This window comes from Streptomyces sp. NPDC107654 (assembly GCF_055639035.1).
On the sequence record NZ_JBVKBI010000029.1, the window covers coordinates 1 to 91,917 of the forward strand.

Below are 91,917 nucleotides of genomic sequence, written 5' to 3' on the forward strand. Positions count from 1 at the left end.
CTTTGTACTCACCCTCTCGGGCTTTCCTCCGGGCGCTTCCCTTCGGTCTTGCGTTTCCGACTCTATCAGATCTTTTCTCGATCCGATTTCCTCGGTGCTTTCCAGGTTCCCGCTCTCGCGTTTCCCTTTCCGGCGGTCCTGACTCTATCAGACCCTTTCGGTGTCTGACTCCCAGTCAGGTGGGCTTGTCCTCCCGGCTGTTGGGCCGTTCCGACGCCTCAAACCCTAGCGGATCCGTCCGGCGATTCCCAATCGGGCCGCCGAGCCCCTATTCGAATTGAATTCGGGCACGCCGAAATCAACCCGTTCGGGAGATCGTGCTGGTGGTGTGGGGTGCCGCTCGTGCGGCGGGAGGTGTTGTCGCAGAAGCGTTACGCCTCCGTGGCAACCCGAAGGACTCTACGGATCGGGCAGGGCGGTGTCAACAGCCCTTGTCAAGATCTTTTAATCCAGGTCGCTGAGCCGGCCGCCGGCGTCCGGCTGGGCGTGCTCGACCCGGCGCAGGAGCCGGGTCAGGACCTCGCCGAGCAGCACGCGCTCCGCGGGGGTCAGGTCCTGGAGCAGGTCCTCCTCGAAGACCGTCGCCAGGCGCATCGCCTCCAGCCACTTCTCGCGGCCCTCGGGCGTCAGCTCCACGATGACCCGGACGCGGTTGGACTCGTCCCGCTCCCGGGTGACCAGTCCCTCGGCGACCATGCGGTCGATCCGGTGGGTCATCGCGGCCGGGGTGAGGCCGAGCCGCTTGGCCAGGTCGCCTGGGCCCAGGCGGTACGGGGCGCCGGAGAGGACCAGTGCCTTGAGGACCTCCCACTCGGCGTTGCTGATGCCGAGGGCGGCGGTCTGGCGGCCGTAGGCGACGTTCATGCGGCGGTTGAGCCGGGACAGGGCCGACACGACCTTCTCGACCTGGGGGTCGAGGTCCTGGAACTCGCGCTGGTAGGCGGCGATCTGTTCTTCGAGTGTCGGCTCGGTGTCGCCGGGGGTGTCGGCCATGGGCGCAGTATGGCACGCCGGTCCTTTGCCTTGAAGTCCTTGATTGTGTAGCCTTTAGCTTCGAACTTTAGGTTCGAAGTCTTCAGGCCTAACTAATGAGAGAGGTGAACGTGACCAGGGCGATGGGCGCAGCGATGCGCCGGATCCACGTGGGCAACGCACTCAGCGCGTTCGGGCTCGGCTTCACCGTCCCCTACCTGTACGTCTACGTGGCGCAGGTGCGGGGCCTGGGAGCCATGACGGCGGGACTCGTGCTCGCCGTCTTCGCCGTGGCCGCGCTGATCGTGCTGCCGTTCGCCGGCCGGGCGATCGTGCGGCGCGGCCCGCTGCCGGTCCTGCTCGCCGCCCTGGTGACCGCCGCTCTGGGGGCGCTGAGCCTCGGTCTGGCGGGATCCGCCGCGACCGTGCTGCTGTCGGCGGCGGCGCTGGGCGCGGGGCAGGCCGTGATGCAGCCGGCGCTGGCCACGATGATCGTGGACTGTTCCTCGGCGGACACGCGCTCGCGTGCGTTCGCGATGCAGTTCTTCCTGCAGAACCTGGGGCTGGGTGTCGGCGGACTCATAGGCGGCCACCTGGTCGACACCACGCGCGTGTCCTCCTTCACCCTGTTGTTCGCCATCGAGGCGGCGATGTTCCTGCTGCTGGTCGGCGTGCTGGCCACCGTGCGGATGCCGCACTCGCCGCGCCTGGAGGACGCGCCCGCGCGGTCGGCGAAGGGCGGCTGGAAGCAGCTGCTCGGGAACCGGGCGATGGTGCAGCTGTCCGTGCTGGGCTTTGTCCTCTTCTTCGCCTGCTACGGACAGTTCGAGTCGGGGCTCAGCGCGTACGGCGTGGAGGCGGCCGGCATATCCACGTCGGCTCTGGGGACGGCGCTGGCCGCGAACACCCTGATGATCGTGGTCGCCCAGTTCGCCGTGCTGAGGCTCGTGGAGCGGCGCCGCCGGTCCCGGGTCATCGCGGCGGTCGGTCTGATCTGGTCGGTGGCCTGGCTGGCCGCCGGGTGCGCGGGACTGGGGCACGGGAGCCAGGAGATGGCCACGGCCGCGTTCGTGTCGACGTACGCGCTGTTCGGGCTGGGTGAGGCGATGCTGTCGCCGACGGTCGCGCCGTTGGTCGCCGATCTGGCGCCGGAGGGCATGGCCGGTCAGTACAACTCGGCGTTCGCGCTGGTCAAGCAGCTCGCGCTGGCCGTCGGTCCGGCGGTGGGCGGTCCGCTCGGGGCCTCTCTGCACGGGCCGTACATCGTGACCTTCCTGCTGTTCTCGCTGGGGATCACCGTCCTGGCGCTGCGGCTGGGCCGGCAGCTCACCGCCGTGCAGGACCGGCCGTGGCTGGCGCGCGGGACGCGGGTGGTCACGCGCGGTGGGGCGCCCGCGGAGCCGGTGGGCGCGGAGGCGTAGGCCCCGGGCCCCTTCCGGGGCGCCGCGGAAGGGCCCGCTGGTCAGCGGGTCGCCGTGGTCAGGATCGCCGTGAAGGGGAGCGTCGTCGTGCCGTCCTCCGCGAGGTGGTCGGCCAGCTGCTCGCGGACCAGGGTGGCGGCCCGGCTCAGGGCGTCCTCGCCGCCGGCCTCTCTGATCAGGCCGCCCCAGAGGGCGGACAGGTGCGCCCGGGCATAGGGGTCCAGCGGAGGCAGGGTGATGCCGAAGGTGATCTCGCGGTGGGCGGTGTGGCCGTAGCCGGCCGTGCGGAGGGCCGCGGTGAGCTGCTCGGCGGTCAGGGAGAAGGCCCGCGCGAAGTGGCGGATCGCCGTGGGGCCGCCGTACTCGCGGAGCGCGGCCTGCACGGCGAGGAAGTAGGGCTGGCGGTCGACGGGGGCCCAGATGGTCGCGGCGAAGCGGCCTCCGGGGCGGGTGACCCGGTTCGTCTCCGTGAGGGTGGCGCCGAGGCCGGTGAAGAACTGGGCGCCCTGCTGGCACACGACGGCGTCGAAGGTGCCGGTGTCGTACGGCAGGTGGTCGGCGGGGGCCACGGTGAACGCGATGTCCGGGTAGAGGCGGGGGTGGCGGTCCCGGGCCACCCGGATCATCTCCACGTCGAGGTCGGCGCCGTGGACACGGCCGGTGGGGCCGACCAGCGCGGCGGCGGCGCGGGCGGTGAAGCCCGTGCCGCACGCGAGGTCGAGGACGACGTCTCCGGGGCCGAGGTCCACCGCGTCCAGCAGCTCGGCCACGAAGGGGGCCATGATCGGGGCCTGGTGGGTGTCGTAACCCTCGGGGCCGTCAGAGTCGTCAGGGCCTTCGCTGCCGCGGTGTCCGTGTGTCATGGCTGATGCTTCTAACACCGGACGCGTGTCGTCACCGTCTGCCGCGCGGGACCGTACGGCCCCCGGTCAGTGCTTTGCCTCCGGCAGGACGAACTCGCACCACACCGCCTTTCCGCCGCCGGGGGTGCGGCGGCAGCCCCAGTGGGAGGCGATCGTCGCCACGATCGCGATGCCCCGGCCCGACTCGTCGCCCGGTTCGGCGCGGCGGCGCCTCGGCAGGTGATCGTCGCCGTCGGTGACCTCGACGATGAGGCGGCGGTCGGTGCGGCGGAGTCTGAGCCGCATCGGCGGGGTGCCGTGCTGGAGGCTGTTGGCGACGAGTTCGCTGGTGGCGAGGACGCCCAGGTCGTGGAGTTCGGCGGGGAAGCGCCAGCTGGTGAGGACGCCGGAGGCGAAGGCACGCGCGCGGGGCGCCGCTTCGACACCGCCGAGGAGTTCCAGGCCGGCGTTGCGGAACAGGTCGCCGTCGGGTCCGGTGCGCGCCGGGTGCTGGAGGACGAGGACGGCGACGTCGTCGTCGTGGTCGGCGGTGACGCCGGCCGAGCGGACCAGGCGGTCGCAGACGATTTGCGGGGTGCCGGTCGCGCCGGCCAGGGCGGCTTCGAGTGCGGCGATGCCCTCGTCCAGGTCGGCGTCGCGGCGTTCGACCAGGCCGTCGGTGTAGAGGACGGCGGTGGAGCCGGGGCCGAGGGCGATGGAGCCGGAGGCGTGCATCCAGCCGCCGGTGCCGAGCGGGGGGCCGGTGGGTTCGTCCGCGCGGGAGACCGTGCCGTTCTCGTCGCGGACCAGGATCGGCAGGTGGCCGGCGGACGCGTACACCAGGCGGCCCTCGTTGGGGTCGTGGACGGCGTAGACGCAGGTGGCGATCTGGTTGGCGTCGATCTCGGCGGCGAGGCCGTCGAGGAGCTGGAGCACCTCGTGCGGGGGCAGGTCGAGGCGGGCGTAGGCGCGGACGGCGGTGCGGAGCTGGCCCATGACGGCGGCGGCGCGCACCCCGCGGCCCATGACGTCGCCGATGACCAGGGCGGTGCGGCCGCCGCCGAGGGTGATCACGTCGTACCAGTCGCCGCCGACCGCGGCCTCGGTGCCGCCGGGCTGGTAGGTGGCGGCGATGCGCAGGTCGTCGGGCTGTTCCAGTTCCTGCGGCAGGAGGGAGCGCTGAAGGGTGACGGCGGTCTCGCGCTGGCGGCGTTCGCTGGCGCGCAGCCGTTCGGCGGCCTCGGCGTGGTCGGTGACGTCCGTGGCGAACACGAGGACCGCACCGTCGCCGGCGTCGCGCTCGCCGTCCTCGGCGACGGGGGTGCAGGTGAAGGTGTACGAGCGGCCGTCGACGGCCTTGCGGGACTTCAGGGTGCGGGGCTTGCCGCTGCGCAGCACCTGGTCGAGGAGCGGGAGCAGGCCCAGTTCGGCGAGTTCGGGCAGGGCCTCGCGGGCGGGGGCGCCGGTGGGGCGGGTGCCGAACGCCGTGGTGTAGGCGTCGTTGACGTAGGCGATGCGGTGGTCGGGGCCGTGGACGAGGGCGACGAGGGCCGGGACGCGGTCCAGGACGTCACGCGCGGGCAGTTCGTCGACGGCGGGCACCGGGGAGGTGCCGTCGGCGGGCTGTTCGGCGCGGGCCGCGGGAACGGAGCCCTCCCCCCGTCTCTCCGGGGAGACCGCCGTCTCGGTCCGCGCGGCGGCGCGGCGCTGCGTTCCGGGGAGCCGGGCGCTCCAGCGCGTGAAGTTCACTTGGGGAAAGCCTCGTGGGTGCTAGGGCGGGCGGGTGCCCGTCCGACGTCGTAGGGCAGTCTGGCAGGGAGCGGGCCGCGGCGGGCGACAACCGTCAGACGCCGGGGCGGGCCGTGGAGTTCCTGGGTCCGGTCAGGACGACCCCTTCGGGTCGTCGGAGGGGCTGTGAGGAGGCTTTCCACCGGCCGCGAGTTCGAACTCCGCACGGGGGTGTTCGAGTGAACCGAGCGAGACGATCTCCCGTTTGAAGAGTCCGGCGAGGGTCCACTCGGCGAGCACGCGGGCCTTGCGGTTGACGGTGGGCACCCTGCTGAGGTGGTACGCGCGGTGCATGAACCAGGCAGGGTAGCCCTTCAGCTTGCGCCCGTAGACCTGTGCCACGCCCTTGTGCAGGCCGAGGGAGGCGACCGAGCCGACGTACTTGTGCGCGTACGTCTGCAGGGGCTCGCCGCGCAGGGAGTGGGCGATGTTGTCGCCGAGGACCTTCGCCTGGCGGACCGCGTGCTGGGCGTTGGGCGCGGTCTCCGTGCCGGGTTCGGCGGCGGTGACGTCGGGTACGGCGGCGGCGTCGCCCGCGGCCCAGGCGTGTGCGGTGCCGTCGACGGTGAGCTGGGCGGTGCAGCGGAGCCGGCCGCGGTCGGTGCGCGGCAGGTCGGTGGCGGCGAGCAGCGGGTGCGGTTTGACGCCGGCCGTCCACACGACCGTGCGGGTCGGGAAGCGCTGGCCGTCGCTGAGGACGGCGACACGGTCGGCGCAGGACTCCAGGCGGGTGTCGAGGAGCACCTGGATGTTGCGGCGGCGCAGCTCGGTGACGGTGTAGCGGCCCATCTCGGGACCGACCTCCGGGAGGATGCGGTCGGTGGCCTCCACGAGGATCCACTTCATGTCCTCGGGGCGGAGGTTGTGGTAGTAGCGCGCGGTGTAGCGGGCCATGTCCTCCAGTTCCGCGAGGGCCTCCACGCCCGCGTAGCCGCCGCCGACGAACACGAAGGTGAGGGCGGCGTCGCGGATCGCGGGGTCGCGGGTGGAGGAGGCGATGTCCATCTGCTCGATGACGTGGTTGCGCAGGCCGATGGCCTCCTCGACGGTCTTGAACCCGATGGCGTACTCGGCGAGCCCGGGGATGGGCAGGGCGCGGGAGACCGAGCCGGGGGCGAGTACGAGTTCGTCGTAGCCGAGGAGTTCGGCGGCGCCCTCGTCGGCGGTGGCGAGGGTGGTGACGGCGGCGGTGCGTACGGCGTGGTCGATGCTGGTGACCTCGCCGACGACGATGTGGCAGTGGTCCAGGACGCGGCGCAGCGGTACCACGACATGGCGCGGGGAGATCGAGCCCGCGGCGGCCTCGGGGAGGAACGGCTGGTACGTCATGTAGGGGTCGGGGGTGACGACGGTGATCTCCACCTCTCCCCGCCTCAGCTCGCCCTTCAGCTTCCGCTGGAGACGCAGGGCCGTGTACATCCCGACGTAGCCGCCGCCGACAACCAGAATGCGCGCACGTTCCTTCACCATCCCATGACGCACCCGTCGCTGGTGTTTGTCCACAGCCCCGGCAATTTGTGTGACCGGCGGCCGGGTGTACGCGGGGACGGCCGCGGTGCCGGTGCGGGACGAAAGGGGGCAGGTCAGCAGGGGCGGACCAGAGGGTGCGAAGGGCGGGAATCGGGACGTACACGCCTCGTACTCCGATCGAGGGGCGCACTGTGCGGAACCTGCCCCTTCTGAATTGACTTCCTCTCAACTATGTTCGTGTGTCGACGGGGTGCGGGGAATGTGGTCGAACGGGTCCGCGACGGGTGGGTCCGGTCGGGACCGATGCCACTTCGCTCACTTCGGATTCAGTGGCGGGGAGAGTCTCCGGGGGGAGACGTCATTACCGGGGGAAACACATGCATGTTCAGGACACGCATTGGGCATCCGCAGCCGCCATCGGGGCCGGTGGCAAGGCGATGACCGGGGCGGGGGGCAACGGGCGCGCGGACATGGCGCGCACGACTCCGCTGCGGGTGGACGCACAGCGCAATCTGGAGCACGTGCTGCGTGCGGCGCGTGAGGTGTTCGGCGAGCTGGGGTACGGCGCGCCGATGGAGGACGTGGCGCGGCGCGCCCGGGTCGGGGTCGGCACGGTGTACCGGCGCTTTCCCAGCAAGGACGTGCTGGTCCGGCGGATCGCGGAGGAGGAGACGGCACGGCTGACCGAGCAGGCCCGGGCGGCGCTCGGGCAGGAGGAGGAGCCGTGGTCGGCGCTGTCGCGGTTCCTGCGGACGTCGGTGGCGTCGGGGGCGGGGCGGCTGCTGCCGCCGCACGTGCTGCGGGTCGGCTCGACCGGTTCGGCCGAGTCCATGAGTGCCGAGTCCGTCGGTGCCGAGTCCGTCGGTGCCGGATCCGTCGGCGCCGGGTCGGCTGGTTCCGCCGGGGCGGTCGAGGCTCGGGTGCCTCAGCAGCGGGTGCAGCCGGGCGGCCCCGAGCTGCGGCTCGTGGCGGAGGAGGCCGCGGTGCCGGCCGACGACGCGGGGGCCGGGGCGCTGCTCGATGTGGTCGGGCAGTTGGTGGACCGGGCTCGGGCGGCGGGTGAGCTGCGGACGGACGTGTCCGTGGGCGACGTGCTGCTGGTGATCGCCACGGCGGCGCCGTCGCTGCCGGACGCGGCACAGCAGGCCGCCGCGTCGGCTCGGTTGCTGGACATCCTGTTGGAGGGGCTGCGGTCCCGGCCGGCGTAGGGGCGGGGCCGGCCCCCGTGGTTGACGGGCCCGGCTCCGGCTGCGTCCGGCTGTCCGGGGCGGCTGGGGCGGTGGGGCGTCCTCGTTTCCGGCGGGACCACCGCCCGTACCGCCCTACCGCCAGTACCGCCAGTACCGCAGGCACCGCCGGGTGCCCCCCGTGCCGCCCGTACCACCCGTGCGGCCTTCGCGGTCGGGTGGTGCGGGTGGCCCTGGTGGGCGGGTTCGCCGTCGGCGGGTAGCGGGGGTGGCAGGCCCTTGCCCAGGTGTGTTCGAGGGGTGTTCGGAGTTCCGGGGGGAAGTCCGCTCGGATGAGTGGATGGGGTGTGCGGGCGGGGGGACGGGAGACGCCGTTGTGGCACCCTGAGCCGGTGACGGGTTGGGCTTGGCCGGTGTCGGGGGCTGTCGGCGATGGGCGTTGACGGGTGGGACGAGTCGCACGGTGACGACGGGGGCGCGGAGAGCCCCGGGCTGACCCCACCCCACGTACCGAAGCAAGGCGGGCGCCCCGCGTCCTCCGGCTCCCCCGCTTCCCCCGGGTCCTCCGGCGCCTCAGCATCCTCCGGCTCCTCAACCTCCTCCGCCTCCTCTGCCACCTCAGAGTCCACAGGCCCTGGCGACGGAAGCGTGCCGGCCCAGCGGGAGCGCCGCGTGCTGCCGCCGCCCCGGGAGATGCCGCCCGCCGACGGCGAGCTGATCGAGCGGATGCGCGGCGGTGACGACTCCGCCTACGAGGAGCTGTACCGCAGGCACGCGGACGCGGTACGGCGGTATGCGCGCACCTGCTGCCGGGACGGTCACACCGCCGACGACCTCACCGCCGAGGTCTTCGCCCGGATGCTGCAGGCGGTACGCGGCGGATCCGGGCCCGAGCATGCCGTGCGGGCCTACCTGCTGACCTCCGTGCGGCGGGTCGCCGCCCACTGGACCAGGTCCGCCCGGCGCGAGCAGCTCGTCGACGACTTCGCCGTCTTCGCCCAGCAGGCCGCCGCCCGCGTCCCGGAGACGTCCGCCGACACCGCGTTCGTCGGCTCCTCCGGAGCGGGTCTCGATCTCGGAGCCGACGTCCGCGCCCTCCACGAGGCCGAGCAGTCCATGGCCATGCGGGCCTTCCGCTCGCTGCCCGAACGCTGGCAGGCCGTGCTGTGGCACACCGAGGTGGAGGACGAGTCCCCGAGCGAGGTGGCCGTCCTGTTCGGACTGGACGCCAACGGCACCCGGGTGCTCGCCAGTCGCGCGCGCGAGGGGCTGCGGCAGGCCTATCTCCAGGCCCACGTCAGCGCCACCCTCACCCACGACGAGGCATGCGCCCGGTACGCCGACCAACTGGGCACCTACGCACGCCGCAAGCTGCGCGTCCGGGCCGAACGGGGCTTGCGCAAACACCTGGAGGAGTGCGCCAGGTGCCGGCTGGCGGCGGCCCAGATCGAGGAGGTCGCGAGCGGCATCCCCGGTGTCGTACCGGTCGCGGTCATCGGCTGGTTCGGGGCGGCCGGGTACGCCAAGGCCCTCGGGATCGTGGCCGGCAGCGCGGGCGGGGCGGCCGGGGCCGCCGCCGCGGCCGGGGGGTCGTCCGGCGGCGCGTCCGGTGCGGGCGGGGCCGCGGCCTCCGAGGGGCTGGGGGCACCGGTCAAGGCCGGGATAGCGGCCGGTGTGGTCGCGGTGGCCGCCGCCGCGGTCGCGCTGGCCCTGGTGAACGACAGCCGTCCGGCGAAGGAGGCCGCCCGGCCGGCGCCGTCCGCCACCGTCGTACGGCCCGGGACGCCCCCGCCCGCAGCGTCGAGCACGCCCGCCCTCTCGCCCACGCCGACGCCCGAACCCGCGACCGAGCCCCCGGCCCGGCCCGCGGTCCTCGCCCCCGCACGGCCGGCACCCACGCCCACGCCCACCCGGGGGCGCACGCCGACGCCGGCACCCACGGCCACGCCCACGCCCGCCCCGAAGCCCAGGCCGACACCGACACCGACACCGACACCGACACCGAAGCCCACCACGACGCCCACTCCGCCGCCCGCCCCCGCCGTCTACGAGCTGAGCGACCTGCGTTTCGACGTCACCGGCGACGGCACCCGGCCCGAGATCGTGCTGGGCGAGAGCAGCTGGGTGTGGCAGCGGTACGGCCTGTCGACCGGCGGCAAGCGGTACGCGCGCGGGGTCACCGTGCACGGCGAGTCCTCCGTCACCATCGCCCTCAACCGGCAGTGCACCGCCTACGACGCACTGGCCGGCGTCGACGACATGACCCTCGGCCTCGGCAAGGTCTACTTCTCGGTCTACGCCGACGGGATCCCGCTGTGGCGGTCCGGCATGGTCGAGGGCCGCGACCGGGCCGTCCCCGTCCATGTGGACCTCACCGGGCGCAGGACCGTACGGCTCGTGGTGCAGCCGCACGGCAACAGCATCGACGAGGTGGCACTGGCGGACTGGGCCAAGTCCCGGTTCACCTGCCGGTAGCCGGGTCCCGGCGGCCCGCGGCGGCCGCCGGCACGGCGTCCAGCTCCTCCAGGACGTCCGCCACGCCCAGGGTCGCGCCCCGGGCGCACTCGGCGGCGTACCGGTCGACCGGGAGTGCCGCGCGGGCGCCGGCGCGCACCCGGGCGGCCTCGCTGCGCTCCGGCTCGGGGCGCTCGCGGCCGTCTCGCCAGTGATCCGCGGCGGCGAACAGCCGTAGCGCGCCCGGGAGATCTCCCAGCCGGGCCAGCAACGCGGCCGCCACGTCCACCAGACCGGCCGTGATGGACTCCGCGCACCGGTCGGCCACGGCCCGCCGCAGGGCGTCCGCCAGGACCGGAGCGCCCCGCGCCGGTCCCGACTCGGCCGCCACGAGCAGCGCCTCGACCTTTCGCAGGTCGGCCACGAACTGCGGGGGCGGGGCGCCGTCCCCGATCAGCGCGCACGTCGCGTCGTACAGCTCGCGCGCGAGGACCGGCTGTCCGTCGTGCAGGGCGATGAGGGCCCGCATCAGCAGGACGAAGGCCCGGGACTCCGGCAGCGCGTACCGGTCCGCGGCCGCCCCCGCCTCGTCCAGGGCCGCCAGGGCGGCCTCCCGGTCGCCGGAGCGGTAGGAGATCTCCGCGAGCCGGGCGATCAGGAACGGCGACTCGGCGTGCGCGCCCACCTCGTGGGCGAGTCGCAGCGCCTCCTCGTACTCGCCACGCGCCTCGTCGTACCTGCCGCGGGCCATGGCCGCCTCTCCGGCCGCGCTGCACACCTGCGCCCGCACCCAGCGGTCACCGACGCGCCGGCCGAGCACCCGCAGCTCGGCCAGGTCCTCGTCCACGCCGTTCAGGTTGCCCGTTGAGTCCACGGTGACGTGGGCGCGGTACATCAGGGCGACGGCGACCTCCCAGTCGCCGCCGTGGCGGCGGCAGTTGTCGAGCGCCGCGGTCAGGTCCGGGCGGAGGTCCACCGGGCCGCCCAGGTAGTAGGCGGTCAGCGGCCAGACGACGCCGGGGAGCCGGGCGGCCGGGGGGCCGCCGCGCTCGTACGCCGCCCGCACGCGCGCGAGGTATTCCGCGGCGCGGTCGTCGGCCGCCAGGTTCTCCGTGTCCGTCTCCGAGGTCAGGAACAGGTCGAGCATCCGCAGGTCCATCCGCAGCTCGTGCAGCGGGTGCCCGGCCTCGCCGTCGGGTGAGGCGAGGAAGGCGCCGACCGGGTCCGCGGACTCCGCCCGAGCCATCGCCTCGACGGCCGGCGTGCCCGGGGGCAGGGTGTCCAGGGCGGCGCCCAGGCGGAGCACCCGCCGTATCCAGCTCACCGCCTCCTGGCGGTGGTTGCGCAGCCACCAGAACCAGCCGATGGCCAGGACGATGGCGCCGGCCTCCGCCTCGTCGCCCGCGCGCACCGCGCGGTCCAGGGCCGCGCGGACGTTGTCCAGCTCGGTCTCCAGGCGGGCGATCCAGGGCAGCTGGGCCGCCGACCGCAGCCGCGGCTCGGCCTCCTCCACCAGCGCCCGCACCCACGCGCGGTGGCGCCGCTCGGCCGCCGCGCGCAGTCCGGGGACCTCGGCCGCGCGTTCGGTGGCGTAGTCGTGGATGGTCTCCAGCATGCGGTAGCGCATGCCGGTCCCGGAGCCGGTGCCGTCGGGGTCGTGCGGTGCGGCGACGACGAGGGACTTGTCGACCAGCGCGCCGATCAGGTCGGCCGCCGGGCCGGTGCACACGGCCTCGGCCGCCGCGAGGTCCCAGCCGCCGGCGAACACCGACACCTCGCGCAGGACCGTCCGCTCCCGCTCGTCCAGCAGCTCCCAGGACCAGTCGACGACCGCGCGCAGGGTCTGCTGGCGGGGCAGGACCGTGCGGCTTCCGGAGGTGAGCAGCCGGAAGCGGTCGTCCAGGCGGTCGGCGATCTGCCGCGGGGTCAGCAGCCTGAGCCGGGCGGCGGCCAGCTCGATGGCGAGCGGCAGCCCGTCCAGGCGGCGGCAGATCTCCGCCACGGCCTCGGTGTCGCCGAGCACCGCGTCGGCGTCGGGACGGACGGCCTTCGCGCGCTCGGCGAAGAGGCGGCGCGCCTGCTCGGGGACGAGGGGCTCGACCGGGCGCACCGACTCGCCGGGGACGCCCAGGGGTTCACGGCTGGTCGCGAGGATCGTGAGCCGGGGGCAGCGGGTGAGGAGGGTCTCGGCGAGGGCGGCTGCCGCGCCGATGACGTGCTCGCAGTTGTCAAGGATCAAGAGCAGGCCGCGCGGCGCGCAGTACTCGATCAGCAGGGCCGTGGGGTCGGCCTGCGGGGTCGCCAGGTCGTTGGTCAGCAGCACGGTCTCGCGCAGACCGAGCGCGCTGACCACCGCGCCGGGCACCGCCTCGGGCCGGTCGAGCGCGGCCAGCTCGACCAGCCAGGCCGAGCCGAGCGGGGCGGCGGCCTCCTCGGCGAGGCGGGTCTTTCCGGAGCCGCCCGGTCCGGTCAGGGTGACCAGGCGGGCCCTGTGCACGTCGGAACGAATGGCCTCGAGCTCCGGTTCCCGTCCGACGAAGGACGTCAGGCGGGGGCGGAGATTCCCGGTGCGCTCGGGCGGCTGGGCGGGAGGCCGCGCTCCCGGGCGCCACAGGTGCCCCGGGGGCTCGGGACGCTCGGGACGCTCGGAGTGGTCCTGTCTCAGCAACGACGCGTGCAGGGTCCTCAGTTCCGGGCCGGGGTCGGCTCCGAGGGTGTCGGCGAGGGTGCGGCGGGCGGACTCGTAGGCGGCGAGGGCGTCGGCCGGGCGGCCCGAGTCGCGCAGGGCGCGGATGAGGAGGACGTGCAGCGGCTCGTCGTAGGGGTGGGCGGCGGTCAGCTCCCGCAGCTCGGGTACGGCCTCCTGGGCGCGGCCGAGGGCGAGGGCCGCGGCGGCGCGGGCGCGGGTCGCCTCCAGGCGCAGGGCGTCGGGGCGGGTGGCGGCGGTGCGGTCGGGGAGGTCGGCGAGGGCCGGGCCGTACCAGAGCGCGAGGGCTTCGGTGAGGGTGCGGTGGGCGGTGGCCGGGTCGCCGGCGGTGAGGGCCTGGGTGCCGGTGCGGGTGAGGCGTTCGAAGACGTGCAGGTCCACGTCGTCCTCGGACGCTTCGAGGCGGTAGCCGCCCGGGGTGGAGACGATGGTGTGCCGGCCGAGGGTACGGCGGAGACGGCCGACGAGGGCCTGGAGCGCGGCGTGGGCGTCCTGGGGCGGGTCGTCCGCCCAGACCTCGTCGACGAGGGTCTCGGCGGCGGCGGTGCGGCCGGGGCGGAGGGCGAGGGCGGCCAGGAGCGTGCGCAGGCGCCGTCCGCCGACGGGTACGGGGGTGCCCTGGTCGTCTGCTGCTTGGGTTACGCCCAGGATTCTGTACCGCACCTGGTCATTGTGGCGGTGGTGCGGGGAGTGGGGCACGGGGGTTTCGGCTCAGGGCGTTTCGGAGCGCCCTGCGCTGCGGTTTCCGCGGGTCGGGGCACTCGCCCGCGCCGGCGTGTGCCGCGCGGACACCGCCCCCGCAGCACGACCACCCGCAGCACGACCGCCCACAGCGGCGGACCTGCCCTGCCTGCGCCGCCTGCGCCACCTGCGGCCCACAGTCCCCCAGGGCGCGGGGAACCGCGCGACCAGCCACCACGGTCGGTCCCGCGGCCCGACGACGGACACGGCCCCCACCGCTCGCGCCTCCACCGCTCGCGCCCCCACCGCTCACGCCCCGCCGCTCGCACCCGCTCACACCCCCACCGCTCACGTCCCCGCCGTTCACACCCCCGGCGTGAGCGCGCTTCTCCGCGGCTGGATCCCCGAAGGGACCGCGCGGGACCGTGTCGGCGTTCCCGTCCAGCACGTGCCGCGGCGGGACAGGAGGCGGCGGAGCCAGAGTTCCAGGGAGACGAGGTCGGCCAGGCCGTCCAGCGGGAGGGGCTCGCCCGCCGCGGCGGAGCGGACGGCCTTGCGGACGACACGGGCCTCGACCAGGCCGGCGTCGGCCAGCAGGGGGGTGGAGAAGAGGTCCAGGAGGGGGTCGGCCGCGAGCCGCAGCCCCCCGCGCGCGGCCGCTGCCGTCGGGGCGTGGGAGGGGGCGCCCCAGCCGGGCGGGAGGTCGGTGACGCCGGCGCCCTGCAGGACTCTGCGGAGGATGGCGGCGCGGGCGCCGGGCTGGACGCGCAGGGCCTCAGGGAGGTCGCGGCAGGCGCGGACGACCTGGTTGTCGAGGAAGGGCGCGTGCAGGCGCTGGGAGCGGATCTGCGCGGCCTGTTCCAGGACACGCAGGTCGGCCGCGTGCCGGGCGAGTGCCGCACGCGCGCGGTAGTCGCCGGGGCGCTGCGCGCCGGTGCCGGAGCGGTCCGCCTCCGCCTGGAGCAGAACCGATACTTCAGCCAAGGCCTCCCCCGTCAGCCAACGGGCCGCGGGCCCCGGTCCGGCCCAGGTCAGCGCGGCGAGGGACGCGCCGACCGCCCCCCTGGGCTCGTCGAACCGCCGTCGCATCAGCCGCTCGGCCAGTACCTCCAGGCCCGCCCGGTAGGGGGTGCGGGCGAGGCGCCGGGCCGCGCCGTACACGCGCGCGGGGACCAGTACCGAGCCGTCCGCGCGCGCGAGCGCGGCGACCGGCCGGACCAGGTGGCGCCGCCGGCGGTCGACCAGGAGGTCGGCGAGGCGGGCGGGGTGGGCGTCGAGGACCTGGCGGGCGCCGTGGCCGGTGAAGTGGTCGGCGCTCCCGGCGGCGAGCCGCGCGCGGTGCCGGGCCGCCAGCACCAGGGAAGGTCCGGGCTCGTCGGTCAGGGGGCCGTCGAGGTCGGCGTACGGCAGGGTCTCCTCGCCGCCGGTGACCACCACGTGGTGCAGCCGGGGGTTGGCGGCGAGGGCGCCGGCGCGTTCCAGTTCGGCCTCGCGGCCGGCCACCGTCAGATCGTTGAACGTGACGGCGAGGAGGCGTTCCCCGGCGCCCGTGCCGTGGCCCAGCAGCGTGCCGGGTCTGCCGGGCAGCCCGGCGGCCAGCAGGGCGAGGGTGCCGGAGGCGGGGCCGCCGGACAGGTCGGCGCCGATGCCGGGGACCGGCATGCCGCGCGCGGCCCGCCGCTCGGCCGGACCCATGCCCGGTACCGGCCCGGGATCCAGGTCGGGCACGTGCCGGGGTGCCGAGAGCCGGGTGCGGACCGCTTCCACGAGGGCGTCGCGCACCGCGTCCACGGCGCGGTCGGGGTCGGCCGGGGGCGCGGAGACGGCGAGCGAGGCGACCGGCTCGTACCCGGCGATCTCCCGCGCTCCGGCGCGCAGCACCAGCGCGTGTCCCGGCGGAAGCCGCCGTACGCCGTCGTACGGGGTGGTGTCGCGCAGCGCGGCCGGTACGTCCGGGGCGGCCAGCAGGGCGGCGAGGTGGGTGAAGTCGAGGTTGGCCTCGACGAGGTCGGCGAGGGGCAGCGCGGCGGTGGCGTACGCGGTGCCGCCGGCCCACGGGGTGTGGAACACCGGCCGGGCGCCCGCGAGGTCGCCGCAGACGGTGATGCGGCGGCCGGCCTGGACGACGGCCGTGTAGCTGCCGGGCCAGGTGGTCAGATGGCGCACCGCGCCCCCGCGCGCGGTGACGAGTCCGCGGCGCAGTTCCTCGTCGGTGGCGCCGCAGATGCCGAGGACGGCGATCCGGTGCTGCGCGTCGGCGTGGACCACGCGCACCTCGTCGGGGCGCCAGTCGCCGACGGCCCACAGCGGATCCGGGTCGCCCCACAGGAGTTGGGAGCCGACCGGGTGGAGGGTCTCGCCGTCGTATCCGATGGCGCCCGCGGAGCCGATCCCGGCGGTGCCCGCGGCGGCGCTGCTCCATCCCACCAACCACCGCATCGACGCCTCCACAGGCTGTGGACAACCAGTGCACCGTACGAACCGGACCCCATGCTGCCATGAAGGGCGTGCCGGAGAGGGTCGGCGGCGCCGCCTTCGATCGGGGGAGGTGGGGGGAAGTCCGTGCGGCGGGCCAGGGGAGTTGACCGACTCGGGGCGGGTGCCGGTCGGGTGGCGTCCGGGCGGTGCGGCGCGAATGCGCCCCCTGCGCGCTCCCCCAAACCGCCCTTAGCGCCCTCAAGTTGCATGGTCGCGACGGCAATTCACCCCATCGGGTGGGGGTCGGTTTTCGGCCAAATAAAAGACGGGGCCCGGGGTTTGAGCACGCTCCGTACAGGCCCGCGGAGCGCGTGGCAGCGCGGACGCGCGCACGGTCCGGGAGGCGGACATCGCCTCCCGGACCGGTCCGCCACCCGCGGGGATGAAGGTGGCGGTGTCCCCCAGCCCACTGGATCCAGTACAGCGGGCCGACCCACGCAAGAGCCATGGAACCGCTCCCCCGGTGGCCGGAGAAGAGCGCACGCACGGGCGCACGGCCACACGGGCGGGGGCACGCGGCGACAGTCCGTGCACGGTGCGTACAGGGCCGCACTGCCGTACGGACCACAATCCCGCCATCCGGAACAATGCCCCTTAACGCTTGGGATGCGGCGAACTACGCTGGGTTTACGAATGCCGCGTGGTTATGCCAGTGCGGCAGCCGTCTGTGTCGAGGGGTGGCGCATGTCCAGGGAGCAACGCGGGCCGAACGAGAAACTCGGCGCCGTTCTCGCCCTCGCGGGAATCAGCAACGCGGGCCTCGCCCGACGCGTCAACGACCTTGGCGCGCAACGCGGGTTGACGCTTCGCTACGACAAGACGTCCGTGGCGCGCTGGGTGTCGAAGGGCATGGTGCCGCAGGGTGCGGCGCCGCACCTCATCGCGGCCGCCATCGGCCAGAAGCTCGGCCGCCCGGTGCCGCTCCACGAGATCGGCCTGGCGGACGCCGATCCCGCGCCGGAGGTGGGCCTCGCCTTCCCCCGGGACGTGGGGCAGGCGGTCAAGTCGGCGACCGAGCTGTACCGCCTCGACCTCGCCGGCCGCCGGGCCGGCTCCGGTGGCATCTGGCAGTCGCTCGCCGGGTCGTTCGCAGTGAGCGCATACGCAACGCCCGCCTCACGGTGGCTGATAACCCCCGCCGACACCTCGGTCGCGCGGGAGGCGGGCTCCGTCGAGGGGGCCGGCGCACCGATCAAAGTCGGCCACAGCGATGTGCAGAAACTGCGGGAGGCCGCCGAGGACGCCAGGCGGTGGGACTCCAAGTACGGCGGCGGGGACTGGCGTTCGTCGATGGTGCCGGAGTGCCTGCGGGTGGAGGCGGCACCGCTGCTGCTCGGCTCCTACTCCGACGAAGTGGGCCGCGCCCTGTTCGGCGCGTCCGCCGAACTCACCCGGCTCGCCGGGTGGATGGCCTTCGACACCGGGCAGCAGGAGGCCGCGCAGCGGTATTACATCCAGGCGCTGCGGCTCGCGCGCGCGGCGGCGGACGTCCCCCTCGGGGGCTACGTCCTCGCCTCCATGTCGTTGCAGGCCACCTACCGCGGCTTCGGCGACGAGGGCGTGGACCTCGCGCAGGCGGCCCTGGAGCGCAACCGGGGGCTGGCGACCGCGCGGACCATGAGCTTCTTCCGGCTGGTCGAGGCGCGGGCCCACGCGCGCGCGGGAGACGCGCAGGCGGCCGGCACGGCGCTGAAGGCGGCGGAGGGCTGGCTGGAACGGTCCCGTCCCGGCGACAACGACCCGACCTGGCTGGGTTTCTACGGCTACGACCGGTTCGCCGCGGACGCCGCGGAGTGCTACCGCGATCTGAAGGCACCGCGCCAGGTGCGTCGGTTCACCGAGCAGGCGCTGTCGAAGCCGACGGAGGAGTTCGTGCGGTCGCACGGGCTGCGGCTGGTGGTCTCCGCGGTCGCCGAGCTGGAGTCCGGGAACCTCGACGCCGCCTGTGAGCAGGGGGTGCGGGCCGTGGAGGTGGCGGGGCGGATCTCGTCGGCGCGGACGACGGAGTACGTGAAGGATCTTCTGCACCGGCTGGAGCCGTACGGGGACGAGCCGCGGGTGGTGGAGCTGCGGGAGCGGGCTCGTCCGCTTCTGATGGCTCCGGCGTAGGGCCGCGCCGCTTCAGCGCATGCCGGGCCGAGGTGATCAGGCGACCGCGGACGGTCCGTGGCGTGACGCGCCCACGTGGTGGAGCCGCGTGCCGACACGGCCCCGCACCCTGAGCGGTGCTGCCGTACCCCGGTGTTTGAAGGCACTGTCAGTGGCGCAGTGCACTATCGGGAGTGGAGGTGGTGCTCGGTGCGGGCCGGGGCGTACGACTGTGATGTGCTCGTGATCGGCGGGGGGATCGTCGGGCTGTCGACGGCGTATGCGATCACGCGGGCCGCGCCCGGCACGCGCGTGACGCTGCTGGAGAAGGAGGCCGGGCCCGCGCAGCACCAGACGGGGCGCAACAGCGGGGTCATCCACAGCGGGATCTACTACCGCCCGGGCTCGCTCAAGGCGCGGTACGCGGTGCGGGGCGCCGCCGAGATGGTGAAGTTCTGCGCCGAGTACGGCATCGCGCACGCCGTCACCGGCAAGCTGATCGTCGCCACCGAGCGGGAGGAGCTGCCCCGGCTGCACGCGCTCGTGCAGCGCGGCCGGGAGAACGGCATCCCGGTGCGGGAGCTGGGGTCCGCGCAGATCGCCGGGTACGAACCGGAGGTGCGCGGGCTCGCCGCGATACACGTCGGGACGACCGGGGTGTGCGACTTCGTGGGCGTCGCCCGGGAGCTGGCGCGGGCCTCCGGGGCGGACATCCGGTACGGCGCCCGGGTGGTCCGGGTGGACCGGCGGCCGGAGCGGGGCGTGGCCGTGCTCACCGCGGCCGGGGACGTCGTCCGCGCGCGCGTGCTGGTGAACTGCGCCGGGCTGTACTGCGACGAGGTCGCCCGGATGACCGGTGACGAGCCCGGAGTGCGGATCGTGCCGTTCCGCGGGGAGTACTACGAGCTGGCGCGGCCGGAGCTGGTGCGGGGGCTGGTGTATCCGGTGCCGGACCCCGCGTTCCCGTTCCTCGGGGTGCATCTGACCCGCGGGATCGACGGCGGCGTGCACATCGGGCCCAACGCGGTGCCGGCGCTGGCCCGGGAGGGGTACGGCTGGGGGGTCGTACGGCCCCGGGAGCTGGCCGGCACGCTGGCGTGGCCGGGGTCCTGGGCGATCGCCCGGCGGCACTGGCGGTACGGGGCCGGGGAGCTGCGGCGGTCGGTGTCCAGGGGGGCGTTCCTGGAGGCCGTGCGCAGACTGCTGCCCGGGGTGGAGGCCGGGGACCTGGTGCCGGCCCCCGCCGGGGTGCGGGCGCAGGCGGTGCTGCGGGACGGGACGCTGGTCGACGACTTCCTCATCAGAGAGGGGGCGCGGGCGGTGCACGTCCTCAACGCGCCGTCCCCGGCGGCCACGGCGTCCCTGCCGATCGGGAGGGAGGTCGGGCGGCGGGTGCTGGAGATGCTGGGGGACCTCGGCTGACCGGGTTCCCGCGGGGAGCGCCGTAAAATCGGTCGTACTGTGTCTGACTTCCTCAACGCCCCCGAAGCCGCCTCCGCGGCCCCCCACACCCCCGGTGCCCCCGTCCGGCACTCCCGGGCCAAGGGAGAGCCGCGCTTTCCGGACGGGCCCAAGGCGGATCCCGCCGGGTCGCACTTCGAGCGGCGGATCCGCAGCTTCCAGCCGCGCCGGAGCCGGGTGACGGCCGGGCAGGCCGACGCGCTGCAGCGGCTGTGGCCGAAGTGGGGGCTGGACATCGACGGGCAGCGGGTGATCGACCTCGCCGAACTGTTCGGCAACGACCGTCCCGTGGTGCTGGAGATCGGGTTCGGGATGGGCGAGGCCACCGCGCAGATGGCCGCGGGGGACCCGGACACCAACATCCTCGCCGTCGACGTGCACACCCCCGGCCAGGGAAACCTGCTCGGCCTCGCCGAGCGGAACGGTCTGTCCAACGTCCGGGTCGCCAACGGCGACGCGATCATCCTGCTCCGGGAGATGCTCGCCCCGGACGCGCTGGACGGGCTGCGCGTCTACTTCCCCGACCCCTGGCCCAAGAAGCGGCACCACAAGCGGCGGCTCATCCAGCCCGCGTTCCTGACGCTCGCCGCGACCCGGCTGAGGCCCGGCGCGCTCCTGCACTGCGCGACCGACTGGGAGCCGTACGCCGAGCAGATGCTGGACGTGCTCACCGCGCATCCCGACTTCGAGAACACCCGGCCGGACGGCGGCTTCTCCCCGCGCCCCGCGTTCCGTCCGCTGACCCGTTTCGAGGGGCAGGGACTGGACAAGGGTCATGTGGTGAACGACCTGCTGTTCCGGCGCGTACCGCACAGGACCGCCGAGCAGGACCGCTGATCCGCCCCAGCCCCTCGTACCGTCCCCGTTAGGGTCGATGCCGTGGCCACCAGTCCCCCGTTTCCGACGCGTCCCCCGAGCCCCGGCGACGGTGTGCTCCGCCACCCGCACTGGTGGCAGCGCCGGTGGGTGCGGTACGGGGCGCTGAGCAGCCTGCTGGCGCTGTCCGGGCTGGTCATCCTCGCCCTGGTACGGCGGCAGACCGGCACCGAGGGCTTCCTCGTCGGGCTCGGCCTGGCCGTGCTGCCCGTGCCCTGGCTGACAGCCGCCTTCCGGTGGCTGGACCGGGTGGAGCCGGGCCCCTGGCGGAACCTGGTCTTCTCCTTCGCCTGGGGCGCCTGTGCGGCGGCGCTCATGGCCATCGTGGCCAACAGCTTCGCGACCAAGTGGATAGCCACCTCCACCGCGGACCCGGCGAGCGCCGACACGCTGGGCGCCACCGTGATAGCCCCGATCGTGGAGGAGTCCGCGAAGGCCGCCGCCGTGCTGCTGGTCTTCCTCTTCCGCCGGCGCGACTTCACCGGGATCGTGGACGGCGTGGTGATAGCGGGCCTCACCGCCACCGGGTTCGCGTTCACCGAGAACATCCTCTATCTCGGTACGGCCTTCGGGACCGACCAGCTCACCGGCGACCGCGGCATCGCCTCCGTCACCGCCGCCACCTTCTTCGTGCGCATCGTGATGTCCCCGTTCGCGCACCCCCTCTTCACCGTCCTCACCGGCATCGGGTTCGGTTTCGCCGCGCTGTCCGTCGAGCGGCAGCACGTGCGGCGGGCCCTGCTGCCGGTCTGCGGACTGCTGCTCGCGATGGGCATGCACGCCTTGTGGAACAGCTCCTCCACCTTCGGCGAGTACGGCTTCTTCGCCGTCTACGGCGCCTTCATGGTGCCCGCCTTCGCGCTGCTGACCTGGCTCGCGATCCGGACCCGGCAGCGGGAGCTGCGGACCGTGCGGGCGGAGCTGTCGGCCTATGTGCCGGCCGGCTGGCTGGGACCGGCCGAGCCGTTCGCGCTCGGGTCGATGCGGGCGCGGCGGATGGCCCGCGACTACGCCCGGCACCACCACGGGCGCCCGGCGGCGCGGGAGGTCGCGCGGTACGAGGGCTACGCCACCTCGCTCGCGTTCCTCCGGCACCGGGGGCGCACGGGGAGGTCCGGCGCCGACTTCGTGGTCCGGGAGCGGGAGCTGCTGGACGAGCTGTGGAAGCGCCGGCACCTGGCCCGGCCGGCGCTGGAGTACGCGGCGCGCGCGGCGGTGCCGGTACGGCCGGTGTACGCGGGGCCGGCGCCTTACACGTACGGATACGGATACGGGTACGGGTACGGCCATCCAGCGGCTCCGTACCCCGCGTACAACCCCTACCGGTCGTAGCCTCCGGACCTACGCCGACGCCTCCGTCAGCTTCGCCACCTCGGCCTCCGTCAGCTTCAGCCCGGCCACCCCGAGCAGCGCCGGAAGCTGTTCCACCGTGCGCGCCGAGGCGATGGGGGCGGTGACCGTCGGCTGGGCGGCGAGCCAGGCCAGGGCGACCGTGGCGACCGGGGCCTCGTGGGCCGCGGCGACCTCGTCCAGGGCCGCCAGGACCTTCTGGCCGCGCTCGGAGCCGGCGTACTCCCGGGCCCGGCCGGCGCGGGCACTGTCCACGGTCGTGCCGGGCCGGTACTTGCCGGTGAGGAAGCCCGCGGCGAGGGCGAAGTACGGGACCGCGGCGAGGCCCTCCCGGGCCGCGAGGTCCTGCAGCGGGCCCTCGTAGGTGTCGCGGGAGACCAGGTTGTAGTGGGGCTGGAGGGCGACGTAGCGGGCGAGGCCCTCGCGGTCGGAGAAGTCGAGGGAGGCCTTCAGGCGCTCGGCGCCGATGTTGGAGGCGGCGATGTGCCGGACCTTGCCGGCCTTCACCAGCTCGTCCAGCGCGCCGATGATCTCCTCGACCGGCACCTCGGGCTGGTCGAAGTGGGTGTAGTAGAGGTCGATGTAGTCGGTGCCCAGGCGGCGCAGGGAGGCGTCGGCGGCGGCCTTGATGTTGGCGGCGGACAGTCCTTGGTACTCGGGGTGCTGGCTGACCTTGGTGGCGATCACGACGTCGGAGCGGTTGCCGCGGGCCTTGACCCACTTGCCGATGATCGTCTCGGACTCGCCGCCCTGGTTGCCCTCGATCCAGGCGGAGTAGGCGTCGGCGGTGTCGATGAAGTTGCCGCCGGCCGCCCTGTAGGCGTCCAGGACGGCGAAGGAGGTCTCCTCGTCGGCGGTCCAGCCGAAGACGTTGCCGCCCAGGGAGAGCGGGAAGACCTCGAGGTCGGAAGTGCCGAGTTTACGTAGTGACGTCATACGTCATGTCAACGCCGGCGGCGGATGATCGCATTCCGCCACCGGCGCCGGATTTCGGCGGAGGGGATCGCTCAGGGGGTGAGGCCCTTGCCGTGCAGCCACGCCATCGGGTCGATGCCGGTGGGCTGGCCGCCGGGGTGGACCTCCAGGTGCAGGTGCGGGCCGGTGACGTTGCCGGTGGCGCCGACGCGGCCGATGACCTCGCCGGTGGAGACCTTCTGGCCGGCCGTGACGCTGATCGAGGACTGGTGGCAGAACCACAGCTCGGTGCCGTCGTCGAGGGTGAGGATCGTGCGGTAGCCGTAGGCGCCGGCCCAGCCCGCCTCGGTGACCGTGCCGCTGTGGACGGCCTTGATCAGGGTGCCGGTGGGGGCGGCGAAGTCGAGGCCGGTGTGGTGGCCGGAGGACCACATCGACCCGGCCTGGCCGAAGGTCGAGGTGATCGTGTACGAGGAGGTCGGCAGCGTGTACTGCTCGGCCAGCTTGGCCAGCCGCTCCTTCTCGGCCTTCTTCGCGGCGGCGGCCTCCGCCTCCTCCTTGGCCTCGGCGGCCTTGGCGGCGGCCTGCTTCTCGGCCTTGGCGGCGGCGTCGGCGGCCTGCTTCTCGGCGGTGGCGAGGGCGACGGCGGTGGCCTTGCTCTCGGCCTGGCCCTGCTGCTGCTCGGCCTGGGCCATGATCCGGTTGCGCAGGGCCTCGCCCGCGTCGGTGCTGTCCTCGCCGTCGGCTGTGGTCACGCCGACGCTGCTCAGCGCGGTGGTGCCGGCCTCGGCGGCCTGGGTGTCGGCGGAGCCGTCGTCGAAGAGGGAACCGACGGAGGGCATGTCGGGCAGGGAGAGGGAGACCGGTGGCTTACCGGTGTTGGCGCTGGCCATGCCGCCCGCGCCGACCGCGGCGATGACGCCGACGCCGAGGACGGTGGAGCTGCGCGCGAAGCCGCCGCGCTGCTTGGCGACGCGGTGCCGGCCGCGGACCGGGGCGACGGATTCCGCGGTGGGGTTCCACTCCTCCCACGGGCCCTCTTCGGCGCGGCGGGCGACGTGGCCGAACGTCTCGTCGTCGCGCTGTGCCGGTATGAACGGGGCTTCGGGGACAGGCCGGTTGGACGCCACGCGGGCGTGCTCCTTTCCTTCCTCCGCCTACCGGGTTAGCTGACGGGTTCGGAGCAGGAAGGTCTCCTACGCGCGTATACCGGTCGTGGACTCCATGAGTTCACGGCGGTACCCGCGTGATTCACCCCAGAATGGTGGTTCCCCGGCTCCCTTGCGGGATTCGGCGCGTGCGCACGGAGCCGCCTCTTGTGACGGCTGGGACGACCGCGCTGCGTTATCGAACGTTAATAGACCCGACAGTCACTTTCCAAGCCGTTCGACTTGATCATTAAGGTCTTTACCGGCGGATGTATCACCCATTACTCCGCCAAACCCGGCGAGTTGACCGGCCTTCAGCAGTGTTCAGGAGTCACTTCAGGTTTTGATGGTGACTCAGATGTTATGCGTACGGCGCTCGCGCACTCACCGTCGGTGACGTCCCGTGGGGGACGCCGCACGGCGAGCAGCGCCATGTCGTCGGTCATGCCGCCGCCGGAGTGCCGGCGCACCTCGGCCGCGAGCCGTTCGAGCAGCGCGGCCGGGCCGGGGAAGGCGCGCCCGGCGAGCCGCCGTTCGGGGTCGTAGAAGCGGCCGTGGGCGTCCCGGGCCTCGGACAGGCCGTCGGTGTACAGGAGCAGGGTGGCGCCGCCGGGGAAGGCGGCCTCGGCGGCCCGGTCCGGCCACCGGCCCAGCCCGGCCATGCCGAGCGGCAGCGCGGGCTCGCCCGGGGTCAGGACGCGCAGGGTGCCGTCGGCGTGCAGCAGCAGCGGCGGCGGGTGGCCGCGGTTGACGATCCGTACGACACCGTCGCCGTGCGGGAGTTCGGCGAGGACCGCCGTGGTGAACCCCTCGAAGGCGTCGATCCCGTCGCGCCGGGTGCCCTCACGGGCCAGTGCCCGCTCCAGCCGCTCGGCCACCTCCTCCAGCGTGGCCTCCTGCTCGGCCGCCTCCCGGAACGCGCCGATCACCACGGCCACGGCGGCGACCGCGCCCATGCCCTTGCCGCGCACGTCCCCGACGACCAGCCGGACGCCGTACGGGGTGTCCTGCACCGCGTACAGGTCGCCGCCGATGAACGCGTCCTGCCGTGCCGCCTCGTACCGGGCGGCGATCTCGAAGCCGCCGATCCGGGGGTCGGGGTCCGGCAGGACGGCCCGCTGGGCGGCCTCGGCGATCTCCCGGGCCGAGGCGAGCTTCCGGTCACCGCGGCGGACGACCCGGTTGATGGCGACGGCCAGCAGGGCGACGGTGGCGACGGTGACCACGTCGGTGAGCGTGCCCACGGCCGGATGGACCCCCGCGTCGGCGTGCACGGCGTAGGCGGCGGCGAGGGAGGCGAGGCCGGTGAGCACGGTGGTGCGCAGCGAGGAGAGGGGCGCGGCGATCAGCGGGGCCGCGGTGAAGAACGGTACGGGGGTGAACTGCTGCGGGGTGAGCAGGCCGTAGCCGATTCCGCAGACGATCAGCAGGGCCGGCAGGGCGCGGGCCTGCGCACGCGGGCTCGGACGGCGCCGGGCCCGTACCGGCACCGGCCCGGCGCCGAGGCCCGGGGCGGGCACGGGGTCACCGGGGAACCGGCCTCCCGCCCTGGCGTACGGGCTCTCCTCCACCTGTCCAGGGCGCACCGCGTGTCTCCCACATGTCCGACGTGCCTCCAGGTTTCCGGGCCCCGGAGCGGGCGGCTACCGCTGTGGACCAAAGGGGTGTGCGAGCGGCCCCGAGAATGACGTACACTGGAGTCACAACGACGCGGGGTGGAGCAGCTCGGTAGCTCGCTGGGCTCATAACCCAGAGGTCGCAGGTTCAAATCCTGTCCCCGCTACTGAAGGCCCAGGGCCCGGAATCCCAAGGATTCCGGGCCCTGGGTGTTTCCGCCCCCGCCGCGCCCGCGACGCGGCCGGCGGCGGACGGCCGGGGCGTTCACGGCAGGTGGGCGTTCGGCGCCTTGGCGAGATCCTCCAGCTCGAGGAGTACGACGACCTGCGCGCCTGCGGCGGTCAGCACGCCCGTGCCGTCGGCCGAGGCGACGAACGTGTCGGGTTCGCGCCAGGCGGTGACCACCCGGCGCACCCCCGCCCGAAGGATCAGCTCGGCACACGGCGCCGGACGCGACGCACGGCGGGCGCACGGCTCCAGACTGCTGTACACGGTGGCGCCGGACAGCCGGGGCTCGGCCGGATCGATCTTGGCGAGGGCAGCCTCCTCCGCGTGGGCCACGGGATCGGCGCCTTCGCGCGAGTACCCGCGGGCCAGCTCCGTACCGTCGGCGGCGACCACGACCGCGCCGACGCTGAACGCCGTCTGCGAGGGCGGGCACAGCGTGGCGAGTTCGCAGGCGGTGCGCAGCCAGTGGCGGTCGGCGGCGGTGGACAGCGGGCCGGTGCCGGGGGCGGTGGGCACGTACCGCATGAGGACGACGTCCTCGATCCGGCGGGTGTCGAGCAGGCGCAGGCGTCCGGCCTGGTAGCCGCCGGGTCCGAACAGGCGCGGGGCCGCCGGGTCGCCGACGAACAGCGGGGCGAGCACCAGCTGCAGCTCGTCGGCGAGGCCCTGGCGGAGGAGCTGGGTGTGGACCGTGCCGCCGCCCTCGACCATCAGGCGCCCGACGCCGCGCTCGTCGTGCAGGTGCTCCAGCAGGGCCCGCCAGTCGAGGGCGGCGCCGAGCGGGACGACGTCCGCGGTGCGCCCCAGGAGGCGGGCTGCCCGCTCGGCGCCCCGGTCGGTGCTGTAGACGAGTTTCTCCCCGCCGGTGTGCCAGAAGTTGGCCCCCGGGTCGAGGTCGCCGGTGGCCGTGACGGTGACCTTCAGCGGGTACTCCGGCCTGCCCTCCGCCACCCGGGCCGCGCGCCGCTCGGCGGAGTTGACCAGCAGACGGGGGTTGTCGGCGCGGATCGTGCCGGCGCCGACGAGGATGGCGTCGACGGAGGCCCGTACCGCGTCGACCCGGTCGAAGTCGGCCGGGCCGGACAGCAGGAGCCGCTCGGGGCCGGTGTCGTCCAGGTAGCCGTCGAGGGAGACGGCGGCGGACAGCAGCACGTACGGCAGGGGCATCGGCGCCCTCTCTTCCGGAGGCGGACGGCTTGGTTCAAGTTTTAAACAAACCTACACTGGCGGCATGACGACCCGCTGGCTCACCCCCGAGGAGCAGCGCGCCTGGCGCGCCTACATCGCCGCCTCCCGCCTCCTGGAGGACGCGATCGACCGGCAGCTCCAGCAGGAGGGCGGCATGCCGCACCTGTTCTACTCGGTGCTGGCCAACCTCTCCGACGCGCCCGAGCACCGGCTGCGCATGACCGACCTCGCGGAGACGCTGAAGATCACGCGCAGCCGGCTGACGTACGTGGTCACCCGGCTGGAGCGGGACGGCCTCGTGCGCCGGGAGGACTGCCGCCGGGACAAGCGCAGCTCGCTCGCGGTGCTGACGGACGAGGGGACGGCCGTACTGGAGCGTACGGCACCCGGGCACGTCGAGACGGTCCGCTCCCTGCTGTTCGACCGGCTGACCGAGGAGCAGGTGGGGCAGCTGGAGGAGATCTGCACGGGGATCCTGCGGGGACTGCAGGGCGGGGAGACCGAGGCCGGCACCGACGACGTGCCCTGGCGACGCCGCTCGCCCTGCCCGCCCTCGCCGCCCCCGGCCTCCTGAAGCACCGCCCGCCCGGGGACCCCGGCCTAATTGCTTTAACTTTTAAGCAGAGGTAGGGTCCGCTCGACCGCTGCTTCAAATCTGAAGCACTGCTCCCGGAGGGACCCGCATGCCCGACTTCCCCGCAGCCACCCCGCGCGCCCGCGTCCGGGTACCGCTGCGCTTCGCCGACGGCTACGGCGCCGACGCGGACCTCGTCACCTTCCACGGCCTCACCGACGGCCGGGAGCACCTCGCCCTCGTCCTCGGCGACCCCGGCCCCGTCCCGCTGGTCCGGCTGCACTCCGAGTGCCTCACCGGTGACGTCTTCGGCTCGGCCCGCTGCGACTGCGGCCCCCAGCTGCGCGAGGCGGTCGAGCGCATCGCCGGCCACGGCGGCGTCCTGCTCTACCTCCGCCAGGAGGGCCGGGGCATCGGCCTCTACAACAAGCTCGACGCCTACGCCCTCCAGGACCAGGGCCTCGACACGTACGAGGCGAACGCCGCCCTCGGCCTCCCGGAGGACGCCCGCGACTACACGGCCGCCGCGCAGATGCTCACCGCCCTCGGCGTCACCGAGCTGGACCTGCTGTCCAACAACCCCGACAAGGCCGGGCAGCTGCGCTCACTGGGCATCGCGGTCCGGGACCGCGTACCGACCGGCGTCTTCACCACGGCCCACAACGTCCACTACCTCCGGGCGAAGGCCCTCCGGACCCACCACACCCTCCCCCTCCCGGAACCGGTCGTCGGCTGAGGCGCCCCATCCGGCGGGGAGTGGCGGATCCGTTCCGCACCGTCCGGATGTCCTCCCCTCTGACCTCCGGGTTCACCTCGGGCATGGGGAACGCATCTGCCACTCACTGCCGGGGGCGGGTGGGGAGGAGGAGGGCGGGGAGCGCGGAGAGGATCAGGAGGGTGGCTGCCGCCGCGAACGACGTGCGAAAGGCCGGGGGGCCGGGGGGTGCCGACGAGAGGATCAGGGAGAGGCCGGCCGTGCCGATCGCGGCGCCCAGTTGGGACGTGATGCTCAGGGCGGTGCTCGCCGCGGCCAGGCGCTCCCCGGGGAGGGCGCGGCTCGCGGTGGTGATCGTGGGCATCAGCACCATGCCGGCGCCGGCGCCCATCACCATGGCCGACACCACCATGCGCCAGGGCTCGACGCCCGGCACCCCCGACTGCCAGGCCGTCAGCGCCATCCCGAGGGCGGCCACCACGATGCCGGCCGGGATCAGCCGGCGCGGGGCCACCCGGTCGACTTTCCGCGCCGCGACCTGCATCGTCGTACCGACGACGAGACCCACCGGCGCGCCCAGCAGCCCGGCCGTCGTGGCGCTCAGGCCCCGCTCCTGCTGCCAGTACAGCGGGCCGAGCAGCGTCGAGCCGAAGTAGCCGCAGGTGAACAGGGCGAGCGTGCCGGCGCCGGCGGCGAAGGAGCGGTCGCGCAGCAGCCGCAGGTCCAGCAGCGGTGCGGAGGCGGTGAGGGCCCGCCGGACGAAGGCCGCCACGAGGGCCACGCCGACGAGCGCCGGCACGAGGGCGCCGGGCGCGCTGAAGTCGCCGCGCTCGCCGCCCCGGGCCAGGCCGTACAGGAGAAGGGCGAGGCCGGGAGAGAGCGTCAGCAGACCGGGCAGGTCGAGGCGGGGAGCGGTCCGGCCGGGCTCCGCCGACGGCGCGTCCGCCGGGAGCAGCCGGAGCGCCAGGGCGAGGGCCAGGGCGCCGACCGGCAGGTTCACCAGGAAGATCCACTGCCAGGAGGCCGCGTCGAGCAGCCAGCCGCCGAGCACCGGGCCGGCGACCGGCCCGACCAGGATGGGCAGTCCCCCGACGGCCATCGCCCGGCCGAGCCGGCTGCGGTCGGCGGCGCCCATCACCATGGTCATGCCGACCGGCTGGAGCAGTCCGCCGCCGAGCCCCTGCACCGCCCGGAAGGCGATGAGGCTGCCCGCGTCCCAGGCGCACGCTGCGAGCAGCGAACCGAGGGTGAAGAGCGTGAGCGCGGTCAGGTAGGTGCGCTTGGCGCCGATCCGGGCGATGGCCCAGGCGGCGGTCGGGACCACGGCGGCCAGTGCGAGCGTGTACGCGGTGGCGGTCCACTGGATGGTCTGCAGCGGGGCGTCGAAGGACTGCGCGAGCCGGCGCAGCGCGACGTTGACGATCGTCATGTCCAGCACCGCCATGACGGAGCCGATGACGGTGACGGCCAGGGTGCGGTTCAGGGCCGTGGACGGGCCCGGCACCGGGCGGGCCGGTGCCACGGCGGGTTCGGTCGTACGCATCTCCCCCACCCCGCGCTCAGCCGGCGTACGGGCGCTCGGCCCGCGCGTCCCGCAGTGCCCGGCCCCACCAGGCGAGCTGGCCGAGCATGCCCTTGGCGGCGCCGGCGCTGACCTCGGCGTCGCGCGGGACGCCGTCCTCGCCGAGCCCGGACCAGGGGCCGTGCAGGCTGACCGAGTCGCGCACGGTCACGGCGTGCAGTTCGGCGAAGACCAGCCGGAGCTGCTCGACGGCGCGCAGCCCGCCGCCGAGACCGCCGTACGACACGAAGCCGACCGGCTTGGCCTGCCACTCCGGGTGGTGCCAGTCGATGAGGTTCTTCAGGGCCGCCGGGAAGCTGTGGTTGTACTCGGGCGTGACGACGACGAACGCGTCGGCGGCGGCGAGCCGCGGCGAGACCTCCATCAGCGCGGCGACCGCCTCGGGGCGCGGCGCGCCGCCCCAGGCGGGCATCACCAGCGGCAGGTCCACCTCGGCGAGGTCGACGACGTCGAGGTCGAGGTCCGGGTCGACGGCGGCGGCGGTGGTCAGGAACCAGTCGGTGACGGCCCGGCCGAGGCGCCCCTCGCGGACGCTGCCGAGGACGACGGCGACGCGGAGCGGGCGGTCCTCGGCGACGGGGGCGCCGGGATCGGTGACTGAAGTGGTGCGGGAAGTGGTGCCGGACGTCGTGACGGACATGGCTGTCCCCCTTGTGGAAAAGGACGCGTCGGCGAGGCCGCCGGACGGTCTTCGGACTCTTCGAGCAGCAAGGTACAACGCTCGTTGTAAAAATTACAACGAGCGTTGTAGGTCGGATAGAGTGGGCTCGTCACGAAGGAGGCGGCAGGCGTGGGCCAGACGAACGAGTCCCGGCTGGAGCAGGCGCGGCGCGAGGTGTCACCGCGCAAGCTGCAGAAGCAGATGGCCATCGCGGGCGCGGCCTGCACGGTCTTCGGCCGCGAGGGGTACGCCCGCGCCTCGGTCGACGCGCTCGCCGCCGCCGCCGACGTCTCCACGCGCACGCTCTACAACCACTTCCCCGGCGGCAAGGCCCAGCTCTTCCAGACGGTCGTGACCTGGACGTCCAGCGAGGTCCGGGACGCCCAACTGGCGCGGCTGCACGCCGTACTGCACCCCGAGCGCCCGCCGCACCCCGACGAACTGGAACGCGACCTGGTCTCCCTGGCCCGCGCCTTCAACGGGCTCATGTCCGACTACGCCAACCACTTCGCCCTGGTCCGGCACATCCACGCGGAGGCCGACCACGTACCGCCGGAGGTCCTCCGCGCCTGGCACGAGGCCGGACCGGAACCGGTCGGCCGCGCCCTCACCGAGGCGATGGCCCGCCTGGAGGACGCCGGTCTGCTGGACTTGCACGGCGACGCCAGCCTGGCGGCGGGACACTTCACGGCCCTGATCTCGCACCGGATCGTCCAGGCGACCCACTACGGCGTCCTGCCCCTGCCGGAACCGGAGACGGACCGCCTGCTGCGGGCCGGGGTGGGCGCGTTCCTGCGGGCGTACGCGGCGCACTCCTGAAGCACCTGAACGCTCCTGGAAGCCCCTGAACACTCCTGGAGCCCTTGAAATCACTGCGTGCGTAGTACTCTGTCCGGAGTGATGAGCGGATCCCACCCCACCCGGAGCCGAGACCCATGGTGAGACGGAACGACCAGCGGCGCGCGGCACTCGTCGACGCGGCGATCGAGGTGCTGGCCCGGGAGGGCGCACGAGGGCTGACCTTCCGGGCGGTGGACGCCGAGGCCGGCGTACCCACCGGCACGGCGTCCAACTACTTCTCCAGCCGGGACGACCTGCTCACCCAGGCCGGCGCCCGCGTCTACGAGCGGCTCCAGCCCGACGAGGCCACCGTCGAACGCCACCGGACCGCCGCCCGCGACCGGGAGACCTACGCGCTGCTGATGCGCGAACTGGTCGGCCGCGTGGCCTCCTTCCGCACCGGCTACCTCGCCCTGCTGGAACTCCGCCTGGAAGCCACCCGCCGCCCGCGGCTCCGCGCGGTCCTCACCGAACGCGTCCGCGCCGACCTCGAAGCGAACCTCGCCTACCACGAGTCCAGCGGCCTCCCCGGCGACGCCACCGCCGTCAAACTGCTCTACCTCGCCCTGAACTGGCTCATCGTCGAACAGCTCACCCTTCCGGAGGTCCTCACGGAGGCGGAGCGGGACGCGCTGGTGACGGCGGCGGTGGAGCGGATCGTGACAGCGGCGGACCCCAGGTCGGTCCAGCCCTGACCTGGGGTCCTCAAGGTAGGCCGTGTGGGACTCGAACCCACAACCAAGGGATTAAAAGTCCCCTGCTCTGCCAATTGAGCTAACGGCCCGTGCGATGTTGCGTGTCCGAGCATAGCCGGACGAGGCCGCGTCGCCGATCGGGTATCGGCGACGCGGCCATGTCGGGAGTGGCGGGAGCAGGGGGGAGGGTCACTTTTCGGCCGGGGCGCGGGCGGGGGCGGGGCGGCCGGTGAGGAACCAGTGGCGGGCCGAGGCGAGCCACCAGGCCGCGGCGGAGCCGAGGACGACCAGGACGGCGACCGGGGCGTAGTTGAAGGTCTTCCAGGTGACCGGGGAGACCTGGGGGAGCATGAAGAGGACGGTGATCGCGAGCACCCAGATCACCGAGACCACTCCGACGGGGCGCGACCAGCGGCCCAGGTGCCAGGGACCGGGGGTGAACGCGCCGCCCTTGCGGACGCGGAGGAAGGTCGGGATGACGTAGGCGATGTAGAGGCCGATGACCGCGATGGACGTCACCGCCGCGTAGGCCGTCGAGTTGATCAGGTACGGCAGCCCCAGGGCGAGCGCGCCGAGCGCGGCCAGCCAGACCGCCGCCACCGGGGTCCGGGTGCGCGGGCTGACCGTGTGCCAGACGCGGGAGAAGGGCAGCGCGCCGTCCCGGGAAAAGGCGTAGATCATGCGGCTGTTGGCGGTGACGGAGGCCATGCCGCAGAAGAGCTGGGCGCCGATCACCACCAGGAGGAGGAGCTTGCCGGTCGTGGCGCCGAGCGCGTCCAGGAGGATCTGGGCGGGCGGCGCGCCGGTGGGGGAGGCGAGTTCGCGGTCGTACGACTGGATGGCGAAGGTGAAGCCGAGGAGCAGGACGAAGCCGGCGATCCAGGACGTCCAGATGGAGCGGACGATGCCCTTCGGGCCCGCCGTGGCCGCGTCGCGGGTCTCCTCGGTCATGTGGGCCGAGGCGTCGTAGCCGGTGAAGGTGTACTGGGCCATCAGCAGGCCCAGGAGGACGACGTACGGGCCGCTGCCCCAGCCGGTCTCGTTGACGAAGTGCGTGAAGACGAAGGACGCCGACCGGTGGTGGTCGGGGACCAGCGCGAGCGCGCCGACGATCACCGCGACCCCGAGGACGTGCCACCACACGCTCACGCCGTTCAGGAAGGCGACGATCCGGACGCCGAAGGTGTTCAGCAGGCCGTGCAGGAGGAGGATCGCCGCGAAGAGCAGCACCGTGCGGCCGGGGGTCACCCCGAAGCCGAACTGGAGGTTCAGCCAGGCGCCCAGGAAGGAGGCCGCGCCGAAGTCGATGCCCGCGGTCACCGCCACCTGGCCCAGCACGTTGAACCAGCCCGTGAACCACGCCCAGGCGGCTGCCGAGCGTGCGGGCGCCAGGCGGTGGGCCCAGAAGTACAGGCCGGCCGAGGTCGGGTACGCCGAGCAGATCTCGGCCATCGACAGGCCCACGAACAGGGTCATCAGGCCGACCGCGACCCAGCCCCAGGTGATCACCGCGGGGCCGCCGGTGGTCATGCCGAAGAGGTAGAGGGTCAGGCAGCCGGAGAGCACCGAGATGATCGTGAAGGAGACGGCGTAGTTCGAGAACGCCGACATCCGGCGGGCGAGGACCTGGGTGTAGCCGAGCTGGGCCAGCCGTTCCTCGTCCGAGGGGCCATCGGCTCTCGCGTCATCTGTCATGACCCCAGCAATTCCCCCACCAGGGGTGTGATATGCGTCACCTCATGACCGAAAAGGGCCCGTACGACCGGAGTCGTACGGGCCCTTGTCAGGTCACTCGGCGTCAGCCGTTGCGCTTCCAGCGCGGCTTGTCCTCGCGGCGGCCGAAGGAGCCGTTGCCGCGGTGGTCGTCACGGCGGCCGTAGGGGCGCTCGTGGCCGCCGGAGCGGAAGCCCGGGCGGTCGTCGCGGCGGTCGCGGTTGAACGGACGGTCGCTGCCCCGGTGCCCACCGCGCTCGTCCCGGCGGAAGCCGCCCCGGTCGTCACGGCGCTCGAAGGAACGGCCACCACGGTCGTTGCGGTCACGGTCGAACGGACGACGCTCGCCCCGGTCGCCCCGGTCACCACGGTCGTCGCGACGCTCGAAGCCACGGCCACCACGGTCGTCGCGGCGGTCGAAGCCGCCCCGGTCGTCACGGCGCTCGAAGGAACGGCCACCACGGTCGTTGCGGTCACGGTCGAACGGACGACGCTCACCCCGGTCACCACGGTCGTCACGGCGCTCGAAGCCGCCCCGGTCGTCACGGCGCTCGAAGGAACGGCCACCACGGTCGTTGCGGTCACGGTCGAACGGACGACGCTCGCCCCGGTCACCACGGTCGTCGCGACGGTCGAAGCCGCCCCGGTCCTCGCGGCGCTCGAAGGAACGGCCACCACGGTCGTTGCGGTCACGGTCGAACGGACGACGCTCACGGCGCTCGTACGGCGCGGACGCCGCCGGACGCTCCTCGCGCTCGGTCTCGCGCTGCGCCGGCTCCTCCGCCACGGCGAGCTGCTCCGCCGCCGTCGCCTGGGCCTCGGCCACCGCGGTCTCCGGGTCCTCGCCGCGCTCGCGGGCGACCCGGGCCACCAGACGGTCGGCCTCCTCGCGCAGCTCCGTCGCGCGCCGCTGGGCGCGCTCCAGCTGCTTGGTGAGCTGGGCGACCTCGCGCTCGGCCTGCTGGGCGGCGTTGCCGGCCGACTCGGCCTGGACCTCGGTCATCGAGCGGGCGCCGGTGATCTCGGCGACCTCCGGGTCGAAGGCGGCACCGCCCTGGATGATGTGGCGGGCCGCGTCGACGCCGGCGTCCTCCATGAGGCGGAAGATCTGGCGCCGCTGGTGCGGGAGGGACAGCGAGACGACCGTGCCGGTACGGCCCGCACGGGCGGTACGGCCGGCGCGGTGCAGGTAGTCCTTGTGGTCGCCGGCCGGGTCCACGTTCAGGACCAGGTCGATGCCGTCGACGTGGATGCCGCGGGCGGCGACGTCGGTGGCGACCAGGACGTTGACGTAACCGTCCTTGAAGTCGGCCAGGGTGCGGGTACGCGCGCCCTGGGTCATGCCGCCGTGCAGCGCGTCGGCCTTCACGCCGGCCTCGCGCAGCTGCTCGGCGACGCGGTCGGCGCCCAGCTGGGTGCGGACGAAGATGATCGTGCGGCCCTTGCGGGAGGCGATCGCGGCGGTGACCGGCGCCTTGTCCTTGGGCTTCACGATGAGGATGTGGTGCGACATGGTCGTCACCGCGCCCTGGGCCGCGTCCACCTCGTGCAGGACGGGCTCGTTCAGGTAGCGGTCGACCAGGGTCTTGATCTCGTTCTCCATCGTGGCGGAGAAGAGCATGCGCTGGCCGCCGGCCGGCACCTGGTCGAGCAGCTCGGTGACCTCGGGCAGGAAGCCCAGGTCGGACATCTGGTCGGCCTCGTCCAGGACGGCGATCTGCACGTCCTCCAGGGAGCAGGCACCGCGGTTGATGATGTCGCGCAGGCGGCCCGGGGTGGCGACGAGGATGTCGACGCCGCGCTCCAGGGCGTAGATCTGGTTGCCCATGGAGGTGCCGCCGCAGACGACCTTCATCTTCAGGCCGAGGACGTCGCCGTACGGCTGGAGGGCGTCGGCGACCTGCATGGCCAGCTCGCGGGTCGGGGTGAGGATGACCGCGCGGGGCTTGTGCTTCTGCGTCCGGCCGCCGGCCAGCTGGGCCAGGGTCGGCAGGCCGAAGGAGAGGGTCTTGCCGGAGCCGGTGCGGCCACGGCCGAGGATGTCCTTGCCGGCCAGGGCGTCCGGGATGGTCGCGGCCTGGATCGGGAAGGGGGTCGTCACGCCGTTCTGCGCGAGCTTGCGCACGATGCCCTCGGGGAGGCCGAGGTCGGCGAAGGTGATCTGGGGGGACTGGGGGGTGGTGTCAGCGGCCTCGGGGGCCTCGGTGACCTCGGTCGTCGCGTCGACGAGTTCGTTGTCGATCTCGTTCTCGATCGTGTTCTCGATCGGGTTGTCGATCTCGTTCTCGGACACGACGATCTGGTCAGTACTGGACACGGACATGCGAATGCGAAACCTTCCGGAGTCTCTTCGGCACGCGCCCGTCAACTCCGTGGTTCGCTCACGACCGCCTCGATGCGGTCCGCCACGGCAAAGGAGAGTACGCGCCACACGGCGCGCTCTGTGGTGGCGCCGGGCAAATGGGATCAAACGATCTACCACCATACGCACCCCTCACCCCTGAAGGCAAACCGGCCCAGGGAGACGCTGGTCACGCGCTAGACCGGCACCCCGGCCCGGGGCGCCGGCTCCCGCTGGACGAGCTGCGGTTGCGTCTCCTCGTGGGCCGACGAGGACGGTTCGGCCGACGGTGGCTCCGAGGTCGCCGGAGGCGGGGTGGGCTCGGGGGGCTCGGGCGGGGCGGAGGTCACCGGCGGGGTCGGCGGGGCGTTGGTCGGCGCCGGGTCGCCGGGGCCGGGCGTCCTGCCGGGCCTGCCTGGCTCACCGGGTTTCGCCGGCGGTGCCGACGTGCTGCCCGCGCCGGACGGCGTGACCGAGGCCGAGGCCGGCTCACCGTGCTTCGCCTTGCCGCCGTGCCCGTGCTTGCCGTCCCCCGCCGGGCCGCCGGGCAGGAGCCCGCCCCCGCCGCCTCCCGGGCCGCCGTCGGGTGCGGCACCGCCGTGCCGTCCGTCCGCCGAGTGGGAGGGCCGGGCCGGGCCCGCGTCGTCGCCCACGTTCACGCAGCCGGCGGCGGCGGTGACGGCCAGGGCCGCGGCGGCGAGACGGACGGGTACGTACAAGGGGCGCACGGTGGCCACCTCCGGGGACAAGGAAAGGGGTCCACCTCCCCAACTCCCGCCGCCCGCAGGAGGACACGCGCCCGGCGCGCATCAGCGCCCGGCCACGCGGTCACGCGCTCCCGGCACCAGCCGCACGCTCACCCACGACCGCACGCTCCCCCGGCCACAGCCGCACACCCCCGCCCCGGCACCCGCTCCCCCGCCGCAGCCGCGCACCCGGCGGCCGTCACGCCCTTCCCGCCACAACCGCACACCCGGTCACGATCACGCGCCCGCACCGCCCGCGGTCACACCCCGCAGGCCTCCGCCGATCGCGGCCCCCGGCACTCCACCAACCGCCCCTCACCTGTACCCGAGCGCGTGCAGCCGGGCGTCGTCGATGCCGAAGTGGTGGGCGACCTCGTGCACCACGGTCACCTCCGTCTCCGCGACGACGTCCTCGCGGCTCTCGCACATCCTGAGCGTGGGCCCGCGGTAGATGGTGATCCGGTCCGGCAGGACACCGGCGTACCACTCGCCCCGGTCGGTGAGCGGCGTCCCCTCGTAGAGCCCGAGCAGCTCGGGGTCGTCGGCGGGCGGCTCGTCCTCCACGAACACGGCCACGTTGTCCATGAGCCGCGTCAGCTCCGGCGGGATCCGGTCCAGCGCCTCGGCGACCAGTTCCTCGAACTCCTCGCGCGTCATCTCCAGCACACGGCCATTGTCCGGTAACGGTGCCGCATATCCACCACGGCACTTGGGCATACGGCTGCAATGGCCCGCGTCCCCCTCGCAGCCCTGAACCCCATGCCGAACCGAACACCGCACCGCACCCGCCCGCTCCCCGCCCTCGAACCGGCCGCCCGCCCCCGGCCGTGGCTGCGCGCCCTCGGCCTCACCGCGGTCGTCCTGGCGGGCGCCTGGCTGGGCCTGCTGATCGTCGGCAACGTCCGGGCCCCCGTCGGCCCGATGGACACGACGATGGCGCTGCGCCCCTCCCTCACCGGCGGCACGAAGATCAACATCTCCCCGCTGGGCGCGCTCAGCCTGGACAGCCATGTGGCACCGGTCCGCCTGGACGTCAACGTCGACCAGCTCGACCCGGAGCGCTCCCAGGCCCTGGTCGACCATCCCGAGCGGATCTCGGGGCTGCAGGACGAGGTCGCCCGGGACGTCGAGCACGGCACGCTGGACCTGGCCGTGCGCTCCTGTGTCGCCGTGGTCTCCGGGGCCACCGCCCTCGGTCTCGCCGTCTACCGCCGCCCGCGCCGGGCCCTCGTGGCCGGCGGACTGGCCCTGGCCCTGCTGGCCGCGTCGGGTGCGTCGGCGTACGCCACCTGGAACCCGAAGTCGGTCCTGGAGCCGAGGTTCTCCGGGCTGCTCAGCTCGGCACCGTCGGTGGTGGGCAACGCGCGCAGCATCGTCACCGAATTCGACGTCTACCAGAACGAGTTGGCGCGCCTGGTGACGAACGTGACGAAGCTCTACGACGTCACGTCCACCCTGCCCGCCTACCGGCCGGACCCCTCCACCATCCGGGTCCTGCACGTGTCGGACATCCACCTCAACCCGGCGAGCTGGAAGATCATCGGCTCGCTGGTGGACCAGTACAAGGTGGACGTGGTCGTCGACTCCGGCGACACGATGGACCACGGCACGGCGGCGGAGAACGGCTTCCTGGATCCGGTCCGGGACCTGGGGGTGCCGTACGTCTGGGTGCGCGGCAACCACGACTCGCGGACCACCCAGCGCTACCTGGAACGCATGAGGAACGTGCACGTCCTGGACGAGGGCCGGGCGGAGACGGTGGCCGGGCTGCGGTTCGCGGGCACGGGTGATCCGCAGTTCACCCCCGACCGCTCGGTGGCGACCGGCGGTGACGCGGCCGAGCGGCTGGCGGGCGACCGGCTGGCCAGCGCCCTGCGCGACCAGCGGACGGCCGGCACCCCGGTGGACGTGGCGGTCGCGCACGAGCCGTCCGCCGCCCGGGAGACCGACGGCACCGTGCCGCTGGTGCTCTGCGGGCACCTGCACCACGAGGGGACCGAGCTGCTGCCGTACGGCACCCGGCTGCGCATGGAGGGGTCGACCGGCGGCAGCGGGCTGCGCGCGGTCGAGCGCAAGTACCCCGCGCCGATCGAGGCCTCGATCCTCTACTTCGACCGGGACAGCCGCCGGCTGCAGGCCTGGGACGCGATCCAGCTCGGGGGCCTGGGGCTGACGACGGCCGAGGTCAGCCGCCATCTGGCGGACGAGAACCGGCCCGGTGGCACCGGGGCCTCGCACTCCCCTTCGCCGACTCCTCCCCCCGGCTCGCCGTCCCCTCCCGCGACCTCGCCGTAAACCGTTTTGGCGATACCCCTCGCCATCCCATATGCTTCTCACGTCCCCGACGCGCTGAGAAGCGCCCAGGCGGGCCGATAGCCCTCATCGTCTAGCGGCCTAGGACGCCGCCCTTTCAAGGCGGTAGCACGGGTTCGAATCCCGTTGGGGGCACGCAATACCGTGTGCGACACTGTTGCACACACGCTTGGTCCTGTGGAGCAGTTTGGAGTGCTCGCCACCCTGTCAAGGTGGAGGCCGCGGGTTCAAATCCCGTCAGGACCGCTGGTGTTTCACGTGAAACACCGTGGCTGGGTAGCTCAGTTGGTACGAGCGTCCGCCTGAAAAGCGGAAGGTCGCCGGTTCGACCCCGGCCCCAGCCACAGCCGCCCTGACCAGGGCAGAGGCCCTCTCCACGATCGTGGAGAGGGCCTCTTTCATACGCGCCCTGCCCCCGCCCCGCCCCCGACACGTCCCCGGTACGCCGACGGAGCAGCCCCAGGTGAAGGCCTTACCGAGCATCGACCCGACTCTGCCGCTCGACGGGCACCCCGAGCGGGTCTGGTACACCTCCTACGGCTCCAACATCCACCTGGACCGGCTCGCCGCCTACCTCCAGGGCGGCTGCCCGCCCGGCGCGGCCATCGCGTACCCGGGCTGCCGCAACCCGGCCATGCCGGTCCGGTCGATCCCCGTGGAGCTGACCGGCGCGATGTACTTCGCCACCGAGTCCCGCGTCTGGGGAGGTGGACGCGCCTTCTACGACCCGGAGGTGAACGGGCGCGTGCTGGCCAGGGCGCACCTGGTGACCACCGACCAGTTCGCCGACATCGCCGCCCAGGAGATGTACCGGACGCCGGGCAGGGACCTGGACCTGGCCGACGTCCTCAGCCGGGGGCGCGCCGTCCTGGGCGAGGGCCGCTACGAGACGCTCGTCTGCCCGGGCCGGATCGACGGCCTGCCGGTGCTGACCTTCACCGCGCCGTGGGGCATGAACGACGTGCCGTGGGTCGCCCCCTCCGCCGCCTACGTCCGCTTCCTCGCCACGGGCCTGCTCTCGGCCGGGGCATGGGACAGGGAAGCGATCTCCGCCTACGTCGCGGCCTGCCCCGGCGCGACGGACCACTGGTCGCCGGAGGAGATCGACGCCCTCATCCCCTAAGGACCGGCCGTCAGGGGGAGGGGCACGGCCGCCGGAGACGGAGCACGGCCGCCATGAGGCAGGGCGGAGGTGGACGACAGGGCAGGGACGGACCGGGCACGGGCAAGGGCCGCCCAGCTCTGGTCCGGACCACCCTCGGCCAGTACGATCAGGCCACTTTGGCGAGAACCCCCGCTTCCGCTCAAGAGGAGGTGGGGGTTCTCGTCGTCCTGGAAGACTCCTGGAAGACCCTGAGGGGGGTACTTGAGACAGATCTCCAGAGGGTTGGTGACGGCATGCGCCGTACTGGTCGCCTCGCTCGCCCTACCCGGCACCGCCCATGCCGCGGGACCCACTGTGCAGAGCGCCTACAGCGACCAGGCCGACTGGTCGGTCCTCGACGTGCGCCTCAACTTCAGCGGCGAGGTCGGCAAGCTCGTCGCCACGCTCCGCCCGGTCGGGAGCAGCGGGACCGACACGCCGGTGGCGACGATCACCGACTTCACGAAGCGGTACGAGTCCAGCTCATGGGACGCCGTCTGGGCGTCCCAGCCGATCCACCTGGACACCCTCGGCGACTACACCGTCGACATCGAGGCCACGGACGGCTCCGGCGAGACCACCGTCCGGCAGGACGCGGGCACGCTGCACTACCGGAAGCAGCCCGTCTTCAGCGGCTTCGCCGTCACGCCGGCCGAGCCGGACATCGAGCACCAGACGATCACGGCCGCCGGTGACATGGTCGTCCGCGACCCCAGCACCCGGGAGACCGAGCCGCTGCCCGGTGCCTCCGTGGGCCTCACGTTCGACGGGGGCAGCGGGAAGGCGACCGCCGTCACCGACGCGGCCGGCCACTTCGCCGTCCCGCACCGGCTGGCCCAGGACGGCTGGGTCTTCGCCGACTACAACGGCGGTCTCGGGTACGCCGCGAGCTCCTGGGTCGACGTCCGGGCGAAGGCCGCGCCGACCCGGATGGTCCTCGACCAGAGCAGCTTCCACGTCACCAACGGCGAGAAGATCAAGGTCACCGGCACGCTCCAGTACCAGTTCGGCGAGGAGTGGAAGCCGCTCCCCGGCATCCCGCTGGAGATGGACTACAAGGAGTGCAGCACCTGCAGCCCGGTCGGCACCACGACCGACGCGAACGGTCGCTTCTCCTTCGTGCGGGCCCCGTACGGCGGCAAGAGCGTCTACGAGATCGCCTTCACGTCGTACACGCCCTTCGCCCGGCACAGCACGGCGGATGTCACCGCCGCGGTCACGGCGACGACGAAGTTCTCCGCCTTCACCGCCTCGCTGGACAAGTACGGGCAGCTGACGGTCACCGGCACGCTCGACCTGATCGGCCGTGACGTCAGCGACCAGGCGAGCGTCGACATCCAGTACTCGCCGAACGGCAAGACGGACTGGACCACGCAGAAGACCGTGAAGGTCGGCTTCGGCTCCCAGTTCACCGCCGACAAGGTGCCCGGCTACACGGACGGCTACTGGCGGCTCCGGTACGCCGGTTCCACCACCAAGGACATCAAGGGCAGCACCAGCACCGGCCTGCGCCGCAACCGTGCCCTCACCCGGATCAAGGACGCCAACGCCTCCCCCGAGCCGGTGACCAAGGGCCGGACCATCACCGTCAAGGGCGTGCTCCAGGAGCGCGCGGTCGGCTCCGGCACCTGGAAGGCGTACGGCGGCGAGAAGGTCCAGATCCTCTTCCGGCCCAAGGGCACCAAGAGCTGGTACCTGATGTCCACGGTCACCACCAAGAGCAGCGGGTCCTTCAGCAAGGGTTTCACGGCCCGGCAGGACGGCACGTGGGTGCCCGTCTTCCTGTACCCCGACGGCAAGCACTTCGTGGGCGACGGCGCGGAGGACTACGTCGACGTGCGGTGACGCCGTGGCACCACGCCCGGCCGGCGCCATGTTCAGGCCGGCCGCGCGTGGTGCGCTGGGGGCGGGGGAGACCTGGGACACCGGGCTGGAGAAGGACCGGGCCCGGTACGGGCTGCTCGCGGTCGTCATCAGCACTCTCGCGGCCGCCGCGGTCGCGATCTTCGGCGTGTGGCGGCTCGACGGCGGCAAGGCGGTGATCGTCGGCATCCTCACCGCCGCGTTCACCGCCGTCAGCAGCATGACCACGGCCCATCCGGGCATCAAGGCCGTCACCGACACCGCGCGGTCGACCGCGCTGGGGGACGGCCCGTCCCGCAGGCACTCCGAACCGGCCGCCCCGCCGGCCCCTCCCGCCCAGCGCACCCCTTGACCGCGGCCCCCGCCGGCCCTAGGCCGCGTGCGCCGCGCCGGTCGGTCTGCCGCCGGGATGCCGGTGACGCCAGATCAGGAAGACGGCGCAGGACACGACCGCCCAGCCGGCCAGCACCAGGAACGGGAAGGCGTGCTGGTGGCCGCGGAAGTACACCGCGGTGTGCTGGGCGTTCACCGAGGCGCCGGGCGGCAGCCAGCGGCCGATCGTGCCGAGCGGCGACGGCAGCAGCGGCCAGGAGACGGCACCACCGGACGACGGGTTGCCCAGCAGCACCATCAGTCCCCAGGTCGGCAGCATCGCCCAGCGCCCGACCAGGGTGTTGAACATCGTGAAGACCATGCCCGTGGTGAACATGGTGAAGGCGAGGATCGCCCACGACTCCATGAACGGCAGCCGCAGCGCGCCCAGCAGCCAGTCCACCACCGCGGCGATGGTGAACCCCCCGAGCACGGCGTAGGCCACGGTGAAGGCGATCCGCTCCAGGGGGTTCAGCGCCGACGCGTGCACGCTGAGCTGGATGGCGCCGACGAAACCGACGATCACGGCGGCGAGGGAGATGTAGAAGATCGCCAGGCCTCTGGGGTCGCCTTTCTGCAGCGGCTTGAGGTCGTGGACCGTCACGGTGGTGCCGGTGGTCCTGCCGGCCTTCACCCCCGCCTCGGCGAGCAGCTGGGCGACGGTCGCCCCGGACGCCCCGGACACCTCCAGGGTGACCGCCCGGCCGCCGGCGGGCGCGTCGAGCACCGCGAACACCCGCTGCTCGTCCACCGCCCGCACCGCGTCCCGCCGGTCGTCGTACGGGCGCAGCTTCACGGAGGCGTGCAGGACCCGTTCCATGCCGTCGATGAACCGCCGGGCCGCCGGCTGGTCGTGGGCGCCGGTCACCGCCGCCGGGATGCTGTGCGGGGCCGGGTTGGCCATGGCGTAGGTGTAGGACCCGGCGAAGAGGCCGGCCGCGGCGGCGAGGATGACCAGAAGGACGGCGGCGGGCAGGAAGGGGGACTCCCGGAACGCCGTCCAGCGTTCCGCGCGGGTCGGGGGGCGGCCGTGTTCTCCGTGCGGCGAATCGGGCATAGCGACCACGCTAGATCATCATGTGACATCTCGCCCCGGTCAAATGGCTCGCGGGATTTTCCGCCGAGGTGAGATCCTGGACCGCGTATGTCTACGCATCCCGCCCCCGCCCTCGGCACCCTCGCCCCCCGCCTGACCGAGCTGTCGCTGCGCGACGCGCACCGGCTCGGGCGGCGGCTGGAGGGCGCGCGCAAGATCCGTAAGCCGGAGGCCCGTGCCGCCGTCCTCGCCGAGATCGACGGCGAGATCGGCAGGGCCGAGGCCCGGATGGCCGAGCGCCGCTCCCGCGTGCCGGCCGTCACCTACCCCGAGCAGCTGCCGGTCAGCCAGAAGAAGGACGCCATCGCGGCCGCCATCCGCGATCACCAGGTGGTGATCGTGGCCGGTGAGACCGGTTCCGGCAAGACCACGCAGATCCCGAAGATCTGCCTGGAGCTGGGCCGCGGCGTGCGCGGCATGATCGGGCACACACAGCCGCGCCGGATCGCCGCCCGGACCGTCGCCGAGCGGGTCGCGGAGGAGCTGCGGACGCCGCTCGGCGAGTCCGTCGGCTGGAAGGTCCGCTTCACCGACCAGGTGAACCCGGACGGCACCTTCATCAAGCTGATGACGGACGGCATCCTGCTCGCCGAGATCCAGACCGACCGCGAGCTGCGCGCCTACGACACGATCATCATCGACGAGGCCCACGAGCGGTCCCTCAACATCGACTTCCTGCTGGGCTATCTCGCCCAGCTGCTGCCCAAGCGCCCGGACCTGAAGGTCGTCATCACCTCGGCGACCATCGACCCCGAGCGCTTCTCCCGGCACTTCGGCGACGCCCCGATCATCGAGGTCAGCGGGCGGACGTACCCGGTGGAGGTCCGTTACCGCCCCCTCCTGGAGGACGACTCCGAGGACGCGGACCGGGACCAGATCACCGCCATCTGCGATGCCGTCGAGGAACTGCAGGCCGAGGGCCCCGGCGACATCCTCGTCTTCCTCTCCGGCGAGCGGGAGATCCGGGACACGGCGGACGCGCTGGAGAAGAGGAAGTACCGCTCCACGGAGGTGCTCCCCCTCTACGCCCGGCTGTCGCACGCCGAGCAACACCGCGTCTTCCAGCCGCACACCGGGCGCAGGATCGTTCTGGCGACCAACGTCGCCGAGACCTCGCTGACCGTCCCGGGCATCAAGTACGTCATCGACCCCGGCTTCGCCCGCATCAGCCGCTACAGCCACCGCACGAAGGTGCAGCGGCTGCCGATCGAGCCGGTCTCGCAGGCCAGCGCCAACCAGCGCAAGGGCCGCTGCGGCCGTACGTCCGACGGCATCTGCATCCGCCTGTACTCCGAGGAGGACTTCCTCGCCCGCCCGGAGTTCACGGACGCGGAGATCCTCCGTACGAACCTGGCCTCCGTCATCCTGCAGATGACCGCGGCCGGTCTCGGCGACATCGAGAAGTTCCCCTTCATCGACCCGCCGGACCACCGCAACATCCGCGACGGCGTGCAGCTCCTCCAGGAGCTCGGCGCGCTGGACCCGGCCCAGAAGGACCCGCGCAAGCGCCTCACCGACACCGGCCGCAAGCTCGCCCAGCTGCCCGTCGACCCCCGGCTGGCCCGGATGGTCCTGGAGGCCGACCGCAACGGCTGCGTCCGCGAGGTGATGGTCATCGCGGCCGCGCTGTCCATCCAGGACCCGCGCGAGCGCCCCGCCGACAAACAGGCCCAGGCCGACCAGCAGCACGCCCGCTTCAAGGACGAGAGCAGCGACTTCCTCGCCTACCTCAACCTGTGGCGTTACATCCGCGAACAGCAGAAGGAGCGCGGCTCGTCGTCCTTCCGCCGGATGTGCAAGCAGGAGTACCTGAACTTCCTGCGCATCCGCGAGTGGCAGGACATCTACACCCAGCTGCGCACGGTCGCCAAGCAGATGGGCATCCACCTCGCCGAGGACGACGCCCCCGCCGACCGCGTCCACGTCTCCCTCCTCGCCGGTCTGCTCTCCCACGTCGGGATGAAGGACGTCAAGGACGGCAACAAGAACGAGTACCTGGGCGCCCGCAACGCCAAGTTCGCGATCTTCCCGGGCTCGGCGCTGTTCCGGAAGCAGCCCAGGTTCGTGATGTCGGCGGAGCTGGTGGAGACCAGCCGCCTCTGGGCGCGGGTCAACGCGAAGATCGAGCCGGAGTGGGTCGAGCCGCTGGCCGGGCACCTGCTCAAGCGGACGTACAGCGAACCGCACTGGGAGAAGGACCAGGCGGCCGTGATGGCGTACGAGAAGGTCACGCTGTACGGCGTCCCGATCGTCGCCCAGCGGAAGGTGAACTACGGCCGGATCGACCCGGAGACGAGTCGCGAACTGTTCATCCGCAACGCGCTGGTGGAGGGCGACTGGCGTACGCACCACAAGTTCTTCGCCGACAACCGGAAACTGCTCAGCGAGGTCGAGGAGCTGGAGCACCGCGCCCGGCGCCGGGACATCGTGGTCGACGACGACACGCTCTTCGACTTCTACGACCAGCGGGTGCCCGAACACGTCGTCTCCGGCGCCCACTTCGACTCCTGGTGGAAGCGGAAGCGGCAGGAGCAGCCGGACTTCCTGGACTTCGAGCGGGAGATGCTCATCCGGGAGTCGGCGGAGGCGGTCACCAAGGCCGACTATCCCGACAGCTGGCGGCAGGGGCAGCTCAAGTTCCGGGTGACGTACCAGTTCGAGCCGGGCGCGGACGCCGACGGTGTGACGGTCCACGTCCCGCTCCAGGTCCTCAACCAGGTCACGGACGAGGGCTTCGACTGGCAGATCCCGGGCCTGCGCGAGGAAGTGGTGACGGAGCTGATCCGCTCCCTGCCGAAGCCGATCCGCCGCCACTACGTACCGGCGCCGAACTACGCGAAGGCGTTCCTGGAGAAGGCGGTCCCTCTGCAGGAACCCCTGACCGTCACGATGGCCCGCGAGCTGAAGCGGATGGTCGGTGTGCCGTTCGAGGCGGAGGACTTCGACTGGTCGAAGGTCCCCGACCACCTCAAGATCACGTTCCGGATCGTCGACGAGCGACGCCGGAAGCTGGCCGAGGACAAGGACCTTCAGGCGCTGAAGCTGCGCCTGAAGCCGAAGGCGCGCCAAGCCCTCTCCCAGGCCGCGGCGGCGACCGCCTCCCGCGAGGGCGGGGAGTCCCTGGAGCGCAAGGGCCTGACGGACTGGACGATCGGCTCGCTCACCCGGGTCTTCGAGACGCGCCGGGCCGGCCAGCCGGTCAAGGCGTACCCGGCGCTGGTGGACGACGGCGACACGGTCTCGGTCCGCCTCTTCGACACGGAGGCGGAGCAGGCGGAGGCCATGTGGAAGGGCACGCGCCGCCTGATCCTCCGGAACATCCCGGTGAACCCGGCGAAGTTCGCGTCCGAAAAGCTGACGAACGCCCAGAAGCTCGCCCTCTCCGCCAATCCGCACGGCTCGATCCAGGCGCTGTTCGACGACTGCGCGATGGCCGCGGCGGACAAGCTGATCGCGGACTTCGGCGGGCCGGTGTGGGACGAGGAGTCGTACCGGAAGCTGTACGACAAGGTGCGCGCGGAGATCGTGGACACCACGGTCCGTACGGTCGCCCAGGTACAGCAGGTCCTCGCGGCCTGGCAGGCCTGTGAACGCCGCCTGAAGGCCGTCGGCAGCCCCACGCTGCTCGCGAACCTCACGGACGTCCGCAAGCAGCTGGACGCCCTCGTGAAGCCCGGTTTCGTGACGTGGGCGGGCATACGGCGGCTGCCCGACCTCATGCGCTACCTGGTGGCCGCGGACCGTCGTCTGCAGCAGATGCCGACGAACGTCCAGCGGGACACGACGCGCATGGAGAAGGTCCACGAGATGCAGGACGAGTACGCCTGGCTCCTGGAACAGCTCCCGCAGGGCCGGCCGGTGCCGCAGCAGGTCCTGGACATCCGCTGGATGATCGAGGAACTCCGGGTCAGCTACTTCGCCCACGCGCTGGGCACGGCGTACCCGGTCTCCGACAAGCGCATCGTGAAGGCGATCGACGCGGCGGCCCCGTGACCGCCCCCGCACGGAGGGTGAGTTCGACCTGACTCCGCACCTGATGTAAAGTCTCTTCTCGCAGCGCAACGCACAACAAGCGCCGCGAAACCAGGTCCTGTGGAGCAGTTTGGAGTGCTCGCCACCCTGTCAAGGTGGAGGCCGCGGGTTCAAATCCCGTCAGGACCGCATCAGGAGTGAGGCCCGCATCCACCAAGGATCGCGGGCCTCAGTCATACCCGCACCCGCCGGGCCACCAGACGACAGCGGAGGCCCCGCCCGCGGCGGAGCCGTATCAACCGCAGCGCCTCCTCTCAGATCGGCTTGAATCAGTCCGTCCGGTGTGTGAGGACGCGGGCCGAATGAAACGACGGGGAGCTGAGGGCGCAGCGGCCGGTGAGCCGCCGCGGTGCCGGTGCCCGGCGGTCCCGCCGAACCGGCGGAGCCCCGCGCGGCCTTGACGGCGTCACATTCCCTCGGTACCCCAGAGAGCAGGACTCGTTCCTCCTGTGGGAACCCTGGAGGTGGCGTATGACGGCGTCGGTCAGGCATGAGACGCGGGCGCTCCTGAGGGCGCATCTGTCGGCCGCCTCGTCCTACGGGCATCTCACCCGCCACTGCCCCATCTGCCACCGCCTGCTGCGGCTGGAGATGGACACCGGCCCCCAGGACCAGGGCGACGAGCGGGAGGATGGCGAGGAGAGCGGCCGACGGGACGCCGCATGCGACTCCGTCGCCCCGACTCCCTCACCCACGCCGGCCGCAGACGACAGGCGTCGGGGTGTGTGACGGGAGTCACCGTATGAGTTTTTGAAACCACGGTACTTACCCCCGCCCTACAACGGGTCAATTTAATATGTGCAATTGCACCGCTCTCACGATCCGCTCACAGCCGTTCCGACAGGCCTCCCCAGACTCCGACAAGCCGGCGCACAAAAAAGATCGCGCTGGACCCGGCGGAGTCCAGCGCGATCGACGACGCACCCTGTGTCGCTTGCCTATGACGTTCTCTTCGGCTGGGCGAGGGGCCTGTTGGGGCAGGTCCCGCGTCGCTTGGAGCTAGCGTTCCGAGCGCCTCGGCCGATTGGGGGATCGACCGTCTTGCCCGGTTATGGAGTTGTTCAGGCTTCGCTGCGCTGCTGCGGGATGCCCGCGAGCAGAGCGCGAACCTCGGCCTCGCGGTAGCGGCGGTGCCCGCCGAGCGTACGGATGGACGTGAGCTTGCCGGCCTTCGCCCACCGCGTGACCGTCTTGGGGTCGACGCGGAACATGGTGGCGACCTCAGCCGGGGTCAGCAGCGGCTCGGCATCAGGGGTGCGAGCGGTCATGAGCGGCCTCCTCGGGAGAACCGAACCTTCTCGGTTCTTTCCTCTAAATTCTGCACCTTGACCCGCGTTGCCCGAAATGGCGGACGCGAGTCGAGTCGGTTATAGGACGAACGGCTTGTCCTCGGCACTACAACTACACCATCTGTCCAGCCCCGTCGGCCAAACCGATGGAATTGCCCTCCCAGGTGTTCATCAGCGACGGAAGCCGATGGACCATGCCATAGCGGACAGTCACGCCACTGTGACGATCAGTCACAGTGGCGTGCAGGAGTCACCAGACCCCCCAAAGCGTGCAATGCTGAGAATCCGCCCATGATGGAGCACAGTTGGACGGACGGAGTCCTCCCCGGACTCCTTGTCCTATTTTGGCACGAGGGATGGCAAGAGGCGCAAGGGCCGGGTAAGTGCCATCCATCACCCTTGAGACAAAAGTCCAGATCGGGACCAACATCTCGTCAGGTGTTCCAAGCGAGTAGAACGTACGTCGTTCGGGGCGTTTTTGACCGTGACGTACGTCACTCAGTTCGCCGAACGTCTGTCCCGCACCGCGCGCCACCGCTCCACCAGCCGCCCGTACGCCTCCCCGGCGGCCGTCCCGTCCCCCCGCCGCAGCGCCTCGATGCCGGCCGCCACGTCCGCCGCCGAGTGGTCGCCCTCCAGCTCGCCCGCCGGCAGGACGTGCACCAGGCCGCCGTAGTCCAGCTCCACCAGCGCGCGCGGATGGAACTCCTCCAGCCAGCGGCCGACGTCCACCACGCCGTCGACCAGCGGCCCCTCCTCGACGGTGTCCCGCAACGTGCGCAGCGCCCGCGCCACCCGGCGCCGGGCCTGCACCATCGGCGTGCGGTAGCGCAGCACCGGGGGCACCTCGGCGGTCCCCTCGTCGTACCGCCGCTCCTCGTCGGAGACCAGCACGAACCAGTTCAGCGGCACCTGCCAGGTCGCCGTGCGGATCCACGGGCGGGCGTCGGGGTTGCGGGCGAGCCAGCGCTCGTAGTCCTGGGCGGCCTGGCGGCGCACCACCGGCGGCAGCACCGCGTCCAGCACCGGCGGGGGCAGCTCCCCGGCCAGCTCCTCCAGGGCCTGCCAGCCGCGCAGCCGGGTCCGCCAGGGGCACACGCAGACCACCCCGTCGACCTCCAGCACGAAGGCGTCGCCGCTCTCGTGCACCGGCACCGCGACCGGCGGGGTCGGCAGCAAGTCGGCCAGGGACCGGCGCAGTTCGTCCTGATAGGAGGGGCGGTCGGGGCGGTGGGCGTAGCGCCCCCAGTGACTGCGCTCCGGCTCAGGGAAGGCGCCCAGCGGCTCGTACACCCGCAGGTAGGCGGCATAGGGGACGACCACGGAGGACACCTTCGGCACGCCTGCTCCCCTCCCCGTCGGACCTGGCACGAAACCACTGCAAATCGTGCCACGCTCATGCGTGCGGAGCGGGCTCGGGAGAGTGATCCTGAACACTGCGCGGATGGTGAGTGGGCCGAGGCTCTACGCTCGTGCCACGGCTCCCCGCCACCCGTACGGGGACCGTCCCCACTCGCCGCTATGTACACAGGAGTCACCACAGTGACCGACGTAACCGGCGCGCCTGCTGATGTCCTGCACACCCTGTTCCACTCGGACCAGGGCGGCCATGAGCAGGTCGTGCTCTGCCAGGACCGGGCCAGCGGCCTCAAGGCCGTGATCGCCATCCACTCCACCGCCCTGGGCCCGGCCCTCGGCGGCACGCGCTTCTACCCGTACGCCACCGAGGCCGAGGCCGTCGCCGACGCCCTCAACCTCGCGCGCGGCATGTCGTACAAGAACGCCATGGCCGGCCTCGACCACGGCGGCGGCAAGGCCGTGATCATCGGCGACCCGGAGCGCGACAAGACCGAGGAACTGCTCCTCGCCTACGGCCGCATGGTCGCCTCGCTCGGCGGTCGCTACGTGACCGCGTGTGACGTCGGCACCTACGTCGCCGACATGGACGTCGTGGCCCGCGAGTGCCGCTGGACCACCGGCCGCTCCCCCGAGAACGGCGGCGCCGGTGACTCCTCCGTGCTCACCGCCTTCGGTGTCTACCAGGGCATGCGCGCCTCCGCGCAGACGCTGTGGGGCGACCCCTCGCTGCGCGGCCGCAAGGTCGGCATCGCCGGCGTCGGCAAGGTCGGCCGCCACCTGGTGCGCCACCTGCGCGAGGAGGGCGCCGAGGTCGTCGTCACGGACGTCCGCACGGACGCCGTCCAGCGGATCCTGGAGCAGTACCCGGCGGGCGTCACCGCGGTCGCCGACACCGAGGCGCTGATCCGGGTCGAGGGGCTCGACATCTACGCCCCCTGCGCCCTCGGCGGCGCCCTGAACGACGACACCGTGCCCGTGCTCACCGCGAAGGTGGTGTGCGGCGCGGCCAACAACCAGCTGGCCCACCCGGGCGTGGAGAAGGACCTCGCCGACCGCGGGATCCTCTACGCGCCGGACTACGTGGTGAACGCGGGCGGGGTCATCCAGGTGGCCGACGAGCTGCACGGGTTCGACTTCGACCGGTGCAAGGCGAAGGCGGCGCGGATCTTCGACACCACGCTGGCCATATTCGCACGTGCGAAGGAAGACGGTATTCCGCCGGCCGCCGCGGCCGACCGGATCGCCGAGCAGCGGATGGCCGACGCCCGCGCGGGCCGCGCCGCGCGCTGAGCGGATCGCACACGTGAGCGGTACCCGCCGGCGGGAACTTCGAGAGAACTCTCACTTCCCCCGGCGGGTCGTTCCCCGATAAGTGGTTAAAATCGCCACTGACCAGCGAGGACAGGGCGCCTCGAAGGTCCTGGGCAGACGCGCGTGCTGCGGGCGACGTACCGTATGGGCGCGGGCTCAGGTACCGTGGAAGCCCTACGGACCGGCCTCTCCATGGAGAGTCCGTTCCAGATCATGAACGCGTGTCAGACTCTGGGGCCGTCGAGCCCCGTCGTTGAGGGGGTCGAGCCATGGGGCGCGGCCGGGCCAAGGCCAAGCAGACGAAGGTCGCCCGCCAGCTGAAGTACAACAGCGGTGGGACGGACCTCTCACGCCTGGCCGAGGAGCTGGGCGCATCGACATCGAACCAGTCGCCGAACGGCGACCGATTCGAGGACGATGAGCATGACGACGACGATCTGTACTCTCGTTACGCCGACCTCTACGAGGACGACGACGAGGACGAGGACGACGGTCCTCAGCAGCACCGTCGCGGCGCTTGACCTTGCATTGACCAGTTCCGGTCGGTGGCACTGCCACCGACCGGCTTCTGTGTTGTCCGCACGGTCCGCGAGGGCTCAGCTCGCGTAGTCGCCCACCAGCTCGGCACCGGTCGTCTTCTCGCCCCGCTCGGTGATCTCGCCGGCGACCCACGCGTCGACCCCGCGGTCGGCCAGGGTCGCGAGCGCCACCTCGGTCGACTCCTCCGGGACGATGGCGATCATGCCGACGCCCATGTTGAGGGTCTTCTCCAGCTCCAGGCGCTCCACGCTGCCGGTCTTCCCGACCAGGTCGAAGACCGCGCCCGGCGCCCAGGTGGACCGGTCGACCACGGCGTGCAGGCCGTCCGGGATCACCCGGGCCAGGTTGGCGGCGAGCCCGCCACCGGTGATGTGGCTGAAGGCGTGCACCTGGGCGGTGCGGGTCAGCGCGAGGCAGTCCAGCGAGTAGATCCTGGTGGGCTCCAGCAGCTCCTCGCCGAGGGTGCGGCCCAGCTCCGGGACCTCCGTCTCCAGGGCCATCCCGGCGCGGTCCAGCAGGACGTGGCGGACGAGGGAGTACCCGTTGGAGTGAAGCCCGGAGGACGCCATGGCGATCACGGTGTCACCCGTGCGGATGCGATCGGCGCCCAGCAGCCGGTCGGCCTCCACGACGCCCGTACCGGCCCCGGCGACGTCGAAGTCGTCCTCGCCCAGCAGGCCCGGGTGTTCGGCCGTCTCACCGCCCACCAGGGCGCATCCGGCCAGCACACAGCCTTCCGCGATGCCCTTGACGATGGCGGCGACGCGCTCGGGGTGCACCTTGCCGACGCAGATGTAGTCGGTCATGAACAGCGGCTCGGCACCGCACACCACGATGTCGTCCATGACCATGGCGACCAGGTCGTGGCCGATGGTGTCGTAGACGCCCATCCGGCGCGCGATGTCGACCTTCGTGCCGACGCCGTCGGTGGCGGAGGCCAGCAGCGGGCGCTCGTAGCGCTTCAGGGCGGAGGCGTCGAAGAGCCCGGCGAAACCGCCGAGGCCACCGAGGACCTCGGGGCGCTGGGTCTTCTTCACCCACTCCTTCATCAGTTCAACGGCGCGGTCTCCCGCTTCGATGTCGACGCCCGCGGCTGCGTAGCTGGCACCAGTCGTCTCAGACATGGGGTGAGAACCTTCGTGTCGTACGGCAGAACTTACGGGCGGCGGATCGCGTCGGTCGCCGCGGTCGCGGCCGGACCGGCCGCCAGCTCGGTCTCCAGGAGCTGCTTGCCGAGCAGCTCCGGGTCCGGCAGCTCCATCGGGTACTCGCCGTCGAAGCAGGCGCGGCAGAGGTTCGGCTTGGCGATCGTGGTCGCCTCGATCATGCCGTCGAGGGAGATGTAGGCGAGCGAGTCGGCGCCGAGGCTGGTGCCGATCTCCTCGATGGTCATGCCGTTGGCGATCAGTTCCGCGCGGGTGGCGAAGTCGATGCCGAAGAAGCAGGGCCACTTCACGGGCGGCGAGGAGATCCGGATGTGGACCTCGGCGGCGCCGGCCTCGCGGAGCATGCGGACCAGGGCCCGCTGGGTGTTGCCGCGCACGATCGAGTCGTCCACGACGACCAGGCGCTTGCCCCGGATGACTTCCTTCAGCGGGTTCAGCTTCAGCCGGATGCCCAGCTGGCGGATGGTCTGCGAGGGCTGGATGAACGTCCGGCCGACGTAGGCGTTCTTCACCAGGCCGGCGCCGAACGGGATGCCGGAGGCCTCCGCATAACCGATGGCGGCCGGGGTTCCGGACTCCGGGGTCGCTATGACCAGATCGGCCTCTACGGGCGCTTCCTTGGCCAGCCGGCGGCCCATCTCCACGCGGGAGAGGTACACGTTCCGGCCGGCGATGTCGGTGTCCGGGCGGGCCAGGTACACGTACTCGAAGACACAGCCCTTGGGCTTCGCTTCCGCGAATCGGGAGGAACGCAGGCCGTTCTCGTCGATGGCGACGAACTCGCCCGGCTCGATCTCCCGCACGAAGCTCGCGCCGCAGATGTCGAGGGCGGCGGACTCGGAGGCGACCACCCAGCCGCGCTCCAGGCGGCCGAGGACCAGCGGACGGATGCCCTGCGGGTCACGGCCGGCGTAGAGGGTGTGCTCGTCCATGAAGACGAGGGAGAAGGCGCCCCGGACCTTCGGGAGGACCTGGTGGGCCGCCTGCTCGATGGTGAGCGGCTTGCCGTCCTCGTCGACCTGGGCGGCCAGCAGGGCCGTCAGCAGGTCGGTGTCGTTGGTGGCCGCGACCCGGGCGGAGCGGCTGTTGTTGTCGTTCGGGAGTGCGGCGACCATCTCGGCGAGCTGCGCCGTGTTGACCAGGTTGCCGTTGTGGCCGAGCGCGATCGAGCCGTGCGCGGTGGCACGGAACGTCGGCTGGGCGTTCTCCCACACGGAGGCCCCGGTGGTCGAGTAGCGGGCGTGTCCGACCGCGATGTGACCCTGGAGCGAACCGAGCGAGGTCTCGTCGAAGACCTGGGAGACCAGGCCCATGTCCTTGAAGACGAGGATCTGGGAGCCGTTGCTGACCGCGATTCCCGCGGATTCCTGACCCCGGTGCTGGAGGGCGTAGAGCCCGAAGTACGTGAGCTTTGCGACCTCTTCACCCGGAGCCCAGACGCCGAAGACGCCGCAAGCGTCCTGGGGGCCCTTCTCGCCGGGAAGCAGATCGTGATTGAGTCGACCGTCACCACGTGGCACGCCACCGAGTGTAGGCGAGATCGACCACTGGTCCGAATTGGGGATGCGCGCCCGCACCGGTTCGACCGGTGTCGATCACCTTGGTGGATTCTACGTTTGCGCAGGTCACGGCAGTGAGTCAGGTTTTGATGGCGGCCTCGGGTGCCCGGTACGGGCTGGTCACGGACGTCTTCGCCGTTTCCGTGAGTGAGGTGTCGCACATCATGCGGGAGCACCGCGGCTGAGGTGGACGCGGTCGCCGTCGCCGTCGGTGAGCGTCAGCTTGGCGGCCTCCGTGCGGGCGACGAGGGTGCCGGTGGTGAGGATGCGGGCGAGGGCGCGCTCGAACCCCATGCGCTCCTCGTCGCAGGCCATCCTGGTGGTCCGCAGGTCACCGACGGTGATCCGGTCGCCGTGCACCGTGGCCCGGGCGCTGAACCGGTTGCAGCCCAGGTTGCCGGCCGCCCTGCCGTCCTCGATGCGCAGGCGGGCGGTGGCGGGCGCGTGCCGGGTGCTGCCGCCGACGGTGATCCCGTCGATCCGCCAGTCGACCCCGGTCACCGGCTGCTGGACGCTCACCGCCCCACTGTCCCCCTTCTCGCCGCCACAGGCCATGGCGAGGGGGAGAAGCGCGACGGCCACCGTCAGGATCGCGCGCTGCCTGTACCGGTTCATACCGGTTCGACGTACCCCGGCCGACCCGGGTTCCGGCCCCACCACGACCGGCGGCGGCTACGACATGACGGGCAGCAGTCCCCCGATGTCCGCCCGCTCCCCGCTCGCGAGGACCTTCGCCCCGGCCAGCGCGTCCGGCCAGGCCAGGCGGCCCGTGGCCAGCCGGATCCAGGTGAGCGGGTCGGTCTCCACGACGTTGGGCGGGGTGCCGCGGGTGTGCCGGGGTCCCTCGACGCACTGCACGACGGCGTACGGCGGCACCCGCACCTCGGTGGAGCCGCCGGGTGCCCTCACCGCGAGGGCGTCGGCCAGCAGCCGGGTGGTGGCGGCCAGGGCCTGACGGTCGTACGGCACGTCGAGGCCCGGGACGGCGGCGTTCAGGTCGTCGGTGTGGACCACGAGTTCGAGGGCGCGGGTGACGAGGTAGTCGTCCAGCGGCAGGGCACCCGCGCTGGTGTCCAGCAGCCGGCTGCCGGGGTGCTCGTCCAGCAGGGCGCGCAGGCTGTGGTCGATCCGGGCGAGGTAGGCGGCGGGGTCCGGGTGGGCATCGGTGCCACCCCGGGTGAAGGCGTCGATGCCGTCGGCGCGCCGCCCGGTGGTGAGCGGCCACTCGGCCACGGTGAGGGTCGGCCTGGGCGGGGCGGGCAGCTCCAGGGCCCGGTGGACGGCGGTGACCGCCATGCCGATGTGCGCGGTCAGGTCCCGCACGGTCCAGTCGCCGAGCCGGGTGGGCAGGGCGAGCTGCTCGGGGGTGAGGCCGCGGGCGGCCTGCCCGACGTTTGCGAGCTGGGCGAGGACGGCGGCTCGGGTCCTGGCGGGGTCGTAGCTGCGGACGCGCTTCTTGGCCGGTGGCATGTCAGCGACCCTATGCCCGACGGCGGTTGCCGTTCAGCCGGCCGCCGCCCCGCACGGGAACGTGCGGAAGGCCCCGCCCGGTACGCGCGTCCGGGCGGGGCCTCCTCTGGTGCACGACGGTGGACGACCGCCTACGCCAGCAGCGCCGGGATCGTCTCCTCGTGGGCCCTGCGCAGCTCCTCCAGGGAGAGGGTGAACTCGCCCTGGACCTCCACCGTGTCGCCGTCCACGACACCGATGCGGGTGGCCGGGAGGCCGCGGGCGCCGCACATGTCGTTGAAGCGGACCTCCTCCGAGCGCGGCACCGCGACGACGGCACGGCCGGCCGACTCGGAGAACAGGAAGGTGAAGGCGTCCAGGCCGTCCGGTACGACCAGACGGGCGCCCTTGCCGCCGAGCAGCGCCGACTCCACGACCGCCTGGACCAGACCGCCGTCGGACAGGTCGTGCGCGGAGTCGATCATGCCGTCGCGGGAGGCGGAGATCAGGATCTCGGCCAGCAGGCGCTCCCGCTCCAGGTCCACCGCCGGGGGCAGACCGCCCAGGTGGTCGTGGATCACCTGGGACCAGGCCGAGCCGCCGAACTCCTCCCGGGTGTCGCCGAGGAGGTAGATCAGCTGCCCCTCCTCCTGGAAGGCGACCGGGGTGCGGCGGGCGACGTCGTCGATCACGCCGAGGACGGCCACCACCGGGGTCGGGTGGATGGCGGCCTCGCCGGTCTGGTTGTAGAGCGAGACGTTGCCGCCGGTCACCGGCGTGCCGAGCTGCTGACAACCATCGGCCAGACCGCGCACGGCCTCCGCGAACTGCCACATCACCGCCGGGTCTTCCGGGGAGCCGAAGTTCAGGCAGTCGGAGACGGCGAGCGGCTTGGCGCCGGTGGCCGCGACGTTGCGGTAGGCCTCGGCCAGGGCCAGCTGGGCGCCGGTGTACGGGTCCAGCTTGGCGTAGCGGCCGTTGCCGTCCGTCGCGATGGCGACGCCGAGACCGGTCTTCTCGTCCACGCGGATCATGCCGGAGTCCTCCGGCTGGGCGAGGACGGTGTTGCCCTGCACGAGGTGGTCGTACTGGGAGGTGATCCAGTTCTTCGACGCCTGGTTGGGCGAGCCCACCAGCTTCAGGACCTGGTCCTTCAGCTCCTCGCCCGTCTCCGGGCGGGGCAGCTTGCCGGCGTCGTCGGCCTGGAGGGCGTCCTGCCAGTCGGGGCGGGCGTACGGGCGCTCGTAGGTCGGGCCCTCGTGGGCGACCGTGCGCGGGTCGACGTCCACGATCTTCTCGCCGTGCCAGAAGATCTCCAGCCGGTCGCCGTCGGTGACCTCACCGATGACGGTGGCGATGACGTCCCACTTCTCGCAGATCTCCAGGAAGCGGTCGACCTTCTCCGGCTCCACGACCGCGCACATGCGTTCCTGCGACTCGCTCATGAGGATCTCCTCAGGAGACAGCGTCGAGTCGCGCAGGGGGACGTCGTCCAGCGTCACGCGCATGCCGCCGGAGCCGTTGGAGGCCAGCTCGGACGTGGCGCAGGACAGGCCCGCCGCGCCCAGGTCCTGGATGCCGACGACCAGCTTCTCCCGGAAGGCCTCCAGGGTGCACTCGATGAGGAGCTTCTCCTGGAAGGGGTCGCCGACCTGGACGGCCGGGCGCTTGCTCGGCTTGGCGTCGTCGAAGGTCTCGCTCGCCAGGATCGACGCGCCGCCGATGCCGTCGCCGCCGGTCCGGGCGCCGTAGAGGATGACCTTGTTGCCCGCGCCGGAGGCCTTCGCGAGGTGGATGTCCTCGTGCCGCATCACACCGATGGCGCCGGCGTTGACCAGCGGGTTGCCCTGGTAGCAGGCGTCGAAGACGACCTCGCCGCCGATGTTGGGCAGGCCCAGGCAGTTGCCGTAGCCGCCGATGCCCGCCACGACGCCCGGCAGGACGCGCTTGGTGTCGGGGTGGTCGGCGGCGCCGAAGCGCAGGGGGTCGACCACGGCCACCGGGCGGGCGCCCATCGCGATGATGTCGCGGACGATGCCGCCGACACCCGTGGCCGCGCCCTGGTAGGGCTCGACGTAGGACGGGTGGTTGTGCGACTCGACCTTGAAGGTGACCGCGTAGCCCTGGCCGACGTCCACGACACCGGCGTTCTCGCCGATGCCGACGAGGAGGGCGTCGCTCTGCGGCGCCTTCTCGCCGAACTGGCGCAGGTGGACCTTGGAGGACTTGTACGAGCAGTGCTCGGACCACATGACCGAGTACATGGCGAGTTCGGCGCCGGTGGGGCGGCGGCCGAGGATCTCCACCACCCGCTCGTACTCGTCCTTCTTCAGGCCGAGTTCGGCCCAGGGCAGCTCGACGTCGGGGGTCGCGGTCGCGTGCTCGACCATGTCCAGAGGCGTCCGGCTCATGCGTTGACCAGCTTCTTGAGGATCGAGGTGAAGAACGGGAGCCCGTCGGTACGGCCCGTACCGACCAGCGGCTCGACGGCGTGCTCGGGGTGCGGCATCAGGCCGACGACGTTGCCCGCCTCGTTGGTGATGCCGGCGATGTCGTTGAGCGAGCCGTTCGGGTTGAAGTCCAGGTACCGGAAGACGACGCGGCCCTCCGCCTCCAGCTTGTCCAGCGTGTACGCGTCGGCGACGTACCGGCCGTCCATGTTCTTCAGCGGGATGTGGATCTCCTGGCCGGCGCGGTAGTCGCCGGTCCAGGAGGTCTCCGCGTTCTCCACCCGCAGTTTCTGGTCGCGGCAGATGAAGTGGAGGTGGTCGTTGCCGAGCATCGCGCCGGGGAGGAGGTGGGCCTCGGTGAGGACCTGGAAACCGTTGCAGATACCGAGGACCGGCAGGCCGGCCCTCGCCTGCTCGATCACGGACTCCATCACCGGCGAGAACCGGGAGATGGCACCGGCCCGCAGATAGTCGCCGTAGGAGAAACCGCCGGGCAGGATGACCGCGTCGACCTGCTTGAGGTCCTTGTCCTTGTGCCACAGGGCGACCGGCTCGGCGCCCGCGAGACGGATCGCCCGCTGGGCGTCCCGGTCGTCCAGCGTGCCCGGGAAAGTGACGACGCCAATACGAGCGGTCACTTGGCCGCCTCCGCGACTTCGTCGATACGGACCGTGAAGTCCTCGATCACGGTGTTGGCGAGGAAGGATTCCGCAAGATCGCGGATCCGCGCGAGCGCGGCATCGTCGACCGGCCCGTCAACTTCCAGTTCGAAACGCTTTCCCTGACGTACGTCCGAGATCCCTTCGAATCCCAGGCGCGGCAGCGCACGCTGGACCGCCTGGCCCTGGGGGTCGAGGATCTCCGGCTTGAGCATGACGTCGACTACGACGCGTGCCACTGGCACTCCCGGTGTGTGGTGCTGAGCAGGTCCCTTCAGACTACCCGCACAAAATTTCTACGCGAGTAGAGTTGGAGGAAAGTACGTGAGGCGCATCACGATCGGGTGTCGAAGCCATGCCCCCGCGAAAAGTTCTGGGAAAGTTCCACAGTCCGTCCGTCACCACCTATTGCGCCCGGACACGCGGACGGATTTAGTCGGGCTTCACTTTGCATTGCCGGGCACTGTACAAATGAATTGGCAATAGCCGATACTCGGCACGTCGGCGGCGTTGAGCTGTAACGACGTGCCGCACGAAGGGACCGATATTCGTGGCGCAAAAGGTCGTGGTCACTCTCTTTGACGACATCGACGGCTCGGAAGCGGCGGAGACGATCGCCTTCGGACTCGACGGCAAGTCGTACGAGATCGACCTGAACGAAACCAACGCCGGGAAACTGCGCAAGGCGCTCGCGCCCTACGTCGAGGCCGGCCGCAAGCGGTCGCGGTCCGGCAAGGCGTACAAGCAGACGGAGGTCGCCCCCGACCCGGCGGCCGTCCGCGCCTGGGCCCAGGCCAACAAGATGGACGTCCCGGCCCGGGGGCGCATCCCGAAGAAGGTCTACGAGGCGTTCAGCGCCGCGCAGTGAGCCCGCGAAGGGGCGAGTCCCCAGGGCCCCGGGAACCGTCAGGGGGCCCTGGGGACCGTGCACTTGGGGCATACCGGGCTGAAGGGAAGGCCTCCTCGCGCCCGCGGGGTCGGCCGTCTCCCGCCCGTGGCGGAGCCGACTTGCGCTACCCCCCTGCTGATCAGCTAATGTCTGGGACACGCCGAGGGGCGAGGCCGAAAGGCCGGATCCCAAGGACATGCGGGTGTAGTTCAGTAGCAGAACATCCCCCTTCCAGGGGGAAGGCGCAGTGTGCAATTCCTGTCACCCGCTCTGCACCGCCGACACGACCACTGTTGTGGATCAGGTAGGCTGGTGTTCGCACCGATCGGTGGGAGCCGATCGGGAGCAGTGCGGACGTAGCTCAGTTGGTAGAGCGCAACCTTGCCAAGGTTGAGGTCGCGAGTTCGAGCCTCGTCGTCCGCTCGGGAAGAAGACCCCGGTCCACTGGACCGGGGTCTTCTCGTTGTCCGGCCATTGCCCGCCGGGTGTCCGGCACCTTCTGACATGTGTCATGCCGGGTGATGACACCGCGCACTGCCGGCCCGGCCCGGCCGCCGGGACGCTGGGGTCATGCACACCGACGGACACGAGAACGTGATCGAGGTCACCGACCTCAGGCGGGTCTACGGGGGCGGGTTCGAGGCCGTACGCGGAATCACCTTCTCCGTGGCGCGCGGAGAGATCTTCGCCCTGCTGGGCACCAACGGCGCCGGAAAGACCTCGACGGTCGAACTGCTGGAGGGGCTCGCGGCACCGGCCGGCGGCCGGGTCCGGGTGCTCGGCCACGACCCCCGCCGCGAGCGGGCCGCCGTACGGCCCCGCACCGGCGTGATGCTCCAGGAGGGCGGCTTCCCCGCCGAGCTGACCGTCGCGGAGACCGCCCGCATGTGGGCCGGCTGCACGAGCGGAGCCCGGCCGGAAGCCGAGGTACTCGAACGGGTGGGGCTCGCGAGGAGACACGGGGTGCGGGTCAAACAGCTGTCCGGCGGGGAGCGCAGGCGCCTGGACCTGGCCCTCGCGCTCCTCGGCGACCCGGAGGTGCTGTTCCTCGACGAGCCGACGACCGGACTCGACGCGGAGGGCCGCCGGGACACCTGGGCGCTGGTGCGGGCCATGCTCACCGCCGCGATCGGCTTCACCTTCCTCTTCGCCGTCTACACCTCGCTGGTCAACGCCTACGTCGCCCGCCGCGAGGAACTCGTGCTCAAGCGGCTGCGCACCGGCGAGACGACCGACCCCGAGATCCTCGCCGGCACCGCCCTGCCCGCCGTCACCGTGGGCCTCGCGCAGGCGCTGCTGCTGTGCGCCGGCTGCGCGGTGCTGTTGCACGCCGGGGCGCCCAGGGCGCCGTACCTGACCGTGCTGGGGCTCGTGGCCGGGCTGGTGCTGAGCGCCGCGCTCGCCGCGCTCACCGCGTCCTTCACCCGGAGCGTGGAGAGCGGCCAGGTCACCGCGCTGCCACTGGTGTTCGTGTCGATGGCCGGTTCGGGGATCATGATCCCCACCGAGGTCATGCCGGAGAAGCTCGCCTCCGTCTGCGAGTTGCTCCCGCTGTCCCCCGCGATCCGGCTCGTCCGGGCGGGCTGGACCGGCCAGTTGAGCGCGTACGAGGCACTCGGCACGCTCGCGACCGCGCTGGCCTGGACCGTGGTGGCGGTGTTTGCTGTACGGCGGTGGTTCCGGTGGGAACCCCGGCGCTGAGGAACGGGGGCGCGCGTGGTGGGGCGGATACGACGGTGGCAGCAGCGGCACTGGCGGGAGCGGAGCAAGGCGGAGCGGGTCGAGCTGTACACCGTCGTCACCTGGTACGGCACGACCTGGTTCTTCTCGCTCGGCTGGTTGCTGCTCCCCCTGGTCGGCGGACTCGACGGACGGCCCGTGGCCTTCGTCCTCGGGGCGCTGCTCGTCCTCGTGGCGGCCCTGCAGTGCGCGGTCTCGAACCGGCTGACCCGGCCCGCGCTCGACCACTATCTGGGGCGCGCACGGCTGCCGGCCGGGGCACACGGCGTCCCGGCCGTCCTGCTGGGGCTGGCGCTGACGCTGATCGTGGCCCTCGCCGCGCTGGACGCGGCCGACCCGGTGACGGTCCGGCTGGCGATCGGCGCCACCCTGCTGCCGTTCGGCGTTCTCTACGGACTCACCGTCCCCGTACGGGTCTTCCTGCGGGGGGCGGCACTGCTCGCGGTGCTGCTCATGGGGGCCGTCGGGCTCGCCGACCCCGATGGCGCCGGGGTTCTCGTGACCGGTCTGATGGTCGCCTTCCAGACGGTGTTCTCGCTGCTCGCCTGCCGCTGCGGAGCCTGGACCCTGGCCGTGCTGTGGGAGGCCGAGCGGGCCCGCGAGGTGGAGGCCCGGCTCGCCGTCGCCGAGGAGCGGCTGCGGTTCGGACGGGATCTGCACGACGTACTGGGCCGGAACCTGTCGGTGATCTCCCTGAAGAGCGAGCTGGCGGTGCAACTGGCCCGGCGGGGGCGGCCGGAGGCCGTGGAGCAGATGATCGAGGTGCAGCGCATCGCGCAGGAGTCCCAGCGCGAGGTGAGGGCCGTCGTTCGCGGGTACCGGGAAGCCGATCTCGGGGTCGAACTCGTGGGTGCCAAGGGCGTGTTGACGGCCGCCGGGATCGACTGCGAGGTGCGTGCGGAGACCGACGGGCTGCCCGCCGAGGTGCAGTCCGCGCTCGGCTGGGTGGTGCGCGAGGCCACCACCAACGTACTGCGGCACGGGGACGCGGGCCGGTGCGAGGTGGAACTGGCGGTACGGGAGGGGCACGTGGTGCTGACGGTGGAGAACGACGGGGTCGCGGCACCCTACGGTGGCGGCGGTTCCGGGCTTGCCGGGCTGCGGGAGCGGCTCGCCGCCGTGGACGGAACCCTGAAGGCGGGGATCGTGGCCACGGACCGGGACCGGTTCCGGCTGGTGGCGGACATACCCCTGGGGACTGTGAGAGGAGTCACCCCGTGAACACTCCGGTACGGCTGCTGCTCGCCGACGACGAGCACCTGATCCGGGGGGCGCTGGCCGCGCTGCTGTCCCTGGAGGACGATCTGCTGGTCGTCGCGGAGGCGGCGAGCGGGCCCGAGGCGCTGGCGATGGCCCGGGCGCACACACCCGACGTCGCCGTCCTGGACCTGCAGATGCCGGGCGCCGACGGTGTGAAGGTCGCCACATCCCTGCGTGCCGAACTGCCGGACTGCCGGGTGCTGATCGTCACCGGACACGGGCGGCCCGGGCATCTGAAACGGGCGCTCGCGGCCGGTGTGCGGGGGTTCGTCCCGAAGACCGTCAGCGCCCAGCGGCTCGCCGAGATCATCCGGACCGTGCACGCCGGAAGCCGTTACGTGGACCCGGAGTTGGCGGCCGACGCGATCTCCGCCGGGGACTCGCCGCTGACCGCGCGGGAGGCCGAGGTGCTGGAGCTGGCCGCCGACGGGGCGCCGGTCGCGGAGATCGCCGAGCGGGCCGCGCTGTCGCCCGGGACCGTGCGGAACTACCTCTCCTCGGCCGTCACGAAGCTCGGCGCCGAGAACCGTCATGCGGCAGTGCGTCTCGCGCGCGAGCGAGGTTGGGTATAGTTGCTCTCGCGCCACGGCGCAACGCGGACGTAGCTCAGTTGGTAGAGCGCAACCTTGCCAAGGTTGAGGTCGCGAGTTCGAGCCTCGTCGTCCGCTCGGGAAAGAGACCCCGGTCCACTGGACCGGGGTCTCTTCGTGTTCCTAGCTCCAGCTCATGCCGGTCAGCCGCTCGTACGCCTCCACGTACTTCTGCCGGGTGGCGGCCACGACCTTCTCCGGCAGCGGCGGCGGGGGCTGCTCGCTCCCGCGGTCCCAGCCGGACTCGGCGGACGTCAGCCAGTCCCGCACGAACTGCTTGTCGTACGACGGCTGGGCGCGGCCCGGCTGCCACGCGTCGGCCGGCCAGAAGCGGGAGGAGTCCGGGGTGAGGACCTCGTCGGCGAGGACCAGGGTGTCGCCGTCGTAGCCGAACTCGAACTTGGTGTCGGCCAGGATGATCCCCCGGTCGCGGGCGATGTCCCTGGCGCGCGAGTACACGGCGAGGGTGGCCTGGCGCAGCTGGGCGGCGGTCTCGGCGCCGACCTGGCGGGCCACCTCCTCGTAGGAGACGTTCTCGTCGTGCTCGCCGACCTCGGCCTTGGTGGCCGGGGTGAAGATCGGGGCGGGCAGTTCCGAGCCGTCGACGAGGCCTTCGGGGAGGGCGAGACCGCAGACCGTGCGGGACGCGTTGTACTCGACCAGGCCGGAGCCGGTGAGGTAGCCACGGGCCACGCACTCCACCGGGACCATCTTCAGGGACTTGCAGACCAGGGTGCGGCCCGCCCAGTCGGCGGGGGCGCCCTCGGGCAGCTCGGTGCTGATCACGTGGTTGACGGCCAGGTCGCGCAGCTGGTCGAACCACCACAGGGAGAGCTGGGTGAGGACGCGGCCCTTGTCGGGGATCTCCGTCGGCAGCACCCAGTCGTAGGCGGACATGCGGTCACTGGCGACCATCACGAGGTCGCCCGCCTCGTTCTGGTACAGCTCGCGCACCTTTCCGGTGTGCAGGTGCACCAGGCCCGGAACCTCGATCGGCTCGGGCTTTTCTACGAATCCGGACACGGTTCCTCCCCGTGGCTCTGTCCAAGTGCCTCGATTCTCCCGTATGCGGGCGAGCGGTCGCGTCCGGGGGTCAGTCGCGTTTGCAGATGCGGTCCAGCAGGTTCGCCGTCGCCCGCTGGATACGGGTGTCCACGTGCTCCGGGCGGTCCAGGGCCGGGGACCAGGCGAACGTTCCGGAGGCGAACACCCAGGCGCCGGAGGGCGCGCGGTAGAGGGACGTCTCCTGGTGGCGCAGGACGCCGTCGTTGTCGGTGTAGGGGGAGTGGGCGAGCAGGATGCGCTCGTCGTGCTCGGGCAGCGGGGTGCGCGGGAAGTAGCGGTCCGCCTCGCCCGCGACCAGGCCCTCGATCTCGTCGCCCTCGTGCGCGCCCGTCGCCTCCCACAGCCAGTGGCCGCCGTTGCGGACGATCAGCGGGTGCGGCTCGGGGACCCGGCCCGCGTACTGGATGCCGACCAGCTGCTGCTCGGGCCGGTCGACCTCCCGCCACAGCACCGGCCGGCCCGGGCCCTTGCGCTTGCGGCAGGTCAGCAGCCGGTCCGGGACACCGGACGGGGACGGGCCCAGCTCCACCTGCCAGTACATGGTGTTGGCGGAGAGGAAGACCAGCGAGGTGCCCCGGTCGCGGGCGTCCTCGACGGCCCGGCGCATCGGCACCGACCAGTACTCGTCGTGGCCGGGGAAGACCAGGCCCCGGTAGCGGCTGGGGTCGATCCGGCCGGCGTGCAGGTCGCGGGCTTCGGCGTAGGCGAGGTCGTAGCCGTACCGCTCGGCCCAGCGGATGAAATCGTAGGCGTGGCCGACGTGCAGCGGCAGGCCCGCGCCCGCGTACGGGCGGTCGAAGGAGACCGTGGTGGCCGCGTCGGCCTCGCCGAGGAGGCGGCCCTTCTCGTCCCAGGCGTGGTAGAGGCTGGCGCCGGTACGGCCGTCCTCCGGGTACAGGTTGTACGCCTGCCAGGTGATGTCCGGCAGCAGCAGGAGCAGGTCGGCGGGGTGGTCGGCGCGGACCGTGAAGGGCACGTGGGAGCGGTATCCGTCGGCGGTGGTCAGGACGGCCACATAGGCGCCGATGCTCCAGTAGGAGGGCACCTGGAGGCGCCAGGACAGCCACCAGTGGTGGCAGGAGACCGTGCGGTCGGCGGCCAGCGGCGTGGGCTGGACGATGCCGGAGAGCCGGGGGCTCGTGGTGATCTTGGCGGCGCCGTCGCCGCCGTAGTGGCCGATGCGGTAGATGTCGACGCTGAACTCCTGCGGCGGGTCGACCGTGATGTGGAAGTCGATCGCCTCGCCTGGTGCGACCGCGCCGGTGGACGTGAAGCCCTTGATCTGCCGGTGCACGTCGTCGGCCGAGCGGGGGCCGGAACCGGCCGCGCGCGGCGCCGGGATCCGCGCGCCGGAGCCGCCGGCGAGCTGCTGCGGGCTGGGGTCGACGTACCACGGCACGACATGGCCGGTGTCGTCGAAGTACGTCTCACTGCCGCGCAGCCAGGGCAGCGGGCCCTGACCGAAGGGGTCCGTGACGGCGTGCGCGAGTGCTCCGGACTCCCAGCGGCGGATGTGGTCCGAGGCCATGGTCGCTCCCCTCCCTCATGCCCCCGTGCCTGTGTCGATGGTGCTCGCTGCTCGTGCTGTGCGTGCTGTGCGTGAGCTTTGCGTGTTCGGCCGCGCTGTCTTATGTCGCGTGCCTTTGCCAAAGGCGTGGTCGGTCCCAGCACATCACATAACGCACGGGCTCGGTCACTAGTCGTTGTGAATTGACCTGAAGTGGAAGTCGCTTTTCCGTTTCGCGGTGGAAGCGGGGTGGGGCCGGGGTGGGGCGCAGGTGTCAGACGAGTCTGACGGGCTTCTCGGGGCGTATCCCCGACGCGGCCAGCCAGTGCCGCAGCGGGCCCGCGTCCCCCTCCTCGATCAGGCTGCGGACCCTGGGCGCGAGATCGGCGGCCCGCTCGCCGCCCAGCAGCAGGGAGGGGCCGTCCAGCCAGTCCAGGGCGGGGACCGCGCCGGCGGTGTCGACGGCCGCGCAGCACACCATCGCCGTGACGTGGTCGGCGAGCAGTTCGCGGGCCGTGCGCTGGGGTTGCAGCGGGAAGGGGGGCAGCACGCAGTCCAGGTGCTCCCACGCGGCACGTTCGGGGTCCCGGCCGGCCGCCGCCGCGTCCCGCTGTGCGCGGGCCTCCTCGCGGGCCAGCTCGGCGGTGATGCCGGCGGCCAGGGCCGCGCTGCGTTCCGTGCCGGGTTCCGGGCCGGAGGCTTCGGCGAAGGGCGCCTCGGCTTCGTCTTCGGCGTCCGGGTTCTCACCCGCGGCACCCGTGCGGGACGCGCCGTCGGGTGCGGGTTGCCCTCCTGCGGAGTGCACACCGTCGGCTGCTTGCGGGTGATCGTGCGGCTGCGGGGAGCGCGCGTCGTCGGCGGCCTGCGGGTCGTCGTACGGCTGCGAGGAGCGCACGTCGTCGGCGGCCTGCGGGTCGTCGTACGGCTGCGAGGAGCGCACGTCGTCGGCAGCCTGCGGGTCGTCGTACGGCTGCGGGGAGCGCGCGTCGTCGGCGGCCTGCGGGTCGTCGTGTGGGGGTTCTTGTGCGGGGGGCGCCTGTGGGTGGGCTTGTGGGGTCTTCGAGCGGGTCGGTTCCGACAAGTGGTCCAGGACCCTTGCCAGCGTCGGGCCGCCGGGGTCGGGGGCCGTGGGGTTCGGGGACGGGCGGACGCCCAGGGAGTCGAGGACTCGGTGCAGACGGGCCGCGTCCGTGCGCCAGGTGCGGTCCACGACCTCCTCCGGGTACGCCTGCCAGTCCACCGGGGCCCAGTCGGGGCCGGGATCGGCGGGGCCGCCGTGGAAGAGGCGGGCGGCGAGGAGGGAGGCGGCCTCGTCCACCGCACCAGGTTCCTCCAGCAGGTCGCAGGCGGGGCGCTCACCCAGCCGGGAGGTGAAGCCCTCGGCGAGGCGGTCACGGCGGGACAGCTCGGTGAGCGCCGCGACCACGCCCGCGTCCAGCCGGGACGGCCAGCGGCCCATGCGCCAGGCGGGCAGCGCCACCCTGGTCAGCAGCCGGTCCCAGCCGGCGTAGGCGAGCCCGACCTGCTCCTGGGCGACGATCCGCAGACCGTAGTCCACCGCCTGGGCGCGCTCGGCCGCCGCCGCCGCGACCCCGCGCTCCATCTGCGTCGCGTGCTCCCGGCAGCCGCGCAGCAGCAGCCGGGCCACCCAGCCGAGGGCCGCGCACACCCCGCGGGTCAGCCAACAGCGGCCCCGCTGTGAGGCCACCGCCACGGCCGCGTCCAGCCCGCGCACGAAACGGCGGGCGGCTGCTATGTCCGGGTGCGCCGAGGGGCCCGTACCCGCGATGACCGGGGCGAGGACCGCGCGCAGCTCGCCGACCCGCATCCACCACAGGAACGGGGAGCCGATGACGAGGACCGGCGCTACGGGGGGCCGGCGGCGGCCCGGCCCCGCTATCTCGTCGGGCGCCGGGCGCGGGGGCGGACCGTGGGCCGAGTGGGCGCGGTCCTCCAGCCAGCTGTCGCAGTCCGGGGTGAGCGCTATGGCCGAGGGGGCGGGCACGTCCAGACGGTCGGCGAGGTCGCGCACCATCCGGTACAGGTCCGGGGCGGACTCCTCCGCGATCGGCACCGTGGGGCTCATCGCGGGGCGGGCCCGGGCCACGACCACGGCGATACCGGCCGCGGCCAGCAGCACCAGCACCGCGAGGACGCCGACGACCCACCGGGCCACGTCCCAGTCCGGCCCGACGAGATGGCCGGTGGTGGCGCCGGTCAGCAGGATCACTGCGGCACCCGCGGGCAGCAGGGCCACGGCCAGCGCCCGGCCCCGGACCCGCAGTACGGCCAGGGCCCGGGAGCGCGCGGCCTGTGCGCCCGCCTCCACACCGATTCCGGTCACGTTCCGACCTCGCCCCCTCCCTGCCGATCGCGTGCTGCCTGGGTCTTGCTCACTCCCCCACTGTGGCACCCGCCACTGACATCGCAATGCCGGTGGGCCAAGTGCCGGAACGCTTGCGCGGCACCCTAGTTGGGGCCCCGGCCCCAGTCAGCCATATGGGCGATTGCTCACTCGATGGAATGGCTTTGGTCAGAGCTGGGTGACGGAAAGCAAAGATCAGGCCCCGGATCGTGGATCCGGGGCCTGGGGTGTGGACGGGCAGGTCAGCGGGCCGGAGCTCAGGCGCCCGCGCTCTGTGCCGCCTTCGCCGCGATGTCGGTGCGGTGCTGCGAGCCGTCGAGCCGGATCCGGCCCACCGCCCGGTACGCCCGCTCGCGCGCCTCGGCCAGGTCCTTGCCGGTGGCGGTGACGGACAGCACACGACCGCCCGCGCTGACGACGGCGTCGCCGTCCCGCTTCGTACCGGCGTGCAGCACGTAAGCGTGCGGGGCGTCCTCGGCGGCCACCTCGTCCAGCCCGGTGATCGGGTCGCCGGTGCGCGGGGTGCCCGGGTAGTTGTGCGAGGCGACGACGACGGTGACGGCCGCGTCCTCGCTCCAGCGCAGCGGCGGCAGATCGCCGAGGCTGCCGGTGGCGGCGGCCATCAGCACGCCGGCCAGCGGGGTCCGCAGGCGGGCCAGCACGACCTGGGTCTCCGGGTCGCCGAAGCGGGCGTTGAACTCGATGACCCGGACGCCGCGCGAGGTGATCGCGAGACCGGCGTAGAGCAGCCCGGAGAACGGCGTGCCCCGGCGGCGCATCTCGTCCACGGTGGGCTGCAGCACGGTCTGCAGCACCTCGTCGACCAGCTTCGGGTCGGCCCACGGCAGCGGCGAGTACGCGCCCATGCCACCGGTGTTGGGGCCCTCGTCGCCGTCCAGGGCGCGCTTGAAGTCCTGGGCGGGCTGGAGCGGTACGACGGTCTCGCCGTCGGTGATCGCGAAGAGCGACACCTCGGGGCCGTCGAGGAACTCCTCGATGACCACTCGCTCGCAGGCGGCGGCATGCGCCTTGGCGGCGTCCAGGTCGGGCGTGACGACGACGCCCTTGCCGGCGGCGAGGCCGTCGTCCTTGACGACGTAAGGGGCACCGAAGGCGTCGAGGGCCTCGGTGACCTCCTCGGCGGTGGTGCAGACGTAGGAGCGGGCGGTCGGCACGCCGGCCGCCGCCATGACGTCCTTGGCGAAGGCCTTGGACCCCTCGATCCGCGCGGCCTCCCCGGACGGACCGAACACCGGGATGCCGGCGGCGCGGACGGCGTCGGCGACACCGGCGACCAGCGGGGCCTCCGGGCCGACGACGACCAGGTCGGCACCGAGGCCGACGGCCAGCTCGGCGACCGCCTTGCCGTCGAGCGCGTCGACCTGGTGCAGCTCGGCGACCTCGGCGATGCCTGCATTGCCGGGGGCGCAGTGCAGCGCGGTGACGTCGGGGTCGAGGGACAGGGAGCGGCACAGGGCGTGTTCGCGGGCGCCGCTGCCGATGACGAGGACCTTCACGGGGGCCAGCCTAATGGCAAGGTTGCCGAAGCCCGGGGCCCGGGTTTGTTGGACGTTCCTCCGAAGGCGGGTCCACGGGCCGGTCCGCGGACGATTCCCGGACCGCCCCGGCGCCACCTCGCGGCCCACCTCGTGACCTCGTCACCCGGTCACCCGGTCACCCGGCCGCCTCACTCGCTACTCGTTGGAGAACTCCTCCATCACCGTCGCTCCCAGCTCGCGCACGATCAGCTCGTGGCCGGAGAGCGCCGACTCGTCCAGATCCGGGTCGTCGTCCGCCGGGATGTCGTCCTCCAGGGAGACGGGCGGGGGCTCGGGCGCGGCGGCCGGCCGGGGGGCCGGGGAGGGCGCGGCGGGGGTCGCGGAGGCCGCCGAAGAGGCCGGGGCGGCGGGCTGGTGCCGGGCGGCGGACGCCTGCGGGGACGACTGGGGGCCCGCGGGGCGGGACGCGGCCGGGGCGCCGTAGCCACCGCCGGGCGCGCCACCGTAGCCGGAAGAACCGCCGTAGCCGGAGGAGCCGCCGTAGCCGGAGGAGCCGCCGGACGGGTCCAGGACCGCGTCGATCTTCCAGTGGACGTTGAAGCTCTCGGTCAGGACCGCCCTGAGGACGTCCTCGCTGCCGCTGGCCATGAAGCGGTCCAGGGCGCCCGCGTTGACGAACCCGAGCTGGAGAGTGGTGCCGTCGAAGCCCGTCACCTGGGCGTTGGGAGCGTTCAGCAGGGCCCAGGTGAAGCGGCGCCTGTCCTTCACGGCCTCCAGGATGTTGGGCCAGAGCACGCGGGGGTCGAGACCGCCGGTGGGGGCGGCCGGCGCGGGCGCCGTGGGCTGCGCCGAGGGGGCGGCCGGGGCGGGCTGCTGCGGCGCCGCACGCCCAGGTCCCTGACCGGCGCCCTGACCGCCCCCCGCCGGAGCGGCGGCCGTGGGCCAGCCACCGGGACGCCGGCCGCCGCCGGCGGGCGCGGCGGTGGGCCAGGCACCGGGGGCGGGGGCGGCCGGGGCGGCTGCGGGAGCAGGGGCAGGGGCCGGTTCCGCGGGCGCGGGAGCGGAAGGGGTGGCGGGAGCGGCCGGGGCGGGGGCGGCGGCAGCCGCCGGAGCCGACTCGGCAGCCGCACCCGGACCAGCGGGACCAGCGGAAGCCGCGGGAACAGCCGGAGCGACGGGAGCGGGAGCAGTGGGACCGGCAGGAGCACCGGGCGCACCCGACGCCCGCACGGCCGCCCGGGCCGCCGCAGGACCGCCACCGGGCGGCACGGACACCGCACCGGCACCTGCGGGGGCGCCCGTGCCCGGCGTGAAGGCGGCGCCGCCATGCGCGTCCGGACCGGGCACGTACCCCATGGCGGGCGCGCCGGCGCCGCCGGAGAAGCTGATGCCGCGCTCCAGGCGGTCGAGGCGGGCCATCACGGACCGCTCGTCGCCGTAGGCGGCGGGGAGCATGACGCGGGCGCAGATCAGTTCCAGCTGAAGGCGCGGGGAGGTGGCGCCGCGCATCTCGGTCAGGCCTTCGTTGACCAGGTCGGCGGCGCGGCTCAGCTCGGCGGCGCCGAAGATCTCGGCCTGGGCCTGCATCCGCTCCAGGACGTCGGCCGGGGCGTCGAGGAGCCCCTTCTCCACGGCGTCCGGCACGGCGGCGAGGATGACGAGGTCCCGCAGCCGCTCCAGCAGGTCGGCGACGAAGCGGCGCGGGTCGTTCCCGCCCTCGATGACGCGGTCGACGACCTCGAAGGCGGCGGCGCCGTCACCCGTGGCGAAGGCCTCCACGACGGAGTCGAGCAGGGAGCCGTCGGTGTAGCCGAGGAGGGACGTCGCCATGGCGTATGTCACACCGTCCTCGCCGGCGCCGGCGAGGAGCTGGTCCATGACGGACATGGAGTCACGCACCGACCCGGCACCCGCGCGGACGACGAGCGGCAGCACGCTCTCCTCGACCGGGATGTCCTCCTTCCGGCACACCTCGGCGAGGTAGTCCCGGAGGGTGCCGGGCGGCACGAGCCGGAAGGGGTAGTGGTGGGTCCGCGACCGGATGGTCCCGATGACCTTCTCGGGCTCGGTGGTGGCGAAGATGAACTTCAGGTGCTCCGGCGGCTCCTCGACCACCTTGAGCAGGGCGTTGAAGCCCGCCGACGTGACCATGTGGGCCTCGTCGATGATGTAGATCTTGTACCGGCTGCCCGCGGGACCGAAGAAGGCCTTCTCGCGCAGCTCACGGGCGTCGTCCACACCACCGTGAGAGGCCGCGTCGATCTCGATGACGTCGATCGACCCCGGTCCGTTCCGGGCGAGGTCGCGGCAGGACTGGCACGCGCCGCAGGGGGTCGGGGTGGGTCCCTGCTCGCAGTTCAGGCAACGGGCCAGGATGCGCGCGCTGGTCGTCTTGCCACAGCCACGCGGCCCGCTGAACAGGTACGCGTGATTGACCCGGTTGTTCCGCAGCGCCTGCTGCAGCGGGTCGGTGACATGCCCCTGCCCGATGACCTCCGCAAAGGTCTCCGGGCGGTAGCGGCGGTACAGAGCGAGAGACGACACGCTTACGAGGTTATAGGCGCCCACTGACAACCGGGCCCGGCCGAAGCCCCGGGAACGCAAGCGCCCCCCACGCACCCGCTAGAGCCGACCTACCCTTGCTGCCTTCCGGCCCTGGGGGAGTTCAGTCAGATAGCGCCGCGTGAGGGGCTGTGCCCCACAGTACCCGATGGCGGCCCCCGGTCTGTACCCGATCGGGGCAGCACCCTCACCCGGGGAACGGCCTGCGGGAACGAGTTCGCGAGCACCCTCCTCGGTCATGTAATGTTTCCGGCGGAGGATTCGCCTAGAGGCCTAGGGCGCACGCTTGGAAAGCGTGTTGGGGGCAACCCCTCACGAGTTCGAATCTCGTATCCTCCGCAGCCGCCCGCCTGGGCAAACGAAGGCTCCGACCGGATCACGGTCGGAGCCTTCGTCGTTCCGTGGTTGCAGTTTTGGTTGCAGTTCCCGGCTATCGCCCGTTCAGCACGGCACGGCAGGCGCGGCAGTACATCGCTGCGTACCGCCCATACCTGCGCATCAGCTGGCCGCAGCCGGCGCAAGGACCCAGCTCCCAGGTCGGACACCCCAGCGCGGCGGACGCTGCGGCCCTTTCTACTGGTGTGATCCGCATCGCCTCGTGACCGCCCTGTACCGGCATGGCGGGGAGGGTGAAACCGCCGGTCGGCTGGCCAAGGTCGCGGAGGGGCCGGGCATCGCTGACGAACCAGCCCTCTTCGCCTGCTCGGCAGGTGCGGTCGATCTCCTGCTCGGCGAAGGTGATCACGCCGTCGTCCTCTTCGGTCGGCGCCGGCGGTAGAGGAGTCCGTTCACCGACGATCTCCTCCCACAGCGCGCGATCGTCCGCCGACACCCACATATGCCGACCAGCCCGGCCGTTGCCACGGCTGGGCACGTAGACCGGGACGCTCTCCCCTGTGGCGCTCTGCAGGACCAGGTCTTCGATGTGGACCGGCTCCTTCTCAGGCAGGCAAAGGGCGGGCAGGAACCAGTCGGCGTGAATCGCGCCACAGTGGCCGGCGCCCTCGCTGGCAAGACAGTGGCGGTCACTGCTCGGCACACACTTCCAGACCTGTAGGTGGCGGTACCCACCGCGGATCAACATCTCCTTGCCGTCCGCGATGTCTTTCCACGGCATATCGTCGACGCGTGCCCACGGTGCACGGTCGATCAGGGAGGCCGTCCGGTCCTTCGCCACCCACAGAGGTGTGATGCCGTGCTCCACTGCATTGACCGAGCGGCGGTGCACGCTGCTGGGACTGAGGTGGTGGTACTGGATCTCCCAGCCGATCCGTATGCCACTCGGTCCGGTGACGACAGCGTCGGTGATGCTCCGCCGATTGGCTACGGGAACCTCCGCCTCGGAGAGGAGCCCGTACCTGGCAGCGGTCTCGACGACCCGCTCCTTCGTAGCCCTGTGCTGTGCACTCTCCGCAGGGGTCGGCTTGTGCGTGATCGGTAGGTGAGAGGCAACCAGGGGCGTTCGGCCGCCCACGCGCCCTCGGCGGATGAACATCCAGGGAGATTTTCCGCCTGCCTCGGACTGGCACTCCCGCCCCTCGTGGTGCGCCAGGCATTCGAGTAGTTGTGGGTCGCGATCAGCGACGCTCGCGGTGATCTCGCGGAGCAACTCCGGACGGTCCGGGTGCCCGAGATCGGGTAACGAAAGATTGATCTCTATGCCATATCCGGTATGCCACACACCGTTCGCCATTCCTCCACGATAAGAACGGCCACTGACACTCAACAGGGCGTCCAGCAGCGAGATATGAGAGGGCCGGTCCCTTCACCCGTAGCTGCTGCGCCATCGAGCAGTACCTGACGCAGTATGAGGCTGCGCCAACTCCGGGGCTGCCATACCCTCCTCACGTGGCGACGATCAAGGCCGACTGGGCGTATGGGCTGGCGTGTGACTTGTTGCGGACGAGCCTTCCACGCAGATGGGCCCATACGCAGGGCGTTGCCGCCCGTGCCCAGCTGTTGGCGCCCGTGGTCGGTAGCAGCGCCGAGATGCTGGAGGTCGCTGCGGTGCTGCACGACATCGGCTACGCGCCCGCGCTCGCCCACACCGGCTTCCATCCACTGGACGGCGCACGGTATCTCCGGGACACGCCTGGTGTGGACGAGCGGGTCGTCAGGCTGGTGGCGAACCACACGTACGCCCTACTGGAAGCCGAGGAGCGCGGCTTGCGGGACGAGCTGGCGGACGAGTTCCCTCTCCTGGATGATCCGCTGCTCGTCGACGCGCTGATCTACTGCGACATGACCACGACGCCGGACGGTCAGCGGACTACACCCCAGGAACGGCTGCAGGAGATATTGGGCCGCTACGGCGAGGACAGCGTGGTCGGCCGCTTCATCCGCCGTGCCGCGCCGCACATCCACGCGAGCGTGGATCGAGTGCGGGCGGCTGCGATCGAGGCCGGCGTCGAGCTGTGAGCGCGAGCGGTCAGCCGAGGTAGGGGTAGGCACCGGCGAGATAGTGGTCGATCTGCTCGTGCATGCTCGGGTGGATGTCGAGCGTGTGGAGGTCGTCCGGCTGGACCCACCGCACGCCGTCGGCCTCGTCGTTGACGGTCGGCTTGCCGCCGACGGGGCGGCCGATGTACACGGCCTCGTACTGCTGCCGGATCTCGCCGTCGGTGTACTCGATGATGTGCTCCGGGTTGGAGTAGACGCCGAGGAAGCCGGTGACCTCGGCGACGATGCCGGTCTCCTCCTCGCACTCGCGGACGGCGCACTGCGCCGGAGTCTCCCCGATGTCCTGGGCGCCGCCGGGCAGCGCCCACTGGCCGGTGTCACGGCGCCGTTGGAGCAGGATGGCGCCTTCATCGTTGACCACGAGCAGGTTGCTGGCGGGGATGAGGGTGTTGGCTTTGGGGGCCTTGGGGTCGTGGTAGTACTCGGTCCTGCCCACGGTGTTGCTACTCCTACCTGTCGGGCGCCCAGGGGCGCGCGGATGCCCACACGGCCTCGAAGCTGTCGCTGTACCGCTTGAACCACTCCCCGCCGTCGGTGTTGCGGAGCTGGAGAAGCGGGTTGGCGCTGGCCGGCTGGCCCCAGATGTGCGGATTGACCATGAGGTGGTCGTCGTATCGGAAGATCGAGTTGTAGAGCGTCGTGTCGTGAAGGCGCACCTCACAGCCTGGGTAGCCCACGAGGTCGCGGTAGTAGGTGAGGGACGCCTTGATCTTGGCCGCGAGTGTGTCTCCGATGCCTTCCTCCCTGCCCCTGACACGGACCGCCTCCCCGTCCGGATCACCGAAACACAGCCGGACGCGCACGCCCGCCTGCGCCCTTTCCTGGAGCATGCTCGCGATGTGCGGGTTCGTCTGCGCGAAGAAGGTGCCAGAGAACACAAGCACGTCAACCTGCTTCATGGCGCTCAGTAGCAGGGAGAACCACACATCGCGTGGGACGCTCGCCCGGTTGGGGTAGGTGTCGACGAGCTCCGAGCGGGCCGCGCCGAGATGCTGAGACCCCTGACCGTTGTCCGGCCACAGGTATGTCTCGTCGACCCGCAGCAGGTTCGCGACCGTCCAACGGTGCCTGCGGTGGGGGACTCGGCCACCGACCCACCGGCTGGCGGTCTTGGGATCCACGGAGCAGGCTTCGGCCAACTCCTCCACCGTCAGGCCACGTTGCACGAGTGCGGAACGCAGTCGCTCATTCACTCAGGCAAGCCAACCGGACCGTGACAGCAGGCCGCAAGTGCGATGAGCCCGCTGGGCACGGTTGTGGCCGGAACTGTTCGTACGCCTACGCTGGACCGGTGCCACTGATCGTGCTCTGGGACATCGACCACACTCTCATCGAGAACTCCGGCGTCAGCAAAGAGATCTACGCCGCCGCGTTCGAAGGCGTTGCCGGCCGTACCGCTGACCATCCTGCCCGCACCGAGGGCCGGACCGACCGGCTGATCCTCGCGGGGATGTTCCGCGACCACGGGATGGAGCCCCCGGAGTGGGGGGTGATCCAGCCCGCGCTGGAGGCCGCCGGCGCGGCGCGGGAGGCTGATCTCGCCCGGCGTGGCCGATCGCTTCCCGGTGCCCGCGAGGCGCTCGCAGCGGTAGCGGCCGAGCCCGGCATGATCTCCTCGGTCCTCACCGGTAACGTCCGAGCGAACGCCCGAGTCAAGCTCAGGGCTTTTGGACTGGACGGTCTCGTTGACATCGAGTGCGGAGCGTACGGAGCCGACGCGACGGACCGGGCGGAGCTGGTCGACGTCGCCCGCTCCCGCGTGCGGGCGGTTTATGACACACCGCCCGAGACGCCTGTTGTCCTCATCGGTGATACCCCGCGCGACGTCCAAGCCGCCCTCGACTCCGGCGCGCACGTGATTGCCGTGGCCTCTGGTGTCCACAGCGCTGAAGAGCTGAGGGAAGCGGGAGCGAGCATCGTGCTCGCCGATCTCACCGACGTCGCCGCGCTGATGCGTCATCTACGGTCGCTGGCTCACGCCGTCTGCTGAAAACGTCCCGGGACGTCCGTAAGAAGTCCCTGCGCGTGGTTCGCCGTCCTGCCGTGTGACGGCACGCTCTTGGGAGCCGTCGGCGGAGCGTCCCCCGCGCTCCGCCGACGTGCCATCCCTCTCCGGCCTCATGGATGGAGCACGCGCGTGACAGCTTTACTCGGCGGACAGGCGGGCGCGGCGTCCACACTCGCGGACGTGGAGCGGCTCGCGCGGCGGTACGGAGTACCGGTCGAAGACGCCCTGCTCATCTCGATCAACCTCCACGGAATCGACGGGGAAGCTCCGCGCCACCGCGCCCGCCTGCAGGTGCGACTGGACAGCGCACGGTCCGTGCCCTGGCAGCTCATCGTTCCGCTGAATGCGGCGGAGTCGCCCTTCCGGCTGATGGACGATGGGCGACTGCTGCTGGGGGGCGCCCCGGTCGGCACAGTGGAACGAATCGATGCCGATGAGGCGGTCGGTGGCTACTTCCGCGCCGACGGCACCGCCTTGACGCTCAACCCCAATGCCCGTAGCCGGTGCGTGGGTTGCGCCTTCTGTCCCAACACACTTGAGGCAGCGGCGGACCCGCGGCTGTCGGAAGAGCAGGATCTCCGGGAACTTCTCGCCGCGCTGCGCGAGCAGCACCCGCGGCGGGACCTGACGGAAGTCCGGGAGGTCACCGTCTCCACCGGATGCTTCGAGCGGGAGCCCGCGGCCGTCGACCACATGCGGGCCCTGCGATCTGTTCTGGCCGAGTACGGCATCGAAGCCAGGCTCGGCTTCCTCACCTCGGTGCTTCACTCCAGGCAGGCGTTCGACGAGCTTGCCGACATCGGCCCCTTCGTGCTCCGGCTCACCGCTGAATGCTTCACGCGACGGGACCTCCTGTTGAAGGCCAGCAAGGCGGTGCTGACGACCGCCTCGATGCCGGAAGTGCTGACGCGGGCGGTCGCCGCCGGCCACGGGACGTCGTTCACGTACATCGCGGGCCTGGACGACCTCGACGCACTGCGCACCGGCGTGGAGGCCCTCGCGCCGTACGTGACCGAGTTCCCGAACTTCCAGGTCTACCAGGCCCACAACCGCATCATGGCCGGCCTGCGCGCCTCCGGAGCCCATGAGCTTGAGTACTACCTCCGCGCCCGCGCCGAGATAGAGAAGATCATGGAACCTTCCGGGCTGCGGCCCGCAGCATGGGAGTGCTATCGCCCCCTGTGGTACTTCACCTTCGCTGACGAGACCCTGGTCGGCGCGTGATGGAGAACGATGCCGTTCTGGCCGAGGTCCTGTGGAGAGCCATCTGCTACGCCTCGGTGTGCCAACTCCACCTACGGGACAACGTCCTGCTCAACCGGCCGCTGACCGCCGAACACGTCAAGGAGCGCCCGTCCGGCCACTGGGGAACCGTGCCGGGCACCGCCTTTGCCTTGACCCACCTCGCCCTTGCCGCCGGGGCTCTCGACGGGGAAGTCGGCCTTGTGCCGCTGCTCGGAGCCGGTCATGCCGGCGTGGTCCAGCTCTCGGCGTCCTGGGTGACAGGTGAGTTGGGCAAGCTGCGCCCGGAATTCGGGCCGGACGCCGACGGCCTGCGGCGGCTCTCCCGGGCTTTCCCTGACGTGGAAGGGCTCGGAGCCGAAGTCACCCCGGCGCTTCCGGCCGGTGCCTTTCTCGGTGGACGACTCGGGGGCTGCCTGCCTTTCGCACAGGGGGTCGCGCTTGACGCTCCCGGCAGGGTCGTCGTGCCTGTGATCGGTGACGGCGAGTGCGAGACCCCGACGACCGCAGCGGCCTGGCTCGCCCACGAAGACCTCACCGGTGCCGCCGTGCTTCCCGTAGTGCACGTGAACGGCTTCCGCATGGGGGGTCCGTCACTGCTCGGACGACTGGACGACGTCCGGCTCCGGGCATACTTCGCCGGTATCGGATGGCGGGCCGTGATCGTCCACGTCACCGCCGGATCGCAGGCGGAGCACGCAGCCTTCCACGCCGCCCTATGGGACGCCCTGGAGGCCACTGTCGTAGGCCGGCGCACAGCACTGGTCCTGCGCTGCGTCAAGGGATGGACCGGTCCTGTCGCCCTCGGCGGCCAGACGCTTATCGGTACGCCCGATCTGCACAAGACCCCCTTCACAAACCCGCGCAACAACGCGGATCAGCTGTCGCAGCTCGACGACTGGCTGGCCTCCTACCGGCCTTCCCAGCTGTTCGACACGCGGGGACGCAGCCGAGGGCCCCTTGCTGAAGCAGTCACCCAGGTCCGCTGGTGCTCCCTGCCCCGTGCGCAGTCGGCCATCCCGGACGTCCCGCCACTACCCAATGCTGTTTCGTTCACGAGCGCGGTCACGGGGACAGTCCGGCGGCACGCAGAACGAGGGGACTTCCTGCTCCTCAGCCCCGACGAACTGGCCTCCAATCGGCTTGCTGACCTCGCGCGTGAGCGATGGGCTCACGAGCTGCTGGCGGAGGAGGTGCTGCTGGAGTGGCTCGCCGGCTGGACCGCCAGCGGCCGACGGGGCCTGCTCGTGTCGTACGAGAGCTTCGCCCCTCTGCTCACCAGCGGCTTGGTGGCTCACATCAAGCAGCGACGCCTCGACGGCGCGCAGGGCCTGCCCAGCCTCAACGTCCTCCTGACCTCCTACGGCTGGCACAACGTCCACACCCACGGCGACCCGTCCCTCGCCACTGCCCTGTTGGCCCTCGGTGCACCCGGAGTCCGGGTGCTGACGCCGGCGGACCCGACTCGTACGGCGGCGGTCCTGGATGAGGCGCTCGACTCGATGGACCGCGTCAATTTGATCATCACCGGCAAGCACAACCGCACGCTCCACCCGGAAGAATCACTGGACGAGGAGCGGCGCCGTGGTCTCGCGGTGTGGTCGCACCTCAGCGACCATGACGAGCCCGACCTGACGATCGTGACAGCGGGAGACATCCCCGCTGCCGTAGCCACGGAAGCCGTCGACCGTATTCGCGACCGTCACCGGTGCCGGGTCCGAGTCGTCAACCTGCTGGATCTCACGGTTCTCGGTGCCCCGAGCACCTGGCCGAGGGGGCTGAACGGTTGCGAAGTCGAGCACTATCTCGGTTCCCACGCTTCCGTTCTCTTCCTCACCCTGGGCCACCCCGCATCTGTATGGGGGCTGTTGGCGGGGAGGCTCCGCCGCCCCGTCGACGTCATCGGCTGGCAGGAGCCCGCCGGCCCGATGCCGCAGCGCGATCTCGCCCGCACCATGGGCATGGACGTGCCCGGAGTCGAGCGGGCCGCCGACCTCCTCCTGGCATCTCGCGAGGTGGTCCGATGACCTCGTGGACCATTCAGGACCTCCACGTGGTCCAGACGAGGCAGCCGACGGCAGCCGGTGACGACACCTTCTTCGTCGCGGTTCGCGCTGGGCTCGCGCTCGGCTGGTACGGCCCGGTCGGCGAACGCGTGGGACGCTACGTGAACGAGGTGCTGGCCCCTGAGACGAAGGACTCGCTGGTCACTGACCACGCCGGCTTGCTGGACCGTCTGCGGGCCGCGGCTCGCAGACGGCCTGGCGAGGTTGCCTCGTGGGCGGTCGGCACGGTCGACTGCGCTGTCTGGGACCTCCACGGCCGACTCGCCGAGCGCACTGTGGCCGAACTCCTCACCGCCGCCGCCTCCCAGCCGCTGATTCCGGCGTACGCCTCCTGGCTCACCCAAGACCTCAGCAGCATCAACAGCCCGAACGTACTGGCCGGCGTCATGGCAGGCGGCTGGAGCTTCACCAAGTGGGGGCTTCGCCGCAATCCGTCCGACCCATCAAGAGAAGCGGCGGCCCGCATGGCCCAGGCGGTCGAGCGCTGCTCTCACGCTCTCGGCGCGCCGCTCGCCGTCGACGCGGTCGGCACCTGGACACCGGCCGTGGCCCTGGCCTTCGCACAGGTAGCCGATCCCTCCTGCCTTCGGTGGCTGGAGGACCCGCTCCCGCATCACGACGCGGACACCTACGAGCTGCTGGCGGCCACACCGCTGCCCTTGGCAGTCGGCGAACGCGCGCACTGCGACGAGGACCCCGTTGGCCTGATCCAGTACATACGGCCCAGTGCCCTGACCCTCGACGCCGTCGGATGCGGCGGGCTGACCCGAGCGGTACAGATCATTCGAGTCGCTCAGGCTCAGGGCGTTCCTGTGTACCCGCACGGCCGCTCGCTCGTGCCCGGCCTCCACCTGGCCGCCGCCTACCCCCACGCCGTTCCGGCCGTCGAGTACCGGCTGCGTTGGGAGCCCGGACGCCAACGCCTCTACGAGATGCCGCTCCGCCCTGAAAACGGCCACATCCGCCTGCCGGACGCCCCTGGTCTCGGCACCACGCCAAGGAGCACAGCATGCCCAGCGCCCCACTGAACGTTCCCGTCGAGGGCACGGTCACCCACAGCCCCGAAGGGCCCCTGCTCCGCCTGACGCGACGGCTTGACGGCCACGACACCTTCCTCACCGGAAGCCTGGACATCGCGGACTCGTCCATCCCCGTACGCATCCTGACCCTGGACGACGTCACCGTCCTGCGGCCCACGAGCGAGTTCCCTGCGCCGGCTGACGGCGAGCACTGGCACGGTCGACTCCACCTGCCGCACGGACTGCGCCCGCGCAGCGTCCCGCCGGACCTCAACGTCGCCGCTGACCAGGAAGGGCGATCACTCGACGCGCTCGACGAGGCGGAGCTGCGGTACGCCCTCACGTTCCTGTCGGAAGCCACCACCCCGGACATCCGGCAGGCCCGAATCGAAGCCGTCGTCTCCGCGCTCCCGGCCACCGCGGGGAGGACACGATGACAACACGACCCGAACTGCTGGTCTCGGTGGACGTCGGGGGCACCCTGGGCATGGCCGACGGACCCGGCCTGACGATGCGGCTGGTCGAGGCGTCACCGCTCCCTCCGGCGCGTACCCGCGAGATCCTGCGGTCCAGCCTCCACACCCGACCGGCCCTGACCGACTCCCTGGTACACGAGGTCTGCGACGCCATCCAGGTGCCGGCGGAGACGTTCCCCCGCGATGTGCCGCCTGCCCCGTTCAGTCTCTACCCCGGCACGACCGAGGCACTGCGCAAGATCAGCTCAGTAGCCACCGTCGTCACCCTCTCCAACGTGACCTGCGTCGACGCCGACACCGACGGAATGCGCACGCTCCTCTCCCCCTGGGTGAGCGACTTCTTTCCGTCCTGCCGCATCGGCCACACCAAGCCCGACCGTCGGGCCTTCCAGGCCGTGACCGACCACTTCCACACGGACCCAAATGGCCTGATCCACGTCGGTGACGACTGGACGTGCGACATCGTGGGTGCCGTAGAAGCAGGGGCGCGCGCCATATGGATCTCGCGCGGAAGGCAGGTCCCCGACGAGTCCCTGCTCGTTGACCACGGTGTGCTCGTCGCCGACGACTTGGCGGCAGCCGCCGCCCACATTCAGCACCTCGCACCATGGAGCGCCACATGAGCCTGTTCACCGGAACCGCCAGCTACTACCGCCAGTTCCGCCCCGGTATCCCCGAAGACGTCGCAACGGCCCTGGACCAGGCCGCCCCCGCCCGGACCGACGGTCCGCGACGCCTGCTCGACGTCGGCACCGGCACCGGGCTGGTCGCCGAGGCGCTGCTTGGTCGCTTCGACGACATCATCGCCATCGACAACGACGCCGACATGCTCGCCGCGGCGGAGTCGGCACTGCGCCCGAAGCTCCCCGACGGCACGCGGTTGTCGCTCGTTGAGAGCACCGCCGAGGACTTCGTGTCGCCCGGCGGCTGGAAGGCAGACCTGGTCACCATCTGCCGCGCGTTCCACTGGCTCGACCAGGCCGGCGTGCTGGCGCGCCTGGACGATCAGGTCGCGCCCGATGGTGTCGTCGCCATCTTCGGCGACAGCAGCTTCTGGACCGCCACCAGTCCCTGGAAGGAAGCCGTCCGAGACGTCATCAAGACGTTCCTCGGCGAGGAACGGCGGGCCGGTTCCGGCACCTTCCAGCACCACAACCGCCCCTACAGCGAGATCATGGAGGAGTCTCCCTTCGACCAGGTCGAGGCGGCCCGGATCCCCGTCCACCGAACCTGGACCGCCGAGAGCATCCTCGGCTACCTCTACTCCACCTCCTTCGCCGCACCCCACCTCTTCGGCGACCGGCTGCCGGAATTCGAGACCACGGTCAAGGAGCGGCTCGCAGACTTCAGCGAGGATGACACCTTCCCGGAGGAGAACGAGTTCCTGATCCGCTTCGGGCGGCGGAGCAGGAGGTGACCAGCCGGAGCACCAGACGGGCGTTCGCCGCGCTCACCGCCCCTCGTGTGGCGGCCGAGCTCGGCGAACGGTCCGTCCTCTGCCTGCCGCTCGGGTCGGTAGAACAGCACGGTCCGCACCTGCCGTTGGACACCGACACCGTCATCGCCGAGCAGTTCGCGCACCGCCTGGCCGCGCACTCAGCGGACCGGCACGACCTGTGGGTCGGGTCGGCCGTCCCCTACGGCCTCTCGCCCGAACACGCCGACGCGTCGGGGACCATCACGCTGGACCTCCACCTGTACGCGACGCTGATCACGACGCTCGTGGCCGAGTACATCCGCTCCACAGGGGTCGGCTCCGTGCTCCTCGTCAATGGCCACGGCGGCAACCGCGGCGTGCTGGAGGCGGTCGTCCACCAGCTCCGCCACTCCCACGGCGTCACCACCTGCGTGTTGCACCCGGCCGCACTCGCCGCCGGCCGAGTCCCGATCGGCAGCGAGTTGCCCGAGGTGCATGCCGGAGTGCTGGAAACCGCCCTCATGCTCGCCCTTGACCCGGACCGGGTCCGGCTGGACCTCCTGCCGAGCGAGGCGTTCCCCGACCCCGGCCGACGCCGGTCGATCGGCCACCTCGTACTCGATCGTGGCGTGACGTGGCCCTGGTCCTCCGACGACCCCGAGCTCGCCGCCGACGGTGTCATCGGCGGTGATCCGCGCAACGCCACCCCGGAGCTGGGTCACAAGCTTCTCGCCGCAGCGCTCGACGCTTGCACGCACGTCCTCGACCGCATCGACAGAGCCACGTCCCGCGGGACGTCGCAGACCTTACGGAGGCACCATGCCCCTCACGCCTGAGGAGAAGGCCACCTTCAAAAGGGATGGCGTCCTCGTACGCCGCGCACTGGTCTCCCCCGCACTCGTCCAACGCGCCACCTCACTGGTCGGGAGCTGGTACCGCGGTCTGAGGCCCAGCGAAGTCCCGGCCTACAGCCAGCGCACCTTCGCCCCTGAACTCGGGAGCCACCCCGACATCCTTGCCCTGTACGAGGAGACGGATGCGGCCGAACTCGCCACCGGCCTCCTCGGAGACACCTTCCCCGTCACCACGGCCCAGATTCAGATCCGCGTACCCGAGTCGGAATTCCCCGGCGTGCAACCCGAGAAGGCGATGCACGTGGACGGGGTCTCCTGTCCTCACCTCGACCCGCGAGAACTGCGCACCTTCTCGCTCCTCGTCGGCGTCGTCCTGTCCGACGTGAGCAGCACGCAGGACGGGGCGCTGCACTACCAGCCCGGCGGTCACCACACCATGGCGGACTGGTTTAGGACCCAGTGGACGCTCGGTATGACGGAGCAGGTGCCCCCAGAGGTCGACCAGGAGCGGGGTGTCCCTCTGCTCGGTGCCCCCGGCGACGTCCTGCTCATGCACCACCTCGTCCCGCATTCGGTGGGACGGAACCTCACCCCCTTCCCCAGGGTGATGGCCTACTTCCGCGTTTCCCACCCGGACCACGCCGGCCGCCGCCTCGAAGCGCTGCGCGACCCGTGGCTCGACTATCCGCCCCTCGCCGCGACCCCTCAGCCCGCAGCCGAAAAGGAGTAGCCCATGCGTCTCATCGGACCCGAAGACCTCGACACCGCGGTACAGACGATTGAGGCCGGAGGACTCGTCGTCGTCCCGACCCGGCGCTGGTACATGGTCTGCGCCGACGCGAGCAACGCGCGGGCATGCGACGACATCATCACGGGCAAGCGCCGCCCGAGCGGCAAGCCACTCGCCTATGTGGCCACCTCCACCTCCTCCTGTGAGGAACGCTTCATCCTCAGCCCGGACGCCAGGCGCCTCGCGACGGCCTTCTGGCCCGGTGATCTCGCACTGCTGCTGCCGTGGAAGAACGCCGAAGACGCCGCCCAGCACGCGGCAGTCGGATCTCCCGCCCTGGTCACGATCGCCCCGGACATCCTCGGGGACCTCGCGTCGGCGGTGAAAGTCCCTCTCGCGGCGACCACAGCGAACATCTCCGGAGACGCCGGCCCGAACGACCCCGGGCCGGCCATCACGATCGACCAGGTTCACGCCTTCCTGGCCGCCTCGGGCCTGGAACCCGACGTCATCATCGACGGCGGAGTGTGCCCGGCGGCGAACCACATGACCATCGTCGACTGCTTCACCCCGGAGGCCCGGCTGGTGCGTACGGGCCTCGTCCACCAGCGGGCCATCTCGGCGGCGCTCGGCACCGAGATCCGGACCGCCTGACGACTTCGCCTCCTCCTGCCAAGCAGACAGGAGCGGACTACCGGAGCGAACATGATGCCTACGACCGGAGGGCAACCCGCTCTTGACATGCGCCCGGCAAGAAATGACGACGCGCTGCGGCGAGTCCTCGAAGACGCTTCTATGGGGCGCTGGGAAGGCCCCCGAGACCTGCTGACCACTACCGGTGCCGACTGGGACCGCCGGATCTTCCGCCTTCAGGTGCTCGCCGAAGCGGGGGCTCGCCTGCGTTTCGCCGACACCTGGGTGAAGGCGGAACCGCGCTCGCCGCACGCACTGGCTCTCCTCGCGAACGTTCAGGCCCTGCGCGCGATGATCGCCGGGCAGAACGGCGGCCGGTCACTGATGGAGGAAGCGTGGGCCACCTGCCGCACCGCGCTGGGAGTGTGGCCGGATGATCTGGCGCCCCTGGTGGTGATGCTGGCGTTGCTGCGGACGCATGCACCGGATCGGTCGACCCTGCGGCATGTGTGGGCGGAGATCAAGCAGCGTGATCCGTGGAATCGCGAGGCCCACCACGAGGTCGTTACCTACCTGTTCCAGCGCAACCACGGCAGGCCGGGGGAGGCGATGTGGTGGGCGGAGGAGCAGGCGTCCATCGCCCCGCGAGGGCTGCCGATCGCGGTCCTGCCCTTGGTCGTGATCGCCGAGGCCCACCGATCCCGTCAGGAGCGGGACAAGGCGGCGTACGGGCTGACCATCCATCCCTGGATCGACTGCCCGCAGATCGACCCCGTGCTGGAACGCTGGTGGCGCTACCGCGCGCCTGGCCCGCACGCCTGCTTCGCCGATGACGCCAACTACTTGGCACACGCTCTGTCGTTCGCCAACCGTCACAGCGAGGCGGCGGAGGTCTTCGACGCGATCGGCCCGTACGCCACGCACCTTCCCTGGGCCTACTGCGGTCAGGCCGAAGACCTGTTCCTGCGGCACCGCGCCTGGGCCTACAACCCGCCGAGGCGCCGGCACCCCTGACCATCCTGACACCACCCCCCGATGTACGAAGGACGGCACTCCCATGCCTCTTGACGTCTCCCGCGTCTCCGACGAGGACCGCCTGAAGCAGCTCGGCTACCAGCAGACGCTCGCCCGCTCGATGTCCGGCCGGGCCAACTTCGGCGTCAGCTTCACGATCATCTCGATCCTGTCCGGCTGCATGACCCTGTACGGCTACGGCATGAACACCGGCGGCCCGGCCGTGATCATGTGGGGCTGGCTGTTCGTCGGCCTGATGACCTTGTTCGTCGGCCTGTCGATGGCCGAGGTCTGCTCCTCCTACCCGACCAGCGCCGGCCTGTACTTCTGGGCGCACCGCATGGCCCCCGCGAGAACGGCCGCGGCGTGGGCGTGGTTCACCGGCTGGTTCAACGCCCTGGGTCAGATAGCGGTGACCGCGGGCGTCGACTTCGGCGCCGCCAGCTTCCTCAACGCCCTGCTCGACCTTCAGTTCGGCTTCACCGCCACGCCCGACCACACCATCACGCTGTTCGGGATCATCCTCGCCCTGCACGGCGTGCTGAACACCTTCGGTGTCCGCATCGTCGCCTTCCTGAACGAGGTCTCCATCTGGTGGCACATCCTGGGCGTCGTCGTCATCTGCGGCGCCCTGGTGCTCGTGCCCGACCACCACCAGTCGGCCGGCTTCGTCTTCGGCGAGTTCGTCAACAACACCGGCTTCTCCTCCAGCACCTACGTGGTGCTGATCGGACTGCTGATGGCGCAGTACACCTTCACCGGCTACGACGCCTCCGCCCACATGACCGAGGAGACCATCGACGCCTCCACCGCCGGCCCCAAGGGCATCGTTCGCTCGATCCTCGTCTCCCTCGCCGCCGGCTTCGTCCTTCTCTTCGGCTTCACCTACGCCATCCAGTCCTACGCCGGCGCACTTGGCTCGGGGACGGGGGTGCCCCCGGCGCAGATCCTCATGGACGCCCTCGGTGCTGCGGCCGGCAAGTGGCTGCTCCTGGTCGTCATCGTCGCCCAGCTCTTCTGCGGCATGGCGTCTGTCACCGCCAACTCTCGCATGATCTACGCCTTCTCCCGCGACGGCGCCCTGCCCTTCTCCAAGGTCTGGCACCAGCTGAACCCCGCCACCCGCACGCCCACCAACGCTGTCTGGCTCGCCACCGGCGGCGCCTTCGTCCTCGGCCTGCCCTACCTGTGGAACACCACCGCGTACGCTGCGGTCACGTCGATCGCGACCATCGGCCTGTACATCGCCTACGTCATCCCGACCTACCTCCGGCTCCGGCAGGGGAGCCGGTTCGAGCGCGGCCCCTGGCACCTCGGCTCCTGGTCCCCCGTCGTCGGCACGATCGCCGTCGCCTGGGTGCTCGTGATCACCGTGCTGTTCATGCTGCCGCAGACCTCCCCCGTCACCGCGCGCACCTTCAACTACGCGCCCGTCGCGGTCGGCGTCGTCATCGCCTTCTGCGGCATCTGGTGGCTGGCCTCCGCGCGCAAGTGGTTCCTCAATCCTGCGCACCCGCGCAACTCCACGCTGGACCGGAAAGATGCCGGTGGGAGGGCCGGCGTCCGCTGAGAGGAGCGGCCGGATCCAGTGCTCGCCGCGAAACGGCTGAAGTATGTCGATCGAGCACCCAAAGTCCCAGGTCGTCGGCGCTCAGCCGCAGCGGGCAGCGGCCCACGCTGACCGAAAACTCTCCACTCTAAGTGATCGCATCTCGACCCGCTGTCAGTGGTGCGTGCTCTCATGACCTGCGCGGGGATCGTCAACAGCCTGTGGATAGGGGGGAGTTCCTTCATGGCGGTACGGATGGAGGCGTGCGAGCGGGTCGCTGGGCCGATACGGGCCCTCGCCCGGTCTGCCGAACGCAGCCTGCCGGTTGAGCCGGGGACAGCCCGATGAGCGGCCGACGCCCGGCCCGGCGCCCCGCACGGCGCCGGCCAGCCCGCCGTTCCAAGAAACAGGACGACCAGCTGGCCCTGTTGGGAGCTGGGGTCCTGGCGCTCGGGTTGGTCATCACCGTCGTGCACTGGCTGCTGGTGCACTGGTGGATCCTCCTCATCGCTGCCGTGATCGCCGCAGTGGCCGGTGGCCTCTGGCTGCAGCAGGCGCGGCAGCGGGCCGAGTGGGAGCGTGTGCGTGCGCGCGCCCTGCGGATGGGGATCGCGGAGCTGGATGCCCTGGACCACCGCGCGTTCGAGTTCGCCATACGGGACCTGATGCGACGGGACGGCTGCCAGGCAGAGCAGCTCGGCGGTGCCGGCGACAATGCCTGCGACGTACGCGCCGTCGATCCCATGGGGCGCGTCTGGGCCATCCAGTGCAAGCACCGCCGGGACGGAGACCGCGGCTCCGCCGTCGGCGTCGGTGTCCTACAGCAGGTCAACGGCACCGCACGGCAGATCCACGGAGCGGACGTCGCAGTCGTGCTCACCAACGGTCGCTTCTCCTCCAAGGCCATCCCCTGGGGCGCGGAGCACCGGATACACCTCGTGGACCGCCGTCTGCTGGGCGAGTGGGCGGCTGGCTCGCGCCCTCTGTGGGATTTGCTGGACCGCATCCCGCCGCCGCGCCGCCCCACCGCTCTGTCCTGACGCGCAGGGCAGGGCGGCCAGTGCGACGGAGGTCGCGAGGTCTGGGCTCGTCCGCCCCGGCGGGCTGCGAGTGGGGCAGCTGGCGCTGCTGTTCGCTTCGCGCAGCTGCCCCAATCCAGCCATTGACCAGGCGCTCCGTCGCCAATCACCGGTGATCGAAACGTGGTGCTGTCGAGTTCCGGCTATGCAGGAGGGCGGGTCGTCAGAGTGTTGTGCGGGGGAGGGCTGGCCAGGTGGTTCTGAGTATCAACGTGGCGGTTCTGCTGGCTGTCGTCATCATTGTGCGGCTGCGCCGACGTACGCATGCCCGCAGCCGGTTCGACGAGAAGCTGACCGTCGTCATTGTGCTGGTGTTCGGCGTGCTGATCGCACCTACCAGCTTCGGGCAGGGCATTCTCAATGCCGTGGGCCAGCTCGCCCACAGCCTTTCGCAGACCAGCAGTCCTTGAGCGCGTTGCTCCGGGTGCGCGTGGAGGACCGCTTAGGGCGCCCCGGCACGCTTGTAGCCGACCCACAACCGGCCGCCGGTCTGCCCGAGCACCTCGTCCACCACGGCCACGAGGGGCTCTATTCTCCCGCCCAGTACCTCCTGTAGGCCGTGGTGGAGGCGTGTGCTGAGCCCTGGCGCGGTCGTCTCAAGACGGCGTGCCAGCCACTTCCCACCGCCGCCCCACGACCCGCCAACGGCCAACACCAGCTCACCGGTGCGTCGGACCAGTTCGGTCGCGATGAACAGGCGCTCGCTCTGGTCGTGGCTTCCCGCGAGGTCGTCGAGGAGGTCGGTGATCGCGTAGCGGCGGTCGTCGACCTCTTCCGCCGACGCCGGGGGTGGTCCTGCGGTGGTCAGTTTCCGGGCTTCTGCGGCGAGGCGGGCTCCGAGTCCGTCGGTGTCGAAGAGCAGCAGCCCGTCGGCACACATCCACAGCAGCGGTGACCGGCGCTGGCGTAGTTCCCGTTCGACGTAGGCGTGCCACGTCGCCTCGGTGTGCACGAACATCTCCACCGGCCAGTCGGCGTACTGGAGGCTCGCGCGGTACGGGGCTGGGGTTCCGTGGAGCAGGACCACGATGTCGAGGTCCGACGTCGCCGTGCGGCGCCCCGTCACGACGCTGCCGCCCAGGAACGCGGCGCGCGCTTCGGGGTGCTGTTCATCTACGACGGCGCGTGCGGCCTCGATCGCATCCATACGGCAACTATCAGCACTGCCTCCACCGCGCGCACGCCGTTTTCCGCAGTGGTCCGCGATGCCTCGTCCTCTGCGTGGCAGTTCGCCGGGGGCAGACAGCAAAGACCCACGAATGACTGGCCAACGCCGCAGCGGCATGTGAACCTGGACGACCTTCTCGTAAAACACCAGGTCAGAGAGGTGATTGCCCGTGACTGCGGCACCCCAGGGGCCCGGATTCTCCACCACCGTCGAGGCCCTGCGGCTGCGTGAGTGGCTGCTCGGCCCGGGCCAGGCCACGCTCGTGATGGATCAGTTCTCCGCCGACGACTTCCACCTGGTCGTGGACGACCGCGCGGACGTGCACGTCAACTCGAAGGATGGATCCTTCTATCTCGGATGGTTTCCGTCCGGCCGTCCTGGTACCGACGGCGAGGGGTGGAAGATCGCCGTCACCGGTACGGCCAAGGTGCGCGGCTACCAGATGTCCTTCGACACCGAGACACCGGCCGATGTCGTCGCCGCCGCAGTCGCGCGCGTGCTGGAGACCTCCCAGCGAATGTGACAGCCAGAGGCTTGAGTCGGCGTCTCTCGGGCGCCCTCGACGTCTGCCTGATTGATAGCAAGGCAGGGTCACACTGCTCGCCCTCTGCCACCGAGACTGCGGCGCAGTCGGCCCGCACTCCCGTCCAGCTTCGCGCACGGCTGGCGGCATCAGGACTTCTAGCCCTTGGAGGCATACTGCATTCCGACTTTCCGTCCGGCCTGCCCAGCCCGACGAACGTCCCGTCCGCGTACTGGGTCGGTCCCCGGCACCTGGCCGGTGACGACGGACGCCTGTACGACGCCGTCGCCGACACGCTCGCCGGCCTGGGCTGGACGAGCCTGACGCTCGTCCGCGGGCGCCAGGAGCCGGACGAGGCGCCGGCGGACCGTCAAGTCCTGCGCAGCACCGTCCTGCACATCAGCCCCGACTCCCTGCGGTGGGCGCAGTGGGTCCTGCCGGACGAGCCGTTCCACCTGGGGAACCTGCCGATCGCCTGGCAGGTGTCCGCTCGTACGGACCCGAGCAGCCCGCTCGCCCAGTGGTCGGCCTACTTCACCCCCGATGTCCCAGGGGAGATCCTCGCCAGCTTCCTAGCCGCGCTCGACGCCTGCGATCAGCCCGCCCTGCCGTGCGGTGGTCCCGAGCTGGTCCTCGACGCGGTAACGGCACACGGGTGGCAGCGTGACGTCGACCAGCCCGGCACGGGAGCGGTGGATCCGACGTTCGCCTCCCACATCCACCTCGGCGAGGTGCCGCCCCTCATCCAGGATGGCGATCCACTGGCGCTAGGACTTGTCCGGCCGATCATGTGACTACTCCGCACCCGTGTCGTTGATGTGGACATGGGGCGGGGCGATCTGACGGATGCCGAGTGGGAACG

74 protein-coding genes, 10 tRNA genes, 1 other RNA gene, 1 pseudogene and 1 riboswitch are annotated in these 91,917 nt (G+C 71.8%); of the genes and pseudogenes, 49 read left to right on the plus strand and 37 right to left on the minus strand.

Annotated elements, in window-relative coordinates; all coding sequences use genetic code 11:
* Positions 1-444 precede the first annotated feature (444 nt).
* Complete coding sequence (locus ACZ7N4_RS33835) at positions 445-993, minus strand: MarR family winged helix-turn-helix transcriptional regulator (RefSeq protein WP_471366451.1); 549 nt, start codon at positions 991-993, stop codon at positions 445-447.
* A gap of 95 nt (positions 994-1,088) precedes the next feature.
* Here ACZ7N4_RS33835 and ACZ7N4_RS33840 point away from each other — a divergent pair, with 95 nt between their 5' ends.
* A complete protein-coding gene (locus ACZ7N4_RS33840) occupies positions 1,089-2,393 on the plus strand; it encodes an MFS transporter (protein ID WP_471366454.1) in 1,305 nt (434 codons plus the stop codon).
* A gap of 41 nt (positions 2,394-2,434) precedes the next feature.
* Here ACZ7N4_RS33840 and ACZ7N4_RS33845 read toward each other — a convergent pair whose 3' ends face one another.
* The 3 genes from ACZ7N4_RS33845 to ACZ7N4_RS33855 all read right to left on the minus strand — a co-directional run bounded on the left by ACZ7N4_RS33845 (position 2,435) and on the right by ACZ7N4_RS33855 (position 6,493).
* Entirely contained in the window at positions 2,435-3,256 is an 822-nt protein-coding gene (locus ACZ7N4_RS33845) for a class I SAM-dependent methyltransferase (protein ID WP_471366456.1), read from the minus strand.
* A 66-nt stretch (positions 3,257-3,322) separates the two neighbouring features.
* A complete protein-coding gene (locus tag ACZ7N4_RS33850) occupies positions 3,323-4,984 on the minus strand; it encodes an ATP-binding SpoIIE family protein phosphatase (RefSeq protein ID WP_471366458.1) in 1,662 nt (553 codons plus the stop codon).
* 132 nt (positions 4,985-5,116) lie between these two features.
* Positions 5,117-6,493 (minus strand): NAD(P)/FAD-dependent oxidoreductase, encoded by a 1,377-nt coding sequence (locus tag ACZ7N4_RS33855; protein WP_471366463.1) that lies wholly within the window; start codon positions 6,491-6,493, stop codon positions 5,117-5,119.
* A 377-nt stretch (positions 6,494-6,870) separates the two neighbouring features.
* Between ACZ7N4_RS33855 and ACZ7N4_RS33860 the strand changes: the two genes are divergently transcribed.
* Together ACZ7N4_RS33860 and ACZ7N4_RS33865 are read left to right on the plus strand one after the other, a co-directional pair.
* Positions 6,871-7,701, plus strand: coding sequence for a TetR/AcrR family transcriptional regulator (locus ACZ7N4_RS33860; protein WP_471366466.1), 831 nt, complete (start codon positions 6,871-6,873; stop codon positions 7,699-7,701).
* A 411-nt stretch (positions 7,702-8,112) separates the two neighbouring features.
* Entirely contained in the window at positions 8,113-10,155 is a 2,043-nt protein-coding gene (locus ACZ7N4_RS33865) for a sigma-70 family RNA polymerase sigma factor (RefSeq protein ID WP_471366470.1), read from the plus strand.
* On the opposite strand, the gene ACZ7N4_RS33870 is transcribed toward ACZ7N4_RS33865, so the two are convergent.
* Both ACZ7N4_RS33870 and ACZ7N4_RS33875 read right to left on the minus strand, forming a co-directional pair.
* Positions 10,142-13,504, minus strand: a complete 3,363-nt coding sequence (locus ACZ7N4_RS33870) for a BTAD domain-containing putative transcriptional regulator (protein WP_471366473.1) — start codon at positions 13,502-13,504, stop codon at positions 10,142-10,144. The two genes, ACZ7N4_RS33865 and ACZ7N4_RS33870, sit on opposite strands and share 14 nt — an antisense overlap.
* Before the next feature lie 381 nt (positions 13,505-13,885).
* A complete protein-coding gene (locus ACZ7N4_RS33875) occupies positions 13,886-15,961 on the minus strand; it encodes an asparagine synthase-related protein (protein ID WP_471366476.1) in 2,076 nt (691 codons plus the stop codon).
* A gap of 723 nt (positions 15,962-16,684) precedes the next feature.
* Between ACZ7N4_RS33875 and ACZ7N4_RS33880 the strand changes: the two genes are divergently transcribed.
* The 4 genes from ACZ7N4_RS33880 (at position 16,685) to ACZ7N4_RS33895 (ending at position 21,757) form a co-directional block, all read left to right on the plus strand.
* Positions 16,685-18,109 carry an MFS transporter gene (locus ACZ7N4_RS33880; protein WP_471366478.1) on the plus strand — a complete coding sequence of 475 codons (1,425 nt, stop codon included), beginning with the start codon at positions 16,685-16,687 and terminating at the stop codon, positions 18,107-18,109.
* Between the two features lie 189 nt (positions 18,110-18,298).
* Positions 18,299-19,510: an L-2-hydroxyglutarate oxidase gene (lhgO, locus tag ACZ7N4_RS33885; RefSeq protein ID WP_471366483.1), complete on the plus strand. Its 1,212-nt coding sequence runs from the start codon at positions 18,299-18,301 to the stop codon at positions 19,508-19,510.
* A gap of 39 nt (positions 19,511-19,549) precedes the next feature.
* Positions 19,550-20,386 carry a tRNA (guanosine(46)-N7)-methyltransferase TrmB gene (gene trmB, locus ACZ7N4_RS33890; protein ID WP_471366486.1) on the plus strand — a complete coding sequence of 279 codons (837 nt, stop codon included), beginning with the start codon at positions 19,550-19,552 and terminating at the stop codon, positions 20,384-20,386.
* Between the two features lie 42 nt (positions 20,387-20,428).
* On the plus strand, positions 20,429-21,757 hold the full coding sequence (locus tag ACZ7N4_RS33895; protein WP_471366489.1) for a PrsW family intramembrane metalloprotease: 1,329 nt from the start codon (positions 20,429-20,431) through the stop codon (positions 21,755-21,757).
* A gap of 9 nt (positions 21,758-21,766) precedes the next feature.
* On the opposite strand, the gene ACZ7N4_RS33900 is transcribed toward ACZ7N4_RS33895, so the two are convergent.
* From ACZ7N4_RS33900 to ACZ7N4_RS33910, 3 genes are all read right to left on the minus strand, one after another.
* The gene (locus ACZ7N4_RS33900) at positions 21,767-22,711 is read right to left on the minus strand and encodes an aldo/keto reductase (RefSeq protein ID WP_471366492.1); all 945 of its coding nucleotides are present in this window, start codon (positions 22,709-22,711) and stop codon (positions 21,767-21,769) included.
* A gap of 71 nt (positions 22,712-22,782) precedes the next feature.
* The gene (locus ACZ7N4_RS33905; RefSeq protein ID WP_471366495.1) at positions 22,783-23,820 is read right to left on the minus strand and encodes a M23 family metallopeptidase; all 1,038 of its coding nucleotides are present in this window, start codon (positions 23,818-23,820) and stop codon (positions 22,783-22,785) included.
* A gap of 9 nt (positions 23,821-23,829) precedes the next feature.
* Positions 23,830-23,996, minus strand: a riboswitch (cyclic di-AMP (ydaO/yuaA leader).
* 156 nt (positions 23,997-24,152) lie between these two features.
* Positions 24,153-25,424: a PP2C family protein-serine/threonine phosphatase gene (locus ACZ7N4_RS33910; RefSeq protein ID WP_471366498.1), complete on the minus strand. Its 1,272-nt coding sequence runs from the start codon at positions 25,422-25,424 to the stop codon at positions 24,153-24,155.
* 123 nt (positions 25,425-25,547) lie between these two features.
* Between ACZ7N4_RS33910 and ACZ7N4_RS33915 the strand changes: the two genes are divergently transcribed.
* A tRNA-Met gene (locus ACZ7N4_RS33915) sits at positions 25,548-25,621 on the plus strand.
* Between the two features lie 98 nt (positions 25,622-25,719).
* Here the strand turns inward: ACZ7N4_RS33915 and ACZ7N4_RS33920 are convergent.
* Positions 25,720-26,850 carry a dihydrofolate reductase family protein gene (locus ACZ7N4_RS33920; RefSeq protein WP_471366500.1) on the minus strand — a complete coding sequence of 377 codons (1,131 nt, stop codon included), beginning with the start codon at positions 26,848-26,850 and terminating at the stop codon, positions 25,720-25,722.
* A 64-nt stretch (positions 26,851-26,914) separates the two neighbouring features.
* Here ACZ7N4_RS33920 and ACZ7N4_RS33925 point away from each other — a divergent pair, with 64 nt between their 5' ends.
* Positions 26,915-27,445, plus strand: a complete 531-nt coding sequence (locus ACZ7N4_RS33925; protein ID WP_471366503.1) for a MarR family winged helix-turn-helix transcriptional regulator — start codon at positions 26,915-26,917, stop codon at positions 27,443-27,445.
* A gap of 109 nt (positions 27,446-27,554) precedes the next feature.
* Complete coding sequence (locus tag ACZ7N4_RS33930; RefSeq protein WP_471366507.1) at positions 27,555-28,181, plus strand: GTP cyclohydrolase II; 627 nt, start codon at positions 27,555-27,557, stop codon at positions 28,179-28,181.
* Positions 28,182-28,284: 103 nt separating this feature from the next.
* Here the strand turns inward: ACZ7N4_RS33930 and ACZ7N4_RS33935 are convergent, their stop codons facing one another.
* Positions 28,285-29,703 (minus strand): DHA2 family efflux MFS transporter permease subunit, encoded by a 1,419-nt coding sequence (locus tag ACZ7N4_RS33935; RefSeq protein ID WP_471366509.1) that lies wholly within the window; start codon positions 29,701-29,703, stop codon positions 28,285-28,287.
* Positions 29,704-29,719: 16 nt separating this feature from the next.
* A complete protein-coding gene (locus ACZ7N4_RS33940; protein ID WP_471366512.1) occupies positions 29,720-30,382 on the minus strand; it encodes an NADPH-dependent FMN reductase in 663 nt (220 codons plus the stop codon).
* Between the two features lie 150 nt (positions 30,383-30,532).
* Between ACZ7N4_RS33940 and ACZ7N4_RS33945 the strand changes: the two genes are divergently transcribed.
* Entirely contained in the window at positions 30,533-31,222 is a 690-nt protein-coding gene (locus ACZ7N4_RS33945; RefSeq protein ID WP_471366515.1) for a TetR/AcrR family transcriptional regulator C-terminal domain-containing protein, read from the plus strand.
* Between the two features lie 116 nt (positions 31,223-31,338).
* Positions 31,339-31,938 (plus strand): TetR/AcrR family transcriptional regulator, encoded by a 600-nt coding sequence (locus ACZ7N4_RS33950; protein WP_471366518.1) that lies wholly within the window; start codon positions 31,339-31,341, stop codon positions 31,936-31,938.
* A 16-nt stretch (positions 31,939-31,954) separates the two neighbouring features.
* Here ACZ7N4_RS33950 and ACZ7N4_RS33955 read toward each other — a convergent pair.
* The 5 genes from ACZ7N4_RS33955 to ACZ7N4_RS33975 all read right to left on the minus strand — a co-directional run bounded on the left by ACZ7N4_RS33955 (position 31,955) and on the right by ACZ7N4_RS33975 (position 37,404).
* Positions 31,955-32,027: transfer RNA gene (locus ACZ7N4_RS33955), tRNA-Lys, on the minus strand.
* 100 nt (positions 32,028-32,127) lie between these two features.
* Positions 32,128-33,633 carry an amino acid permease gene (locus ACZ7N4_RS33960; protein WP_471366521.1) on the minus strand — a complete coding sequence of 502 codons (1,506 nt, stop codon included), beginning with the start codon at positions 33,631-33,633 and terminating at the stop codon, positions 32,128-32,130.
* A 103-nt stretch (positions 33,634-33,736) separates the two neighbouring features.
* Positions 33,737-35,974, minus strand: a complete 2,238-nt coding sequence (locus tag ACZ7N4_RS33965; protein ID WP_471366524.1) for a DEAD/DEAH box helicase — start codon at positions 35,972-35,974, stop codon at positions 33,737-33,739.
* A gap of 215 nt (positions 35,975-36,189) precedes the next feature.
* Positions 36,190-36,720 carry a hypothetical protein gene (locus ACZ7N4_RS33970; protein ID WP_471366526.1) on the minus strand — a complete coding sequence of 177 codons (531 nt, stop codon included), beginning with the start codon at positions 36,718-36,720 and terminating at the stop codon, positions 36,190-36,192.
* A gap of 333 nt (positions 36,721-37,053) precedes the next feature.
* A complete protein-coding gene (locus tag ACZ7N4_RS33975) occupies positions 37,054-37,404 on the minus strand; it encodes a metallopeptidase family protein (protein ID WP_471366529.1) in 351 nt (116 codons plus the stop codon).
* 60 nt (positions 37,405-37,464) lie between these two features.
* Between ACZ7N4_RS33975 and ACZ7N4_RS33980 the strand changes: the two genes are divergently transcribed.
* The 7 genes from ACZ7N4_RS33980 (at position 37,465) to ACZ7N4_RS34010 (ending at position 42,410) form a co-directional block, all read left to right on the plus strand.
* Entirely contained in the window at positions 37,465-39,033 is a 1,569-nt protein-coding gene (locus ACZ7N4_RS33980; protein WP_471366532.1) for a metallophosphoesterase family protein, read from the plus strand.
* Positions 39,034-39,113: 80 nt separating this feature from the next.
* Positions 39,114-39,186 (plus strand) — tRNA-Glu (locus ACZ7N4_RS33985).
* A 36-nt stretch (positions 39,187-39,222) separates the two neighbouring features.
* Positions 39,223-39,297, plus strand: a tRNA-Asp gene (locus ACZ7N4_RS33990).
* Positions 39,298-39,321: 24 nt separating this feature from the next.
* Positions 39,322-39,395 (plus strand) — tRNA-Phe (locus tag ACZ7N4_RS33995).
* A gap of 119 nt (positions 39,396-39,514) precedes the next feature.
* Positions 39,515-40,174: a histone deacetylase gene (locus ACZ7N4_RS34000; protein WP_471366537.1), complete on the plus strand. Its 660-nt coding sequence runs from the start codon at positions 39,515-39,517 to the stop codon at positions 40,172-40,174.
* A gap of 243 nt (positions 40,175-40,417) precedes the next feature.
* The gene (locus ACZ7N4_RS34005) at positions 40,418-42,040 is read left to right on the plus strand and encodes a hypothetical protein (RefSeq protein WP_471366539.1); all 1,623 of its coding nucleotides are present in this window, start codon (positions 40,418-40,420) and stop codon (positions 42,038-42,040) included.
* Positions 42,041-42,044: 4 nt separating this feature from the next.
* Positions 42,045-42,410: a hypothetical protein gene (locus ACZ7N4_RS34010; RefSeq protein WP_471366542.1), complete on the plus strand. Its 366-nt coding sequence runs from the start codon at positions 42,045-42,047 to the stop codon at positions 42,408-42,410.
* An 18-nt stretch (positions 42,411-42,428) separates the two neighbouring features.
* Here ACZ7N4_RS34010 and ACZ7N4_RS34015 read toward each other — a convergent pair whose 3' ends face one another.
* On the minus strand, positions 42,429-43,487 hold the full coding sequence (locus tag ACZ7N4_RS34015; protein WP_471366545.1) for an ABC-2 transporter permease: 1,059 nt from the start codon (positions 43,485-43,487) through the stop codon (positions 42,429-42,431).
* An 87-nt stretch (positions 43,488-43,574) separates the two neighbouring features.
* Between ACZ7N4_RS34015 and hrpA the strand changes: the two genes are divergently transcribed.
* From hrpA to ACZ7N4_RS34030, 3 genes are all read left to right on the plus strand, one after another.
* Complete coding sequence (hrpA, locus tag ACZ7N4_RS34020; RefSeq protein ID WP_471366548.1) at positions 43,575-47,519, plus strand: ATP-dependent RNA helicase HrpA; 3,945 nt, start codon at positions 43,575-43,577, stop codon at positions 47,517-47,519.
* 93 nt (positions 47,520-47,612) lie between these two features.
* A tRNA-Asp gene (locus ACZ7N4_RS34025) sits at positions 47,613-47,687 on the plus strand.
* Positions 47,688-48,029: 342 nt separating this feature from the next.
* A complete protein-coding gene (locus ACZ7N4_RS34030) occupies positions 48,030-48,287 on the plus strand; it encodes a DUF6274 family protein (RefSeq protein ID WP_471366550.1) in 258 nt (85 codons plus the stop codon).
* A gap of 332 nt (positions 48,288-48,619) precedes the next feature.
* Here ACZ7N4_RS34030 and bldC read toward each other — a convergent pair whose 3' ends face one another.
* Entirely contained in the window at positions 48,620-48,826 is a 207-nt protein-coding gene (gene bldC / locus ACZ7N4_RS34035) for a developmental transcriptional regulator BldC (protein ID WP_003949541.1), read from the minus strand.
* A 519-nt stretch (positions 48,827-49,345) separates the two neighbouring features.
* Positions 49,346-50,188, minus strand: a complete 843-nt coding sequence (locus tag ACZ7N4_RS34040; RefSeq protein ID WP_471366553.1) for a DUF8083 family protein — start codon at positions 50,186-50,188, stop codon at positions 49,346-49,348.
* Positions 50,189-50,389: 201 nt separating this feature from the next.
* Here ACZ7N4_RS34040 and ACZ7N4_RS34045 point away from each other — a divergent pair, with 201 nt between their 5' ends.
* A complete protein-coding gene (locus ACZ7N4_RS34045) occupies positions 50,390-51,496 on the plus strand; it encodes a Leu/Phe/Val dehydrogenase (RefSeq protein ID WP_471366556.1) in 1,107 nt (368 codons plus the stop codon).
* Between the two features lie 290 nt (positions 51,497-51,786).
* Positions 51,787-52,038 carry a DUF3073 domain-containing protein gene (locus tag ACZ7N4_RS34050; protein WP_467929242.1) on the plus strand — a complete coding sequence of 84 codons (252 nt, stop codon included), beginning with the start codon at positions 51,787-51,789 and terminating at the stop codon, positions 52,036-52,038.
* A 75-nt stretch (positions 52,039-52,113) separates the two neighbouring features.
* On the opposite strand, the gene purM is transcribed toward ACZ7N4_RS34050, so the two are convergent.
* From purM to purS, 7 genes are all read right to left on the minus strand, one after another.
* Positions 52,114-53,181 carry a phosphoribosylformylglycinamidine cyclo-ligase gene (gene purM / locus ACZ7N4_RS34055; protein ID WP_471366563.1) on the minus strand — a complete coding sequence of 356 codons (1,068 nt, stop codon included), beginning with the start codon at positions 53,179-53,181 and terminating at the stop codon, positions 52,114-52,116.
* A gap of 32 nt (positions 53,182-53,213) precedes the next feature.
* Positions 53,214-54,743, minus strand: coding sequence for an amidophosphoribosyltransferase (purF, locus tag ACZ7N4_RS34060; protein WP_471366566.1), 1,530 nt, complete (start codon positions 54,741-54,743; stop codon positions 53,214-53,216).
* Positions 54,744-54,944: 201 nt separating this feature from the next.
* On the minus strand, positions 54,945-55,397 hold the full coding sequence (locus ACZ7N4_RS34065; RefSeq protein ID WP_471366569.1) for an META domain-containing protein: 453 nt from the start codon (positions 55,395-55,397) through the stop codon (positions 54,945-54,947).
* A gap of 57 nt (positions 55,398-55,454) precedes the next feature.
* Positions 55,455-56,252: a maleylpyruvate isomerase family mycothiol-dependent enzyme gene (locus ACZ7N4_RS34070; RefSeq protein WP_471366573.1), complete on the minus strand. Its 798-nt coding sequence runs from the start codon at positions 56,250-56,252 to the stop codon at positions 55,455-55,457.
* A gap of 131 nt (positions 56,253-56,383) precedes the next feature.
* Complete coding sequence (purL, locus tag ACZ7N4_RS34075; RefSeq protein ID WP_471366577.1) at positions 56,384-58,642, minus strand: phosphoribosylformylglycinamidine synthase subunit PurL; 2,259 nt, start codon at positions 58,640-58,642, stop codon at positions 56,384-56,386.
* Positions 58,639-59,319 (minus strand): phosphoribosylformylglycinamidine synthase subunit PurQ, encoded by a 681-nt coding sequence (gene purQ / locus ACZ7N4_RS34080; RefSeq protein WP_471366579.1) that lies wholly within the window; start codon positions 59,317-59,319, stop codon positions 58,639-58,641. Before purQ ends, purL begins: the two co-directional genes overlap by 4 nt.
* The gene (gene purS, locus ACZ7N4_RS34085) at positions 59,316-59,579 is read right to left on the minus strand and encodes a phosphoribosylformylglycinamidine synthase subunit PurS (protein WP_189296898.1); all 264 of its coding nucleotides are present in this window, start codon (positions 59,577-59,579) and stop codon (positions 59,316-59,318) included. The genes purQ and purS overlap by 4 nt, the downstream gene beginning before the upstream one ends.
* A gap of 311 nt (positions 59,580-59,890) precedes the next feature.
* On the opposite strand from purS, the gene ACZ7N4_RS34090 reads away from it, so the two are divergent.
* From ACZ7N4_RS34090 to ACZ7N4_RS34120, 7 genes are all read left to right on the plus strand, one after another.
* Positions 59,891-60,208 carry a histone-like nucleoid-structuring protein Lsr2 gene (locus ACZ7N4_RS34090; protein WP_199211126.1) on the plus strand — a complete coding sequence of 106 codons (318 nt, stop codon included), beginning with the start codon at positions 59,891-59,893 and terminating at the stop codon, positions 60,206-60,208.
* A gap of 219 nt (positions 60,209-60,427) precedes the next feature.
* Positions 60,428-60,499 (plus strand) — tRNA-Gly (locus tag ACZ7N4_RS34095).
* A gap of 80 nt (positions 60,500-60,579) precedes the next feature.
* Positions 60,580-60,652 (plus strand) — tRNA-Gly (locus ACZ7N4_RS34100).
* 147 nt (positions 60,653-60,799) lie between these two features.
* Positions 60,800-61,930, plus strand: a complete 1,131-nt coding sequence (locus ACZ7N4_RS34105; RefSeq protein WP_471366584.1) for an ABC transporter ATP-binding protein/permease — start codon at positions 60,800-60,802, stop codon at positions 61,928-61,930.
* 18 nt (positions 61,931-61,948) lie between these two features.
* Positions 61,949-63,190 carry a sensor histidine kinase gene (locus ACZ7N4_RS34110; protein WP_471366587.1) on the plus strand — a complete coding sequence of 414 codons (1,242 nt, stop codon included), beginning with the start codon at positions 61,949-61,951 and terminating at the stop codon, positions 63,188-63,190.
* Entirely contained in the window at positions 63,187-63,801 is a 615-nt protein-coding gene (locus tag ACZ7N4_RS34115) for a response regulator (protein WP_471366591.1), read from the plus strand. The genes ACZ7N4_RS34110 and ACZ7N4_RS34115 overlap by 4 nt, the downstream gene beginning before the upstream one ends.
* 23 nt (positions 63,802-63,824) lie before the next feature.
* Positions 63,825-63,897, plus strand: a tRNA-Gly gene (locus tag ACZ7N4_RS34120).
* 45 nt (positions 63,898-63,942) lie between these two features.
* Here ACZ7N4_RS34120 and ACZ7N4_RS34125 read toward each other — a convergent pair.
* The 6 genes from ACZ7N4_RS34125 to ffs all read right to left on the minus strand — a co-directional run bounded on the left by ACZ7N4_RS34125 (position 63,943) and on the right by ffs (position 72,951).
* Complete coding sequence (locus tag ACZ7N4_RS34125; protein WP_471366594.1) at positions 63,943-64,842, minus strand: phosphoribosylaminoimidazolesuccinocarboxamide synthase; 900 nt, start codon at positions 64,840-64,842, stop codon at positions 63,943-63,945.
* Between the two features lie 70 nt (positions 64,843-64,912).
* Positions 64,913-66,412 (minus strand): N,N-dimethylformamidase beta subunit family domain-containing protein, encoded by a 1,500-nt coding sequence (locus ACZ7N4_RS34130; RefSeq protein ID WP_471366598.1) that lies wholly within the window; start codon positions 66,410-66,412, stop codon positions 64,913-64,915.
* Between the two features lie 253 nt (positions 66,413-66,665).
* On the minus strand, positions 66,666-68,735 hold the full coding sequence (locus tag ACZ7N4_RS34135) for a M48 family metalloprotease (protein ID WP_471366600.1): 2,070 nt from the start codon (positions 68,733-68,735) through the stop codon (positions 66,666-66,668).
* Positions 68,736-69,013: 278 nt separating this feature from the next.
* On the minus strand, positions 69,014-70,273 hold the full coding sequence (gene purD / locus ACZ7N4_RS34140; protein WP_471366603.1) for a phosphoribosylamine--glycine ligase: 1,260 nt from the start codon (positions 70,271-70,273) through the stop codon (positions 69,014-69,016).
* 177 nt (positions 70,274-70,450) lie between these two features.
* A complete protein-coding gene (locus ACZ7N4_RS34145; protein WP_471366606.1) occupies positions 70,451-72,799 on the minus strand; it encodes a DNA polymerase III subunit gamma and tau in 2,349 nt (782 codons plus the stop codon).
* Between the two features lie 53 nt (positions 72,800-72,852).
* An RNA gene (ffs, locus tag ACZ7N4_RS34150) (signal recognition particle sRNA small type) lies at positions 72,853-72,951 on the minus strand.
* Positions 72,952-73,071: 120 nt separating this feature from the next.
* On the opposite strand from ffs, the gene ACZ7N4_RS34155 reads away from it, so the two are divergent.
* Positions 73,072-73,156: transfer RNA gene (locus tag ACZ7N4_RS34155), tRNA-Ser, on the plus strand.
* 91 nt (positions 73,157-73,247) lie between these two features.
* On the opposite strand, the gene ACZ7N4_RS34160 is transcribed toward ACZ7N4_RS34155, so the two are convergent.
* On the minus strand, positions 73,248-74,510 hold the full coding sequence (locus ACZ7N4_RS34160; protein ID WP_471366609.1) for a competence protein CoiA family protein: 1,263 nt from the start codon (positions 74,508-74,510) through the stop codon (positions 73,248-73,250).
* Positions 74,511-74,665: 155 nt separating this feature from the next.
* On the opposite strand from ACZ7N4_RS34160, the gene ACZ7N4_RS34165 reads away from it, so the two are divergent.
* Positions 74,666-75,235 (plus strand): HD domain-containing protein, encoded by a 570-nt coding sequence (locus tag ACZ7N4_RS34165; RefSeq protein WP_471366612.1) that lies wholly within the window; start codon positions 74,666-74,668, stop codon positions 75,233-75,235.
* Positions 75,236-75,245: 10 nt separating this feature from the next.
* Here the strand turns inward: ACZ7N4_RS34165 and ACZ7N4_RS34170 are convergent, their stop codons facing one another.
* Both ACZ7N4_RS34170 and ACZ7N4_RS34175 read right to left on the minus strand, forming a co-directional pair.
* Positions 75,246-75,713, minus strand: coding sequence for an NUDIX hydrolase (locus tag ACZ7N4_RS34170; protein ID WP_471366615.1), 468 nt, complete (start codon positions 75,711-75,713; stop codon positions 75,246-75,248).
* Between the two features lie 13 nt (positions 75,714-75,726).
* Positions 75,727-76,470, minus strand: a complete 744-nt coding sequence (locus ACZ7N4_RS34175) for an XRE family transcriptional regulator (RefSeq protein ID WP_471366617.1) — start codon at positions 76,468-76,470, stop codon at positions 75,727-75,729.
* Between the two features lie 98 nt (positions 76,471-76,568).
* On the opposite strand from ACZ7N4_RS34175, the gene ACZ7N4_RS34180 reads away from it, so the two are divergent.
* The 14 genes from ACZ7N4_RS34180 (at position 76,569) to ACZ7N4_RS34245 (ending at position 89,774) form a co-directional block, all read left to right on the plus strand.
* Positions 76,569-77,267, plus strand: coding sequence for an HAD family hydrolase (locus ACZ7N4_RS34180; RefSeq protein WP_471366621.1), 699 nt, complete (start codon positions 76,569-76,571; stop codon positions 77,265-77,267).
* Between the two features lie 198 nt (positions 77,268-77,465).
* Entirely contained in the window at positions 77,466-78,509 is a 1,044-nt protein-coding gene (locus ACZ7N4_RS34185; protein WP_471366624.1) for a hypothetical protein, read from the plus strand.
* Positions 78,509-80,554, plus strand: a complete 2,046-nt coding sequence (locus ACZ7N4_RS34190; RefSeq protein ID WP_471366668.1) for a phosphoketolase family protein — start codon at positions 78,509-78,511, stop codon at positions 80,552-80,554. Before ACZ7N4_RS34185 ends, ACZ7N4_RS34190 begins: the two co-directional genes overlap by 1 nt.
* Positions 80,551-81,621 carry an enolase C-terminal domain-like protein gene (locus ACZ7N4_RS34195; protein ID WP_471366627.1) on the plus strand — a complete coding sequence of 357 codons (1,071 nt, stop codon included), beginning with the start codon at positions 80,551-80,553 and terminating at the stop codon, positions 81,619-81,621. The genes ACZ7N4_RS34190 and ACZ7N4_RS34195 overlap by 4 nt, the downstream gene beginning before the upstream one ends.
* The gene (locus tag ACZ7N4_RS34200; RefSeq protein WP_471366629.1) at positions 81,603-82,049 is read left to right on the plus strand and encodes a hypothetical protein; all 447 of its coding nucleotides are present in this window, start codon (positions 81,603-81,605) and stop codon (positions 82,047-82,049) included. The genes ACZ7N4_RS34195 and ACZ7N4_RS34200 overlap by 19 nt, the downstream gene beginning before the upstream one ends.
* Positions 82,046-82,711, plus strand: a complete 666-nt coding sequence (locus ACZ7N4_RS34205; protein ID WP_471366631.1) for an HAD family hydrolase — start codon at positions 82,046-82,048, stop codon at positions 82,709-82,711. The genes ACZ7N4_RS34200 and ACZ7N4_RS34205 overlap by 4 nt, the downstream gene beginning before the upstream one ends.
* Positions 82,708-83,505: a class I SAM-dependent methyltransferase gene (locus tag ACZ7N4_RS34210; RefSeq protein WP_471366635.1), complete on the plus strand. Its 798-nt coding sequence runs from the start codon at positions 82,708-82,710 to the stop codon at positions 83,503-83,505. The genes ACZ7N4_RS34205 and ACZ7N4_RS34210 overlap by 4 nt, the downstream gene beginning before the upstream one ends.
* Positions 83,502-84,341 carry a creatininase family protein gene (locus ACZ7N4_RS34215; RefSeq protein WP_471366639.1) on the plus strand — a complete coding sequence of 280 codons (840 nt, stop codon included), beginning with the start codon at positions 83,502-83,504 and terminating at the stop codon, positions 84,339-84,341. Before ACZ7N4_RS34210 ends, ACZ7N4_RS34215 begins: the two co-directional genes overlap by 4 nt.
* Positions 84,325-85,089, plus strand: a complete 765-nt coding sequence (locus ACZ7N4_RS34220; protein ID WP_471366643.1) for a phytanoyl-CoA dioxygenase family protein — start codon at positions 84,325-84,327, stop codon at positions 85,087-85,089. Before ACZ7N4_RS34215 ends, ACZ7N4_RS34220 begins: the two co-directional genes overlap by 17 nt.
* 3 nt (positions 85,090-85,092) lie before the next feature.
* Positions 85,093-85,743 (plus strand): L-threonylcarbamoyladenylate synthase, encoded by a 651-nt coding sequence (locus ACZ7N4_RS34225; RefSeq protein ID WP_471366647.1) that lies wholly within the window; start codon positions 85,093-85,095, stop codon positions 85,741-85,743.
* Positions 85,744-85,884: 141 nt separating this feature from the next.
* Positions 85,885-86,736 (plus strand): hypothetical protein, encoded by an 852-nt coding sequence (locus ACZ7N4_RS34230; protein ID WP_471366651.1) that lies wholly within the window; start codon positions 85,885-85,887, stop codon positions 86,734-86,736.
* A 43-nt stretch (positions 86,737-86,779) separates the two neighbouring features.
* Positions 86,780-88,306: an amino acid permease gene (locus tag ACZ7N4_RS34235; RefSeq protein ID WP_471366654.1), complete on the plus strand. Its 1,527-nt coding sequence runs from the start codon at positions 86,780-86,782 to the stop codon at positions 88,304-88,306.
* 323 nt (positions 88,307-88,629) lie between these two features.
* On the plus strand, positions 88,630-89,325 hold the full coding sequence (locus tag ACZ7N4_RS34240) for a restriction endonuclease (RefSeq protein WP_471366658.1): 696 nt from the start codon (positions 88,630-88,632) through the stop codon (positions 89,323-89,325).
* Positions 89,326-89,558: 233 nt separating this feature from the next.
* Positions 89,559-89,774, plus strand: a complete 216-nt coding sequence (locus tag ACZ7N4_RS34245) for a hypothetical protein (RefSeq protein ID WP_086806453.1) — start codon at positions 89,559-89,561, stop codon at positions 89,772-89,774.
* 32 nt (positions 89,775-89,806) lie between these two features.
* On the opposite strand, the gene ACZ7N4_RS34250 is transcribed toward ACZ7N4_RS34245, so the two are convergent.
* On the minus strand, positions 89,807-90,511 hold the full coding sequence (locus tag ACZ7N4_RS34250) for a nucleotidyltransferase domain-containing protein (RefSeq protein ID WP_471366662.1): 705 nt from the start codon (positions 90,509-90,511) through the stop codon (positions 89,807-89,809).
* Between the two features lie 190 nt (positions 90,512-90,701).
* On the opposite strand from ACZ7N4_RS34250, the gene ACZ7N4_RS34255 reads away from it, so the two are divergent.
* Both ACZ7N4_RS34255 and ACZ7N4_RS34260 read left to right on the plus strand, forming a co-directional pair.
* A complete protein-coding gene (locus ACZ7N4_RS34255) occupies positions 90,702-91,055 on the plus strand; it encodes an SPDY domain-containing protein (RefSeq protein ID WP_471366665.1) in 354 nt (117 codons plus the stop codon).
* Between the two features lie 173 nt (positions 91,056-91,228).
* A pseudogene (locus ACZ7N4_RS34260) lies at positions 91,229-91,825 on the plus strand (SPDY domain-containing protein); the annotation flags it as partial.
* Positions 91,826-91,917: the final 92 nt, after the last annotated feature.

Bases quoted from the DNA above. Each gene is read 5' to 3' on its own strand.
- ACZ7N4_RS33835 (WP_471366451.1), bottom strand. From the start codon at position 993: ATGGCCGACACCCCCGGCGACACCGAGCCGACACTCGAAGAACAGATC.
- ACZ7N4_RS33840 (WP_471366454.1), top strand. From the start codon at position 1,089: ATGAGAGAGGTGAACGTGACCAGGGCGATGGGCGCAGCGATGCGCCGG.
- ACZ7N4_RS33845 (WP_471366456.1), bottom strand. From the start codon at position 3,256: ATGACACACGGACACCGCGGCAGCGAAGGCCCTGACGACTCTGACGGC.
- ACZ7N4_RS33855 (WP_471366463.1), bottom strand. From the start codon at position 6,493: ATGGTGAAGGAACGTGCGCGCATTCTGGTTGTCGGCGGCGGCTACGTC.
- ACZ7N4_RS33860 (WP_471366466.1), top strand. From the start codon at position 6,871: ATGCATGTTCAGGACACGCATTGGGCATCCGCAGCCGCCATCGGGGCC.
- ACZ7N4_RS33865 (WP_471366470.1), top strand. From the start codon at position 8,113: ATGGGCGTTGACGGGTGGGACGAGTCGCACGGTGACGACGGGGGCGCG.
- ACZ7N4_RS33875 (WP_471366476.1), bottom strand. From the start codon at position 15,961: ATGCGGTGGTTGGTGGGATGGAGCAGCGCCGCCGCGGGCACCGCCGGG.
- ACZ7N4_RS33880 (WP_471366478.1), top strand. From the start codon at position 16,685: ATGTCCAGGGAGCAACGCGGGCCGAACGAGAAACTCGGCGCCGTTCTC.
- ACZ7N4_RS33900 (WP_471366492.1), bottom strand. From the start codon at position 22,711: ATGACGTCACTACGTAAACTCGGCACTTCCGACCTCGAGGTCTTCCCG.
- ACZ7N4_RS33920 (WP_471366500.1), bottom strand. From the start codon at position 26,850: ATGCCCCTGCCGTACGTGCTGCTGTCCGCCGCCGTCTCCCTCGACGGC.
- ACZ7N4_RS33925 (WP_471366503.1), top strand. From the start codon at position 26,915: ATGACGACCCGCTGGCTCACCCCCGAGGAGCAGCGCGCCTGGCGCGCC.
- ACZ7N4_RS33930 (WP_471366507.1), top strand. From the start codon at position 27,555: ATGCCCGACTTCCCCGCAGCCACCCCGCGCGCCCGCGTCCGGGTACCG.
- ACZ7N4_RS33935 (WP_471366509.1), bottom strand. From the start codon at position 29,703: ATGCGTACGACCGAACCCGCCGTGGCACCGGCCCGCCCGGTGCCGGGC.
- ACZ7N4_RS33940 (WP_471366512.1), bottom strand. From the start codon at position 30,382: ATGTCCGTCACGACGTCCGGCACCACTTCCCGCACCACTTCAGTCACC.
- ACZ7N4_RS33950 (WP_471366518.1), top strand. From the start codon at position 31,339: ATGGTGAGACGGAACGACCAGCGGCGCGCGGCACTCGTCGACGCGGCG.
- ACZ7N4_RS33960 (WP_471366521.1), bottom strand. From the start codon at position 33,633: ATGACAGATGACGCGAGAGCCGATGGCCCCTCGGACGAGGAACGGCTG.
- ACZ7N4_RS33965 (WP_471366524.1), bottom strand. From the start codon at position 35,974: ATGTCCGTGTCCAGTACTGACCAGATCGTCGTGTCCGAGAACGAGATC.
- ACZ7N4_RS33980 (WP_471366532.1), top strand. From the start codon at position 37,465: ATGGCCCGCGTCCCCCTCGCAGCCCTGAACCCCATGCCGAACCGAACA.
- ACZ7N4_RS34015 (WP_471366545.1), bottom strand. From the start codon at position 43,487: ATGCCCGATTCGCCGCACGGAGAACACGGCCGCCCCCCGACCCGCGCG.
- hrpA (WP_471366548.1), top strand. From the start codon at position 43,575: ATGTCTACGCATCCCGCCCCCGCCCTCGGCACCCTCGCCCCCCGCCTG.
- ACZ7N4_RS34030 (WP_471366550.1), top strand. From the start codon at position 48,030: ATGACGGCGTCGGTCAGGCATGAGACGCGGGCGCTCCTGAGGGCGCAT.
- bldC (WP_003949541.1), bottom strand. From the start codon at position 48,826: ATGACCGCTCGCACCCCTGATGCCGAGCCGCTGCTGACCCCGGCTGAG.
- ACZ7N4_RS34050 (WP_467929242.1), top strand. From the start codon at position 51,787: ATGGGGCGCGGCCGGGCCAAGGCCAAGCAGACGAAGGTCGCCCGCCAG.
- purM (WP_471366563.1), bottom strand. From the start codon at position 53,181: ATGTCTGAGACGACTGGTGCCAGCTACGCAGCCGCGGGCGTCGACATC.
- ACZ7N4_RS34065 (WP_471366569.1), bottom strand. From the start codon at position 55,397: ATGAACCGGTACAGGCAGCGCGCGATCCTGACGGTGGCCGTCGCGCTT.
- ACZ7N4_RS34070 (WP_471366573.1), bottom strand. From the start codon at position 56,252: ATGCCACCGGCCAAGAAGCGCGTCCGCAGCTACGACCCCGCCAGGACC.
- purL (WP_471366577.1), bottom strand. From the start codon at position 58,642: ATGAGCCGGACGCCTCTGGACATGGTCGAGCACGCGACCGCGACCCCC.
- ACZ7N4_RS34105 (WP_471366584.1), top strand. From the start codon at position 60,800: ATGCACACCGACGGACACGAGAACGTGATCGAGGTCACCGACCTCAGG.
- ACZ7N4_RS34130 (WP_471366598.1), bottom strand. From the start codon at position 66,412: ATGGCCTCGGACCACATCCGCCGCTGGGAGTCCGGAGCACTCGCGCAC.
- ACZ7N4_RS34160 (WP_471366609.1), bottom strand. From the start codon at position 74,510: ATGGCGAACGGTGTGTGGCATACCGGATATGGCATAGAGATCAATCTT.
- ACZ7N4_RS34190 (WP_471366668.1), top strand. From the start codon at position 78,509: ATGGAGAACGATGCCGTTCTGGCCGAGGTCCTGTGGAGAGCCATCTGC.
- ACZ7N4_RS34195 (WP_471366627.1), top strand. From the start codon at position 80,551: ATGACCTCGTGGACCATTCAGGACCTCCACGTGGTCCAGACGAGGCAG.
- ACZ7N4_RS34200 (WP_471366629.1), top strand. From the start codon at position 81,603: ATGCCCAGCGCCCCACTGAACGTTCCCGTCGAGGGCACGGTCACCCAC.
- ACZ7N4_RS34205 (WP_471366631.1), top strand. From the start codon at position 82,046: ATGACAACACGACCCGAACTGCTGGTCTCGGTGGACGTCGGGGGCACC.
- ACZ7N4_RS34210 (WP_471366635.1), top strand. From the start codon at position 82,708: ATGAGCCTGTTCACCGGAACCGCCAGCTACTACCGCCAGTTCCGCCCC.
- ACZ7N4_RS34220 (WP_471366643.1), top strand. From the start codon at position 84,325: ATGCCCCTCACGCCTGAGGAGAAGGCCACCTTCAAAAGGGATGGCGTC.
- ACZ7N4_RS34225 (WP_471366647.1), top strand. From the start codon at position 85,093: ATGCGTCTCATCGGACCCGAAGACCTCGACACCGCGGTACAGACGATT.
- ACZ7N4_RS34230 (WP_471366651.1), top strand. From the start codon at position 85,885: ATGGGGCGCTGGGAAGGCCCCCGAGACCTGCTGACCACTACCGGTGCC.
- ACZ7N4_RS34235 (WP_471366654.1), top strand. From the start codon at position 86,780: ATGCCTCTTGACGTCTCCCGCGTCTCCGACGAGGACCGCCTGAAGCAG.
- ACZ7N4_RS34240 (WP_471366658.1), top strand. From the start codon at position 88,630: ATGAGCGGCCGACGCCCGGCCCGGCGCCCCGCACGGCGCCGGCCAGCC.
- ACZ7N4_RS34250 (WP_471366662.1), bottom strand. From the start codon at position 90,511: ATGGATGCGATCGAGGCCGCACGCGCCGTCGTAGATGAACAGCACCCC.